At 65.9% G+C, this 105081-nt stretch carries 91 protein-coding genes and 1 pseudogene; 27 read left to right on the top strand and 65 right to left on the bottom strand.

Annotated elements, in window-relative coordinates; genetic code table 11:
* The 3 genes from ABWP84_RS02160 to ABWP84_RS02150 all read right to left on the bottom strand — a co-directional run.
* A partial coding sequence (locus ABWP84_RS02160) for a GNAT family N-acetyltransferase (RefSeq protein ID WP_353210349.1) occupies window positions 1–500 on the bottom strand: 500 nt, incomplete at its 3' end.
* Between the two features lie 200 nt (window positions 501–700).
* Window positions 701–1102, bottom strand: coding sequence for a hypothetical protein (locus ABWP84_RS02155; protein ID WP_353210348.1), 402 nt, complete (start codon window positions 1100–1102; stop codon window positions 701–703).
* Between the two features lie 29 nt (window positions 1103–1131).
* Entirely contained in the window at window positions 1132–2736 is a 1605-nt protein-coding gene (locus ABWP84_RS02150) for a histidine kinase dimerization/phosphoacceptor domain -containing protein (protein WP_353210347.1), read from the bottom strand.
* 893 nt (window positions 2737–3629) lie between these two features.
* On the opposite strand from ABWP84_RS02150, the gene ABWP84_RS02145 reads away from it, so the two are divergent.
* Together ABWP84_RS02145 and ABWP84_RS02140 are read left to right on the top strand one after the other, a co-directional pair.
* Entirely contained in the window at window positions 3630–3911 is a 282-nt protein-coding gene (locus ABWP84_RS02145; protein WP_353210346.1) for a hypothetical protein, read from the top strand.
* A 919-nt stretch (window positions 3912–4830) separates the two neighbouring features.
* Window positions 4831–5433 (top strand): helix-turn-helix transcriptional regulator, encoded by a 603-nt coding sequence (locus ABWP84_RS02140; RefSeq protein WP_353210345.1) that lies wholly within the window; start codon window positions 4831–4833, stop codon window positions 5431–5433.
* A 3-nt stretch (window positions 5434–5436) separates the two neighbouring features.
* Here the strand turns inward: ABWP84_RS02140 and ABWP84_RS02135 are convergent, their stop codons facing one another.
* The 4 genes from ABWP84_RS02135 to ABWP84_RS02120 form a co-directional block, all read right to left on the bottom strand.
* Window positions 5437–6288: an FkbM family methyltransferase gene (locus tag ABWP84_RS02135; RefSeq protein WP_353210344.1), complete on the bottom strand. Its 852-nt coding sequence runs from the start codon at window positions 6286–6288 to the stop codon at window positions 5437–5439.
* 158 nt (window positions 6289–6446) lie between these two features.
* A complete protein-coding gene (locus ABWP84_RS02130) occupies window positions 6447–7817 on the bottom strand; it encodes a sensor histidine kinase (RefSeq protein WP_353210343.1) in 1371 nt (456 codons plus the stop codon).
* Complete coding sequence (locus ABWP84_RS02125; RefSeq protein WP_353210342.1) at window positions 7814–8476, bottom strand: response regulator transcription factor; 663 nt, start codon at window positions 8474–8476, stop codon at window positions 7814–7816. Before ABWP84_RS02125 ends, ABWP84_RS02130 begins: the two co-directional genes overlap by 4 nt.
* A gap of 10 nt (window positions 8477–8486) precedes the next feature.
* Entirely contained in the window at window positions 8487–9662 is a 1176-nt protein-coding gene (locus ABWP84_RS02120; RefSeq protein WP_353210341.1) for an enolase C-terminal domain-like protein, read from the bottom strand.
* 64 nt (window positions 9663–9726) lie between these two features.
* Here ABWP84_RS02120 and ABWP84_RS02115 point away from each other — a divergent pair, with 64 nt between their 5' ends.
* On the top strand, window positions 9727–10503 hold the full coding sequence (locus tag ABWP84_RS02115) for an enoyl-CoA hydratase (protein WP_353210340.1): 777 nt from the start codon (window positions 9727–9729) through the stop codon (window positions 10501–10503).
* Between the two features lie 115 nt (window positions 10504–10618).
* Here ABWP84_RS02115 and ABWP84_RS02110 read toward each other — a convergent pair whose 3' ends face one another.
* From ABWP84_RS02110 to ABWP84_RS02070, 9 genes and pseudogenes are all read right to left on the bottom strand, one after another.
* The gene (locus ABWP84_RS02110) at window positions 10619–11827 is read right to left on the bottom strand and encodes an ABC transporter substrate-binding protein (protein ID WP_353210339.1); all 1209 of its coding nucleotides are present in this window, start codon (window positions 11825–11827) and stop codon (window positions 10619–10621) included.
* The gene (locus tag ABWP84_RS02105; protein ID WP_353210338.1) at window positions 11824–12780 is read right to left on the bottom strand and encodes a branched-chain amino acid ABC transporter permease; all 957 of its coding nucleotides are present in this window, start codon (window positions 12778–12780) and stop codon (window positions 11824–11826) included. Before ABWP84_RS02105 ends, ABWP84_RS02110 begins: the two co-directional genes overlap by 4 nt.
* A 4-nt stretch (window positions 12781–12784) precedes the next feature.
* Window positions 12785–13657: a branched-chain amino acid ABC transporter permease gene (locus ABWP84_RS02100; RefSeq protein ID WP_353210337.1), complete on the bottom strand. Its 873-nt coding sequence runs from the start codon at window positions 13655–13657 to the stop codon at window positions 12785–12787.
* A gap of 4 nt (window positions 13658–13661) precedes the next feature.
* Window positions 13662–14375: an ABC transporter ATP-binding protein gene (locus tag ABWP84_RS02095; RefSeq protein WP_353210336.1), complete on the bottom strand. Its 714-nt coding sequence runs from the start codon at window positions 14373–14375 to the stop codon at window positions 13662–13664.
* Window positions 14356–15135 (bottom strand): ABC transporter ATP-binding protein, encoded by a 780-nt coding sequence (locus tag ABWP84_RS02090; RefSeq protein ID WP_353210335.1) that lies wholly within the window; start codon window positions 15133–15135, stop codon window positions 14356–14358. The genes ABWP84_RS02095 and ABWP84_RS02090 overlap by 20 nt, the downstream gene beginning before the upstream one ends.
* Before the next feature lie 310 nt (window positions 15136–15445).
* Complete coding sequence (locus ABWP84_RS02085) at window positions 15446–19087, bottom strand: Ig-like domain-containing protein (protein WP_353210334.1); 3642 nt, start codon at window positions 19085–19087, stop codon at window positions 15446–15448.
* Window positions 19088–19405: 318 nt separating this feature from the next.
* Window positions 19406–20863, bottom strand: a pseudogene (locus ABWP84_RS02080) (methyltransferase regulatory domain-containing protein).
* Between the two features lie 186 nt (window positions 20864–21049).
* Window positions 21050–21700 carry a substrate-binding domain-containing protein gene (locus ABWP84_RS02075; protein WP_353210333.1) on the bottom strand — a complete coding sequence of 217 codons (651 nt, stop codon included), beginning with the start codon at window positions 21698–21700 and terminating at the stop codon, window positions 21050–21052.
* A gap of 21 nt (window positions 21701–21721) precedes the next feature.
* Window positions 21722–22510, bottom strand: coding sequence for an SDR family NAD(P)-dependent oxidoreductase (locus ABWP84_RS02070; RefSeq protein WP_353210332.1), 789 nt, complete (start codon window positions 22508–22510; stop codon window positions 21722–21724).
* Between the two features lie 108 nt (window positions 22511–22618).
* On the opposite strand from ABWP84_RS02070, the gene ABWP84_RS02065 reads away from it, so the two are divergent.
* Entirely contained in the window at window positions 22619–23593 is a 975-nt protein-coding gene (locus ABWP84_RS02065; protein WP_353210331.1) for a tripartite tricarboxylate transporter substrate binding protein, read from the top strand.
* Between the two features lie 64 nt (window positions 23594–23657).
* Here ABWP84_RS02065 and ABWP84_RS02060 read toward each other — a convergent pair whose 3' ends face one another.
* The 16 genes from ABWP84_RS02060 to ABWP84_RS01985 form a co-directional block, all read right to left on the bottom strand.
* Window positions 23658–25391 carry an SEL1-like repeat protein gene (locus ABWP84_RS02060; RefSeq protein WP_353210330.1) on the bottom strand — a complete coding sequence of 578 codons (1734 nt, stop codon included), beginning with the start codon at window positions 25389–25391 and terminating at the stop codon, window positions 23658–23660.
* The gene (locus ABWP84_RS02055; protein WP_353210329.1) at window positions 25388–26749 is read right to left on the bottom strand and encodes an HlyD family type I secretion periplasmic adaptor subunit; all 1362 of its coding nucleotides are present in this window, start codon (window positions 26747–26749) and stop codon (window positions 25388–25390) included. Before ABWP84_RS02055 ends, ABWP84_RS02060 begins: the two co-directional genes overlap by 4 nt.
* Window positions 26742–28913: a peptidase domain-containing ABC transporter gene (locus ABWP84_RS02050; RefSeq protein ID WP_353210328.1), complete on the bottom strand. Its 2172-nt coding sequence runs from the start codon at window positions 28911–28913 to the stop codon at window positions 26742–26744. The genes ABWP84_RS02055 and ABWP84_RS02050 overlap by 8 nt, the downstream gene beginning before the upstream one ends.
* A gap of 119 nt (window positions 28914–29032) precedes the next feature.
* The gene (locus ABWP84_RS02045) at window positions 29033–30262 is read right to left on the bottom strand and encodes a glycosyltransferase (RefSeq protein ID WP_353210327.1); all 1230 of its coding nucleotides are present in this window, start codon (window positions 30260–30262) and stop codon (window positions 29033–29035) included.
* Window positions 30263–30428: 166 nt separating this feature from the next.
* Window positions 30429–31133, bottom strand: a complete 705-nt coding sequence (locus tag ABWP84_RS02040) for an ABC transporter ATP-binding protein (RefSeq protein ID WP_353210326.1) — start codon at window positions 31131–31133, stop codon at window positions 30429–30431.
* Window positions 31130–31888, bottom strand: a complete 759-nt coding sequence (locus tag ABWP84_RS02035) for an ABC transporter ATP-binding protein (protein WP_353210325.1) — start codon at window positions 31886–31888, stop codon at window positions 31130–31132. Before ABWP84_RS02035 ends, ABWP84_RS02040 begins: the two co-directional genes overlap by 4 nt.
* Entirely contained in the window at window positions 31885–32700 is an 816-nt protein-coding gene (locus tag ABWP84_RS02030; protein WP_353210324.1) for an SDR family oxidoreductase, read from the bottom strand. Before ABWP84_RS02030 ends, ABWP84_RS02035 begins: the two co-directional genes overlap by 4 nt.
* Window positions 32667–33617, bottom strand: coding sequence for a branched-chain amino acid ABC transporter permease (locus tag ABWP84_RS02025; RefSeq protein WP_353210323.1), 951 nt, complete (start codon window positions 33615–33617; stop codon window positions 32667–32669). The genes ABWP84_RS02030 and ABWP84_RS02025 overlap by 34 nt, the downstream gene beginning before the upstream one ends.
* Window positions 33617–34519, bottom strand: a complete 903-nt coding sequence (locus ABWP84_RS02020) for a branched-chain amino acid ABC transporter permease (protein ID WP_353210322.1) — start codon at window positions 34517–34519, stop codon at window positions 33617–33619. Before ABWP84_RS02020 ends, ABWP84_RS02025 begins: the two co-directional genes overlap by 1 nt.
* A gap of 9 nt (window positions 34520–34528) precedes the next feature.
* Entirely contained in the window at window positions 34529–35770 is a 1242-nt protein-coding gene (locus tag ABWP84_RS02015; RefSeq protein ID WP_353210321.1) for an ABC transporter substrate-binding protein, read from the bottom strand.
* Between the two features lie 77 nt (window positions 35771–35847).
* A complete protein-coding gene (gene upp / locus ABWP84_RS02010) occupies window positions 35848–36477 on the bottom strand; it encodes a uracil phosphoribosyltransferase (RefSeq protein WP_353210320.1) in 630 nt (209 codons plus the stop codon).
* Window positions 36478–36536: 59 nt separating this feature from the next.
* The gene (locus ABWP84_RS02005; protein WP_353210319.1) at window positions 36537–37331 is read right to left on the bottom strand and encodes a hypothetical protein; all 795 of its coding nucleotides are present in this window, start codon (window positions 37329–37331) and stop codon (window positions 36537–36539) included.
* 31 nt (window positions 37332–37362) lie between these two features.
* Window positions 37363–38082, bottom strand: a complete 720-nt coding sequence (locus tag ABWP84_RS02000) for an FkbM family methyltransferase (RefSeq protein ID WP_353210318.1) — start codon at window positions 38080–38082, stop codon at window positions 37363–37365.
* 42 nt (window positions 38083–38124) lie between these two features.
* The gene (locus ABWP84_RS01995; RefSeq protein WP_353210317.1) at window positions 38125–39135 is read right to left on the bottom strand and encodes a DUF808 domain-containing protein; all 1011 of its coding nucleotides are present in this window, start codon (window positions 39133–39135) and stop codon (window positions 38125–38127) included.
* An 84-nt stretch (window positions 39136–39219) separates the two neighbouring features.
* Complete coding sequence (locus ABWP84_RS01990) at window positions 39220–40164, bottom strand: biotin-dependent carboxyltransferase family protein (protein WP_353210316.1); 945 nt, start codon at window positions 40162–40164, stop codon at window positions 39220–39222.
* The gene (locus ABWP84_RS01985) at window positions 40161–40877 is read right to left on the bottom strand and encodes an allophanate hydrolase subunit 1 (protein ID WP_353210315.1); all 717 of its coding nucleotides are present in this window, start codon (window positions 40875–40877) and stop codon (window positions 40161–40163) included. The genes ABWP84_RS01990 and ABWP84_RS01985 overlap by 4 nt, the downstream gene beginning before the upstream one ends.
* A gap of 84 nt (window positions 40878–40961) precedes the next feature.
* Here ABWP84_RS01985 and ABWP84_RS01980 point away from each other — a divergent pair, with 84 nt between their 5' ends.
* The 3 genes from ABWP84_RS01980 (at window position 40962) to ABWP84_RS01970 (ending at window position 44992) form a co-directional block, all read left to right on the top strand.
* Entirely contained in the window at window positions 40962–41732 is a 771-nt protein-coding gene (locus tag ABWP84_RS01980) for a 5-oxoprolinase subunit PxpA (protein ID WP_353210314.1), read from the top strand.
* A 71-nt stretch (window positions 41733–41803) separates the two neighbouring features.
* Window positions 41804–43561: an ABC transporter transmembrane domain-containing protein gene (locus tag ABWP84_RS01975; RefSeq protein ID WP_353210313.1), complete on the top strand. Its 1758-nt coding sequence runs from the start codon at window positions 41804–41806 to the stop codon at window positions 43559–43561.
* A 108-nt stretch (window positions 43562–43669) separates the two neighbouring features.
* Window positions 43670–44992, top strand: a complete 1323-nt coding sequence (locus ABWP84_RS01970; protein ID WP_353210312.1) for an NtaA/DmoA family FMN-dependent monooxygenase — start codon at window positions 43670–43672, stop codon at window positions 44990–44992.
* 1 nt (window position 44993) lies between these two features.
* On the opposite strand, the gene ligA is transcribed toward ABWP84_RS01970, so the two are convergent.
* From ligA to ABWP84_RS01930, 8 genes are all read right to left on the bottom strand, one after another.
* Window positions 44994–47081 (bottom strand): NAD-dependent DNA ligase LigA, encoded by a 2088-nt coding sequence (ligA, locus tag ABWP84_RS01965; protein ID WP_353210311.1) that lies wholly within the window; start codon window positions 47079–47081, stop codon window positions 44994–44996.
* Window positions 47078–48754 carry a DNA repair protein RecN gene (recN, locus tag ABWP84_RS01960; RefSeq protein WP_353210310.1) on the bottom strand — a complete coding sequence of 559 codons (1677 nt, stop codon included), beginning with the start codon at window positions 48752–48754 and terminating at the stop codon, window positions 47078–47080. The genes ligA and recN overlap by 4 nt, the downstream gene beginning before the upstream one ends.
* Window positions 48755–48761: 7 nt before the next feature.
* A complete protein-coding gene (locus ABWP84_RS01955) occupies window positions 48762–49604 on the bottom strand; it encodes an outer membrane protein assembly factor BamD (protein ID WP_353210309.1) in 843 nt (280 codons plus the stop codon).
* A gap of 54 nt (window positions 49605–49658) precedes the next feature.
* Window positions 49659–50792, bottom strand: a complete 1134-nt coding sequence (locus ABWP84_RS01950; protein WP_353210308.1) for an MFS transporter — start codon at window positions 50790–50792, stop codon at window positions 49659–49661.
* The gene (locus ABWP84_RS01945) at window positions 50792–51142 is read right to left on the bottom strand and encodes a RidA family protein (protein ID WP_353210307.1); all 351 of its coding nucleotides are present in this window, start codon (window positions 51140–51142) and stop codon (window positions 50792–50794) included. Before ABWP84_RS01945 ends, ABWP84_RS01950 begins: the two co-directional genes overlap by 1 nt.
* Window positions 51143–51396: 254 nt before the next feature.
* Window positions 51397–52371, bottom strand: a complete 975-nt coding sequence (locus ABWP84_RS01940) for a Gfo/Idh/MocA family oxidoreductase (protein WP_353210306.1) — start codon at window positions 52369–52371, stop codon at window positions 51397–51399.
* A gap of 94 nt (window positions 52372–52465) precedes the next feature.
* The gene (locus tag ABWP84_RS01935) at window positions 52466–53041 is read right to left on the bottom strand and encodes a hypothetical protein (RefSeq protein ID WP_353210305.1); all 576 of its coding nucleotides are present in this window, start codon (window positions 53039–53041) and stop codon (window positions 52466–52468) included.
* Window positions 53042–53520: 479 nt separating this feature from the next.
* The gene (locus ABWP84_RS01930; RefSeq protein WP_353210304.1) at window positions 53521–54243 is read right to left on the bottom strand and encodes a class I SAM-dependent methyltransferase; all 723 of its coding nucleotides are present in this window, start codon (window positions 54241–54243) and stop codon (window positions 53521–53523) included.
* A 275-nt stretch (window positions 54244–54518) separates the two neighbouring features.
* On the opposite strand from ABWP84_RS01930, the gene ABWP84_RS01925 reads away from it, so the two are divergent.
* Window positions 54519–55487, top strand: coding sequence for a tripartite tricarboxylate transporter substrate binding protein (locus ABWP84_RS01925; protein WP_353210303.1), 969 nt, complete (start codon window positions 54519–54521; stop codon window positions 55485–55487).
* A gap of 84 nt (window positions 55488–55571) precedes the next feature.
* Here the strand turns inward: ABWP84_RS01925 and ABWP84_RS01920 are convergent, their stop codons facing one another.
* From ABWP84_RS01920 to ABWP84_RS01905, 4 genes are read right to left on the bottom strand one after another with little or no spacing between them, the layout of a single operon-like run.
* Window positions 55572–58559: an NHLP bacteriocin export ABC transporter permease/ATPase subunit gene (locus ABWP84_RS01920; RefSeq protein WP_353210302.1), complete on the bottom strand. Its 2988-nt coding sequence runs from the start codon at window positions 58557–58559 to the stop codon at window positions 55572–55574.
* Window positions 58556–60787, bottom strand: coding sequence for an NHLP family bacteriocin export ABC transporter peptidase/permease/ATPase subunit (locus ABWP84_RS01915; RefSeq protein WP_353210301.1), 2232 nt, complete (start codon window positions 60785–60787; stop codon window positions 58556–58558). The genes ABWP84_RS01920 and ABWP84_RS01915 overlap by 4 nt, the downstream gene beginning before the upstream one ends.
* Window positions 60788–60833: 46 nt before the next feature.
* A complete protein-coding gene (locus ABWP84_RS01910) occupies window positions 60834–62114 on the bottom strand; it encodes an NHLP bacteriocin system secretion protein (RefSeq protein ID WP_353210300.1) in 1281 nt (426 codons plus the stop codon).
* A 31-nt stretch (window positions 62115–62145) separates the two neighbouring features.
* Window positions 62146–63504 carry a TolC family protein gene (locus tag ABWP84_RS01905; protein ID WP_353210299.1) on the bottom strand — a complete coding sequence of 453 codons (1359 nt, stop codon included), beginning with the start codon at window positions 63502–63504 and terminating at the stop codon, window positions 62146–62148.
* Here ABWP84_RS01905 and ABWP84_RS01900 point away from each other — a divergent pair.
* From ABWP84_RS01900 to ABWP84_RS01890, 3 genes are all read left to right on the top strand, one after another.
* Window positions 63503–63754 (top strand): hypothetical protein, encoded by a 252-nt coding sequence (locus ABWP84_RS01900; protein WP_353210298.1) that lies wholly within the window; start codon window positions 63503–63505, stop codon window positions 63752–63754. The genes ABWP84_RS01905 and ABWP84_RS01900 overlap by 2 nt on opposite strands.
* 115 nt (window positions 63755–63869) lie before the next feature.
* Complete coding sequence (locus tag ABWP84_RS01895) at window positions 63870–64379, top strand: ABC transporter ATP-binding protein (protein WP_353210297.1); 510 nt, start codon at window positions 63870–63872, stop codon at window positions 64377–64379.
* Between the two features lie 24 nt (window positions 64380–64403).
* The gene (locus ABWP84_RS01890; RefSeq protein WP_353210296.1) at window positions 64404–65531 is read left to right on the top strand and encodes an acyltransferase; all 1128 of its coding nucleotides are present in this window, start codon (window positions 64404–64406) and stop codon (window positions 65529–65531) included.
* A gap of 381 nt (window positions 65532–65912) precedes the next feature.
* Here the strand turns inward: ABWP84_RS01890 and ABWP84_RS01885 are convergent, their stop codons facing one another.
* From ABWP84_RS01885 to ABWP84_RS01870, 4 genes are all read right to left on the bottom strand, one after another.
* Window positions 65913–66866: a DUF2950 domain-containing protein gene (locus ABWP84_RS01885; RefSeq protein ID WP_353210295.1), complete on the bottom strand. Its 954-nt coding sequence runs from the start codon at window positions 66864–66866 to the stop codon at window positions 65913–65915.
* The gene (locus ABWP84_RS01880) at window positions 66866–68215 is read right to left on the bottom strand and encodes a DUF3300 domain-containing protein (RefSeq protein WP_353210294.1); all 1350 of its coding nucleotides are present in this window, start codon (window positions 68213–68215) and stop codon (window positions 66866–66868) included. The genes ABWP84_RS01885 and ABWP84_RS01880 overlap by 1 nt, the downstream gene beginning before the upstream one ends.
* A gap of 117 nt (window positions 68216–68332) precedes the next feature.
* Window positions 68333–69391: an alcohol dehydrogenase gene (locus ABWP84_RS01875; protein ID WP_353210293.1), complete on the bottom strand. Its 1059-nt coding sequence runs from the start codon at window positions 69389–69391 to the stop codon at window positions 68333–68335.
* Between the two features lie 311 nt (window positions 69392–69702).
* Window positions 69703–71043 carry an LLM class flavin-dependent oxidoreductase gene (locus ABWP84_RS01870; protein WP_353210292.1) on the bottom strand — a complete coding sequence of 447 codons (1341 nt, stop codon included), beginning with the start codon at window positions 71041–71043 and terminating at the stop codon, window positions 69703–69705.
* A 135-nt stretch (window positions 71044–71178) separates the two neighbouring features.
* Here ABWP84_RS01870 and ABWP84_RS01865 point away from each other — a divergent pair, with 135 nt between their 5' ends.
* From ABWP84_RS01865 to ABWP84_RS01830, 8 genes are all read left to right on the top strand, one after another.
* Window positions 71179–72417, top strand: coding sequence for an amidase (locus tag ABWP84_RS01865; RefSeq protein WP_353210291.1), 1239 nt, complete (start codon window positions 71179–71181; stop codon window positions 72415–72417).
* A complete protein-coding gene (locus ABWP84_RS01860; RefSeq protein ID WP_353210290.1) occupies window positions 72417–73424 on the top strand; it encodes an aldo/keto reductase in 1008 nt (335 codons plus the stop codon). Before ABWP84_RS01865 ends, ABWP84_RS01860 begins: the two co-directional genes overlap by 1 nt.
* Before the next feature lie 112 nt (window positions 73425–73536).
* The gene (locus ABWP84_RS01855) at window positions 73537–74235 is read left to right on the top strand and encodes a DUF1028 domain-containing protein (RefSeq protein WP_353210289.1); all 699 of its coding nucleotides are present in this window, start codon (window positions 73537–73539) and stop codon (window positions 74233–74235) included.
* Entirely contained in the window at window positions 74232–75191 is a 960-nt protein-coding gene (locus ABWP84_RS01850) for an ABC transporter ATP-binding protein (RefSeq protein ID WP_408904229.1), read from the top strand. Before ABWP84_RS01855 ends, ABWP84_RS01850 begins: the two co-directional genes overlap by 4 nt.
* A complete protein-coding gene (locus ABWP84_RS01845; RefSeq protein WP_353210288.1) occupies window positions 75188–76222 on the top strand; it encodes an oligopeptide/dipeptide ABC transporter ATP-binding protein in 1035 nt (344 codons plus the stop codon). The genes ABWP84_RS01850 and ABWP84_RS01845 overlap by 4 nt, the downstream gene beginning before the upstream one ends.
* Before the next feature lie 2 nt (window positions 76223–76224).
* On the top strand, window positions 76225–77724 hold the full coding sequence (locus ABWP84_RS01840) for an ABC transporter substrate-binding protein (protein ID WP_353210287.1): 1500 nt from the start codon (window positions 76225–76227) through the stop codon (window positions 77722–77724).
* 43 nt (window positions 77725–77767) lie between these two features.
* Entirely contained in the window at window positions 77768–78715 is a 948-nt protein-coding gene (locus ABWP84_RS01835; RefSeq protein ID WP_353210286.1) for an ABC transporter permease, read from the top strand.
* A complete protein-coding gene (locus ABWP84_RS01830) occupies window positions 78712–79563 on the top strand; it encodes an ABC transporter permease (protein ID WP_353210285.1) in 852 nt (283 codons plus the stop codon). The genes ABWP84_RS01835 and ABWP84_RS01830 overlap by 4 nt, the downstream gene beginning before the upstream one ends.
* Window positions 79564–79569: 6 nt before the next feature.
* Here ABWP84_RS01830 and ABWP84_RS01825 read toward each other — a convergent pair whose 3' ends face one another.
* From ABWP84_RS01825 to ABWP84_RS01815, 3 genes are all read right to left on the bottom strand, one after another.
* Window positions 79570–80568 carry a GNAT family N-acetyltransferase gene (locus ABWP84_RS01825; RefSeq protein ID WP_353210284.1) on the bottom strand — a complete coding sequence of 333 codons (999 nt, stop codon included), beginning with the start codon at window positions 80566–80568 and terminating at the stop codon, window positions 79570–79572.
* Entirely contained in the window at window positions 80550–81752 is a 1203-nt protein-coding gene (locus ABWP84_RS01820; protein ID WP_353210283.1) for a pyridoxal phosphate-dependent aminotransferase, read from the bottom strand. The genes ABWP84_RS01825 and ABWP84_RS01820 overlap by 19 nt, the downstream gene beginning before the upstream one ends.
* A gap of 79 nt (window positions 81753–81831) precedes the next feature.
* Window positions 81832–82029 (bottom strand): heavy-metal-associated domain-containing protein, encoded by a 198-nt coding sequence (locus ABWP84_RS01815; RefSeq protein ID WP_353210282.1) that lies wholly within the window; start codon window positions 82027–82029, stop codon window positions 81832–81834.
* 83 nt (window positions 82030–82112) lie between these two features.
* On the opposite strand from ABWP84_RS01815, the gene ABWP84_RS01810 reads away from it, so the two are divergent.
* Entirely contained in the window at window positions 82113–84278 is a 2166-nt protein-coding gene (locus ABWP84_RS01810; RefSeq protein ID WP_353210281.1) for a heavy metal translocating P-type ATPase, read from the top strand.
* Window positions 84275–84673: a Cu(I)-responsive transcriptional regulator gene (gene cueR, locus ABWP84_RS01805; protein ID WP_353210280.1), complete on the top strand. Its 399-nt coding sequence runs from the start codon at window positions 84275–84277 to the stop codon at window positions 84671–84673. Before ABWP84_RS01810 ends, cueR begins: the two co-directional genes overlap by 4 nt.
* On the opposite strand, the gene ABWP84_RS01800 is transcribed toward cueR, so the two are convergent.
* The 3 genes from ABWP84_RS01800 to queG are packed head-to-tail and all read right to left on the bottom strand — an operon-like array spanning window position 84674 to window position 86962.
* Window positions 84674–85231, bottom strand: coding sequence for a VUT family protein (locus ABWP84_RS01800; protein WP_353210279.1), 558 nt, complete (start codon window positions 85229–85231; stop codon window positions 84674–84676). It lies immediately after the preceding gene.
* On the bottom strand, window positions 85221–85901 hold the full coding sequence (gene queC, locus ABWP84_RS01795) for a 7-cyano-7-deazaguanine synthase QueC (RefSeq protein ID WP_353210278.1): 681 nt from the start codon (window positions 85899–85901) through the stop codon (window positions 85221–85223). The genes ABWP84_RS01800 and queC overlap by 11 nt, the downstream gene beginning before the upstream one ends.
* Window positions 85898–86962 carry a tRNA epoxyqueuosine(34) reductase QueG gene (gene queG / locus ABWP84_RS01790; RefSeq protein WP_408904228.1) on the bottom strand — a complete coding sequence of 355 codons (1065 nt, stop codon included), beginning with the start codon at window positions 86960–86962 and terminating at the stop codon, window positions 85898–85900. Before queG ends, queC begins: the two co-directional genes overlap by 4 nt.
* Before the next feature lie 122 nt (window positions 86963–87084).
* Here queG and ABWP84_RS01785 point away from each other — a divergent pair, with 122 nt between their 5' ends.
* Complete coding sequence (locus ABWP84_RS01785) at window positions 87085–87921, top strand: NADPH-dependent oxidoreductase (protein WP_353210277.1); 837 nt, start codon at window positions 87085–87087, stop codon at window positions 87919–87921.
* A gap of 21 nt (window positions 87922–87942) precedes the next feature.
* On the opposite strand, the gene ABWP84_RS01780 is transcribed toward ABWP84_RS01785, so the two are convergent.
* Window positions 87943–89766 carry a TIM barrel protein gene (locus tag ABWP84_RS01780; RefSeq protein ID WP_353210276.1) on the bottom strand — a complete coding sequence of 608 codons (1824 nt, stop codon included), beginning with the start codon at window positions 89764–89766 and terminating at the stop codon, window positions 87943–87945.
* A gap of 22 nt (window positions 89767–89788) precedes the next feature.
* Entirely contained in the window at window positions 89789–90763 is a 975-nt protein-coding gene (locus ABWP84_RS01775) for a tripartite tricarboxylate transporter substrate binding protein (protein WP_353210275.1), read from the bottom strand.
* A 120-nt stretch (window positions 90764–90883) separates the two neighbouring features.
* On the opposite strand from ABWP84_RS01775, the gene ABWP84_RS01770 reads away from it, so the two are divergent.
* Complete coding sequence (locus ABWP84_RS01770) at window positions 90884–91786, top strand: shikimate dehydrogenase (RefSeq protein WP_353210274.1); 903 nt, start codon at window positions 90884–90886, stop codon at window positions 91784–91786.
* Here ABWP84_RS01770 and ABWP84_RS01765 read toward each other — a convergent pair.
* The 4 genes from ABWP84_RS01765 to ABWP84_RS01750 form a co-directional block, all read right to left on the bottom strand.
* A complete protein-coding gene (locus tag ABWP84_RS01765; protein ID WP_353210273.1) occupies window positions 91768–92394 on the bottom strand; it encodes a TetR family transcriptional regulator in 627 nt (208 codons plus the stop codon). The genes ABWP84_RS01770 and ABWP84_RS01765 overlap by 19 nt on opposite strands.
* A gap of 44 nt (window positions 92395–92438) precedes the next feature.
* Window positions 92439–96503, bottom strand: a complete 4065-nt coding sequence (locus ABWP84_RS01760) for an AAA family ATPase (protein ID WP_353210272.1) — start codon at window positions 96501–96503, stop codon at window positions 92439–92441.
* A 100-nt stretch (window positions 96504–96603) separates the two neighbouring features.
* Entirely contained in the window at window positions 96604–96873 is a 270-nt protein-coding gene (locus ABWP84_RS01755) for a hypothetical protein (RefSeq protein WP_353210271.1), read from the bottom strand.
* The gene (locus ABWP84_RS01750; protein WP_353210270.1) at window positions 96873–97310 is read right to left on the bottom strand and encodes a PH domain-containing protein; all 438 of its coding nucleotides are present in this window, start codon (window positions 97308–97310) and stop codon (window positions 96873–96875) included. Before ABWP84_RS01750 ends, ABWP84_RS01755 begins: the two co-directional genes overlap by 1 nt.
* Here ABWP84_RS01750 and ABWP84_RS01745 point away from each other — a divergent pair.
* The gene (locus ABWP84_RS01745) at window positions 97309–97620 is read left to right on the top strand and encodes a hypothetical protein (protein WP_353210269.1); all 312 of its coding nucleotides are present in this window, start codon (window positions 97309–97311) and stop codon (window positions 97618–97620) included. The genes ABWP84_RS01750 and ABWP84_RS01745 overlap by 2 nt on opposite strands.
* A gap of 62 nt (window positions 97621–97682) precedes the next feature.
* Complete coding sequence (locus tag ABWP84_RS01740) at window positions 97683–98468, top strand: SDR family NAD(P)-dependent oxidoreductase (RefSeq protein WP_353210268.1); 786 nt, start codon at window positions 97683–97685, stop codon at window positions 98466–98468.
* A gap of 248 nt (window positions 98469–98716) precedes the next feature.
* Here ABWP84_RS01740 and ABWP84_RS01735 read toward each other — a convergent pair whose 3' ends face one another.
* Window positions 98717–99604, bottom strand: coding sequence for an NAD(P)-binding domain-containing protein (locus ABWP84_RS01735; protein WP_353210267.1), 888 nt, complete (start codon window positions 99602–99604; stop codon window positions 98717–98719).
* Between the two features lie 92 nt (window positions 99605–99696).
* Here ABWP84_RS01735 and ABWP84_RS01730 point away from each other — a divergent pair, with 92 nt between their 5' ends.
* Window positions 99697–100776 (top strand): TRAP transporter substrate-binding protein DctP, encoded by a 1080-nt coding sequence (locus tag ABWP84_RS01730; protein WP_353210266.1) that lies wholly within the window; start codon window positions 99697–99699, stop codon window positions 100774–100776.
* A 96-nt stretch (window positions 100777–100872) separates the two neighbouring features.
* Window positions 100873–101955, top strand: a complete 1083-nt coding sequence (locus ABWP84_RS01725) for an ABC transporter substrate-binding protein (protein ID WP_353210265.1) — start codon at window positions 100873–100875, stop codon at window positions 101953–101955.
* 51 nt (window positions 101956–102006) lie between these two features.
* On the opposite strand, the gene ABWP84_RS01720 is transcribed toward ABWP84_RS01725, so the two are convergent.
* From ABWP84_RS01720 to ABWP84_RS01705, 4 genes are all read right to left on the bottom strand, one after another.
* A complete protein-coding gene (locus ABWP84_RS01720) occupies window positions 102007–103581 on the bottom strand; it encodes an ABC transporter substrate-binding protein (RefSeq protein WP_353210264.1) in 1575 nt (524 codons plus the stop codon).
* A 133-nt stretch (window positions 103582–103714) separates the two neighbouring features.
* Window positions 103715–104224 carry a F0F1 ATP synthase subunit B gene (locus ABWP84_RS01715; protein WP_353210263.1) on the bottom strand — a complete coding sequence of 170 codons (510 nt, stop codon included), beginning with the start codon at window positions 104222–104224 and terminating at the stop codon, window positions 103715–103717.
* Complete coding sequence (locus tag ABWP84_RS01710; RefSeq protein WP_353210262.1) at window positions 104224–104724, bottom strand: F0F1 ATP synthase subunit B'; 501 nt, start codon at window positions 104722–104724, stop codon at window positions 104224–104226. The genes ABWP84_RS01715 and ABWP84_RS01710 overlap by 1 nt, the downstream gene beginning before the upstream one ends.
* A 61-nt stretch (window positions 104725–104785) precedes the next feature.
* A complete protein-coding gene (locus ABWP84_RS01705; RefSeq protein ID WP_131546781.1) occupies window positions 104786–105010 on the bottom strand; it encodes an ATP synthase subunit C family protein in 225 nt (74 codons plus the stop codon).
* Window positions 105011–105081 lie beyond the last annotated feature (71 nt).

The raw sequence follows: 105081 nt of genomic DNA, 5'->3' as shown, positions 1-105081 counted from the left end.
TCATCGCCGCGGCCGAAATCCAGCTCGCGAATGCCGTCAGTCTCGATCAATCCGCGGATCATCAGCGCGGTCAGTGCGGTGCCGGGCGAGGCGGCGGCGGCGGCGGCATCATGCACCAGCTTGAGCAGATAGGCCCGCCCGCCATCCACCAGCCAATATTGTGCCGCCACCGCCCGGCCATCCTTGTCGCGCAGCAGGCCGAGCCTGAGCGCCCCGATCGTGGCCATCGCGCGCAAGAGCGCGGCATCGAAGGCGGGGAAAGGCTCCTGGGGTTTCCAACTGCGGCCGCGCACATCGACGAAATCGCGGATCCCGCGCTCCAGCCCGGCCCCGGGTGCTGCCTCCTGGCTGAAGGCGTAGTCCCGCTCGGCGCGGGCCAGCTTGCGCTGAATGGTGTTGCGAAGCGCGGGTGGCCGCGCCTGCCAATAGGTCAACCAACTGGTATCGGGCGGCAGCACCTCCCGCCAATTGCCGAAATGCTGGAAGGGGCCCAGCGCCATTTGGATAAAATTTCTACTGGTCGAATCAACGCCAAATATGAACGATTTTGCGGTATATATAGCGGCCACTCTCGGCGTGTCAGTGCTATTATTTTACTGTATTGAGCGCCCTGCGCAGCAAAAAATGCGGCTGGCGGTCACGAATATGCTGGCCCCGCTGCCGCGCACCGCGCTCAGCCCCTGACATGCAGTGCTGGGCTTCACCGCCTGGCAATGAAGCCCCGCATCGTCGTCACCACCCGCTGCATCGGGCAAGGCTTCAGCAAATGCGCCTCGTGCGGGCCCTTGACCCGCCCCAGCAGAAAATCTGGACGGCCAGTCAGCACCACAATCGCCATCCGTGGCCAGGCTTTTTTGACATCGGTCAAAAATGCGCGGCCCTCGCCCACGGCAATTTCGATGATGATCCCGACAATCGCGCCATTATCGCCCAACACCGCGCGGGCCTGCTCCGCCGACCCCGTTGCGTGCACGACCAGCCCATAACGCCGCAACGCCAAGGCCATGGCCGCCCGCAGCATGGCGTCATCCTCCAGCAGCACAATCTCCAGGCCAGCCGGGTCGTCACCAACCCCATCCTCACCTGCAGCCTCGTGGCCCATATCTGGGGCGTCAGCTTTGTTATGCTGGCTCAGAGCGGCGCGCTCGGCCACGGAAACTCGGCCACGGCCTGCTCGGCCTGGCCAGTGTGATGAACCGTGAGCGCCCCGCCATGCTCGCGCAGCAAGGCCGCGGCAATCCGCAGGCCGGTGCCACGGGCTTGCACCGCAGGCATGGCAGAGGGCGGCAAGACATCATGATTGTTGACCTCAAGCCTAGCGCTGGCCGCAATGTCGAAAAACCGCACCTGCACCGCGCCACGGCCGTATTGCAGGGCGTTTGTCAGCAATTCCGTCATCACGATGCCGAGCAATTCCGCCCGCTTGGCGGGCCAGACGCAGCCGCTGCCGGCATCAAGCGCAACGGAGCGGCCCTCAGCCAGCTCCGCCAAGCCATCCTGCACGGCAGCCACCAAGCCCTTGAGGTACCCGCAAAGCTCCACCGCCTCCTGCTCCACGCTCTGGTGGATTTGCTCGGTCACCATCCCGATGGTGATGATCCGTTGTGCGCTGGCCTCCAATAATCTGCGCGCCGCCTCGTCCTCCGCATCATCGGCTTGCAGGGTAAGAACGGTATGGACGAGTTGCAGGCTGTTGCGCGTCCGATGCTGCAAATCGGCCATGGCCGCCGCCCGGCCCAGCAGCAGATGATCGCGCTCGGCGCTGTCTCGGGCCAATTCCAGCGCCAGGCCCAGGCTATTCGCCAGGGCCGCCAGAAAGCTGATATCGGCACCGTCATAATGCCCAGGCGTGGTGTCATCCACCTCCAGCACGCCATACGGCGCGCCTTTGCCGCCTATCACCACATTCACCTGCCGGATGATTCCATGCGCCTTGAGCAAAGGCGGCAGGCTGAACCGTTGATCGGCCGTGATATTATCGCTGAAAATCGCCCGGCCGGTGGTGAAGGCGAGGCCGGCGGGCGAGCCGGCGCCGAGCGCAAAGCTGGTATGGCCAATCGCCTCCGCGGGCCAGCCGATACCCGCGCGCAGCAGCAGCGATGATGATGGCCCGTCATATTGCAGCACCTTGGAATAGGCCGCACCAAGTCCGCGCGCGGCCACGCGTGCGGTTTCCTGCAGCAGCGCCGCTTCGCTGGGGCGGCTCATCACAAACTGGCTGAAGGCCGCGGTGATGCTCTGCTGCTCTTTGCGGCGCTGCAACTCCGCGATGGCCGAGGCGATGGCGCCATCCACAATCGGGCTGGCTGGCCGCGATGCTGGGGCAGGGGCTGCGGCCCGTCCCGCTCCGCCGCGCCCAGCCTCAGTCGCATGCGCCTTGAAGCGCCGCCAGCCCTCCTGCAGCGCTGCCAGTTGCTGCTCCTGCGAGGCCTCCTCCCCCCGCAGGCGCAGCAGCGTGTTGCGCAAGGCCAGAATGGGATGGCCGCGCGGCAGGTCAGCGCCGGTTTCCAGCCCGCTGAGGAAGGTGGCCGCCAAAGCCGGGTCTTCGCGCTCCACCACAAAGGCGAAATAGCCAATGACCGAGGCGCGGGCGAGGCCAACCATGCGCCGCGCCAGGCCGCGCAATTCGCGCAGCCGCGGGTAATCAGCCAAAATCTGCTGGATTTCAGCCGCCGTCGCGGTGCGGGATTGGGTGTTCGCGCGCCGACGTTCCTCCCGCCAGAGCAAATTGGCCATGGCGGCCAAAAGCGCTTCATCGCCAAATGCCCGCCCGAGCGTGCTGAGCTGGGGGGGCGCTTCTTTTGCAGGTCATAGGTGGCGTAGGCGTCTTCCGCCACGCCACGCACGACGGAGCCTGCGATTGGCATATGCGCCGAGATCACCGCCATCAAGCGATGCCGCCCATTGAGCAGCCGGCCACTGGCGGAAAAGCAGATGGGCTGCGGATTGGCCATCCAGCGCCGCGATAGGATATCGCGTGTCAGAGCGTCGAGATGGGTCTTGTTGAGTTCGCCCATGGCCGGGCTGTGCTGGAGATAGGCCGCCGCCTCGGCTGGCCCAATGGTTTCGAATGACAGGATTGGCATGGCCCCCGGCTCAGCCAATGCCGGTGCGGGGGCATGCCTACCGGCCAATAGCATCCATTTGGCTCGAAGGTCGGGCAAGGGGTCGCGTGGCCGGCCAGGCTCGCTGCCGTCATTCCAGGTGACATTGCGCAGCTTCCTGCCCTCGAGCGTGGCTTGCAGGGCCAGCAGGGCGATGGCGAAGAGCCGTTCCCGCCCGGCCATTGTCCGATGCCCGGCCAGCAACTCCCGATCGATTTCCAACCGCAAGGCGGCGCCGGGTTCACCCGCATCAAAGCGATGCGGCCGCCAAACCGCCTGGAGCATGCGCAGTGTTTGGGCCCGGCTATGCTGCAGGCCAATGCATAAAATAACCGTGCGAATGGGTTCGGGCAGGGGGGAGCCGGCCATGGCGAGGCTCTCCGCCACCAGCTCCTCCAATTCCGGGCAGGCGAGCAGCACATCCTCAACCTGCGGCCAGGTTGGAGCGGCGTTGTTTGCGGGCAGGCCCTGAAGGGCTTCCTGATACCGGATCAGCCGGGTGATAAGCCCAGCCAAGGCCCGCGGATGGGCAGCCCCCCGGGCGGTCAGAATATCCTTTGCACTGCGCCGGATATGTTGATCTATCATCGCCAGCAAAGCGTCATCCACCCCGCGCGCCACGACGCTTTGCAAAGGCTGGCCCTCGGCGATGCAAGCATGCAACCGCTGCAGGCCATCGAGCAGAACGCCTTGGCGGGAGATGATGATGGGCATGCCATTGAGGCTCCACCGGCCAGAGCGCATCACCCCGCGATATTGGGCTATCACCGCCTCGTCTGGCTGTCCGCCGCTGCGGGGGCGTTGTAGAAGCTCGGCCGCGGCGGCGGGCGAGAGCGTCTCAACCGCCAAGCTGTATGGGGCTGCGGCGAGATTTTCGATCTCGGTGGGATGCTCAGAGATGGGTATCACCTTCGTGTCCATACAAAATCAAATTCTAACGCCACAGCGGAAATTATAAAGTATATTTCTGCAATATAATATCCTATTCCATGTGACCCAGAAACTCAAATATATTTCATTGAGAATTAAGTTTATTTTGTAAAATTCAATTGATATGTGGCCGGATTGGTCGCCACTGGTTTTGGTAAACGCAACCATGCCAGAGCGCCCGGGCGTGATGGAAGCGCCAAGCGCGACCCGAGGTGCTTGGCGCCCATGCCTGGGCGGCGATGAAGCCCAGCGCGTTTGGGCAGCGCGTCACCACCTCCGGGCACCGGGTCCGGTTCGGCCCGAGCATCCCCCCGGGCTTGATTGCGCCGTGGTGGCGGAAATCTTGCGACAAGCGGCCCAAAACCCTCTGAATTCGACTTGCACAATAACATAGCGGCCGCTGGAGCCGTTTCGCATCGCCATGGTCAATCTTTTGTCAGCGATACACACGATAAATTGCGTTTTAACGCTAAATAGTTCTCATAAAATCCCATGATAATTGAAAGTAAATTCTGCGTGAGGCATAGATAAAACTACTATATTTCTGAACAAAAACAAGGAATTTTGATCATTTAAAATCACTTCACCGCATTCCATGCAATGAAATGCGCATCTGTCGCAGTGGCTAAAATCATCCAAGCCAGATTCCAGGCCATCTGCCCAGTTCCCGTATTCGCAAGCGCTAATTTCTTAACGCTTTACGGCGGCACCCGGGGAGCCGAATGATCCTTCACGCATCCAGCCCTGCTGTGTTGCTCCACAGTTTTCACTCTGACTGAATGGAAGAGGATTTACAATGCAAACACCCAATCCGGTATCTCTCAATGGTGCCAACCTCAACGCCCTGCACGCCAATGGCGGGGCCGGCCCCGCCTTATCTGCCGCAAGCGCGTTTCACGCGGCCGAGGCCACCCCCCGGCCCGCGCCTGTCATCTCCGATGCCTCTCGCCTCACAGCTTTGGCCTCGATGCGCGGCCAAACCTCCCACATCAACCGCATGCGCACCCCGCTGCGCTCCGATTGTGCGGTGGGGCGGGAAATCCGCGAACTGCGCCGGGCCAAGATGATGACGCAAAAGGATCTGGCCCAGATGGTCGGCGTCACCGGTGCTCAGTTGCATCGTTATGAAACCGGTGCCACCCGCATTGCCGCCAGCCGGCTGATCGCCATCGCAGACGCGCTTGAGGTTGGGCCCGACCGGCTGATCTCCGCCGCCACCTTCAGCCCCAACAGCCATCCCGCCCCTGCCCATCACGGCGGCGATGATCTGCTCGATCTCATCCAGACCTTCAGCGGCATCGCGGACCCGAAATGCCGCAGCGTCATCATGACCGTGGTGCGCATGCTGGCCACGCAACAGGCCTCTAATCTGCCCGAGCCAGGGGGGGCTGCCGCCTGAATATCAGGCCGGCAGCGCCACCAGGTTCTGCGTCACATAAATCTCGCACCGCTTGACCTCGTATGGGAAGAGCGGGAGCAGGGCGCCATTGAGGCATAGCCGGTAAATCCGGTACCCCGGCAATGCCTCAAAGATGTCACGCATCGTCGTATGCGTGGCGATGTTGGCGGGCACGAATTCAAACTGTATCCGCGCAATTCGTCGCTCGCGAATGGCCTGCTGCGCCCCTTGCAGCACCTTGAGGTCCAGGCCCTCAGTGTCGATCTTCAGCAGGGCCAGGTGTTCGATGCCCATCGCGGTCATATAGGCATCAATGGTGGTGGTGCGCACGGGATGGGCCACGATGTTCCCATCGAAGATCGCCACGGCCGCGCGGGAGAGGCTGGCCTGGGTAGAGCCATCCGCCGCCGCAAAATCATAGAGTTCCAGCATGGCCTCGTGATCACTCAAGGCCTGATGGCACAGCGTGACCTCCTCGCCCGCCAGGCGCTTGGCCAATCGGCGGAAGGTGTTGGGATGCGGCTCGAAGGCGTGGATTTCCACCCCGGGGACGAGGCGGAGCAGGGCCTGGCTATAGGTACCCACATTGGCCCCCACATCAAACACCACACCGCCCGTGATCTCGGCTGCGATCCTGCCGAGGAAGCGCTCCTCCGCCACGGTCAGACCATATTGGCCCGGATAATTGATCGCGATGCCATTGCAGCGCAGAGCGAGGTCATAGATCGCGCCGGCCAACCATGCGGCACAGGGCCGGTTCACCGCCCATACCAGCGGATAGGCCGCCATGGCCAACCAGCGCTTTGGCTTGGATGGCGACCAGAGGGCCGTTGTTGTATTGATGTTGTGATCCATTGGTCAAATATATAAAAACATAAACTAAACATCAATGTAATTTTAACTAAATAAAAGACGCAATAATTATTCGTAAATCGAAATTTATATAATCGTGACGGTGTTTTTGTGGTGATTTAATCGCAGGGCGGGATGAAATTGAGAAAATCGCGAAATCTTTAAACCCGCCCGGGCAACTCCAAAACCGCCAGCATGCCACCCAGCCGCCGGCCGCGATTGAGCGACAGCGTCCCGCCATAAAGCCCCGCCAGATCGGCCGCGATGGCCAGCCCCAACCCGCTGCCCGGCGCTGCCTCATCCAGCCGCACACCGCGCGCCAGCGCCGCCGCATCCTGCCCCTCGGCCAGGCCCGGCCCATCATCCTCCACCTCAATGCGGATCATGCCGCCAGCCGCCGGCACCACCCGGCATTCCACCTTGCTCTTCGCCCATTTGCAGGCGTTTTCCATCAAATTGCCCAGCATTTCCGTCAAATCCTGCGGGTCAGCCCGGGTGCGGGCGGCGTCACGGCCGGCCACGTTGATGCTGATGCCACGGCCGGAAAACAGCCGCCGCAAGGCCGTGGCCAGGGATTGCGCGGCCGCCATGGGCATCGCCTCCTCACCCGCCGCGCCGGCCAGCGCGCCGGCCCGGGCGCGGCGCAGATGGTGTTGCACCAAGCGCTCCAGCGTCGCCGCCTGGGCCCGGGCAGCTGGGATTTCCTCCCGCTCGAGCGCATTGCGCAGCACCGCGATGGGCGTCTTTAGGGCGTGCGCCAGATTACCCACATGGGTGCGCGCGCGCTCCACCGTCGCCCGGTTCTGGCCGATCAGCGCCTCAATTTCCTGCACCAGCGGCGCCACCTCGCTCGGCACCGTCAGGTCCACATGTTGGCGGGTGCCGGCGCGCACCTCCACCAACTCCTCCTGCACCCGCCGCAGCGGTGACAGTGACCACACAACCAGCAGCGCCACCACCGCCACCAACCCAGCACCCAGGCCCAGAAAGGCCAGCACCAGGCCCTTTTGCAGCCGGCCAATCTCTGCATCGGTGTCGCGCCGGGTCACCGCCACCTGAATCGTCACCGTCTGAAAGGGCGGCGCGCCAAAGCGGGCCTCGAGCTGGACATGGCGCTCCAATAGCCGCAACGGCTCGTCGCGCGGCCCTATAATGTCCTCATTGCGCGGCTCTGCATCGGGGCGTGGTGCCGGCAGGCGCTGGTCCCATAGCGAGCGCGAGGTGGCGACCAGCCCGCCCGCCGCCGACATCTGCCAGTAATGCCCCGAAAGCGGCCGGTCGAATTCCGGTTCGCTCACGGCGCGCGCCAGGATAGGCCCGCGAGTCGGGTCGAGTGCCGCTGCCGCCACCACGGCATCGAGCAGCGATGTCATCCGCCCATCGGCGGCGGTCTCGATCTGCTCCTCGGCCAGGCGGACGACAAACCAGCCGGTCACGCCCAGCCCCAGCGCCACCCACAGCGCCGCGAGCAATGCCAGCCTGCGGGTGAGGCTGCCGCGCACCCGGATGGTGGGCGCGGGGGTCTCATTCATCGTGGCGGGCTCATACGGTAGCCCTGGCCGCGCACCGTCTCGATCAGCCCATCGCCCAGCTTGCGCCGCAGCCTTCCGGCAATCACCTCCAGCGTATTGGAATCCCGATCAAAATCCTGGGCGTACAAATGCTCCGTCAACTCGGTCTTGGAGACGGGCCGGCCGGCATTGAGCGCCAGATAGGCCAACATGCCATATTCCAGCGCCGTCAGCCGCACCGATGCGCCCTGGCGCGTGACGGCGCGGGCCGCAGTGTCCAGCCTAACCTCGCCGAATTCCAACTCGGATTTGGCAATCCCATTGGCGCGGCGGATCAGCGCATTCAACCGGGCGATCAACTCGGCCATGATGAAGGGCTTGGCCAGATAATCATCCGCCCCGGCATTCAACCCCTCCACCTTTTCCGACCATGAATCCCGCGCCGTGAGCAGAATGACCGGCATAGCGCGGTCCGCCGCCCGCCAGCGCCGCAGCACCGAGAGCCCATCCAGCCGCGGCAGGCCCAGATCCAGCACCACCGCGTCATAAGGCTCGGTGCTGCCCAGATGCAGCCCCTCCTCGCCATCGGCGGCGACATCGACGGCAAAGCCCGATTCGCTCAGCGCATTGCGCAGCTGTTGCGAGAGTTCAGCATTATCTTCAACGACAAGGAGGCGCATGCCGCGCAGCCTACAGCAATGTGCGCATCACCGCATAAAGATCATTCTTCCGCTCGAAACCAATCCCCAGCGCATCCGGCATGCGAATCCGGCTATCAACCACCGGCGTGTCATCGGCAAAGCCACCAAAGGGCGCAAAGACCTCAGGATAGCTCTCATTGCCACCCAGACCCAGGCCGGTGGCGATGTTCAGCGCGAATTGATGCCCGCCATGCGGCACGCAGCGCCGGGGTGACCAGCCATGCTCGCGCAGCATTTCCAATGTCCGCAAATATTCTACCAAGCCATAGCTCAAGGCCGGGTCGAATTGCAGCGTGTCGCGATCGGGCCTGAGGCCGCCATGGCGGATCAGGTTGCGGCAATCGAGCATGGAGAACAAATTCTCGCCCGTGGCCAGCGGCGGGGCATATTGCTCGGCCAGCACGGCATGGGTCGAGAAATCCAGCGGGTCCAGCGGCTCCTCGTACCAGCGCAGATTATAGGGTGCCAGGGCCGCGCCGTAGACCAGGGCAGCATGCAGCCCGAAGCGGCCATTCACATCCACGCACAGCCGTGAACCATCGCCACTCAGCAGCTTCAGCACCGCCTCGATCCGCTCGACATCCTCCTTCAGCGCGGCCTTGAGCGGGGTTCCCGGGGCACCGCCGATCTTCATCTTCACCACGGAATAGCCTAGCCCCAGATAGCGCTTCATCTCCTCCAGCAGCTCGGCCACGCCCTTGCCCGGGTAGTAATAGCCGCCCGCAGCATAGATCCAGGCCTGCTCATCCGCCTGCCCGGCATTGTAACGATCAGCCAGCAGCCGCCATAGCGGCTTGCCCGCCAGCTTGGCGGTGGCATCCCACAGCGCCATGTCCAGCACGCCCACGGCCACCGAACGGTCGCCATGGCCGCCGGGCTTTTCGTTCTTCATCATCGCCATCCAGGCGCTGGCCGGCTCCAGCCCGCCATCTTCATGGGTGGTGAGGCTCGCCTCCAGCAGCCGCGGGATGAAACGCTCGGCCAGCAATCCCGGCTGGGCGTAGCGGCCATTGCTGTTAAAGCCAAAGCCGGTGGCGCGGCCGCCCTGGCCATCCTCGATGGTCACGGCCACGATGCTCGCCGTCATCTTGGAAAAATCGATATAGGCATTGGCAATGGCGCTGCTGATCGGCGCCACGGCCTGTTTCACATCGATGATACGCATGATCTACCCCGGTTTTTGCGGGGAGCATCTTCCACCTCGCGCCGGTTGCGGCAAGACTGTGGGGATGGAAGACCTTCTGATCGACACGCGCGAGGGCCTGGCCTTCGTCACCTTCAACCGGCCGCAGGCGCGCAATGCGCTGACATTCCCCATGTATGAGGGGCTGGCCAATCTGTGCATCGCCGCCAATGACGACCCGGGCATCCGGGCCATCATCATCACCGGCGCCGGCGAAAAGGCCTTCGCGGCCGGCACCGATATCAGCCAGTTCACCGAATTCCGCACCGCCGAACAGGCGATTGCCTATGAGCACAAGATCGATCGCATCCTGACCGCGATCGAAAATTGCAACAAACCCACCATTGCTGCCATCGCCGGCGCCTGCACCGGTGGTGGCGCTGCCATTGCTGCGGTGTGTGACCTGCGTATTGGTGCCGCCAATGCCCGCTTCGGCTTCCCCATCGCCCGCACCCTGGGCAATACCCTGTCGATGGTGAACCACGCCCGGCTGGCCGCCCTTATCGGCCCGGCACGGGTGACGGATTTGATCTTCTCCGCCCGCCTCATGGAGGCCGAGGAAATGCGCATGGCCGGCCTGCTCAGCGAAATCCTGCCCGACCATGCGGCCCTGCAAGCCCGCGCGGCCACGCTGGCGGCCACAGTGGCCGGCCATGCACCGCTGACCATGCGGGCCACCAAGCAGGCGCTGCGCCGCCTGAGCGCTGCGGCGCGCGCCATTGATGGCGATGATCTGGTAGCGATGTGCTTCACCTCGGCCGATTTCGCCGAGGGGGTGGAGAGCTTTCTCGCGCGCCGCCCTGCCATCTGGCAGGGGCGCTGAGCGGATTGATGCTGGCGGCGGAGGAGCGCCTCCCCGCCCTATAACCCCCGCCCTATAACCAAGGCGGGGCCTGCCGACCTACGCGGTCACGCCCTCGCAATCCGCCGAGTGGCCATCACACATTCGCGCCCTCGATCACATTGCCAAAGCGCACCCAGCCCGAGCCATCCCAGCGCTGCAACTGCATCTGCCGGATCACATTGAAATTATTGGGCTGGGTCTGCACCTTTATCCCCGGCAGCAGCGTCGCCACATCCATTGGTGCGATATTGGCCGCCTGGCGCATCACATTCTCGCGCGAGAAATCATTGCCGCATTGCCGCAGCACCTGAATCATGGTGGTGCCCACGCCATAGCCATAGGTGAAGTTGTTGTCAGTGAGATCGCCGCCGGGAACGAAGCGCTGCATGAAGCCGCGCCATTCATTCATGCCGGGATCATTGGCCCAGGCCGGGTCGCTCTGGTCCTTGCGGTAGTCGGAGGTGATGAGGCCCACGCCGCGCTCCTTGCCCGCCGGTTCCATCACGGCGCCGACGGAGACGGAGACATTGGTCATGAACATCATCGGCCGCCAGCCGATCTCATGCACGCGACGGATCGCCTGCGCCGCGAAGCGGGGGATGACGCCGCAGACCAGCACATCGGCGCCGCTCGCCTGGAGCTGGACGATCTGGCTGTCCACCGTCGGGTCTGTCGCCTCGTTGGTGGCGGTGCGCACCATGGAGTCGAAGCGCGGGCCCAGCACATCGCGCACGCCGTTCAGGTAGTCGCGGCCGAAATCATCATTCTGGTAGAGCAGCGCGATTCGCGCATTTGGGCGCGTTTCCAGGATATGCTTGGCGTAGATCTGCGCCTCGACGCGGTAGCTGGGCTGCCAGCCGATGGTCCAGGGGAATTCGCGCGGATTGGCCCATTTGTCGGCCCCGGTCGCGAGGAAAAGATGCGGCACGCGGCGTTGGTTCACATAGCGGTGCACGGCATTGTTGGTGGGCGTGCCGAGCTGGTTGAACAGGAAGGCAACGCGGTCCTGCTCGACCAGCCGGCGCGTCTGCTCCAACGTGCGTGGTGGCGAATAGGCATCATCATAGACGGTGAAGTTGACGCGGCGCCCGGCCACGCCACCCTCGTCATTCAGGCGGCGGAACATGGCGGTGAGACAGGTGGAGATGACCGAATAGGCGGAAGCCGGCCCCGAGAGCGAATTGGTGCTGCCGATGCGGATCTCGGTCGCCGTCACGCCTGGCGCTTCCTGCGCGGGGGCGATGTTGGGCGTGGCCAGCGTGGCGCCAGAGGCGATGAGGATGGTGCGGCGTGTCGTGCTCATGATGTTTCCCTCCCTGGGATGATGCGTTTTTTGGTGGTGAAGCGGCGGACCAATCCGGCCACGCCATCGGGCAGGATGAAGAGGAAGAGGATCAGGATCGCGCCATAGATCACGCCTGGCGCCGAGCGGCTGATCGCCTCCGCCAAATTCGGCACAAACAGCACGAAAAGCCCGCCAAAGACCGAGCCCAGGATCGAGCCCACACCGCCCACCACCATGCCGACGAAGAGGCTGATGGAGAGGATGAAGGTGAAGCTGTCGGGTGCTACGAACTCCACCACGGCAGCCGAGAGCGACCCCGCCATGCCGGTGATGATCGCACTCACTGCGAAGGTGCGGGTCTTGAGACTGGCAAGGTCCATGCCCATCGCCTCGGCGGCCGTTGGGTTGTCGCGCACCGCCATCATGGCACGCCCGATCCGCCCGCGCAGAAGATTGGCGGTCAGCAGGTAGCACAGCCCCGCCACCAGCAGCGCCACCAGATACATGTATTGGTCGGGGCTGAGCGCGAGCCAGGCGGGCGCCTCGGGCTTGAGCAGGAAGAGGCCCTGCACCCCGCCCGTCCAGGCCTCCACCGCTTTGTGCTTGAGGATTTGCGGCACGGCGACGGCCAGCGCGAAGGTGGTCAGCGCGAGGTAAAGCCCGCCCAGCCGAAGTGCCGGGAAACCCACACCCCAACCCACCACACCGCAGACGATGGCTGAGACCGGCAGCGTCGCCCAGAAGGACCAGTCGAGCAGCGACATGGGGATCGCCGTCGCATAGGCGCCGACCGCGAAGAAGGCACCATGGCCGAGCGAGATCTGACCATTATAGCCGGTGACGATGTTGAGGCCGAGCACGGCCAGCGCCATGATGACGGCCAGTGTGAGCTGGAAGAGGTGAAAACTCTCCAGCGCCCAGATGGGTAAGAGCGCGAGAGCGAGGCCGCCAGCGATAAGCAAGGGCTTCATGCGCTCAGACCCGGCTGAACACGACGCGGCCGAACAGGCCCGAGGGCCGCACGACCAGCACGCCGATGATGATGACCAGCGCCACCGTCAGCTTCAATTCCGTCCCCACCACATAGGCGCCGGCCAAATTCTCCAGCACGCCCACGGCAAAGCCGCCTCCGACCGCGCCCGCGGGGTTATCAATGCCCCCCAGCAAGGCGCCAGCAAAGGCGTAGAGCAGAATGCCCAGCATCATATTGGGGTCAAGAAAAACAGCCGGTGCGACCATCATCCCCGCTACCGAGCCGATGGCCGCAGCCAAGCCCCAGCCCAGCGCCAGCATCCAGCCAACCCGGATGCCCACCAGGCGTGCCGAGCGCGGGTTATAGGCAGCCGCGCGCATGGCGAGGCCCAGCGAGGTATGCGCGAAGAAGAGATAGACCAGGATCAGCACCGCCAGCGTCACCGCCGTGCTGCCCAGCTCATGCGCCGAGACCAACCCGCCGAAGAGCAGGCCATCGCTCTGGAAAGGCGTCGGGAAGGCCTTGGTGGTGTGGCCGAAGACCCAGCCCGTGGCATTGCTGATGATGAGCAGCATGCCGATGAAGACGCCCACATGCGTCAGCACCGGCGCATTCTGCACCGGCCGCATCAGGATGCGCTCGACCAGCGCGCCGATGATGAAGGAGACGACAAGCGTGGCGAAGAAGGCGACCCAATAGGGCAGCCCAGCCTGGATCATCGTCAGCGCGATGAAGGTGGAGAGTGTTGCCATCTCCCCTTGGGCGAAATTCACATGATGCGTGGCCTGGTAGATCATCACCAGGGCAAGGGCGACCGAGGCATAGATGCCGCCCGTGGCGATGCCGGCAATCAACTGATGCGCAAAACCATCCATGTCGTCAGTATCCCAGATAGGCGCGGCGGATGGCTTCATCCTGCCGGATTTCGGCGGCAGGGCCGGAGGTGACGATGCTGCCTGTCTCCAGCAGATAGGCGCGGTCGGCCAGTTCAAGCGCGAGGTTGGCATTCTGCTCGACCAGCAGGATGCCCACGCCGCTTTCCTCACGGATGCGCCGCATGATCCCGAAAATCTCCTGCACGATAAGGGGCGCGAGGCCAAAGGAGGGCTCGTCAAGCAACAGGAGCTTGGGCCGCATCAGCAGGGCGCGGGCGATGGCCAGCATCTGCTGCTCGCCGCCCGAGAGCGTGCCTGCCTGCTGCTTCCAGCGCTGCTTGAGGCGGGGGAACCACTCCCACATCCGGGCGAAATCGGCCTGCACCTCGCCATCGCGGCGGGTATAGGCGCCGAGCCGGAAATTCTCCTCCACGGTCAGTTCCATGAAGGTGCCGCGCCCATCGGGCACATGGGCGACGCCCAGCCGCGCAATCTCTTCCGTCGCCATGCCGGTGATGCGCTGGCCTTGGAAGAGGATCTCGCCCTCGGTGCGGATCATGCCGCAGAGCGCGCGCAGCGTGGTGGTCTTGCCCGCGCCATTGGCGCCGAGCAGCGCCGTCACGCTGCCCTGCTCCACCAGGAAATCGATGCCATGCAGCACCTGGATGGGCCCATAGCCGCCACGCAGGCCCTTCACCTCAAGCAGCATGCGCGTCATGCCCATCACCCAGATAGGCCCGGATCACCTCCGGGCTGGTTCGCACCTCATGGGGCGTGCCATCGGCGATCTTCTTGCCGAAATCGAGCGCCACCACCTTGTCGGAGACGCGCATGACAAGGCTCATGTGATGCTCGACCAGCAGGATGCTGAGGTCAAAGCTTGCCCGCACCTCTTCGAGCAGCCGCGCCAATTCATCCACCTCGCCGTGATTGAGGCCGCCGGCCGGTTCGTCCAGCAGCAGCAGCTTGGGCTGGGAGATCAGCGCGCGGGCCATCTCCACGCGCTTTTGCGTGCCAAAGGGCAGGTCGGAGACAGCGATATCGGCCACATCCCGCAGTGCGAGCAGGGCCAGAAGTTCATCAGCGCGGCGTGCCGCGACTGCCTCTTCGCGCCTGGCCGCCGGCAGGCGCAGCGCATTGGCGAAAAAACCCGCATGCCCCGCGGAATGCGCACCGGCCAGCACATTCTCCCGCACCGACATGCTGCGGAACAGCGCCAGGTTCTGGAAGGTGCGGCCCAGGCCCAGCGGTGCCATGGCGTGGCGTGGCAGGGCAGTTGTGTTGGTGCCAGCGAAGGTCACGCTTCCCTCGCTTGGCCGGTAGATGCCGCTGATAATGTTGAACAGTGTTGTCTTGCCGGCGCCATTGGGGCCGATCAGCCCACAGATCTGGCGCTCCTCCACCGAGAAGGACACACCGCCCACGGCCGTGACGCCGCCGAAGCGCATCACGACATCGCGCACCTCAAGCAGCGCCAAGTGCTGCTCCTGCAACGCAGGACCATGTCTGTGGCCTGGAGCCCATATTTCCCTCCGCCATCCGCCGCTTTGCGGTCAGATCTTTCTGGGAGATCAATGCAGCCTGATATTGCGGAGGAGAGCAAGAAAAATTTACCACGAGAGCCGTCAACCTCCAGCCAAGGTTCGAGCAAGGCGCGCCGGAGGTCGGGCAGGTCGATGGATTGCAATGCGGGTGTGCCACAGCAGCGAGGCAGAAGCCTGCCGTCTGCCTAGAGCGCCAACCGGACCGTGATGAGCGGTTGGGCGGCGCCTTCGAACCGCACCATACTTACGCGAACAGAATGTAGTCCTTTCCATCGACGGTTCCATAGCTAGGCACGGGCAACTGCGCCTGGCTCAGGCCGGTGAAGGTGACCGAAGTATCAATCCGCCCATTGCCATCCAGGTCGCAATGCAAGGTGGCGCCCTTGTAGCCAGTCGCGCCATCGCTGGCGAACCAAAGAAACTGGCTGACCCCAGGCTGATACCCCCAGACCGTCAACCTATCCCCTGGCTGGAAATCGGTGATTGTAGACCAGGTGATGGAAGAGGCCGCCGCCCGGCCATCGAGGAAGAAACTATCCGCCCCTGGGCCGCCGGTGATGAAATTCGAGCCCAGCCCGCCATCAATCACATCATTGCCAGCGCTACCATCCACCGCATCATCGCCCGCGCTGGCATTGATGAAGTCGGCTTTGGTGGTACCAATAATAATGTCGTTGGTTGTGTTGCCGATTAACTGGTAAACAATTTCAGCAACCGTTCCGGTATAGGCGGCCGCGGTGGTGCCCTCCACCAGGCTGCCTCCCAAATTGGCATAGAATTCAATAGCATCTGTAACGGTGATGGTGACCGCCTGTGGGTCGCCGCTCAGGCTGCCATCGGAGGCGGTGACGGTGATGTCGTATTGGTTGTTCGCGCCACTATCGCTTGGCGCCTCGAAATTCGGTGAATTCTTGAAGCTGACGGCACCTGAGGCGGCGTTGATATGGAACAGACCAGCATCGAGGCCACCCAGCGAGAAGCTGAGCGCAGTGCGGGCATCAGGGTCATTGCCTGTGGCGGCATAGACGGTGCCACGGTCATTTTCGGCGAAGCTTGCGGTGCTGCCCGAGGTGATGGTGGGTGTTTCGTTCACATCGGTCACGGTGATGCTCACGGCCCGGGCCGCGCTGCTCAGGCTGTCATCAGAGGTGGTGAGGGTGATGTCGTAGATATTATTAGCGCCGGCATCGGCGGGGGCCTCGAAATTGGGTAAGGTCTTGAAACTCACCCTGCCGGTGATGGCGTTGATATTGAACAGCGCGCCATCCACCCCGCCCAGCACAAAGGTCAGGGCATCGCCCTCCGGGTCACTGCCGGTGGCGGTATAGACGGTGCCGGTGGCGTTTTCGGCAAAGCTTGCGGTGCCGCCCGAGGTGATGGAGGGTGCCTCGTTGACCGGGGGGACGATATTCACCCCATAGGCCGCCGAAACCGCGTTGCCCGTCCCGACATTATCGGCCAGATCCGTGACCCCGGACCTGTCGAGCGTGACAACTTGACCACTGGCCGGCGGGCCAGCATTGGGCGTCAGGGTCGCCGTCCAGGTGGTGCCGCCATCACCGGAGGCGAGGTTGGAGAGCACCGCCTGCCCGGCGGTGAGATCAGCGGTGGTGAAGTTGACCACCGCCTCGGCGAAGGTGATGGTGACGGTTGTGGTCTCCCCCACCCCCAGCGAGGCCTTGCCCAGGGTGATGGCCGAGGCCAGGTCGGGGCGGGTGGTATCCACCGCGTATTTGCCCGAGTTCGAAGTGCTCACGCCGGCATTTCCGGTCAGGTCAGTATAGGCGGTGTTGTCGAGGGTGATAACATTGCTGGAAGCTGTGGCGCTGGCATTGGGTGTCAGCGTCGCCGTCCAGGTGAAGCCGCCATCGCTGGAGGCGAGGTTGGACAAGACGCCATCTGGCGCGGTCAGGTCAGCGGTTTCAAAAGCGGTTACCGCCTCGGTGAAGACGAAGGTCACTGTGGCGGTATCGCCGATTTTCAGCGCCGTGTCGGAGATGGTGATGGCGGATGCCAGTGCAGGGCGAACGGTGTCTACCGCGTAATTGCCGCTGGGGCTGCTGCCTGTCCCTGCATTGTCAGCATTATCGGCAATACCCGTATAGTCGAGGGTAATAACATTGCTGGAGGCCGTGGTGCTGGCTGAGGGTGTCAGCGTCGCCGTCCAGGTGATGCCATTGTCGGCACTCTTGAGATTGGCCAAGGCGCCATTGTCTGCCTTCAGGTCTGCGGTGGTAAAACCCGTCACCGCCTCGGTGAAGGTGAAGGTCACTGTGGGGGTATCGCCGATTTTCAGCGCCGTGTCGGAGATGGTGATGGCAGATGCCAGCGCGGGGCGGGCCGTGTCCACCGCGTAATTGACGCTGGTGTCGCTGCCTGATCCAGAATTGCCGTTGAGGTCCGTATAGCCTGTATTGTCGAGGGTGATGACATTGCTGGCGGATGTGGTGTTGGCAGAGGGTGTCAGCGTCGCCGTCCAGGTGATGCCACCATCGCCGGTCACCAGATTGGACAAGGCGCCATTGGGCACCGTCAGGTCAGCGGTATCAAAACCCGTCACCGACTCGGTGAATACAATGGTCACCGTGGTCGTATCGCCAATTTTCAGCGCCGTGTCGGAGATGGTGATATCCGTCATCAGCGCGGGCCGTTCAGTGTCCACCGCATAGCTGCTCGAATTCGAGCTGCCCACCCCGGCATTGCCGGCCAGGTCGGTGTAGAGGGCATTGTTCAGCACCAGCTTGTTGCCAGAGATGGTCACGCCAGAACTCGGCGTCAGCGTCGCCGTCCAGGTCGTGCCGCTATCGCTGGTGGCTAAATTGCTCAACTTGCCGTTGCCCACCGTGACATCGGCAGTGGTGAAACTGGTCACCTGCTCGGTGAAGGTGAACTTCACCGTTGCAGTATCGCCTATCTTGAGGGCGGTGTCGGAGATGGTGATCGTTGACTTCAGGGCGGGTGCGGTGTTGTCGACGGTCAGCGCGAATGCCGTGGAGGCGGCGGAGATATTACCGGCAACATCCGTCACCTTCGTGGTGATGTTGTGCGCCCCCCCGGTCAAGCTGCTGGTGGTGATGCTCCAGCCGCCCACGCCATCGGCCGTGGTGGTGCCGAGGTTAATTTTTCCCCCAGTGTCGTAGAGATCAACGATGGCATTGGCTTCGGTGGTGCCCGTGAAGGTCGGTGTGGTGGCCGTGGTGATGCCATCGCTGTTCGAGATGCCGCTATCATCGGCCGTGGCAAGGGTCGGGACGGCCGTTTGTGTGGGCGCCGTGGTGTCGATGCTCACCTTCAAGCCGGAACTGGCCGTGCTGACATTGCCCGCCACATCGACTGCCTTGGCGGTGAGGGTGTGACTGCCCTCGCTCAGCGTGGAGCTGGTGATCGACCAGGCGCCGCCGCCACTCGCCGTGGCGCTGCCCAGCACGGTCGTGCCATCAGTGTCATAGAGCGTGACGGTGCTATTGGCTTCGCTCGTGCCGATGAAGGTCGGCGTCGTGGTGTTGGTGATGTTATCGCTGGTTGAGGTGCCGCTATCGGAGCCGGCTGTCAGGTCCGGGGCGCTGGGCGCTGTCGGCGCCGTGGTGTCGATGGTGACGGTGAGCGTAGGACTGAGCTGGCTTTTCCCCAAGCCGTCATAGGCTGTCGCGCTGACCTCATGCACGCCCTCGGAGAGAACGAAGCTTTTGATCGTCCAATTGCCACCGGCATCCGCAGCGGCCGTGCCCAACACGGTGGTGCCGTTCGTATCGTAGAGTGTGATGCCATCGAAAGGGTCGGCGGTGCCGGTGAAGACCGGGATGTTATTTTTCGTGATGTTGTCGGTGTTTAAACTCCCCGTGTCGCTGCCCGGGATGAGGTCTGGAACGCTGGGGATATTTGACATGGGATGGGACCGAGGTTGATGGTTTGCCTATTCCGTAAATCTTTCACATATTGGGTCAATCTCGCTCAGCTATCCTGATGGAATAAATAATCAGAAATCCTCGGAAATCTCCAATCAAAACAATTATGCCATGAAATTGAGAGGCGATTATGACGCGCAGTTTATCCCGCTCTCCGCTGCTCAATCTCGGTGCTCCACTGGTAAATTTGGCTGTCGCGACGCGCGGATCACCGCTTCTGGCGTAGTTTTCGCGCCTTCATGGGTTGAAATCATTGATTTTGACCATGTGGCCCGCAAGGGAGCCGCTGCGCCGGCCAGTCAGGCCACGCCTAACCGGCGCAGTGCGGGCAGGCGCTGATGGGCGAATTCACCATGAATCGTCGTAAGCGCCGCGCGGTTTTCCGCCTCGCCCTGCAGCGAATTGCCGCCCTGGGCCACCCGCTGGCCCTGCGCTTGCAACGCCTGCCAGGCAACATCGACGGGCGGGCGCCCTTGCGCCGCGGCCAGCAGGAAAAGCTGGTCAAACCGATTGGCCGCCACGCCGCCGCCCAGCACGGGGGAGGCCAGGGTGCGAAGCCCATCGGCATGCCGCGCCAGGGCCATCACGGCGGCGTTGAAACGCTCGGTCGAGGCCCGGCGCTGCGCCTCGCCCTCCTCCGGCAGGGCGGCCATCACCGCATGCATGACGCAGAGCATCCGCACCGCCTCCAACACAATAGGCTGGCCCAGGGCGGCAATCGCGGGCTCGGCCAGAAGCTCGGCCACCCGCATCGGCCTGCGGGCCAGAGCCTGGAGGATCGGGCGATAGACCCCAGGCTTGAGATTGACCTCGCCGCCGGGCAGTTTCATGACCAGGGTGAGTGTGTCGGGGTCGGGCGCCACCAGCGCCAGGCGCTGGCGCAAGAGCGCCTCGGTTTGCGCGCCCGGAGTGAGGCGCCTTGGCCCGCGGATGAAAATATCCCGGCGGAATTGCCGGTTGGTGAGAAAGTCGCGCATGCCCTCGCGCGCCACGGGGTGGGCGAATTCCGCCAGCAGCGCCTGCGCCTCGGCATTGAAATGCAACCCATCTTCATTGTCGCGCAAATGCGATCAGGCGGCATAGCCCAGCTTGGCAAACCCCATGCTGGCGGCGACCTCACGAAAATAACTGGGCGCGAAAACGGCGTTGAAATACTCATGCGCCAGATAGGCCACCGGCTTGCCGGCCAGGCTTTTCAGCTTGGCGCCCATGGCCGGGTTTTCGGCAAAGGCGGCCCCGCCCAGCGCCTCCAGCCGCGCTGCGATCTGCTGGCCCGCTGCCACGCGCTGCTGGCTGGTCTCGCCCCGGCCATAATGCTGCATCACCTCGCGCAGCGGCATGGCGGCGGCCCAGCCGGGCAGCGCATTGTAGCTGACATACACCACGCCCCCCACCCGCAGCCGCTGGGTGATAAACGCCAGCACCGCCTGCCGCGCCGCCTCATTCACCCAAGACCAAATGCCATGCAGCGCGATGAAATCGAATTGCGGCAGGTCTGCCTTCGCCATGGCGGCAAAATCATGGTCGAGGAAGGTGACATTGCCGCTGCCCGCCGCCATGGCCAGGGCTTGGGCATTGTTGATATGGGCCGGGTTGAAATCATTGGCCCAGAAAGCCCCGGTGGGGTTGGCCGCGGCCAGCACATTGGTGGTCAGCCCCTGGCCGCATCCCAACTCGCAATAGGCGAAGGGGCGGGTGTGGTCGGGGGCGGCATAGCCGCTGAGCAGCAGCGCCAGACCAATATGCGCCGGCGACATGTCGAAGAAATAGTCATGCGTATAGCCAATATCGGCGATATAGCCGCCATCCCAATCCTGGGTCATTCGCTGCCCCTTTGCTCCGATCCTGCCGGCGGCAAGGCGCTATACTGGCCCATCCTCAGCCAAAGGCGGCAGCATATCGCGCAGCGGCCGTGGCGCGTTACCGGGCCTTCGCCGGCCGCATCAGGGGCGCTCCAGCCCGCCCGCCGCCAGGGTTGGCGCATCCATCGCCGCCGCCAGCCAATCCAGCGCCCCAGCAGCAGCCTGATCAGCCCCGGCAAATAGCCCGGCCGAGAAGATCGCCCCGGTATTGGCCTCCGGCGGCAGCTTGCCCAGGATCTCCACCCCCTCCACCGCCATCAATTCGCTGATCTGCTGAATGGCCAGCGCCACCTCGCCCCGCGCTGCCAGCGCCGCTGTGAAGCCCTGCGGAATGATGGTGGCCTTGGCGTTCACCGCCTCGGCAATCCCCATCCGCTCCAGCAGCCCAGCAAAGAACAGCCCACTCGCCCCCGCGCCGGAATAGGCGATGGAGGGGGCCGCCAGCAGTGTGGCCTGCAGCGCCGCGAGGGTGGAAATATCCGGCCGGGGAGCGCCCGCCTTCACCGCCATGCCGATATGGCTCAGCGCCAAATCCCGCCGGCTGCCAGGCACCAGCACGCCTTGGGCCATCAGCCCCTCCACCCCCGCATCTGTGAGGATGGCGATATCCGCCCGCTCGCCGCCCTCGATCCGCTTGAGCAGCCGCATCGTGGGGTCAAACTCCACCGCCATTGCCAACGGTGCGCGCGGCGTGAGGCCGCGCAACACCACCGCCACCGCCAAGGTGCTCATCACCCGCATTGTTCAGCCCTTTCAGATGCAGCGCGTGCCGCCGCCATCCACATCGATATTGGTGCCGGTGATGAAGCCCGCCCGGTCAGAACACAAGAAGGCCACGAGACCCGAGCATTCTTCGGCCGTGCCCACCCGGCCCAACCCGACGGTTGCAATGGCGGCGGCATTCTCCGCCTCGGCCGAGCGGCCCATGCCAGCGGCACCCTGCGCCACCACCGTATCCCAGCGCGGGGTGGCGATGGGCCCGGGGTTCACCCCGGTGACCAGCACATTATCCGGCGCGCATTCCGCCGCCAGCGCCAGGGTAAAGGAGAGCAGCGAGGCATTGACCGCGCTGCCGGTGATGTAATTGGGCCGTGGCTGATGGCCCGAGCGGCCGATGATGTTGATCACCCGCCCCCATTTGCGCGCCCGCATCGGCGGCGTCAGGATGCGCGCGCAGCGCATATAGCCCATCAGCTTGAGATTGATGGATTTCATCCAGGTCGCGTCATCCATATCGCCAATGCGGCCCATGGGTGTGGCGCCGGCATTGTTGATCAGGATATCAATATGGCCCAGGGCGGATTGCGCGGCGCCGATCGCCGCCTCCAGCGCCGCGGCGTCGGTCAGGTCGGCTGGGATGGCGATGCAGGGCGTATTGGTCTCCCGGGTGATCTCCGCTGCCGCCGCCTCCAGCCGGGCCGGATCGCGGGCAATGATGGCCACCGCCACGCCCTCGGCCGCCAATTCCCGTGCAATGGCCCGGCCAATGCCAAGCGAGCCGCCAGTGACCACGGCCTTGCGGCCGCGCAAACCCAATTCCATGCGCTTCTTCCCTGTGTGGATAGTGAGTTCGACCCCTCGCGCCCCGCCTGTCAATTGGCCTAACCTCGCTCCAGCACCGCCCATCCAGAGGCGGCCAGGAGAAACGCCATGCCCATTCCCCGCCGCGCCCTGCCGGCGCTTGCCGCCGCTGCCTTGCCCGCGATTGCCACGCCCGCTGCCGCCCAGGCCTGGCCGACACGGCCGGTGCGGCTGATCGTCACCTTCCCGCCCGGTGGGCCGGCTGATGTCATCGGCCGTATCCTGGCCGAGCGCCTGAGCGAGTCCTGGGGCCAGCCTGTCATCGTCGAAAATCGTGGCGGCGCGGGCGGCAATATCGGCGCCGAGGCGGCGGCGCGCGCTGCACCCGATGGGCATACGCTGGTGGTCGTCGCCTCCTCCCATGTGCAGGGTGCGGCCTTGTACCGGCGGCTGCCCTTTGACCCGATTGCCGATTTCACCCCTATCACCCAGGTGGCCTATTATGGCCTTGTGGTGGTGCTGCACCCCTCGGTGCCGGCGCAGAACCTCGCCGAGTTCGAGGCGCTGCTGCGGGCGCGGCCGGGCGAGATCACCATCACCTCCGCTGGTGTGGGCACGCCCACGCATCTGACGCCAGAATTGTTCCGCATTCGCGCCGGCGTCGAATTCACCCACGTGCCCTTCCAGGGCGCCGCACCGGCGCATACTGCGCTGCTGGCGGGCCAGGTGCAGGCCATGTTCCACAATCCGGTGCTGGCTGTGCCCGCGGTGCAGGCGGGGCGGTTGCGGGCGATTGCCACCACCGGCGCCGCCCGCGCCCAAGCCCTGCCCAATGTGCCCACCCTGGCGGAATCCGGCTATCCCGGCTTTGACGCCGGCACCTGGTATGCGGTGCTGGGGCCGGCCGGCATACCAGCCCCCATCGTGCAGAAAATCGACGCCGATCTGCGCCGGGCCGTGCAGAACACCGCGCTGCGGGAGCGCTTCGCTGCCCAGGCGCTGGAGACGCGCGAGGCCGGGCCCGAGGCGCTGGCCATCATCATGCGCGAGGATCTTGCACGCTGGACCGAGGTAATCCAGCGCCTGGGCGTCCGGCAGGATTAGGCGCAGTTGGCGGCTGGAGATGGCTTTGGGGCTGCAGCGCTCACCCCAGGGCCATCGATACGTTCTAACCCGCAGCTTTCAGCATCGCCCGCGCCTCCTCCACGCCCTGTAATGCTGCCTTCTCCAGCCATTGCGCGGCCTGTGCCGCATCCCGCGTGCCGCCCAGGCCGCGCAGCAGGTAGCGCCCCAGCATCATCTGCGCCCTGGGATGGCCCTGCTGGGCCGCCTGGCGGAAGAAGCGCTCGGCCCGCGGCCTGTCCTCGGGCACCGGATGGCCGCCGCCGAGCAGCGCGCCACAGGCGAAGGCCGCACCGACATGGCCGGAATGGGCCGCCTGGATGAAAAGCTCCAGGGCCGCCATGGCATCGGCCGGCAAACCCAGGCCATTGAGCGTCATATCAGCCAGCAGCGCGACCGCGTCGGGCATGCCCTCGGCGGCGGCGCGGCGCAGCCAGGGCAGGGCGGCTTCCGGCGCGGGCGGCCCCATTGCGCCATCAACCAGCAATCGGCCCAGCCAATAGGCCGCATTGACCACATGCGGCGCGGATTTTTCGAGCCATCGCCGCGCCTCACCCGGATCGGCGGCGACGCCGCTGCCATTGTGCAGGCAGACGGCAAGGTTATAGGCGGCCACGGGGTCGCCTTCCTCGGCCAGGCCGCGCAGCCTGGGCAGCAGGCTGGCCATCACCCGCGCACCGCCCTCGCTCTCAGTCGCTGCCATGCCAAGGTCGAAGACGGCGACACGGTCGCCCGCCTCGGCCGCCTTTTCCAGCCAGCGCATCGCCGTCTCGGCATCGGCGGACACGCCGCGCCCGGCCAGATACATCAGCCCCAGCTTGCGCGCGGCCAGGCGATGGCCCTGCTCGGCCGCCATTTGATACCAGCCGGCCGCTTCGAGCAGGTTGGGCACGCCGTGGCTGCTATCGCATTGCAGGTCGCCCACGATGGCCGCGGCCTCGGCATCGCCCTCCAACGCGGCGCGGCGCAGCCAGGTCTCGGCGGCAGGCATGTTGCGCGCAACGCCCCAGCCATGCATCAAAGCAAGGCCGAGCCGTGCCTTGGCGGGCCTGACCCCGGCCTCGGCCGCGCGCCTGTAGAAGCTGGCAGCGGCGGCCTCATCGGGGGCGATGGGCGGCACCCCCGCCTCATGCAGCGTGCCGAGCACATAAATGGCGGTGGCAACATCAGCCTCAGCCGCGCGAGTGAGAAGGGCCGCGGCCCGCGCCGTATCCGTCACCCCATCGAGGCCCAGCAGACGGATGAGCCCAAGGCCGAGTGCCGCCTGCATACTGCCGCCAGCCACCGCCTGCTCGTAAAAACACGCGGCCCGCTCGTAATCGCGCGGGCCACCCTCGCCGGTGCTCCAGAGATAGCCCAGCAGCGCCTGGCCATCACTTTCCCCCGCCTCGGCCGCCTGCTGGGCGAGCGCCCGGGCACGGGCGGGATCGGCACTGACGCCGGCCTGGCCAAAAGCGCCCGAGCGTGGCGGCGCCGTGAGGCCGCGAAACAGCATGGTGGCCAGGCTTGCCTGTGCCTCACCATCGCCGGCCTGGGCGGCGGCTTCCAGCCAGCGCACGCCTTCGGCCGGGTTTGGCGGCACACCCTCGCCGCGCAGATAGGCGGCGGCGACGCGTTTTTGCGCCTGAGGCTTGCCGGCGCGGGCATCGGCCATGGCGCGGCGCAAATCGCCCTGCGCCGGGCCAAGCGCGGGCGCATCCTCTGCCCGGGCCGCTTGTGGGCTGGTGCCAAAGGCCCGCCGCAATGCGCCGCTCCAGCCATCTTTGCGCCGGTCGCTCATGGCTCGCGCATGCCTTCCTGCAGCGGCGGCAGAATGCGTTGGAACAGGTAACCCAGAATGGTGCGCTGGCCGATGATGATATCCGCCGTGACCGGCATGCCGGGCACGAGGCGGAACTCATTGGGCAGGTTGCGCATGGCAAGTTCATCGATCGAGATGCGACTGCGGAAGAAGGGCATTTGCAGCGGCTGCCTTGTGTCGGGGTCCTGGCGGAAGGCATCCTCACTGATGGTCTGCACCCGGCCATGGCCGAAGCCGTGGCGGATATAGGGGAAGCTGTCGAACTTGATCGTCACCCGGTCACCGATCGCGACGAAGCCCAGATCCTGCGCCGCCACCTGGCCTTCCACCACCAACTCGGCATTGAGCGGCACGAGAGAAACCAGCAATTCGCCCGGCGCCAGCACCGCACCGACCGAGCTTTTGCCGATTTCAAGCACCACGCTGTCAGTCGGCGCCCGCATTTCAACCAGGCTGCTTCGCAACCGTGCCTTGGTGAGATTTTCCCGTGCTTCGGAGAACGCGCGCCGACGCTCTGCCAGATCCTGCGAGATCTGGGTTTGCAGGCTGGTGATATAGGCCTCCCGCTCGGCGGCGATGGCCTGGGCATCGCGCTGGGCACCGCGCGCCATACCTTCGGCGCTGGCCATCTGGCCCTGGATTTCCAACCGGCTATCGGCGGCGAGGAGGGATTGCAGGCGGCTGCCAACCTGGACGCGTTCAAGTTCGCGGCGCATGGCCTCGATCTGGGTGCTGATCACCTGACGGTCACGCAATTGCCGCAACTCGGCCTCGGCGCGCTGCTTGATCTCGTCCAGGCTATTGATACGCTGGCGGAAATTTTCCAGGCGGAAGGCGCGCTCGGCCGCGCGCTGGGCGAAAATGGCGGCTTGCAAGGCGGCCTGGGTGGTGGCCCCCCCGAGATAGTTCTGGCCGCCGGCCTCGGCCTCCAGCCGGTCAACCTCGGCCTGCAGGCTGGCATTTTGGTTCTCCAACGCAGCGAGATCGGCGCCGGTGAAGGTGGGGTCGAGCCGGGCGATCAACTCGCCCGCCCGCACCACCTGATTGGCGCGGACCTCAAAGCTGCGCACGATGGAGGCTTCCAGCGGCTGCAGCAGGATGGTGGGGGTGGTGGCGATGAGGCGGCCGCGGGCCACCACCACGCGCTCGATCGGCAGCAGCCCCATCAAGGCCACAATGCTGGCGAAGAGCGAGGCCAGGATCCAGATCACATTGCGGGCGAAGCGCGGCGGTGGCTTGGCGATGACGGCCGCGCTGGGTGATACGAATTCCAGCGCGACGAGGTTCAGGGGCTCCTTCGTCACGGCGGGGGGGCTGCGTTGCAGGGTCTCAACCATCGATGATCACCTTCTGGGCGGGAGCGCGGTTCTGCTGCAGCCAGAGCTTGCGGTAGATCTCGCAGCGGGCGAGCAAATCGGCATGCGGGGCAAGATCGACGACCTTGCCGCGGTCCAGCACCAGGATCAGGTCGGCGTCGATCAGCGCGGATAGGCGGTGGGAGACCACCAGCATGGTCCGCCCACGGGCGAGGCGCAGCATATTGGCATTGACCAGCGCCTCGCTTTCCGGGTCGAGCGCGCTGGTCGCCTCATCAAGCACCAGGATCGCCGGGTCGATCACCAAGGCGCGGGCAATGGCCAAGCGCTGGCGCTGGCCGCCCGAGATATTGGGCGAGCCTTCCTCGATGAAGGTGTCATAGCCGCGGGGCAGGCGTTCGATGAATTCTTCGGCCCCGGCCATGCGGCAGGCATGGATGATTTTCTCCAGCGTGATGCCCTGGCGCCCGGCGGCGATATTCTCGCGGATCGTGCCGCGAAAGAGGAAATTATCCTGCAACACCACGCCCAGATTGCGCCGAAGATGGCGCAAATCGATCTCGCGCAGCTCCGCACCATCCACCTTCAGCAGGCCGGAATAGCCGGTGGAGATGCCCTGGATCAGCCGGGTGATGGTGCTCTTGCCCGAACCGCTGCGGCCGACCACGCCGACAAAGGTGCCGGCAGGGATGTCAAAGCTGACCTTTTCGAGTGCGGGTGAAAGCGTGCCGGGATATTGGAAGGTGACCTCCTCGAAGCGGATATGGCCCTGAAATTGCGGCCTGATGCCAATCTGGCCCGCGGCACGTTCGGGCCGCTGGCTCATGATGCGGCCGGCCTCGTGGATGGATGTCTTCGCCTCCTGCCAGCGTTCGGTGAGGCTGGCCAGCGCCACCATCGGCCCGGCCACGCGGCCCGACATCATAAAGAAAGCGAGCAGCGAACCGGCGGTCGCGGCATCGCCCTGCAGCACCATCAGGCAGCCCACGGCGAGCAGGCCCAGCGTCATGAATTGCTGGATGGGGGCAGTGAGCGTTTGCGGCCAGTTGGAGACCCGCGCCATATCGAGCCTGGCCCGCGCCACCTCGGCTGTGTTCTGATTGAACGCCTCCGCCTGCTTGGGTTCCAGCGCCAGGACCTTGACGGTGCGCATGCCGGCGATGGTTTCGTAAAGGGTGGAACCCTTTTCGATGCTGGCCTTGATCAGCCGCCCATGGGCGCGGGCGACGGCGGGCAGAAAGACCATGATGATCACCCCGATCAGGGCAGCGCAGCCAATGACGAACCAGGTCAATGTGGCATTGATCCAGAACAGCACCGGCAGCAGGACCAGAAGGGTGATCAGGTCCAGGATCGCCTTGAACACCGGTCCGGTGAGAAATTCCTGCACCTTATTGACCGAGAAGGCGCTGCTCGTGATTTCCCCCACCCGCATCTTCTCAAAGAAATCCTGCGGCAGGCGCAGGATGCGCTGCATCACGAAGAGGCTCATGCGGGTATCAATGCGCGCCGCCGCCACTGCCAGCAGGCTGCGCTGGGCATAACCCAACAGCGTGTCATGCAAGGCGATGATGGCGATGGCGATGAAGAGCAAGGTCAGCGTGCCCCAGCTTTGATAGACCAGCACCCTGTCCACCACCGCCATCATCAGCAGCGGCGGGGCCACGCTCAGGAAGGCCATCACCAGGGAGGCGATGCCGATGTCACGGAACAGGGCGCCTTCCGTCATCACCTCCTGGATCAGCGTGCCGACGGTCAGCGGGCCATCTTCCACCCGCTGGCCCGCGCCGGGGCGCAGGATGATCGCAACACCGGTCCAAATCGACTGTAGGCGAAATTCGTCAAACGCCTCCCGCGCGCTTTCGGCATCGGGCAGCAATGGGTTGCTGAGCAGCAGGGCGGCATTGTCGGGTGTGGCGCCATCGAGCAGGGCTGCACCCTCATCATGCAGCAGCAGCAAGGTGGGGGTGCCGGAACGGGCCAGGCTGAGCATGTCCTTCCAGCGCAGCCGCAGCGCCTTGGCGCGGATGCCGGCATCGACGGCGCAGCGCACCAAGGCGGCCGGCTCTACCACCTCCGCCTGCTCGAGTAGGGCCACCATCTGCCGGTCAAGCTCTACCCCCAGCCGGGCCGCAGCGGCGGCGAGGCCGATGATTTTGGCGTTGCGGAACAGGGCATGATCCAAGGGCGGTTGCTCCTTCAGCAGCATCATTCAGCCGCTGTTGGCTGTTGTTTGTTCAGCTTATTCATCATAAAAAACTATATTCTATTACCGGGGAATGCTCTGGACTTCCTGGGCTCATCTCAGGGCTGCATCCCGGTGACACGCGCGACCAACCCATCCATCGCCGCCAGGTGCTGCGCCAGGTCGAGATGGGCGGCCGCGAAGTCCCGCGCCGCGGCCCGCAACCTCTCCGCCAAGGCGGCATCGGCCAGCATGCGCGTCACCGCCTCAGCCAAGGCCGCTGCGTCGTGAAAGGGCACTAGCAGCCCGTTCTGTTCATGGGTGATGAATTCGCGCACCGGTTCGGTGTCACTGCCGATGATGGCGCAACCGGTGGCCAAGGCCTCCCGCAGCGACCATGACGCGACGAATGGGTAGGTCAGATAGACATGTGCGGCCGAGACCTGCAGCAGCCGCCGATACTCCCCATATTCAAGATGCCCGGCGAAGAAGACCCGCCGCAGATCGAGCCTGGGGCCGACTTCGGCGAGGAAATGCGCCTTCCAACTGCCCGACGGGCAGGCGGCGCCATAGGAGACACCATCGCTGCCCACCAGCACCACATCCAGATCGGGCGTGGCGGCGAGGATCGCCGGCAGCGCGCGCAGCATGACATGAAAGCCGCGATAGGGTTCCAGATTGCGCGCAACGAAGGTGAGCAGGCGGCGCCCCGAACTGGCCCGCCAGCGCCGCCGCGCGGCGGGCAGGGCGAAACTCGCAGCGCGATCGGGGCGGAACATCTCCAAAGCCGCGCCCTCGGGGATCATCTCGATCTTGTCCTGCGCCCAGGCCGGATAGGTGGCGCGCTGGAAATAGGTGGGGGTTTGGCCGATGGTCGTGGCCTCCAGCCCCAGCAGATTGATCGCGTTCTTCACCCGCACCTGGGCGCGCTTTTCCGGCGCCATGGGGAATTCCGGGTCGAAATCCACATCCAGCCCATGGCTCTGATAGAAGAATTCAAAATAGGCGATGGAGGGCGTCTGCGGCCATATATCGCGCATATGCAGCATTTCGCCCCAGCCATTATGGCCGATGATGACATCGGGCCGCATGCCCATGCCGGCCAGTTGCAGGGCCCGGTCATGGGCGCTGCGAGCGCGGATCATCCCCGACTCAAAATCCACCGCATCGGGATGAATCCCAGGGGTGGAGGCGGCCTGCGGCAGATAATTTACCTTGCGCAGGCCCGGTATCTCATTGCCATTGGGTGCCGTCAGAAAAAACACCTCATGCCCGCCGCGGGCCAGCAGGTGGCGCAGGTAATGCACATATTGGCCCGGGCAGTTTTGATGGACGAAGAGGAAGCGCATTCTGCTCCGGCACGTGTTGCGCCCGCGCCAGCGCAGGCTTGGGCAGCGCCACCGCCTATTGCGGCAGACGCTGGCGCATCGTCATGATGGCACCATGCAGTCTTATTCACTTAAATCTTTATAATTTACAACCCAGGAATGCAAATTTCGCTAAGATTAACGAAATTCAGACCTGCAAATAGGTCGCCTGCACCGCCGGATCGGCACGGAATTCCTCCACGCTGCCGCGCCAGGCGATCGCACCACGGTCAATCACCGCGACGGAGGTGGCCACACCCAGGCAGAATCGGCTGTTCTGCTCGGCCAGGATGATGGTGGTGCCCAATTGCCGAAGGCGCAGAATAAGATGGCCAATCTCGCGCACAATCAGCGGTGCCAGCCCCTCCGAGGGTTCATCGAGCAGCAGCACCGAGGGGTTGCCCATCAGGGAGCGGGCAATGGTGAGCATCTGCTGCTCACCCCCCGAGAGGCGCCCGGCCATGCGGTTGCGCAGCGGTGCGAGCATGGGGAATATCTCAAAGGCGCGGGCGCGATTCCATTCCCGCCCGCCCAGGCCGGCGCGCTCGCCAATCTCGAGGTTCTCCTCCACCGTGTGCTCGGGGAAGACCTGCCGATCCTCCGGCACGAAGGCGATGCCGGCACGGGCGATGCGATAGGGTTTCTGGCCCGCCACATCCACCCCGCGCACCATAACCCGCCCGGCACGCGGCGGCAGAATGCCGGCAATGGCCTTGAAGGTGGTGCTCTTGCCCGCGCCATTGCGGCCCATCAGCGCCAGCGTCTCGCCCCGCTCGACTGAAAGGCTGACGCCAAACAACACCTGGCTCGCGCCATAGGCTGCGTCGAGGCCCTCCACCAAAAGTTCGCTCACAGCGCGTGCTCCTCGCCCAGATAGGCCTCGATCACGGCGGGGTTGCGGCGAATCTCATCCGGCGTGCCCTCGGCCAGCACGGCGCCATAGCGCAGCACCCGCACGCTCTGGCTGATCTTGAAGACGATATCCATGTCATGCTCGATGAAGACCAGGGTGAGCCCGCGCGCCAGCCACAGCCCATGCACCCGCTCGATCATCCGCCAGCGCTCATCGGGGCCCATGCCGGCGGTGGGTTCGTCCAGAAGCAGCACCTTGGGGTCGAGCGCCAGGGCGAGGGCGATGTCGAGCAATTTCTGGTCGCCATGCGAAAGATGGCGGGATTCGGTGCCGGCCAGATGGGCGAGGCCGCAAAGCTCCATCACCTCATCGGCGCGCTCGGCCACATCGCGCGGCGGAAAGCTTCGGGCCAGCGAGGCGGTGCGGCCGGCATGGGCCATCAATGCCGCAGCCAGCGCATCGCGCACCACAAAGCTTGGAAACAGATTGGCCACCTGAAAGGCGCGGCCAATACCGCGGCGTACAATCTCAGTGCGATCCAGCCCGGTGATGGCGCTGCCATCGAGCAACACCTCGCCACCGCTCACCGGCAGCTTGCCGGTGATGAGGTGAAACAGCGTGGTCTTGCCCGCGCCATTGGGGCCGATAATCGCCGAGAGCGTGCCAGGTTCGAAGCGCAGGCTGACATCATTGGTGGCGACCACGCCGCCGAAATTCTTGCGCAGCTGGCGCAGTTCGAGCAGGCCGCCGCTCATGGGACGCCTCGGCTATTGCCGCGCGCCGGCGGCAGGCCGCCATAGCTGGCGAAGGAGCCGGCGGTGAGCCAGCCCGCATCCACCGGCAGGTTCACCCCGGTGATGCTGCGCGCCGCATCTGACGCCAGGAAGCACACCGCCTCGGCGATATCCTCAGGCGTGACCATGCGGCCCAAGGCGCTGGTGGCCTCAAGCAGCGAGGGGTCACGCTCGCCGGCATCAATCGCCGCACCCAGTGCCGGGGTGAGGGTAAAGCCGGGCGAGACGGCATTCACCCGCACGCCCGAGCGGCCCCATTCGGCGGCCAGGCTTTGCGTCATGGCAATCACCGCCGCCTTGGCCGGCGCATAGGCATGCAGCGGCATGGCCCGCATGCCAGCAATGGAGGCGATGGTGACAATGCTGCCCGCCCCGCGCCGGGCCATGCGGGTGCCAAAGGCCACGGCGGAGTTCCAGGTGCCGATCTGGTCGATATCGATGACGCGGCGGACCTCTTCCTCCGGCAGGTCCTCGGCGCGCAGCGGCCGCTGGATCACGCCGGCGGAGGTGACCAGGATCTCCACCGGGCCGAGCGTGGTTTCAATCTCGGCCGCCGCAGCCTCATTCGCCGCCTGGGTGGCAACATCGAGGGTGATGGCAATGCCGCCGATCTCCCGCGCCAGCGCCGCCGCACGCGGTCCATCGCGATCGGCCACCACAACCCGATGGCCGCGCGCAGCAAGCATGCGGGCGCAGGCGGCGCCAATGCCGCTCGCGCCGCCGGTGACCACGGCGATCATCATGGCGCGGCCCTGCGGCGTGCCGCGCGCCATTCCATCACAAAATCCAGCAGCCCCTTTCGCAGCCCCAGCGTGATGATCAGCAGGATGGTGCCCATGAAGAGGCCGTGATGCTCGGTCAGCGCCGTGATCCAGTCATTGAGGAGGAGGAAAATCGCGGTGCCGACCAGCGGCCCCAGAAAGACCTGGATGCCGCCCAGCATGATCATGAAAATCGCCTCGCCCGAGGTGGTCCAAAAGGCGAAGGTGGGGAAGGCACCGGAGACATAAAGGCTCATCAACACACCCGAGAGGCCGGCAAAGGCGCCGGCGATGACAAAGGCGGCCAGCCGATAACGATAAACCGAAAGCCCCAGAAACCCGGCACGATCCGGGTTGTCGCGCAGCATGCGCAATGCCGCACCAAAGGGCGAGCGGATGATCTGCCGCAGCAGCACCACCGAGAGCAGCAGGCAGAACATGCCAAACCCGGCCAGATGCGCCGGCTTGGCCAGTTCAATGCCCCAAAAGGCTGGCTTCGGGATGCCGCCCATCAGCCCCTGGTCGCCGCCGGTCAGCCCGATCCAGGAAAGGATCAGCGAATGCAGCAGCATCTGAAAGGCCAGGGTGAGGAAGGCGAAATAAATCTCCGAAAGCCGCACGCAAAGCGCCCCCACCACCAGCGCCAGCAGCGCGGTTGCCAAAATGGCGACGGCGATGGCGGCGGGGATGGACCAGCCGCCGCTTTGCATCAGCAACCCAAAGGAATAGGCCCCCATACCGAAATAGGCGGCATGGCCGAAGGAGACGAGGCCGGTCGTGCCGATCAGCAAATTCAGCGACATGGCCAGCAGGCCAAAAATCGCAAAACGGATGGCGAAATCAAGCAGGCCCGATGAGCCCAGCCCGGTGAATTCCAGCCCCAGAAAGCCGGCCAATATCACGCCCGCCAGCAGAATATCCCGCGCCATCACGACCCCCGCCTCCCGCCCAGCCCACTGGGCCGAAGGATGAGCACCAGCGCCATGATGATGAACATCGCCCCCTCGACAAAGAGCGGAAAGCCAATCGAACCAAAGGAACGGGTGAAGCCCAAAATCAGCGAGGCCGCCAAAGCGCCACCAATACTGCCCATGCCGCCAATCACCGTCACGATGAAGCTCTCGATGAGGATGGAAACCCCAGCCCCGGCCACCACCGAGCGGATCGGCGCCGACAGCGCCCCCGCCGCCCCCGCCAGCCCCGCACCAATGGCGAAGACCGAGGCATAAACCAAGGTGGTATTGATCCCCAGCGCGCCGACCATGCCAGGGTTAATGGCCGCCGCGCGCACGATGCGGCCAAAGCGGGTGCGCCCCATGCCAAAGGCCAGCACGGCCGCGATCACCGCGGTGATGGCGAAGAGAATGGCATAGAAATACGGCACCACCCCGCCGGCAATGATAAAGGGCGGGTGACGCAGCGAATCCGGCACACCCATCGAGCGGAAATCCGCCCCCCAGATGATTTTGACCGCATCATCAAGGATGAGAATGATGCCGTAGCAAACCAGCAACTGCATCAGCACATCCTGGCCGTAAATCCGGCTGAGCAGGAAGCGCTCAAACACCAGCCCGAGCAGCGCCGCGCCCACAATGCCCGCCAGCACGGCCACGGCGAAGCTCTCAGTCACGCCATAGGCGGCAAGGGCGAAATACGCGCCCATCATGTAGAAACTGCCATGGGCGAAATTCACCAAGCCCAGCACGCCGAAGATCAGCGTGAGGCCGGAGGCCACCAGAAACAGCAGCATGCCAATGGTCAGCCCCGCCGCACTTTGCGTCACCAGGCAGGAGAGCGAGGTGACGCATTCGGCCAGTTCAGTCAGTTCCATGTGTTGGCGTCAGTTCCAGCCCTTGTTGCGTTTCCATTCCGCCTCCAGGCGGAAAATATCGGCCCAGTTGGAGGGCTGCATGTTTTCCACAAAGGGGTCCGCCGGGATGGTCACGCCCCAGCCGATGGCATAGCCCACCAGCGTCTGGTCCTCGGCGCGCATGGTCACATGGCCATCGGCGCCGAAGGGGCTTGCGATGCGCATGCCGGCCAGCTTGGCCGCCACCGCGCGGGGCGTGGTGCCGCCCGCATCGCGCATGGCCTTGCCCAGCAGCCGCACGGCGGTGGCCGACTGCCAGGACCAATTGGTCGGGAAGGTATTGAAGCGCCGGTTATACTCGGTGGCGAAATCGAGATTGCCGGGCACGTTCGGGAAATTCTTCAGGTAGCGATTGCCCGAATGCACCCCGCGCGGCAGGTTCCGGATCTGCTGCAAGGTCGTGTAATCAGCCATATTCACCGCGAAGAAGGCGGAATTGGCGAAGAGGCCAAACAGCGAGGCCTGTTCCACAAAGGTCACCAGATCGCCCGCCCAGAGGCAGGAATAAATCGCCTGCGGGCGACCTTGGCTGAGGCGGGTGATGTTCTCGGTATAGTCGGGCTGGAACAGGCGCGGCCAGGTATCGCCCACCACCTGCACCTCGGAATGGAAATACTTGAGGTATTCAACGAATTCCGCGGTCGTGTCGCGGCCATAGGCATAATCGGGCGCAACGGTCATCCAGCGGCGCAGGTTTCTCGCGCGCGCGACCTTGGAGGCATAGTCGCCGCCGGCGATGGAATCGTGAATGCCCTGGCGTGCCACGCGAAACGCGTTCCAGAAACGCTGGCGCGGGTCGGCGGTCAGCGATGAGGTTTCGGAATTGACGTGCAGTGTCAGCGTGCCGGTCTCGCGCACCACCTCATGCACCGCAAAGCCACCCGAGGAGGCCTCGGCATCGAGAAGGAATTCGCAGCCCTCGCTGCTGATCATCTCGCGCGCCAGGCGGGCCGCCTCGGCCGGGGTGCCGCGGCTGTCGCGCACCACGAGTTCAATCGGCCGGCCATCGAGCCCACCTTCGGCATTGAACCGGTCCACCTCGATCTGCATCGCATTGCGCGATGAGATGCCAAGCTGCGCCACGCGGCCCGACAGAATGGTCGGCACGCCCACCTTGATGGGCTGGCGGGGCTGGGTGAAGCCCAGCCGGGGGAAACCGGTGATGGCAGCGGCACCCGCAAGCGCGGCGCGGCGTGGCAATGTGAAGGACATGGTCGTCTCCCTGGCATTCTTCGTTTATAGACTTGACTAGACCCTAGTTTGGCGGCGGAAGCGCTGTCAAATCCCACTCACCTTGTGCCGAAAATCCGGTCCCCCGCATCGCCCAGACCGGGTACGATATAGCCATGCGCGTCGAGATGGCTGTCGGTCGCGGCGGTCCAGATAGGCACTTCGGGGTGACGCGTATGGAAATGCGCAATGCCCTCTGGCGCTGCGAGCAGGCAGACCATGCGAATGGCCCGGCAGCCGCGCGCCTTCAGCAGATCCACCGCGGCCACCGCCGAATTGGCCGTGGCCAGCATGGGGTCGAGCACAATGACCAGCCGCTCAGCCACATCGGGCGGCGCCTTGAAGTAATATTCCACGGCCTGCAGCGTGGCGGGGTCTCGATACAGCCCAATATGGGCGACGCGCGCGGCCGGCACCAACTCCAGCATACCATCCAAAAACCCCACCCCGGCGCGCAGTATGGGGGCGAAGACCAGCTTCTTGCCGGCCAGGATGGGCGAAGCCATGCGTGTCAGCGGTGTCTCGATCTCGGTCATCTCCAAGGCCAGGTCCCGCGTCACCTCATAGGCCAGCAGCATGGAGATCTCGTTCACCAGGCGACGAAAGCCCTGGGTGGAACGCTCCACCTGGCGCAGCAGGGTCAGCTTGTGCTGCACCAGAGGGTGGCTGATGACATGGACATTCGGCATCTGGGTGATCCCTGAGGTGGTCGATCGTGAGAGCGGGCGGCTGACGATAACACCGCCGTTCAATTGGGCTTCAACCGCCCCGCCACATCCGCCCGGATACTCTCCAGCAGGCTTATGGTCTCGCGCGCCTTCACCACCAGCCCCAGCCCATGCGGGTCCGCCCCCATGCCACCGCGCAGCGTGCCCAGCAGGCCAAAGCGGCTGCGTTGGGCGAAGGCCTCGGGCGTCCGGCTGCCCCGTGCGCCCACCTGTTGCAGCAGCACCGGCGCGCCGGACATGCCCGGCAGCATGCGCGCACTCACCACGAATTCCGGTTGGCCATTATAGTCCAGCAGCGGATGGCTGGCGGTGCTGCCGGCCAGCAGCAGCGGCAGGTTGTTGCACTCATCCCAGAGTTTGTCCGGCGCGCCGATCACCGCAACACTCTCCTGCATATCCAACTCCTCCCAACGATCCTCAGGGAAGAAGGCGCCCTCATCCAGCCATTGGCTGAAGAGTTGCCGCCCCGGATTGGCCTCCTGCCAGGTCGTGATCGCCCGCGCATGCAGCAAGGCTGCCAGATCCACCCCAGGCTTGGGGTGCAGGACGATGTTCAGCGTCTCCCCCTCCATCCGCAGGATGGCGCTTTCCCGCAGCGGCCCCTCGGGCCCGGCAAGGTGGAAGCGCGAAGTCACCGCGCTCGCCTGTGCCAGCGCATTGCGGGTGGTGATGATGGCGGGCAGGCTGCGCTCCGCATTCACCGGCACCTGGCAGCAATAGCCGGTGGCCAGGCGAATGCCGGCTTGTGTGGTCACCTCCAGGCGCTTCACCGCGTGCAGCAGGCGCTCGGTGATGGTGATGGGGGGAAAGGGCATGGTCGGAAGATGGGTCGCTTTGCCGCCACTGTCAGCCCGGTGGGGGAGGCATTCGCGCAAGCATGGCCACCGCATGCTCGCGCGGCAGAAAATAGAACACGAAGATGTAATCCTCGATATGCTCAAACACCGACGGGTTCGGGCTGGCCTTGGGCAGGCGCTGCCGGTCGAGGCTGGCCATGGGCCGCCATTCACCGCCCTGCTGCCAGAAACCCTCATAGCCCAGCCCATCGAGGAAGGCTGGCACCGCATGGGTCGAACCCGCCCTATGGCGCTCTTCGATCTCAACCGAGAGCACCGGCCGGCAGTGGGTGAGGGTTTCCCGCGCCCCGCGCAGCACCTCGTATTCGGCGCCTTCTGCATCGAGCTTCACATGGGTGAGGTCGCTCAGCCCCAGGCTGTCCAGGGTGAGGACGGTCACGCTGTGGCGCTGCTCCTCCACCCCCTCATGCTGGGCGTAACCCTTGGCGATGCTGGCCCATTGCTCCTGCGCCACGCCCTTCACCACCGGCACGCTCAGGGTGATCTCGCCCGGAGCATCGCCCAGCGCCGCGCGGCGCAGCGTTACATGCGGCGGGCAGGGGGCGAGGGCTGCCTCCAGCCGGGCATAGGCGCTGGGCAATGGCTCGAAAGCCAGCACCCGGCTGCCCGGCAGGGCCGCAAAGGGAAGGGTGAAGGCGCCATCATGCGCACCCACATCCAATAACAGCCCCGGGCGGTAGAGCGCGCGGTGAAAGCCCAATTCATCCATGGCCGATACTCCTGCCTGTCCAGATACGGCAGCGGGAGGGCTTCAGGAAGGGCGTTTGACCATCGGCATGATCACCCGATTGACCAAGGGAATGACCGCCAAGCCTAGCAGCAGGCCCAGCATCCCAGCCAGCACCGCCCCCACCAGCCACTCCACCAGGGCCTGGCCCGCCGGCAGCAGCCCCGCCGCGCCATGAGCCACATCATGCACGGCCCGGTAGAGCCAGCCCAGGCCGAATTCATCCAGCCCATGGATCACAATGCCGCCACCAACCCAAAGCATGGCCAGGGTGCCGATGATGGAGAGCAACTTCAGCAGCACCGGCATGCCCAGCACCATCAACCGACCCAGCGCCTGGCTGAGCGGGGCAACCAGCCTATCGCCCAGCGACGGCCCATTGCTGCTGCGCAAGATGCGGCTCAGCGGGCGCGCCTGCTGCGCCAGCGCCAGCCCCGCATCATCGGCCTTCACGATCAAGGCCACCGCGCCATAGACGGCACCGGTGATGCCCAGCCCCACGGCGAAAAGCACCGCAAATTGCATCCAGAACCCGCTATCGGGCACGGCGGCGAGGCTGATGGCCATGATCTCGGCCGAGAGGATGAAATCGGTCTTGATCGCGCCGGCGATTTTTTCCGCTTCCATGGCCTGAGGCTCCTGCTCACCCGCCGCCTCCGCCTCCTCGGCATGATGGTGCATGCCCAGCATTTCCAACGCCTTCTCCGCCCCCTCAAAGCAGAGAAAGGCGCCGCCCAGCACGAGCAGGGGCGTGATCAGCCATGGGGCAAGCGCGCTGAGCGCGAGGGCGCCCGGCAGCAGGATCAGCAGCTTGTTCTTCAGCGACCCCCAGGCGATGGCGGCCACGATGGGCAATTCCCGATGGGCGGCGAAGCCCACCACATAACGCGGCGTCACCGCTGCATCATCGATCACCACGCCTGCGGCCTTGGCGCCGGCCTTGGCCGCCTGCGCCGCGACATCATCGAGGGATGCAGCAGCCACCTTGGCGATGGCGGCGACATCGTCGAGGAGGGCGAGAAGACCGCTGCTCATAATCAGGCTTTCAAGCGATTACAAGGCGGCTTTAAGCATAGCATCGCGGGGCTGTGAAGCACGCTCGGCCCGCCCATGGCGGCGTCAGGCAAGATCCTGGATGGAACCGATGGAGGCCGCGATGGTGCGCTCCAATTGCCACGCCACCATTTCGGCCTGTTCGGGGGCCACCGCCTCGAAGCGAAGCTGGCTCCCCGGCAGCACCTGGCCCAGGCGGTGCAGATCCGCGGTGATGACGGTGGCGATTTTCGGATAACCGCCAGCAGTCTGCCGGTCGGGCATCAGCAGGATGGGCTGGCCATCACCTGGCACCTGCATGCAGCCGGTGTTATTGCCATCCGAGACGATTTCCTTGGCACCGGCATGCTCCAGCGGCGTGCCCTGCAGCCGAATGCCCAGCCGGTCGGCATTATGGGTGACCTGATAGGCCTCGCTCAGCAGCGTGCGGATCGCGGCTTCGGTGAACATCTCGGCATGCGGGCCTAGCAGCACCCGCAGCGGGCGGCTGCGCTCGGCCGGCACCGGGTGGGGCAGCAGCCGCTCCGGGCCAGCCGGCGCCTCGGCCAGAGCGAGCGGCAAAAGGTCACCTCCATCCAGGCGTCTGCCCTCGAAACCACCCAGCCCGGCGCGGGTATAGGTCGAGAGACTGCCCAGCACCGGCGCCAGGGCAAAGCCGCCCTGCACGCACAGATAAGCCGCGCCGCCACGAATGCGGCCAATATGCAATTCTTGCCCAGCGCGAGCGGTGTGGCTGCGCCAGGGCGCGAGCGGCTTCCCATCCAGCGTGGCCGTGCCATCCGCGCCGGTGATGCAAAACCGCAGCCGGGCACATTCCACCACCAGCCGCACCCCAACCCGGCACATCTCCAGCCCCGCCATGCCCTGCGCCTGGCCCAACAGCGCATTGCCCATCCGCAGCGAGAGCGTATCCAGCGCGCCCGAGGGCGGCACGCCAATGCGCTGATACCCCACCCGGCCGAGGTCCTGGATGGTGCTGAACAGCCCGGGATCGATGACGCGAAGGCTCATGCGCGGCAGGTCTCATGCGGCAGCAGCGTGCCATCGCCAAAGCCGGCCAGCAGCGCATCATATTCGGCGCGCGCCATGGCGCGATGGCGCACAATATCGCCGGGTGAGAGCAGGGAGGGCGCCTCCCAGCCCGGGTTGAACAGCGGCACCGGGCTGCGGCCCAGAATATTCCAGCCCCCCGGCGTGGCCTGGGGATAGATATTCGACATTTCGAGCGCGATGGCCACCGTGCCGGCCGGCACCAGGATGCGCGGCGGCACCCTCCGCGGCAGCACCAGCGCCGGGTCCAACCCGCCCAGATAGGGCAGGCCGGGAAAGCTGCCCACGGCGATGGCGGTATAGGTGGCGCCGATATGCCGGCGCACCACCTCCTCCATGCTCATGCCCTTGCTGGCTGCTACCTCGGCCAGGTCGAGGGCGAATTCCTCCTCGTAGCAGACCGGGATGAGCCATTGCCGGCCGATGATGGTGGTATCGGCCAGGTTTTCCGCCAGGCTCTCCAGCAAGGCGCGTAGCCGCCGGGCGGAAAGCCGCAGCGGGTCATGCAGCACCAGCAGCGAGCGTAGGCTGGGCATGGTCTCGATCAGCCCATCGGGGGCGGCAGCGTTCAGCGCCACATCCAGCGCGCGCACATCGGCCACCGCCCGCGGGTCGAGACGGTCAGAGAATTCCGCCAGCATGGCGCCGTCACCGGCCTGTCGAAGACGCATCATGCCATCAGGGTCGCCGCCCCGCGCGGGCTTGGCAAGCGCGGTGCGGCTTGCCAGGGTGGCCTCGGTTTTGAAGGAGACCCCGCCATGCCCATCGTGAACATCAATGCCGATATCGGTGAGAGCTTTGGCGCCTGGAAGATGGGCAATGATGCCGGTGTGATGCCGCTGATCAACAGCGCCAATATCGCCTGCGGCTTCCATGCCGGGGACCCCCTGGTGATGCGCAAAACCGTGGAACTGGCCATGGCGCATGGCGTGACGCTGGGCGCGCATCCGGGCTACCCCGATATTCAGGGCTTTGGCCGCCGGCCGATGCGGATGAACGCGGCTGAGATCGAGAACATGGTGGCCTATCAGATCGGTGCGCTGATGGGGGTGGCGGCAATGGTCGGTGGCAAGATCACCCATGTGAAGCCGCATGGCGCGCTGAACAATGTGGCCGCCAATGACGAAACCGTGGCCATGGCCATGGCGCGCGGCGTGAAGGGCGTCGATGCCAGCCTGATCTATGTCTGCCTCGCCCATAGCCAGATCGAGAAGACCGCCCGGGCGCTGGGCATGCGCCTCGCCGTCGAAGGTTTCATCGACCGCATGTATGACGAGGATGCGAACCTCACCGACCGCCGCAACCACGACGCCCTGCATCACGACCCCGCAGTGGCCGCGGCGCAGGCGGTGGCCATGGCGGTGGAGGGCGTGATTGTGACGCGTGAGGGCAAGCGCATCCCCACCGAAATCCACTCCATGTGCCTGCATGGCGATGAACCGACGGCCCAGGCCGTGGGCGGTGCTGCGCGTCAGGCGCTGATCGCGGCCGGGGTGGTGCTCAAGGGCTTGCCGGATATGGCGCTGTAAAACCGCCCGGCTGCGGTGGTGTCGGCCGCGCCCCGAAAGCGCTAGGAAGGGCCCGACCCAAGGAGTTTGGCATGACCCGCCCGCCGCTCACCTCGCTGCGCGTGCTGCTGCCGCATCTGCGGCCTTATCTGGGCCGGGCCATCGCCGCCTCCCTGGCACTGCTGGTGGCGGCGGGGTTACTGCTGGGCCTCGGCCAGGGCCTGCGCCAACTCATCGATCAGGGTTTCGGCAGTGCCAGCCCGGCCAGCCTGAACGGCGCGGCTTTGGCCATGTTCCTCATCGTTGCAGCGCTGGGCGCCTCCACCGCGCTGCGCTTCTACCTCGTCTCCTGGCTCGGCGAGCGGGTGGCAGGCGATCTGCGCCGCGCCGTGTTCAACCATGTCCTCAGCCTCTCACCGGCCTATTTCGAGACGGCGCGCACCGGCGATATCCTCTCCCGCCTCACCGCCGATATCGCCGTGCTGCAGGCGCTGGTGGGCACCGCCATTTCACAATCGCTGCGCAATATCCTGCTGGCCATTGGCGCGGCCTCGATGCTGGTCATCACCTCTGCCAAGCTGGCTGCCATCACCCTGGTGGTGGTGCCGGTGGTGGTGCTGCCGCTCATCCTCTTTGGCCGCCGGGAGCGCAAACTCTCCCGCTCGGCGCAGGAGCGGGTGGCCGATCTGGCCGCCACCGCCGAGGAGACGATCAATGGCCTGGCCACCGTGCAGGCCTTCACCCATGAGGCGGCGGATCGCGCGCGGTTCTCCGCCGAGGTGGAGCGCAGCGTGGGGGCGGCGCTGCGCCGCATCCTCTCGCGCGCCATTCTCATTCTGATCGTGATCCTGCTGGGCTTCGGTGCCATCACCTTCAGCCTCTGGGTGGGCGGGCGCGATGTGATCGCCGGGCGAATGACCGGCGGTGAACTCTCCGCCTTCGTGTTCTACGCCGTCCTTCTGGCCAGTTCGCTGGCGACGATTTCCGAGATCTGGGGCGAGATACAGCGCGCCGCCGCGGCGGCTGACCGCCTGCTCGAAATCCTGGCCACAAAACCCGAAATCGCTGCCCCCGCCAGCCCCGCCATCCTGCCGCCACCCCAGGGCCGCGTGGCGTTTGAGGGGGTAACCTTCCACTACCCCTCCCGCCCCGATACCCCAGCGCTGAGCGATATCACCCTGGCGCTGGAACCGGGTGAGACGGTGGCCCTGGTCGGCCCCTCCGGCGCGGGCAAGACCACGGTGCTGCAATTGCTGCTGCGCTTCCGCGACCCACAGGCCGGCCGCGTGCTGGTCGATGGCACCGACATCCGCCTGGTGGAGCCCCAGGCGCTGCGCGGCCGCCTGGGCCTGGTGGCGCAGGAGCCGATGATCTTCTCCGCCTCGGTGGCCGATAATATCCGCTATGGCCGGCCCGAGGCCGATGATGCCGCCGTGCTGGCGGCAGCCCGGGCTGCCGCGGCAGCCGATTTCATCGCAGCCCTACCAGAAGGAATGGCCACCCATCTCGGCGCCCGCGGCGTCACCCTCTCCGGCGGCCAACGCCAGCGCATCGCCATCGCCCGCGCCATCCTGCGCGACCCGCCCATCCTGCTGCTCGACGAGGCGACCAGCGCGCTCGATGCCGAGAGCGAGCAGGCGGTGCAACAGGCCCTGGCGGCCGCCGCGCGCGGCCGCACCACGCTGGTGGTGGCGCATCGCCTGGCCACGGTGCGCCGGGCCGACCGTATCCTGGTGATGGAGGCCGGCCGGATTGTCGCCACCGGCACGCATGATGCCCTGGTGCGGCAGGGCGGACTCTATGCCCGCCTCGCCGCGCTGCAATTCACCGAGCAATCCCTCGGCGCCTGACCAAAGCCTGGGCAACCCAGGGCCAGCCGGCTGCATGCGGCGCTGCTTGGTCGTCTGGCGCCCCGCCCGGATTCAGGCTGCAATCGCCCATCGCATAGGAGCTTGGGCATGTCTCAGCGACAAAAATTCCATCTCGGCTGGTTTCTTCAAGGCTCATCGGTGCAGGCCTGGGGCGAGCCCTTCACCGGCGCCATCGGCCGTGACTGGCGCTCAGCAGAATTCTTTGTCGATATCGCCCGCGCCCTGGAACGGGCACGCTTCGACTATCTGCTGATCGAGGACAGCTCCTATGTCGGCGAAAGCTACGGCAATAGCCGGGAGATCTACCTCACCGGCGGCCTCTCCACCCCGCGCCAGGACCCATCGGTGATGGCAACACTGATGGCAGCGCAGACATCGCGCCTGGGCATCGTGCCCACCCTCTCCACCTTCGCCTATCCGCCCTATCTGCTGGCCCGCCTGGTGGCCTCGCTGGATCAGATTTCCGCGGGGCGCATCGGCTGGAACATGGTGACCGGCAGCAGCGATTTCGCCGCGATGAATTACGGCATGCCCGGCATGCCCGACCACGACCTGCGCTATGACATGGCCGATGAATACATGGCCTGCGTGAATGCGCTGTGGGACAGTTGGGACCCGGATTCCATCATCGCCAATACCGAAACCGGCGTGCTGGTTGACCACACCAAGGTGCGCCAGGTGGATTTCGAGGGGCGCTGGTATAAATCGCGCGGGCCGCTGAATTCCGGGCCGCTGCCGCAGGGCCGGCCGGTCATCGCCCAGGCCGGCGGCTCCCCGCGCGGCAAGCGCTTCGCCGCGCTCCATGCCGATACCGTGGTGGCCTCGGTGAAGGGCACCGCCGGCATGAAGGCCTATCGTGACGAATTGCGCGCCCATGCCCTGGCCCAGGGGCGCAACCCCGATGACATCAAGGTGCTCTTCCTCGTCTCACCCACCATCGGCGAGACCGAGGAGGAGGCACGCCTGCGCCACGCCCAGAAAATGGCGCGCGCGGCCAAGCAGGTGCCGCAATTGCTGGCCTTCTTCGGCAAGATCACCAACATCAATTTCGCCGCCTATGACCTCGATACCCCGGTCAATGAACTCACCCTCACCACCAATGGCCACCAGCAGAGCCTCGATGATTTCAAGAAGGTGACCGGCAAGAAAACCCTGCGCGAGGCCATGCTCAGCTATCGCGGCAATAATGGCTCGGTCGAGTTGGTGGGCACGCCCGACAGCGTGGCGGCACGCATGGAGGAGGTGATGGCCGAGGTGGGCGGCGATGGCTTCCTCATCACCACCAATGACACCAGCCGGCGCATTATTGCCGAAATCACCGACGGCCTGATCCCGGCCCTGCAAGCCCGTGGCCTGACCCGCAAGGAATACGGCCATGCCCAGTTCCGCGACAATCTGCTGGAATTCTAAACTACATCCCGGCGAGTTCGCGGAACTCCGCCTCGCTCAACACCCGCACGCCCAACTCCGTGGCCTTCGCCGCCTTCGAGCCGGCATCCTCGCCCACCACCACGAAATCGGTTTTCTTCGACACCGATTTCGAGGTCTTGGCGCCGAGCTGCTCCGCCCGGGCCTGCGCCTCGTCACGCGTCATGGTGGAGAGGCTGCCGGTGAAGACCAGCGTTTTGCCGGCAAAGGGCCCGCCCTCGATCACCTGGGCATTCTCCGGCGTCACCTCGGCGAGAAGATCATCCAGCGCGGCCAGGTTCTTCGGCTCGGCAAAGAAATCCACCAACTCCTCGGCAATGGTCGGGCCAATACCCTGGATGCTGCCAAGCTCCTCACGCGCCTCGCTGCCAATGATGCGCGCCGCCCGCATGCGCTCGCGCCATTGCGCCACATCACCGTAATGCCGCGCCAGCAGCTTGGCATTGGCCTCACCAATGCGGCGGATGCCCAGCGCAAAGATAAAACGCTCAAGCGCAGGCCGGCGGCGCGCCTCCACCGCGGCGAGCAGCTTGGTGACCGAGGTCTCCCCCCAGCCCTCCAGCGCCGAGAGTTCGGCCCGCCGCGCGCCCAGGCGAAACAAATCAGCCGGCGAGACCACCCACCCACGCTCATGCATCAAAGCAAGGCGTTCATCGCCCATGCCCTCAATATCCAGCGCGCGGCGGCTGCAAAAATGCTTCAGCCGCTCCACCGTCTGCGCCGGGCAGATCAGCCCCCCGGTACAACGGCGCACCACATCATCGCCCACGCGCACCGCATGGCTGCCACAGGCCGGGCAGAGGTTCGGAAAGACGAAAGCGGCGCCCCGCCCCGGCCGATCGGCATCCACCACCGAAACAATTTGTGGAATAACATCGCCCGCCCGCTGCAGCACCACCCGGTCCCCCGGGCGCACATCCTTTCGCGCAATCTCATCCTCATTGTGCAAGGTGGCGTGGGCCACCGAAACGCCGCCCACCATCACCGGCTCCATCACCGCGCGCGGCGTCAGCGCCCCGGTGCGTCCCACCTGGATGTCGATGCGCAGCAAGGTGGTGGTGGCCTGTTCGGCCGGAAATTTCCAGGCAATGGCCCAGCGCGGCGCCCGGCCGACAAAACCCAGCCGCGCCTGCCAATCCAGCCGGTCGAGCTTATAGACCACACCATCGATCTCATAGGCGAGGGCGGGTCTTTCACTGGCCATGCGGGCCTGAAATTCCGCAGCCTCAGCGGCATTGAACACGCTGCTCAGCGGGTTCACCGAAAAACCCCAGCCGCGCAGCGTCTCCAGCCAGCCATGATGCGTCTCGGCCGGCGGTTCGGACGCCTCGCCCATCGCATAGGCAAAGAGTTTCAGCGGCCGCTGCGCGGTGATGGCCGCATCAAGCTGCCGCAGCGACCCAGCCGCCGCATTGCGCGGATTGACCGGCACGCTCACAGCGGGCCCAAGCTTCTCGCCAGCATCACGCCGCCGCTCGCGCTCGGCCAAGGCCGCTTCCTGTGCCGCGCGATAGGCCAGAAAATCCGCCCGGGTCATAAAAACCTCGCCGCGAATTTCGATTCGGGCAGGGAAGGGCGCCTTCAACCGCAGCGGCAGGTCCGACAGGGTGCGAAGGTTGGCAGTAATATCCTCACCCACCGCGCCATCGCCACGCGTGCCGCCCCGGGTAAACCGCCCATTCTCATAAAGCAGATTGACTGAGAGACCATCGATCTTCGGCTCCCCCACAATCGCCATTGGCTCGTCCTCCGGTAGGGCGAGGAAGCGGCGGATACGGGCGCAGAACTCGACAAAATCCTCAGGCGAGAACGCATTATCCAGGCTGAGCATGGGCACGCCATGGCTGAAGGCCGAAAAACCCTCTACCGCTCCGGCCCCCACCCGTTGGGAGGGGCTGTCCTCGCGGATCAACGCCGGGAAGAGCGCCTCCAATTCGCGGTTGCGGCGCACCAGCGCGTCATACTCGGCATCGGAAATTTCGGGCGCGTCACGCTGGTGATAGGCCGCGTCATGGCGTGCGATCTCGGCCGCGAGGCGCGCCAACTCGGCGGCGGCTTCGGCCTCGGTCATGGCCTGCCGGCCAATAGGCTGGCGGCGGCCGCACGGGCAGCCTCGGTCACGGTTTCGCCGGCCAGCATCCGGGCGATCTCCTCTTGTCTTTCATCGCCGCGCAGCTTCTCCACCCGGGTTTCCGCCCGCCCGGCGGCAAAGCCCTTGGCCACCCGCCAGTGATGCGCCCCACGCGCCGCCACCTGGGGCGAATGCGTCACCACCAGCACCTGCAGCCCCTCGGCCACTCGGGCCAGCCGCTCGCCCACCGCCGCCGCCGTCGCGCCGCCAATGCCGGCATCCACCTCATCAAAGACGAGCGTGGGCACCGGCGAGCCGGCGGCGAGAATCACCTTCAGCGCCAGCATCAACCGCGACAATTCGCCACCACTCGCCACCCGCTCCAGCGCCCCCGGCGCCTGGCCGGGATTGGTGGAGACCAGCAGGGCAACGCGGTCCATCCCCTCAGCATTCCAGCCCGCCTCGTCGCGCGCCGTCACCTCCACCACCACCCGGGCACGGTCGAGCTTGAGCGGCGGCAATTCCTGCGCCAGGGCTTTTTCCAGCCGCGTGGCGGCGGCGCGCCGCGCGGTGCTCAGCGCCTCCCCGGCGCTGCGATAGGCGCTGCGCGCAGCGGCGCAATCACGCTCGAGCGCCGCCACCCGGCCGGTATCGGCATCGAGTGCGGCCAGCCGGCCGCGCAGCAGGGCGAGATGGGCCGCCAATTCGGCCACCGCCACACCGTGTTTGCGCGCGGCGGCGCGCAGGCCAAATAGCCGGTCCTCCAGCGATTCCAGCCGGCGCGGGTCCGGCGCGGCATCGGCCATCACCCGCTCCAACATCTGCTCTGCCTCGGCCAGCGCGTCCTGTGCCACGCCGAGCGCGGCCAGGATGGGCTGCGCCGTATCGCCCAGCGATGGCACCCGCTCCAGCGCCCGCGCGGCGGCGCGCAAGGCGCTGCCGGGGCTGCCCGAGCGGCGGTCCCGCGGCTGCAATTCGGCCAGTGACGCCGCAATCGCCTCGGCGCGGCGCTCGCCCTGCTGCAAATGCTGCCGCTCTTGGCTAAGCCGCTCCTCCTCGCCCTCTTTCGGCGAGAGGCTGGTCAATTCCTCCACGGCATGGCGGAGAAAATCCTCATCGCGCATCGCCGCCGCCACCGCCTCACGCGCCGCTGCCAGGCTCGATTCGGCGCCGCGCCATTGCCGGAAGGCCGCCGCCACCGCCGCCCGCAGCCCGCCCAAGCCACCAAATGCGTCCAACAGCGCGGGATGCCCGGCTGGGTCGGAGAGGCCCACCTGGTCATTCTGCCCCTGCACCTCAACCAGCGTGGCCGCCAGCCGCCGCAGCAGCGCCACCCCCACCGGCTGGTCATTGACGAAGGCACGGGATTTGCCATCGGCCTGCACCACCCGGCGCAGCACCAGCTCATCCTCAATCTCGAGTCCCTGTTCCGCCAGCAGGTCAAAAATCGGGTGGCGCTCAGGCGGCTGGAACACCGCGGTCACACTGGCCTGCTTCTGCCCCGCCCGCACCAGCCCCTGCTCGGCCCGCATGCCCAGCGCGAGGCCCAGACTATCAAGCAGAATGGATTTGCCCGCACCGGTCTCGCCGGTGAGCACCGACAGCCCAGGGCCGAAGGGCAGGTCCAGCCGCTCGATCAGCACCACATCGCGGATGGCGAGCGATGCCAGCACGCGCGGCTCAGAACACCCGGGCGATGGTACGGCGGAAGAAGCCGGGTGCCGCCGGCGAACCGGGCGCGCCCTCCACCAACAGGGCGTAGCTATCCTGGTACCAGGCATTGCCGGGGAAATTATGGCCGAGCACCGAGGCGGTGCGGCGGGCCTCATCCGTCAGACCGAGCGAGAGATAAATCTCGGTGAGGCGATGCAGCGCCTCGGGCACGTGGTTGGTGGTCTGATAATCCTCAATCACCCGGCGGAAGCGGCCAATGGCGGCATTGAGCAGGCGCTGGCGCTGATAGAAGCGGCCAATCACCATCTCGCGCCCGGCCAGGTGGTCACGGCCCAGGTCGATCTTCAGCCGCGCATCACGGGCATAGGCGGTGTCGGGGAAGCGGTTGGCCACATCCTGCAGCGCGGCCATGGCGGTCTCGGTCGCGCGCTGGTCGCGCTGGGCGTCGTTGATCTGCTCGTAAAAGCTCAGCGCCCGCAGGTAATAGGCATAGGCGATGTCGCGATGCGCCGGATGAAGTTGGATGAAGCGGTCAAGCGCTGCAATCGCCTCGACATAGCGGTTGCGCTGATAATCGCCATAAGCCGCCATGATTTTGGCGTTGGTGGCCCAGGTCGAATAGGGATGGTCGCGCTCCAACTGGTCAAAAAGCTCCACCGCCTGGGGGTAGCGGCGCTGTTGCAGCGCCTCAACGCCAGCGGCGTAAAGCCCTTCGGGCGTGCGGTCGACCGTGGCACTGGGCCGGGCCCGGCTGGTGGACAGGCCGGCAAAAGAGCCATCCCATTGCGTCAGGCCGCTACAGCCGGAGAGCAGGGCAAGGGCGGCCAGGAGGGGGAGGATGCGCGTCATGGCCCCCCTATACCACAGCCGGCGCGGGGTGCCACAAGGGTACCAGCACGCCGATCACGCGGTCGGGCGGGGCAGGCGGCGCAACAGCAGCAGGCTTGCCAGCAGCACACAAATCCACATGCCGCTCAGCGCCGCCGCGCTGCCTATCACATCCGCCGCCAGCCCAACCGCGAGCGGCACCAGCGCGAATCCGGTATGGGCGACGACGAAAAACCCGGCCGTGGCGCGCGGCCGCTCCTGCGCCGCCGCCGCCGTGGCCGCGGCCAACCCCCCCAGATAGACCAGCCCATAAGCCGCCATGCCGGCCAGCGGCGCGCCCAGCAGCAGCAGCCACATCGAGCCCAGTATGGCCCCGGCAAAGACCAGCCCCGCCCCTAGGGTGAGCAGCGGCAGGCCCAGCCGCATCGCCCGCCATGGCGGCATGGCGCGAAACGCCTGCTGGGCCAGGGTTCCGGCAAGAATCATCCCCGCCACCGCCCAGGCCCCGGCGCGGGCATGGCCCAGCGTGGCGAGCGTGGCTGGCACCGTGGTCAGCACCACACCCGTCACCCCCCAGCCCGGCAACATCGCCATGGTCGAGGCCAGGGTGCCGGGCGGAAAAAACGGCAGCCGCAGCGCTGCGCCGCGCGGCCCGGCATAGGTCTCCGGCAGCCGCGCCACGGCTGGCAGCAGCACCAGGAGCAGCGCCAAATGCGCCCAAAACACCACAGGCGGGCGCATCTCGGGCCAGAGCAGAAGATTGAGCAGGGTGAAAACCGGCCCGGCGCCAAAACTGCCCGCCGTGCCCATGGCGACCACCCGCGCACCCTGGCGGCTGGCGGCCTCAGTCGCAGCGCCCTGGCGTTCGGCCAATTCGGCGGCCCAGGCCCCGGCAGCATTGGAAATACACCCCATGGCGATGCCCTGCATGCAGCGCGCCAAGGCCAAGGGCCCCAGCCCCGGCCACAAGGCCAGCAAGAGCGTCGAGCCCCCGGCGAGAAGCAGCCCGATCAACACACAGGCCCGCCGGCCAATACGGTCCGGCAGCGGGCCCAGCAAAGGTGCGGTGAGAATGAGAATACCGGCATAGCAGGCAAAGGCCGCTGCCAGCATGCCCGTGCCACCCCCGCCGGCATATTCGACGTAGAGCGGCAGCGGCAGCGTGGTGGAGAGCCCCGCCGCAAAAACGGCGAGGCCCACCAGCCACATTACTTGCAGGCCGTGACCATGATCTCGACCAGGTGGCGCGGGCTGGCCATATTAGCCTCCACACAGGCGCGGGCGGGCTGGGCGCCGGCCGGCAGCCACTTCACCCACAGAACGTTCATCGCATCGCGGTCGCGAATATCCTTCAGCCAGATCTGGGCGGAGAGAATGCGGGTATTGTCCGTGCCATGCTCTTCGAGGGCGGCATCGATCTTGGCGATGACCTCGGCGGTTTGCCCGGCAATGTCTTTGTTCAGGTCATCGGCGGTGATGCCGGCGAGGAAGACAAAGCCGTGATATTCTACGGCGGTGGACAGAATGGCATTGGTGCCGCTGCGTTTGATATGGCTCATTTTTGGTGTCCTTTAGGGTTAGCGGGCAGTGCGGGCGGCCCTTGGAAGGGCTTTGCCCTCCCAAACCCACCCACCAAAGGCCGAAAGGCCTTTGGAAACCATGAGATGGAGTTGGGGAGGGAGGGGGCCGGGCAGCGCGCGCTCTGCCCGGCCCCCTCCCTCCCCAACTCAATTCCTCCACGGTCCAGGGCCGGGTCGGCCCTGGTGGGAGGGGTCTGGGGAGGGCAAAGCCCTTCCCAGGGTCACAAGCGCAATCAAGCCACCGCGTAAGCACTGCCCGAAGCCGCCGCCTGGATCATCGTCTCATAGACGCTAACGCCATGCACCGCCTCATCCAGCGGCAGCGGATAGGCCGGGCCGCCAGCCACCGCGGCGGCGAAAGCCTCCAACTCGGCATGCTCGATATCGGTCACGGGAAATGTCTGCGTCTCGGGCGCACCGTTGAGCGCGCAATAGGTCAGGTTTTCGTGGCCATGCAGCGCAACCCAGCCGGCCGTGCCGAAGAGGGCAACGCGCCAGAGCCTCGGTGCCAGCGCCAGCGTGGCAAAGGTGCAAGTGGCACCCGATTCCAGCATGGCGAGCATCGCCGTCGTATCATCGATGGTGGTCGAGACCTTGGCGTGGCTGAGCACCCGTACATCCCGGAAGGGACCGGCGAGATGGATGATCATATCCACCATATGGATGCCCATGCCGCCCATGCCGCCCAGCGGGCTCTCGGCCCGGTCGGCCCGCCACATGCCGGGCTTGTAGTTGAGCGCGCCAGGGCCGCTGAACTGGGCTTCAACATGCAGCAGCGTGCCGATCCGCCCATCGGCCAGCATCGCTTTCATCTCAGCAACCGCTGGCAGGAAGCGGCGATTATGCCCCAGCGCCATCACCACGCCAGCCTTCACGCAGGCGGCAACGGCCGCCTCGGCACTGGCCTTGGTCAGGGTGAAGGGTTTCTCAACAAAGACGTGCTTGCCGGCGGCGGCAGCCTGGATCACCTGCTCGGAATGGATGCCATGCGGGCTGGCCAGGGCCACGGCCTGCACCTGCGGGTCGGCCAGCACATCGGCATAGCTGGCGTGCAGGCGAATGCCCTTCTCCGCCGCATAGTCGCGCGCCTTGTCGAGCGTGCCGGTCGTGCCGGCGACGAAGCGAATACCGGCGCCATTGCGGCCCTGCACCGAATTCACCAGGGTGCGGCCCCAATTGCCCATGCCGATGATGGCGGTGTTCAGCATTCTTGGGGCCTCCTGTCGTGTTGCTTGACGGCTTTACCGTCAGACTTCATCAGGTGTCCATCCGGGCGCAGGGCTTTGCGCCCGGGTGGCGCAATCAGCGCGCGGCGGGTTCAGCGCGGACGAAGTTGATCGTCATTTCCGGGAAGATGGCCACCAGGGCAAAAGCGATCTCACCGACGCGAAAGCCATTCGGGCGAATGGCTTCAACCCTCTCATCCACATCGAGCAGCAGCAGAATAACCGCGCGCTCCAGCGCGCCCATCGCGCCGCTCAACTGCGCGAGCTCCTGGCGCAGCGCGGCCTCCGCGGCAGGGGTGATTTCCTCCGCCGGCTCGAAGGCCAATTCCACCTCAGGGATGATGCCCGGCTTGACGGAGACATTGGACAGGGTGAAGCCGGCCCGCCCGGCCAGGGTTTCAAAGCGGTTGAGGTCCTGACGCAGTGTGGAGACGAAGCGGTTCATCTCCGCCGCCAATGCGCGCTCCTCGCTGCGCAGAAAATTCATTGTCCATTCTGCCGCAGCCTGGAACGGGCTGAGGATGATGCCCGTGGCCGTCCCCACGACCGAGACGGTGCGATCCCAGCTATCCTGCAGCATCCCCGCATGGCCTGGCCTGGCGAAAACCAGGGCGGAGATGACAAGGGCGATCGGAAGAAAACGTTTGCGCATGGCCAATCTCAAATCTTTCTAAAGGGTTAACCGAAAATTCCAAATTTCAGGTTATCAATGGAAGAAGGCGGTGGGTCATACCTATGACCGCGAAGTGAGGCATCCAAACCCCGGCAGCGACAGCCGCCAAGCTTCCAGTGTAACATAAAAAAAAATAAATATAAAGTTCAATAGATTAACCGATTATGTTTCTTGGCTACAGCCCCTTCCGCCGGTCCCTCTGGGGGAGTATGGCATACCGCGAAACCAACAACCTTCTTGCCTCACTATCATCGCCGCGCTCGATCTTGCAAGCGAGGATTAAGGCTGATTGCTGCCCAAGATTATTGATTTAAAATGAAATTATGCCAATTTCGGCCTTGGAGGTTTATCGGCCCCTGCGCGGGGCCGTTGGGCGCGCTGGCATGGCGAGCAATCTGAAAAAAACGTCAGAGCGCCCGCCAAATTTGCTCAATCCCGGCTATAGGCTCCAATCCACTCTATTTTTCAGAATCTTCTAAAAATTGCGGATACCATTGCTTTATCTTTTTGTCATAGTGAAGAATCAGATTCCGGCCTTTGGGTGCATATGCGGCAAAAATATCGGGATGTATAATATGTCTAGCCATTTCGCGGCGGTAATTTTTTAATTGAGAAGGTGCATGAGTGGGATCAGCGAAAACCAATACGCCCATCCGATACCATGGCTCAATTTCTTCATCTGCCCAGATTTCATCACGGAAATCAAAGCATTGATAGCCATGCATCTTGAATAAATCGAACCAAAATTCAGGAGGCTGCTCGTTGATATGATGAACGCCACCTTGCCCAGGCGCCGCCGCCGAGAATAGCACTACAGGCGCCGCATTCACCAGCGATTGGACCAGTGTGGCGGCTACATTTTCCGGTAAATGTTCGCCCACTTCCAAGCACATCGCAATATCCCAACGGTCTGGCAGCTGCACAGGCTCCGTTAAATTCACATATTCAATGGGTATATCGCTTTGAAATTTCTCCAAGGCAAATGTATCTAGACCTAAAATTCGTGATGCCGCTAATTCTTTTGCGACTCTTAACCAATCTCCACGGCCGCAACCAAAATCAACAATCGATTTTTTTTCAATATCAACCCAAGGTAATATTTTGAGGGCAGAGCTACGCACCCATTCGGAATAATCATTCATAACTTGCTGGAGGGCTGAATAATCTTCTTGAATGCTCATTACCTAATCCTATCACAAAGAAAATTATTCCAATAAAGTCAAAACGCCGCAGATGAAGCGAGCGAACGATGATTAGGCTAACCCAGATCAATCGCCAAGGTTAGCAGAGGTCTCACCATATTTTTATAGCTGGAAAACCAAGCAATTTCGAACGCCACGCCAGGCACTTATTTGCGCTGCCATAATGCCTGCCGCACAACCCATGCCGCCGCTCAATCCGCCATATGCTCAGCGCCGCCCCTCTGTTAACCTCCCGAAAAATGGGAGATGAAACGATGATGAAGCGCCGCAATCTTCTCGCAGCCAGCACGCTTTTGGCAATGCCGGCTCTAGGGCAGGGGGCCTGGCCCAACCGCCCGGTGCGGGTCATCGTCGGCTTCCCCCCCGGCGGCTCTCTCGATGTGATGACACGCCTCGCCTGCGAGGTCATGACACAGCGCCTGGGCCAGAGCTTCGTGGTAGAAACGCGCAGCGGTGCCTCGGGCAATATCGGCGCCGAGGCCCTGGCCCGCGCCACCCCCGATGGTTACACCATCGGCACGGTCAGCATGCATAATGTGGTGATCAACCCCATGCTGTTCACCCGCCTGCCCTTTGATCCGGCGCAGGATTTCCAATGGATCAGCGCCATGTGGGACCTACCCAATGTGGCGGTGGTGCCCGCACAGCATGTCCCCGCGCGCAATTTGGCGGAATTCCTGGCCTGGGCGCGGGCCCGCCCGCAGGGCATCAGCTATGGCTCCTCTGGCGTGGGCACGACGATCCATCTCTCGGGCGCCTATCTGCTGAACCGCGGCGGCATCCAGGGCACCCATGTGGCCTTCCGTGGCGCGGCGCAAACCATCCCAGCCATGCTCTCGGGTGATCTTCAACTCGCAGTGGACAATCTCGCCAGCTATACGCCCGTCATCGCCGAGGGCCGCATCCGCGCCCTGGCCGTGACCATGCCCGAGCGCTGGCCAACCCTGCCCGAAGTGCCGACCATGGCCGAGGCGGGGCTCGATAATTTCAATGTGAGCCCCTGGCACATTTGGGCCGCGCCCGCCGGCACGCCGCGCGCGGTGGTGGACAGGCTGAGCCAGGAGATCCGCACCGCCTTCGCCGACCCTGCCTTGCAGCAGCGTGCCATTGGCATCGGCACGCGGCTGACCGGCTCCACACCCGAAGCTGTCGCCGAGCGCCTCGCGCGCGAGACGCCGCGCTGGGCCGAGATGGTGCGGATTTCAGGCGCGACGCCAGAGTAGCAGAACGCCCTGAGGGCGAGGGAGCAAGAGCCGATAATCCCCCAGCCCCGCCTCAGCCCTGGGCAGCCATTCTTCCCCTGGCCCTCACACCATTTGCCGCCGCGCCAGCGCGGCAAATGTGCCATCGGTTTTGAGCAATTCCTTGGGGTTGCCGGATTCAACAAGACGCCCGGCATCAAAGACGAACACCTTGTGCACATCGGATATCGTGCTCAAGCGATGCGCCACCACGATCCGCGTGACGCTGAGCCGGTCCAGCGTCTCCTTCACCTCGGCCTGGGTGCGATTGTCCAGCGCGCTCGTCGCCTCGTCGAAGATCAGCAATCTGGGCTTGCGCACCAGCGCGCGGGCGATGAGCAGGCGCTGCCGCTGCCCGCCTGACAAAGCCTGCGCGCCCTCGGAGAGCACCGTTTGCATGCCCATTGGCATGGCCTCACTATCCGCCGCCAGGCCCGCCAGCCGCGCCGCCTCCCAGGCATCATTCATGCGCAGCGGGGCGGTGCCCACGATGTTTTCAAAAATGCTGCCCGGTTGCAGCTTGCCATTCTGCAAAACGGTGCCGATCTGGCGGCGCACCGCGCGCATATCCAGCGTCGCGAGGTCATTGCCATCAAGGTAGATCGCGCCCGATTCCGGGTCTTCAAAACCCAATAGCAGACGCAGCAGGGTGGATTTCCCCGAGCCCGATGCACCCACGAAAGCCACATACTCGCCCGAGGCAATCCGCATCAACAGATTATCAATCGTCGGCGGCCCATCGGCATTATAGCGGAAGGTGAGGTTGGAAACGCGAACCTCCCCGCTCACCACGCCAGGCGATGACAGCACGCCATCAGCCTCGGTTCTAGCATCCAGAATGGGTCTCACCCGCTCCCAGATCGGCACCACCTTCAGCAGCGTGTTCAGGGCATTCACCAGCGCCAATACGCCGACGAGAAACTGGCCAAAGGCGCCATTGAAGGCCACGAAGCTGCCAATCGAAAAGCCCGAATTGGGCTGCGCCGCATCAAGCAACCAGACGATGACAGCAAACAGGATGGCCGAGGCGATGGCCGGATACACGCTGGTAAACAGCTTCTGCCAGATCGCGATCCGGGCCACGGCGTAGAAATGGCCGCGCTCCTGTGCGTAAATCTCTGACCAGCGGGCAAAGGCCCGCCCCTCGGTGGCCCCCACCCGCAGCTTGGTGATGCCGGTCAATAATTGAAAGACGAGGGCATGGATCTGGCCGTTCATCTGCTGTGCGGCGCGGATATGCGGCAGCGACATGCGAAACAGCAGCACGGTGATGGCAGCCAGCACCAGCACCAGCCCAACCCCGACCAGCCCCAGTTGCCAGCTTTGCGCGAACATCACCACCACGCTGACCAAGGAGAATAACCCACCCAGCACCGATTGGATCACCGCCCCCGATACCGCCTCGCGGATGACGTTGATCCCATTTGCACGATCAGCGAGGTCACCTGAGGTGTATCGGCGGAAAAACTGCGCGCGCAACGAGAGCAAACGCCACCAGATGCTGGTCTGCACCACGCTGTCCATCCGGCCCTGAAGCCGCACCACCGCGACAGCTTGCGTCACATCAAAGGTGGTATCGGCAATCGCCGCCGCGGTAAGGGCTGCGATGATGGCGATGTGCAGCGCATAATCGGAGCGCGGCAGCACCGTCTCCATCAGCGAGCCGCTGGCAATGGGCACAAGCAGCGCCATGATCCCTGAGAGCAATCCCATTACCAGGATAACTGTCATGTCGGGCCGCAAGCCTCGCACGCCAAAACGCAGCATGTCCCACATGCTCCGCGCCTCGGCCGGCAGCGGCCGGTAGAGCATATAGCCCTTGGAATACAGCCCCGCCGCAACCGAAGCGGTGACGGGCACATCTGCGCCACCTGCCGGATCAACCATGCGGTAGCGGTTCGGCCCATCGGGCAACAGCGCCACAGGCGCCAGATCCGCGTCGTCCCGAAAGCCCAGGATCGGGCCGCTATCATTGCGCCACCAGCCCTCGCGCAGCTCCACCTGCCGCATGCCAAAGCCCGAGGCCCGGGCGATCTCGTCGAGTGGCGAATAAACCCCGGCCGGTTCACCGGCGGGTTCGATGACCTCCAGGCCCAAAGGCTCGGCCACCAGGCGGAGTGCCGCGGCCAGGCGGTCTGTCGGCGCGCTGGGCGCGCCGGCCTGGAACTTCAGCCGGGGGTCGAGCAGGCCGCCGATGGATGCCACGCCACGGCGGAAGGCGCTCTCGCGCTCAGCCACCCGGCGTGACCATGCCTCGCTGCGGCGGGCCTCCTCATCGAGCAGGCGCCGGGTCAGCACCGCCACGCATCGCGCATTGAAGGCGGGCAGCGCCTCCCAAAGCCTTCGGTTGCGCAATTGCCCGGGCGAGAAGGTGGCATTGAGCGTGGCCGGCGCGGGCAATGTCAGCCACACCCGCCCCGCAACCGGCACGGGCAGATCCCCCGGCCGGAGCGGGCTATCAGGCTGGCCGAGGAAAAACGCCTCGCCCTCGCTCAGGCTCACCCAGACCACATCGCCGTGAAAGGCGTAGAGCGCAGAGCCGGCAGGGTGGTCCTGCCCAGGATCAGCCTCGATGATGGCGGTCGCCGTCGGCCGCGCCCCGGTCTCCAGGCGGTCGGAAATCCCGCTGACCCAGCGGTCCACCCAATCCACGGTAACAATGTCGAAATCCTCGCCAGACACCCGTGCCAGATCGCCGCGATAGACCAGCGAGCCCATGGTGGCGACGGCGCGCAGGGCAAATGTGGTTTCCGGCGCCAGCCAGGCTTGCGGCAATGACGGGGCCTGAGGCATCGCGCCCTCGGCCGCACCAAAGATCAGGTCGCCTGGCCGGAAGGAGCCCACATGCATGCCTGGGCCGCAGACCTGCCCGCCCAGCAAGGGGGTGAGGTAGATCTCCACCCGCCCTTGCAGCACCAGATAGACTAGGCCCGGATCATTGAGCAGAAACGGGTTGTGGTAGCCCACTGAGAGCCGTTCGCCGCCGATGCGCTCCAGCAGGTCATTGTCAAAATGGTCAGCCTCGGCTGAAGCATCAGGCGCCATATTGCTCATCTCTCCGCCCGGGCGCTTTCGGCCTCCAGCAGCCTCCGATAGGTCCCCTCCTGGGTGATCAGCACCTCATGGGTGCCACGCTGCACGATGCGGCCGCGCTCGAGCACGATGATCTCATCGGCATCGCGCACCGTGCTGAGGCGGTGGGCGACGATGACGCAGGTGCAGCCGCGCCGGCGCAAATGCTCGTCGATGCGCTTTTCAACCAAGGGGTCGAGCGCGCTCGTCGCCTCATCCAGCACCAGCACCGATGGGTCGCTGACCAGCGCGCGGGCGATCTCCAGCCTTTGCCGCTGGCCACCGCTGAAATTCGTCCCCCCCTCCGCCACCTCGCAATCGTAACGCCGCGGCCGCTGTTCGATGACCTGTAGCAATTCGGCATCGGCCAGCGCCCGGGTGAGGGCCGCATCGGGCACGCGCGCATCGCACATCGAGAGATTGCTGCGCACCGTGCCCTCGAAGAGAAAAATCTCCTGGTCCACGCAGGCCACGGAGGCGGCGAATTCCTGATGCGGCAATTCATCTGCCGTGCGGCCATCGAAGGTGACGCTGCCCGACCAGGGGCGATAAATCCCGGTAATCAGCTTGGCGAGGGTGGATTTGCCGCTGCCCGAGCCGCCTACAAACGCCACCCGCTGGCCGGGCGCGATGCTGAGCGTGATATCCGTCAGCAGCGGTGCCTCGCGCTGGCTATAGCCGAAGGTCACGTTCTGAATTTCAATCCGCCCGCTCAGCCGGCCAGTATGGACGCGCGCGCTGCCCAGCGCCTCATCCGATAGGCGCGGCTCGATGGGGTAGCGCCGCACATCATCCAGCCGGTCCATATGGCCTTTGACAGTATTCATCGCACCGCCCAGGCCCATCAGTGTCTTAATGGGTTCATTGAAACTGGTGACCAGGCTCTGAAAGGCCACCAGCGCACCCACCGACAAGGCCCCCTCCATCACCTTCAGCCCGCCCAGCCAGAGAATGGCCACATTGGTCAGGCCCGCGAGCACGCCGGGCACCACATTCAGCACCGTTGAGACGAAAGAGATATTCTGCTGTGCATTGAGGTAATTGGCGTGCACGCCAGTCCATTTGGCGAAGAAGTCGGGCTCGCTGCCCTGGGCCTTGATCTGCTCGATCGACGCCACACCCGAGACCGAGACGGAGGCGAGATTGGCGGATTCGCGCAGCACAACCCGGCTGATATCCTCCTGGATGCGCCAGGTCAGCCGCAGCGCCAGGATATTGGTCAGCGACAGGATAATGGCGACCAAGGCCAGCAGCGGATCATAAAGCGCCATGATGGCGCCGAAGAAAATCACGCTGAAAATGCCCACCATGGCCTCGGTGAGTTGCCCCGCGAGCAACTCGGCAATCTGATCATTCGAGGCCACGCGGCTGCCGATATCGCCTGGGTAGCGCAGCGCGAAGAAGCCGATGGGCAGGCGCATGATGTGCCAGAACAGCGCCGCGCCATGGGCGATGGCCAGCTTCACCTGCAGCTTGGCGAGATGCGCTTCCTTCAGCCAGGTCAGGATCCCGCGCAGCAGAGCGGTGAGCACCAGCCCAAGAATAAGCGAAGGCATCCAGCGATCACGCGATTCGACCAGCACCTCATCCACAAAGACCTGGCTCAATACCGGCAGCGCCAAACCTGGCAGCACGATGCAGATACCCACCAGCACCAGAAAGGCCATGGCAGTTTCCGAGCCGCGCAACCGGGCTCGGAAGCCACGATAGAGGCTGGGTGGGGAACCCTTGGCCTCGAAGCTGCTGGTCTTCTCAAAGATTAGGCAGACGCCGGTGAAACTTTGCTGGAACTCCGTGGGCGCGACCTTGCGCGGGCCGGTGGCGGGATCATTGATCCACGCGGTGCCAGTCCGGAAATCCATCCCTTCCAGAACAACAAAATGATTGAAATTCCAATATATAATCATCGGGAAAGGCAGGCCCTGAAGCGCTTCAGGCTCCTTGCGGTATCCCTTGGCCGCCAGCCCATGCTGCTTGGCGGCGCGAATGATGTTCGACGCCTTGGAGCCATCGCGCGAGACCCCGCAGGCCACCCGCATCTCCTCCAGCGGAATCCACCGCCGCTCCCGCGCCAGGATCATGGCAAGGCAGGCGGCGCCGCATTCGGTGGCCTCCATCTGCAGGATGGTGGGGGTGCGAAAGCGCCCCTTTTTGCCGGCAGGAATATTCGGGGCGAAGGCCGGCGCCTCGGCTGCACTGGCTTCGCTCAACGCCGCTTCTCCCCCGCCACGGTCCGCTCCTGGTGGATCATGCGGCCTACAGCTTCAACAGATCGCGCAGGGCAGGGATCACCATCGCGATGGGACGGCGAAAAGCAACCGTCACATCGGCCCGCAACGTGCTGCCGCTGCCCAAGGTCACACCTGCCCCCCGGCTGGATGTCCAGCGATAACCGCTCGCGGTCTGCGCATCGCGTTCCAGGCGGATGATCACCTGATAGGGCGGGCCTTCACTCATGAAACTGCGCGCCAATTCGTCATTGTTGATGATCGCCCGGATGGCCTCAAACGAGACCGGGAAATCGCTGATCGATGCCACTTCGCCGATCAGGGTGCCGAATTCTTCGCGGCGGGCATTGGCGGGCGCCACACGCGCGCTCATCCCCGGCGTGATGGCTGTGCCGCTGCGCGATGAACGGATGAAGACCAGCGCCTCCAGCCCAGTGCCGCGGCTTTCTATCGTCAGCACCGGCTGGCCTTCGCGCATCATGGCACCCTGAACCGTGCGCAACTCTTTCACCTCGCCAGAGACCGGGGCGATCACCCGCGAGGTGTCGTTCAGGCCCCCGGTCAGCCTTTCGAGACGGCGAGTGACCTCGTTGAGCGCCAACTCGGCCTCGCGCACGCGTTGCTCCGCCAACCGGCCCAACTCTACCTGTTCGGCGGCGACCCGGGCGCGCTCGCTTATGGCCGTCGATACATCCTGCAATATCAGCGACAATTCCTGTTGCAGCGCCAGAACCTCGTTCTGGGTCACAATCCGGTCGCGGAACAGGGTCTCGGTCAGGCGCAGACGCTGGCGCAGCACATCCTCACGCTGGCGGCCAAGGGTGATACGCAATTCAATGGCCGCGCGCTGGCGGGTGACACTCTCCATCCGTGCCGCCGCCTCCTGCGCACCAACGGTGCGGGCGCGCTCGAGGTCGCGCTCGCGCTCCTCAATCTGCTCACGGGCAAGGCGCACATCACGCTCAACATCGGTTTGCGTCAACTGGCCGATCACCTGGCCCGCCTCCACCATATCGCCCACCCGCACCGAGAGTTCGCGAAGCATGCCCGCACCCACCGTGTTCACCCCAAAGATCCGTCCCCCCTCGACGAGCATCAGACCATTGCCGGTGACATGTGTGGGCAGGCGGCCGATCCAGGCCCAGGTCACGGCCCCTGCCAGGATCAAAGCCACGACCGAGAGTGCGAGCCAGGTGGTGGGCTTGGTGATGGAAATCATCTCATTCAGCCGCTCGGGCGAACCCAGATGCTCCAACGCCGCCTTGCGGTAAATTTCCGACCTGTTTGTCTTTGGAGTGTCTTGGGTCATGGGTCGAGCGACGCCTTCATTTCCGAACGCGTCACCGCCGGCCTGGCGCCCGCGACAGCCCGATGACGCGCCAGCGCGTGGCGCGAAGATCCTGCTCGGGGTCAAAGAGTGGTACGGGCAAATCCAGCGACTTGGCCGATAATGCGCCCAGGGCATTGAGCAGGCTGAAGGCCGCCGATGCCTCCTCCGCCCGCGCTGCCACCTGTTCCACACGCGCATCGAGAAGGAACTGCTCGGCGTAAAGTTGGTCCTGCAATTGCCGCCGCCTGGCCTCGATCTCGCGCATGATCACCTGCACGGAGAGGTTCTGCGCCTGCACGGCGCGCCCCGCCACATCGATCAATTGGCGCGCCGTGATCAACCGCGTCATCGCAACCGAGGCGTCTTCGGCGGCGCGGTTGCCGGCATTGCCTTGCTCGGCGATGCGCGCGAGCACCTGCTCGCGGTCCTGGCGCAGCCGGGCGAAATCCCCCGGGCCAGGATAGAGCGGCACCGTTACCTGCAACATTACAGCCCCGCGCTCACCGTAGGAGGAGGGTGATGGCAGGCCCGCGCGATAGTAATCCACGCCTCGGCCGCTTTGGCCGGAGACGACGAGATCCACCCGCGGTTGCAGCAGCCCCGCTGATTGCGCGGCCCTTTCGCGCGCGAGCGTCTCATCAACCCGCAGCAGCAACACCCGAGAGTTGTCGGACCTAGCGGTGGCCACCGCAATATCGATTGTCGTTGGCAGTTGATAGCGCAGCACGGGTGGCGCGAGTTCGCCGGCAGGGATGGTCACGACACGCAAATAGGCAGCCTCGGCGAGCGCGATGTCGCGGCGGGCCTGCAATTGGGCGGAGAGGGCGCGCGCCTCCTGGGCTCGCACCTGAGCGAGGTCACCCACCGTGCGGTCGCCGGATTCGACAAGGCGCTCCGTCACCGCGGCCAGATTGCGCAACAGCACCAGATAGGCGTCGCGCAGGCGCAAAATTTCCCGGTCGCGCAGGATGTTGATGTGGGATATGGCGGCATCCTGCAGCACCGCCTCCTCCGCCTGGAGCAATTGCGCGCGGGCGCGCAGCACCAGGGCATTGGCGGCCCGGTAGCCCGGAATGGCCTGGCCATCATAAATCGGCTGCGAGAGTGTGAGGCCCATCGTGCGGATGCGCTGGCGCAGATCCTGCGGCGCGACATCCCGGTAACGCTGCGCACTGAGATAGCTGCTGCCGGCCTCCGCGGTTGCGTTCAGCCGTGGCATGAAGCGCTGCAGCGCGATGGGAATTTCCTCATGCGTCGCATAGATATTGCGCTGGGCCGTCAGAATTTCTGGATTGCTGGTATTGGCGGTCGAGAGTGTTGCAACGATATCGCGCGGCGCCGCCAGGGCGAAATTTGTGCTGCCGAGCATGACCACGAGCGTGGTAGCGGCCAGGCGCAGCAGGGGGCGGGCGCATGCTGCGCTGCTGGCCAAGCCGCGCCGCCTGCCGGACAGCAACGTATTTGAAACCGGAAATTGCAAATACCGCACCTTCAGAATGCAAACCTTTGTAATATTATTCACCCATAAATGTTGTCGTGCAACCGGCCTTTCCGGCCAGGATTGGCATGATGATGATCATGCTCTTGAAAGCATTCCCCAATTTAATGCCTTGGTGTGAATTGGCGCGCCGGCACACCATCCCTGTTGTCAGGCCAGCCAATGCGCTGGAGCGCTAGCCGCATGAATTCTCCGGCGGCCAGCGCCAGCGCATCGGCATTGCCCGCGCGCTGAGCGTGGAGCTGGAATTGATCGTGGCCGATGAGCCGGTCTCGGCACTTGATGTCTTGGTGCAGCCGCGGGTGCTGCTGCTGCTGCGCGAATTGCGTGAGCGGAGGGGCCTCGCCTTTCTCTTCGTCAGCCATGACCTCTCGGTGGTGCGCTGGTTCTGCGACAGCGTGGCGGTGATGTATCTCGGCCGCATCGTTGATCATGGCCCGGTGGCCGAGGTGCTGCGCGCGCCGCTGCACCCTTATGCCAATATGCTGCGCGAGGCGTCGCCCGAGCCTGACCCGGCGCGGCATCCTGCCCAGGATTATCGGCGAAATCCCCTCCGCCGCCACACCGCCACCAGACTGCACCTTCCACCCGCGCTGCGGCGCGGGGCTGGTGGAATATGCGCGGGCCATGCCGCCGCTGGTGCCGCTCTCTGGCGGGCGCGCTGTCGCCTGCCATCTCCGCAGCCCCATATCCGGCGGGGCCTCACGCAAATGCATGGATGCTTAGCCTTGATGGGTTTCGCCTAGGGGCCACTGCGTCTAGACGAGGCTATGCAGCCGGCACAACTACCCTCCAAAATTGTTTTCGCTCATTCCTTGCGCGGGATTGCTGCGCTCATGGTGGTCATTGGCCATATCGCGCAGGTATTTTGGACGTTGCCGTCAATCAATACGATGATAGGCTCTCCGCCATTTGAGCCGAAACCCTATTGGTTTACGATTGCGGTTGATTCAATGTTGCCTGCCGGATTTTTGCAGCATTTCCCTGTTGCATTGTTTTTTATCATAAGCGGATTTATCATACCCTTCAGTCTGATTGATCGTTCCAGATTGCAATTTGCGATATCGCGATTTTTACGGCTCTGGCCGACCTATGCCATTGGCCTAAGTATTTCTTGCATATTTATAATAATATGTGCGAATTGGTTTGGTGCGGCGCAGCCCTTCTCCTGGCATACCTATATGTTGCAGCTGCTTTTTGTTCGTGATCTCGCCTGGGTCCCATCAATTGACGGCGTGGTGTGGACGCTGGAAATCGAAGCAAAATTTTACGTTCTGATGTTGCTACTCGCTGGGCCCTTACGCGCTGGCCGGATCTGGCCACTCATCTTGACCGCTTTTGCCCTGCTATGCCTGACGGTGGGTGCCGTTTCGCTGCCCGGTTGGCTGAAATCCGGCGAGCCAATTTACCAGTTCCTGTATGGTATGACGCTCAGCGCCCAAATGATGTGCTTTATGTTCATCGGGACTGCTTTTAATTTTTATTATCGTGGCCTGATTTCACTGCGACTTACTATCATATCAGCCATATTATTTTTCCTGGCGCTTGCCGCGCAATGGCCAATCGGCACCATACAGTTGCTGTATGTGAGCGGCTTGACCAGCTATGCCATCGCAGCCATCGTTTTTGCCCTCGCCTTCATATGGCGCGGCAAGGCCCAGCAGCCATGGCCGGGCCTCAATTGGCTGGCCAATATCAGCTACCCGCTCTACGTGATCCATGCCGTCGCCGGCTGGGCGTTGATGCGCATGGCCCTCGATGCCGGATGGGGCCTGGGGCCAGTCCTGACCCTTGGCTTCTCCTTCGGCTTCCTCGCCGCCGTCGCATTGCATTATTGGGTCGAACGACCAACCCAGGCGCTGGGGAAGCGTTTGGCCGCACGCCTCGGTGCAAGTTAAGCGCGCCCCATTGCTATGAATAGGTGAGCCGTCAGGGCTGAAAATACCCGAATCGGTTGCTGAAAAGCGAATAGCTGGCAAAAAAAATCGAAGGACTTTGCCCCTCGAGCAGCCCAGCAGGGTCGACATTTATGCCGACGAGTTTCCTGCACCTTCGTTAGATTACTGATTTAAACATTATCCAAACGTCCAGGAAAATCATTTTCTGGGTGAGAGAGCGCTGGAGGGCAAAGCCCTTTCGCTCCTGTCCTCCGCCATCACCGTTTTTCAGCACCCTGCTAGAGCATCATCCGTTCAAACGGACTCGTTTGAGCGGATAAAGATGCTCGACAAACAAAAGCTTAGAGCCTGTGCAGTGAGCCGAGGCGAACGGAACAGGCTCTAAGGCCCCGCCACGCTCCAATCCTCATCGGGATCAAAGGCCATGATGCGCGCCGCCCGCTCCTCCGTCCGCCCCCCCAGATCGGCCTGATACACCACCCCGCCATGCGAGACGATGAAGCTCTGAATCCCCGAAACGCCATAGCCCGCCGGCCAGGCCAGAACCGCAAAGCCACCAATCATGCGGCCATCAACCAGGTAATCCCGCGCGCCGCCGGGCGCCGATGCGCCCTGCGCCTCTAGCATGCGGAAGAAATAGCCATGGAAAGCCCGCTTCGTTCCATCCCGCGTGCCGCTCCTCGCGCCGCCTTGCGCCGCCTGGGCGGCCAGCGGCCCCAAGGGGCTCTCCGCCTCACCCTCGGCACTGGCCCAATATAGCCCATCGCGCTGGCCCGGGGTGGAGAAGAAGCGCCTGGCATAGGCCCGCCAAGGCCCCTGCCGGCCGGCGCTCGCAGCATATTCGAATTGTGCCGCCACAATGGCGCGCAGGCTGGCAATGACATTGAGTTCATTGCGGCCAACCTCGCGGTCAATCATTTCCTGCGCTGCACCGCGGGCATCAAAGCGCCATCCACCCTCGCGCTCGACCATCGCGATGGGCAAAGGCCAGCCATCAGCACCCAGCAACAGCATGGCCCGGTTGGGCGGGATGCGCTCAATGCTCTGCCGCGACTGATAGGCGGCGGTGAAGCCATCGCGCGCCCCCCGGTCAACCACGCGATCGCCCGTCAGCACCAATTCACGCCCGGCCGGGCCCAGGATCCGCAGCAGACGCGCCTCATCATGCGCCGCGATAGCCGTGGCGAGCGCCGCAAAACCATCCTCGGGCGAGGCGAAGGCCTGCCCCGCGGCCGGGCGCGGCGTGGCGGCCGCGCGCGGCGGCGCCTCCTGTGCCAGTGCCACCGGCGCGGCCAGTGCAAGGGCCGCGATGATCACCCACGGCCGCAAGGCCATCAGCCAGGCCTCCCTGCGGCTCTGCCGGCGCCGCTTGGCCGTGGCGGGGTCGCGCGCGGCACCGCCTGAACCCGAACCACGGCGGCGCGCTGCTGCCGCGCCTGGGCCGCTGCCGGCTGGCCCAACCGGCTTGCTGCACCGCGTTGTGCGGCGCTGCGCATATCATCGCCCTGGCCCATGCCACGGAAGGCTGTGGCCGCCGGCCGGGCCATCGGCGGGCGGCTTGCCACCTCCGGCCGCCCGCTGGGCGCATGGGGCAGGCCGGTGCTGGCCGCATTGGGCTGCTTGCCACCGACCGCTGCCACGCGCCCGACTGGCTTGCCGGCCGCCGCCGATGCCAGCCCGCCGCCGCGTTCCACCTGCTGCATCCGGCCGCGGAATTCATCACGGCTGCCAGCCCGCCCACCGCTCACCTCGCCGCGGAAGCGGCTATTCACTTCGGCATTGCGATAGGCGAGGCCGCCGCGATGGGTCACATCATGGCGCCAGACATTTGAATGAATCTGCACCCGGTTCGCATTGATCGCATTGAAACGGTTGACATTCACATCCACGCTGCCCCGCCTCCAGCCCGGCCGCGCCCATCCCCAGAGCGAACCCACAATGGCCGCACCCCCGGCAAAGGCGATGCCGGTGAGCATGGTATCGCTCAGGCCCCAGGCCGGCGGCGGGGCAACATAAACCGGCGGATAGGCCGGGTAGGGCCAGCGCCCATACACCACGCCGGGATTATACACCGGCACAAACACCAGATCGGGCTCCGCCGGCGCAATGGTGATGATCTGCGGCGGCGGCGGCACCATCACGGTGGTGGACGGCACCTTGCCCTCGTCGAGCGGCGCCACGGTGATGACCTGCCGCTCATTGGTTTGCAGATGCTCCATGGCATGGGCCCTGCCGCGCAGCACCTGCACCATGTTCAACACATCCTGCTGCTGCGCCAGCACCGCATCACCCAGGCCCTGGGTCCATTCAAGCCGCTCATTGAGCATCCGCAACAGGTCAGGGAAGGGCAGAAGCGACTTCACCGAGGGGTCCCATTGCTGCGCCTGCAGCGCCTCGGCCAGCGCCTCGGCGCGCAATTGGCCATTCTGCCCCTGGGCCAGCCAGCGGGCGGCCTGCACAATCTCCAGCGGATAGGTCGCCGCCATCAGCACCTGCATCAGCAATTCATCGGGGAAGAGTGCAATGGGCGCCAGCAGCGCCGCCAATTGCGCCTGGGTGAGGCGCTCGGCATCGCCCGGCGCTGTCGCCGCAGCTTGCGCCAGGGAAGGCCCCACCGGCCCCATCAGGATGCTGGCAAGGCCGAACCAGCCGGCCAGCAGGGTGATCGCCAGGCGACGTCCCAACCCTCTCGCTGCATCCTGCATCGCGTGTCCTTCCAATCGAATTCCGGACACTCTCCATAGTTCCAGGCGGTTGTCACCACCGCCTGGCCGCCGCCCAACGCAGAAGCCGCGTCCTGCCTATAATGCGGTGAGAATCACCCGCCCGGTGACATGGCCCGAGCGCAGGCGGTTCAGCGCTGCATCGGCCTGATCCATCGGCTCGAAGGTCAGCGGAATGCCTGGTAACCCCCCCTTCTGGGCAATAGCGACCAGCGCGCGCAATTCCTTCACATTGCCCACATAGCTGCCCTGGACCGTCAGCGCCCGGATCGGCATCAGCGGCAGAGGAATGACCATTTCGCCGCCAAAAAGCCCAACCTGGACGAGCTTGCCGCCCTTGCGCAGCGCATCAAAGGCGAAGCGCGCGGTTTGCGTCCCATTCACCAGGTCAATCACCGCAGCCACGGGCCCGCCACAGGCCTCGATGATGCGCTTGGTGGTGCCCTCGTCACTGGCCAGCACGGTGTCGGTCGCACCCTGGGCGCGGGCGGCGGCCAATTTATCCTCCGCGACATCCACCACGCAAATCCGGCCATGCCCCAGCGCCTTGAGAATGGCGATGGCGTTCAACCCCAGCCCGCCGGCGCCCACCAGCACAATGGGTTCCTCAGCCGGCAGCGGCAGCACCTTGTTGATCGCCGAATAGACCGTGATGCCCGAGCAGGCATAGGTCGCGGCCAGGCCAGGATCGATGCCATCAAACGCCACCAGATGCTTCCAATGGGTGGCCAGCACATGCGTCGCATAGCCGCCATTCTGGTAGACGCCCAGCGAGCGGCCATTGCCGCACATATTCTCCTCATCATCGAGGCAGGCCGCGCATGTGCCGCAACCCACCCAGGGAAAGACCACCCGATGATCGCCCGGCTTCACATGGCCCACCGCCCCAGGCCCGCATTTCAGCACCCGGCCGACAATCTCATGGCCCATGGCCAGGGGCAGCTTCATGCCGCGATCGGCCATCCGCAATTCGCCGCGGCTGCCCATATCATAGACGCCCTCCCAGATATGCAGGTCGGAATGGCATACCCCTGCATGGGTGACTTCAAGCAGCACCTCATTGCCCTGCGGCTCGGGGGTGGGGAGTTCGATTTCCTGCAGGGGTTTTCCATGCTCGGTAACGGCCCAGGCGCGCATGCTGCTATCCTCCAATTTTCTAGGCGGCAGCGTGGCGCGAAACCCAGGTGATGCGCAACCGCATAGAACGGCGCCCCAACACCTCGCAGGCTGCTGAAAAACCCTGTTGGTGGAGGGAAAAAAGAGCCAAACGGCTTTGCCCTATCGCGCTCTCCCGCCAGGAAAATCATTTTCCTGGCCCTTTGAATAATTCTGTATATCAATAAACTAACGAAGGTGCAGGAAACTGAGTTTCCTGCTGGGGTGCTCGAGGGGCAAAGCCCCTCGATCTTTTCCCCCCCTCGCTATTTGTCCATCAGCAGCCGCTATTCTCACCCCACCCCCGCCGCCCGAAAAAACTGGTTCTCCGGCCGGGGCAGGCCCAGATGCTCGCGCAGCGTGGTGCCTTCATACTCCCGCCGGAACAGCCCGCGCGCCTGCAATTCTGGCACCACCTGTTCGACAAAATCATCCAGGCCCCCCGGCACATAGGGGAACATCACGTTGAAGCCGTCACAGGCGCGCCCCTCCAGCCAGGCCTGCATGTCATCGGCGATGGTCCGGGGCGTGCCCACCAGCGCCGCCCCGCCATAGCCGCCCAGGCGCTGGGCCAATTGCCGCACCGTCAGCTTCTCCCTCTCGCCCAGCTTAATCGCCCGCTCGCGGCCGCTTTTGGAGGATTCTGTCTCGGGGATTTCCGGCAGGGGCGCATCGGGGTCAAAGCCGCTGGCATTCACCCCCAGCATGGAACTCAGCGAGCCGATGGCGCTCTCATAATGCACCAGGCTGTCCAAATGGGCGCGCTTGGCTTGTGCCTCCGCCACCGTGGCGCCCACCACCACCAGGCAACCGGGCAGGATCTTGATACGGTCGGGGTTGCGGCCAATCGCCTCCGCCCGGCCTTTCACATCGGCGTAGAAGGCCTGGGCCTCGCCGATCACGCCGCCGGCGGCAAAAACCATCTCGGCGGTTTCAGCCGCAATCTGCCGCCCGGCATCCGAGGCCCCGGCCTGCACGATCACCGGCCAGCCCTGCACCGGCCGCGCCACATTCAGCGGCCCGCGCACCGACAATTCCGCCCCCTTATGGTTCAGCACATGCATCCGCGCGGGGTCCCAGAAAATCCCGCTCTGTACATCGCGGATGAAGGCATCATCGGCAAAACTATCCCATAGCCCGGTCACCACATCATAAAATTCCCGGGCGCGCTTATAGCGCTCGCCATGCGCCATGTGTTCGTCATGGCCAAAATTCTGCGCCGCATCCGGGTTCGCGGTGGTCACCAAATTCCACCCCGCCCGGCCATTGGAAATATGATCCAGCGAGGCGAATTTCCGCGCCACATGATAGGCGTCATTATAGGTCGTGCTGGCGGTCGCGATCAGGCCGATCCGCTCGGTCACCGCGGCCAAAGCCGGCAGCAGGGTCATCGGGTCAAAGCTGGTCACGGTGTGGGAGCGGCGCAGCGCCTCGATGGGCATATTCAGCAGCGCCAGATGGTCGGCCATGAAGAAGGCATCGAACTTTCCCGCCTCCAGCTTCTGCGCCAGCCGCGCCAGCCGCGGGAAATTGAAATTCGCATCCGGCCAGGCGCCGGGGTAGCGCCAGGCCCCGGTATGGATGGAAACGGGGCGCATGAAGGCCCCCAGATGCAATTGCCGCCGGGCAGCCATGCTTCCCTCCTTTTCACGGACCGCAGCGATATGGGGCGGCGGGCCGCCCAAAAAACCCGCACCCGGCACAAAACCCAAGGCCGTGACATCTCGCGCAGCGCTGGACCTAAACGGCTGAGCCATTAAGCTCTCCCCATGACCCAGATCGCTGACCTCACCGCCACCCAAACCCTGGCCCGCATCGCCGCCGGCACGCTCAGCTTTGCCGACATGCGCGAGGCACTGGCCCAGCGCATTGCCGAGCGTGAGCCGGTGGTGCGCGCCTTTGTCGACATCCACCCCGCCCCCAGCGCCGGCCCCGGGCCCTTGGCCGGCACCTTTTTCGGCGTGAAGGATGTGCTCGACACCGCCGACCAGCCCAGCCAATACGGCAACCCGATCTGGGATGGCTGGCAGCCGCGCGCCGATGCCGCCTGCGTGGCGCTGGCCAAAACCACCGGCGGCGCGGTGATGGGCAAGACCGTGACCACCGAATTCGCCACCCGCCATCCCGGCCCCACCACCAACCCGCATAATCCGGCGCATACGCCCGGCGGCTCCTCCTCCGGCTCGGCGGCCGGCGTCGCGGCGGGCTTTTTCCATTTCGGCATTGGCACGCAAACCGGCGGCTCCATCCTCCGCCCGGCGGCCTATTGCGGCGTGGTCGGCTTCAAGCCCAGCTTCGGTGCGCTGCATCGCGGCGGCATGAAGGTGATGAGCGAGAGCCTGGACACTATCGGCGTCATGGCCCGCTCGGTGGCTGATTGCGCCCTGGCGATGTCGGCCATGACCGGCGGCGATTACGGCCAGCCCGACACTGCCGCCCCCCGCCCGCCGCGCCTGGCTTTGGTGGATGCCAATACCCCCCAGACCCGGGCGGTGCTGGAGAGCGTAGCAGAGGCCTGCCGCGCCAAGGGGGCGGAGGTGGTGGTCCTCACCCTGCCTTCCGTCTTTGCCGCCGCCATGGCAGCCCACCCCTGGGTCATGAACATGGAAAGCGCCCAGGCGCTGGCCTTCGAATTGGCCACCGCGCCGGAAAAACTCTCCCCCGGTCTGCTGGAGCGCATGCTGGAGGCCCGCGCCGCGCCAACGCAGCGCCTCATCGATGGCCGCGCCGCCTTCCACGCCGCGCAGGATGCCTTCGCCGGCGCAATCGAGGGCTTTGACGCCGTCCTCACCCCCGCTGCCCCCGATGAGGCGCCGCTGGGCCTCGAAAACACCGGTGACCCGGTGTTCAACTCGCTATGGACCCTGCTGCACACCCCCGCCGTCAGCGTGCCCATTGGCCATGGCGCGCAGGGCCTGCCGCTGGGCGCGCAAATCGTGACCCCGCTGGGCCAGGACGCCGCCTGCCTGATGTGGGGCGAATGGGTGCGCCAGGCGGTGATGGGCTGATGCAATACCGCAATCTCGGCCATTCGGGGCTGCGCGTCTCGTCCCTGTGCCTGGGCACGATGATGTTCGGCGGCGCCACCGATGAGGCCGAAAGCCAGCGCATCACCGATGCCGCCCGCGCCGCCGGGGTGAATTTCATCGACACCGCCGATGTCTATAATGGAGGCGCCTCGGAGGAGGTGGTGGGCCGCGCCATCGCCGCCGAGCGCCCCTGGTGGGTGCTGGCCACCAAACTCGGCAATGCCACCGGCCATGGCCCCAATGATGGCGGCCTCTCCCGCGCCTATGCGTTTCACGCCGTGGAGGCCAGCCTGCGCCGCCTCAACACCGAGACCATCGACATCCTCTATTGGCACAAGGAAGACCACGCGACGCCGCTGGCCGAAAGCGTGCGCGCCATGGCCGACCTCATCCGCGCCGGCAAAATCCGCCATTTCGGCCTGAGCAACCATCGCGCCTGGCGGGTGGCGGAAATCTGCCGGCTTTGCGACCTCGCCGGCATCGACCGCCCGGTGGTCAGTCAGCCGCTCTACAATGCGCTGAACCGGCAGATCGAGGTGGAGCATCTGCCCGCCTGCGGCGCGCTGGGCCTGGGCATTTACCCCTATTCACCCCTGGCGCGCGGTGTGCTCACCGGCAAATACCGCCCCAATGTGCTGCCGCCCGAGGGCTCGCGCGCGGCGCGGCGCGACAGGCGCATGATGGAAACCGAATGGCGGCCGGAGAGCCTCGAAATCGCAGAAAAACTCGCAGCCCGGGCGGATGCGCTGGGCTGCTCGGCCGGGCAATATGCGCTCGCCTGGGTGTTGCATAACCCCCTGGTGACCGGCGCCGTGGTCGGCCCGCGCATCATGGCGCAATGGGAGGACTATCTCGGCGCCCTGGCGGTGACGCTGACCCCGGAGGATGAGGCGCTGGTCGATGGGCTGGTCACCCCCGGCCACCCCTCCACCCCGGGCTATAATGACCCGCAATACCCGCTGGAAGGGCGGCCCCTGCGCGGATGAGGCCCGTGGCAGAACCGCCTGTGCCGCAAAATCAGGCATATCTCTCGCCATGCCGCCGCGCCGCCGCGCCGCCCCACTTGCCTGCTACCCGCCCGCGTGGTGAAGCGCTGGCATGACATGGTCCATCCTTGCGCGAGACCCCGCCACCGGTGAATTGGGCGTGGCCGTCGCCACCCGCTTCTTCGCCGTCGGCGCGCTATGCCCCAAGGTGGAAGGCCAGGTGGCGGCACTGGCCACCCAGGCGCTGGTCAACCCCATGCTGGGCATTGCCGGCATGGAGCGGCTGCGCGCCGGCGAAACGCCCGCCGCCGTGCTGGCGGCGCTGCTGGCCGCCGATGCCGGGCGGCAGGCAAGGCAATTCCACATTCTGGGCATGAGCGGCGAAATCGCCCAGCACACCGGCCGCGATTGTGTGCCCTGGTGCGGCGCGGTCTGGTCGGAGAATGTCTCAGTGGCCGGCAATATGCTGGCCGGCCCGCGCGTGGTGGAAGCAACCCGCGATGCCTATCTCGACAGCCAGGGCCTGCCGATGGCGGACCGCCTGATCGCAGCCCTGGAGGCCGGCGAGGCCGAGGGCGGCGATGCCCGCGGCAAGCAGGCCGCCGCCCTGATGGTGGCGAGCCGCGACCCCTATACCGATCTCGACCTGCGGGTGGATGACCATGCCGACCCGCTGGCCGAACTCCGCCGCCTGCTCTCCGTGGCACGGGAGCGCTATGTGCATTTCCGCCGTTTCCTCGCCGGGCGCGACCATCCGGGCGTGTTTGACCGCGAGGTGATCAACGCCTCCATCGCGGCAGCGGGCCGATGATGCTCACCGTCGAGAACCTCTCCGTCACCTTCGCCACCCAGCGCGGGGCGCTGCGCGCGGTGGATCATGTCGGCTTCTCCCTCGCCCCCGGCCGCACCCTCGCGGTGGTGGGCGAAAGCGGTTGCGGCAAATCCGTCACCTCCCTCGCCATCATGGGCCTGCTGGCCGATAATGCCCGCACCGAGGGCCGGGTGATCTTCGAAGGGCGCGACCTGCTCACCCTGCCAAAGGCAGAGCGGCGCAAGCTGCGCGGCGGCGCCATGGCGATGATCTTCCAGGAGCCGATGACCAGCCTCAACCCCGCCTTCACTGCCGGCGAGCAGGTGGCCGAGGCGCTGCGGGTGCATGAGGGCCTGGCGGCGGACCTTGCCCTCAAGCGCGCGATAGAAATGCTCGACCGCGTGCGCATCCCCGAACCGGCCCGCCGTGCCGCAGCCTATCCGCATCAGCTCTCCGGCGGCATGCGCCAGCGGGTGATGATTGCCATGGCGCTGGCCTGCAAGCCGCGCCTGCTGATTGCCGATGAACCCACCACAGCCCTCGATGTCACCGTCCAAGCGCAAATCCTGGCCCTGCTCGAGACGCTCAAGCGCGAGACCGGCACCGCTATCCTCCTCGTCACCCATGATCTGGGCGTGGTGGCGGATTACGCCGATGATGTGGTGGTGATGTATGCCGGCAGGGTGGCTGAGGCAGCGCCGGCCCAGGCGCTCTTCGCCCGGCCCGAGCACCCTTACACCATCGGCCTGCTGGGCGCCGCGCCGCGTTTCTCAGCCCCCGGCGGCAGGCTCGCCAATATCGCCGGCACAGTGCCGGATTTGGCCGCCCCGCCGCCGGGCTGCCGCTTCGCGCCGCGCTGCCCCTTCGTCACATCGCGCTGCGACACCACGCCCCCCCTGGCCGAAGGCCCGCACCAGGTGGCCTGCTGGAACGCGCCACTGGACGCCGCCGCATGACGCCGCTGCTCGAACTCACCCAGGTGACCAAACACTTCCCGGTGCGCGACGCGCTGGGCCGCCCGCGCGGCGCGGTGCGCGCGGTGGATGGCGTGAGCCTGCATGTGATGCCCGGCGAGGTGCTGGCCATTGTGGGCGAGAGCGGCTGCGGCAAATCCACCCTGGGCCGGTTGGCGCTGCGGCTGATCGAACCCGATAGCGGCGAGATTCGCTTCGAGGGCGAGGATTTCTCCGCCCTCTCCGGCAAGGCGCTGCGGGCAAGGCGCAAACACGCCCAGATCATCTTCCAGGATCCCTTTGGCAGCCTCGACCCGCGGATGAGCGTCGCCGCCGCCATCGAGGAACCGCTGATCCTGCACACTGGCCTCACCCGCACCGGCCGCGCCATGCGGGTGGCGGATTTGCTCACCCGGGTGGGGCTGCGGCCTGAGATGGCCCATCGCTGGCCGCATGAATTCTCCGGCGGCCAGCGCCAGCGCATCGCTATCGCCCGCGCCCTGGCCAGCGGGCCGAGGCTGATCATCGGCGATGAACCGGTCTCCGCGCTCGATGTCTCGGTGCAGGCGCAGGTGCTGAACCTGCTGCAGGACCTCATCGCCGAATTCAATCTGGGCTTCATCATGATCAGCCATGATCTGGGCGTGGTGCGCCACATCGCCGATCGGGTGGCGGTGATGTATCTGGGCCGCATTGTCGAGGAAGGGCCCACCGCCCAGGTCTTTGCCGCGCCGCGCCACCCCTATACCCGCGCGCTGCTCGCCGCCGTGCCGGGGCAGGGCAATAAGGCCGCACCTTTGCAAGGCGATGTGCCAAGCCCCATCGCGCCGCCGCCCGGCTGCCGCTTCCACACCCGCTGCGCCCATGCCGCCCCCGCCTGCAGCGCCACCATGCCGGAACTGGCGGGCGAGGGCCATCGCGCCGCCTGCTTCCTGGCTGATAGCCTGCCACCCGCCGCCCCCTTCCACGAAAACACCATCGGCGGCGAGCGCCTCACCCGCCTCGCCGCGCGCTTCCAACGGGAGAATGGATAGACATGTTCCGCCGCATCGCCGCCCTCGCCCTCCTCCTCACCGCCTCGGCCGCCAGCGCGCAAAACCTGCGCATCGGCCTGCGTGAGGACCCCGATATCATGGACCCGACGCTGGCCCGCACCTTTGTCGGCCGCATCGTCTTCGCCGCCCTCTGCGACAAGCTGTTCGACATCAATGCACGGCTCGAAATCATCCCCCAACTCGCCACCAGCCATCACTGGGATGACCCGAAGACGCTGCGCATCACCCTTCGCCCCGGGGTGAAATTCCATGATGGCGAGGCGATGGATGCCGAGGCGGTGCGCTATTCGCTCAACCGCCACCTCACCATGCAGGGCAGTTTCCGCCGCGGCGAGATCAACACCATGGAGAGCGTGGAGGTGGTTGACCCGCTGACCGTGCTGATCCGCCTGCGCGAGCCCTCGGCCGCCTTCCTGGCACAATTGACCGACCGTGCCGGCATGATCGTCAGCCCACGCGCGGCCGAGGCGGCAGGGCGCAATTTCGGCCTGCGCCCGATCTGCGCCGGCCCCTATCGCTTCACCGAGCGGGTGGCGCAGGACCGCATCGTGGTGGACCGCTTCGCGGAATATTGGAATGCCGCCAGCACCACCATCCCGCGCATCACCTACCAGGTCATCAGCGACAGCACCGTGCGCCTGGCGAACCTGCAATCTGGCGCCCTGGAGATGGTGCAGAGCATCGACCCCGATGATGTGGGCGCGGTGCGCCGCAACAGCCGCCTGCGGATCAATATCACCGACGAGCTGGGATACCAGTCGATCACCCTCAACGTCGCCAATGGCGCGCGGGCGCAAACGCCGATGGGCCAGGACCCCCGTGTGCGCGCCGCCTTCGAATTGGCGCTGGACCGCCAGGTGATCAACCAGGTGGTCTATGAGGGCATGTACACCCCCACCGCCCAGCCGGTGCCGCCCACCAACCCTCTGCATGTGCCGAGCTTCCAGCCCGAGCCGCGCAATCTTGAGCGCGCCCGCGCCCTGCTGCGCGAGGCGGGTGTTCGCACGCCCCTCGCCGTCGAGATGACCGTGCCCAATAGCCCCGATCTGCGCCAGGCGGCCGAGGTGATGCAGGCCATGCTGCGCGAGGCGGGCTTTGACCTGCGGATCAATACCATGGAATTCGCCAGCTCCCTCCAGGCGGCGACGCGCGGCGAGTTCGAGACCTATCTCCTCGGCTGGTCCGGCCGGGTGGACCCCGATGGCAATACCTGGACCTTCATGCACAGCCGCGGCCCCAGCAATGATGGCCGCTACGCCAACCCCGAGGTGGACCGCCTGCTCGATGCCGCACGCCTGGAATTCGACCCCGCCCGGCGGCGCGAGCTCTATGCCCAGATCTATGCCATCGCGCTCCGGCAGGATCGCGGCAGGATCTATTTATGGCACCGCAAGAACATCGTGGCGCATAGCACGCGCGTCACCGGCTTCACCGCGGTGGCCGATGGGCTGATCCGGGTGCAGGGGCTGCGCCTGCAATGACGCCTCGCATGGAGGGCCATGCCGCGCATCGGCCCATAGCCCCATGATCTCCTGGTTCCTCCGCCGTCTTGGGCAGATTCTGCCCACGCTGCTCATCCTCAGCTTTGGCATTTTCGCCCTGCAACAGCTCATGCCCGGTGATCCGGCGCTGATCCTGGCCGGCGAAGAGCGTGGCGACCCGGCGGTGCTGGCGCAAATCCGCGCCGAACTCATGCTCGACCGTCCCTTGCTCGAGCAATATGGCCATTGGCTGTGGCGGCTGCTGCATGGCGATTTCGGCTTCTCCTGGCGCATCCGCGTGCCGGTGGGGGAATTGCTGCTGGACAAGCTGCCGGTCACCGCACAACTCGCCTCGATGAGCTTTGTCATCGGCGTGGCGATTGGCGTGCCCGCTGGCGTCATCTCGGCGGTGGCGAAGGATAAGCCATTGGATTGGCTTATGAATGCTGTAGCACTCTTTGGCATTTCCATGCCGAATTTCTGGCTCGGCATCATGATGATCCTGCTCTTCTCGGTGCAACTCGGCTGGCTGCCGCCCTCGGGCTATGTGCCGCTTTGGGAGGATCCCTGGCAGTCGCTGGCCACCACCATCATGCCGGCCTTCGTGCTCGGCACTGGGGTTGCGAGCGTGCTCATGCGCCACACCCGTGCCGCCATGCTGGGCGCGTTGGAGCAGGATTACATCCGCACCGCCCGCGCCAAGGGCGTGGTCGAGCGCAGCGTCATCGCCCGCCACGCGCTGCGCAATGCGCTGATCCCCGTCGTCACGCTGGGCACCATAGAGTTCGGCCGCCTGCTGGCCGGCGCTGTGCTGACGGAGCAGATTTTCTCCATCCCCGGCTTTGGCAAGCTGGTGGTGGATGCGGTGTTCAACCGGGATTATCCGGTGGTGCAAGGCGTGGTGCTGGCCACGGCCCTGATCTTTGTCGCGCTCTCGCTGGTGGCGGATATTCTCTACATGCTGATCAACCCCAGGCTGCGCGCGGCATGAGCCCCTCCTCCCCTGCCCGCCGCGCCCTGGCCGCGCTGCTGCGCCATCGCCTGGCGATGTTCGGCCTGGTCGTGGTGGTGCTCTTCGTGGCGGCGGCCCTGCTCGCGCCCTGGATTTCACCGGCCGACCCGCTGGCCACCTCCTGGTCCGCCATTCGCCGCGCACCTTCGGCCGCGCATTGGTTTGGCACCGATGAGAATGGCCGCGATGTGCTCTCGCGCGTGCTGTGGGGTGCGCGGGCCTCGCTGATGGCCGGGGTCATCGCGGTGGGCGGCGCGCTGCTGATCGGCGTGCCGATAGGCCTGCTGGCCGGGCTGGCGGGTGGCTGGGTGGATGCGCTGATCTCCCGCGTGGCCGATGCCATGCTGGCGGTACCGTTCCTCATCCTGGCCATTGCCCTGGCGGCCTTCCTCGGCCCAGCCTTGGAAAACGCCATGCTGGCCATCGCTATCTCGGCCAGCCCGGTCTTCGCCCGTCTCGCCCGCGGCATGGCGCTGGAGGCCAATACCACCGATTATGCCGAGGCTGCGCGGGCCATGGGCAATCCGCCCTGGCGCACGGCGCTCGTGCATATCCTGCCCAATATCGCCCCGCCCTTGCTCGTGCAGGCCACGCTCTCCATCGCCGAGGCCATCATCGCCGAGGCCTCGCTCTCCTTCCTCGGCCTCGGCCAGCAGCCGCCCGCACCCTCCTGGGGCTCAATGCTCAACAGCGCCCAGCGCTTCATCGAGAATGCGCCCTGGCTTGCCATCTTCCCCGGCATGGCGATTTTCCTGCTGGTGCTGGCGCTGAACCTGCTGGGCGATGGGCTGCGCGATGCGCTGGACCCGCGAAGTGCGCGGCGGTAGCGCGGCTCACGCCCTGATGTAGCGCACCGCCTCGATCCCCGCGCCCGCCGCATCCAGCGCCAGCCCCGGGATGCGCCCGGCCTCGCGCCAGCCCGCCGCCAACAGCAGCCGCTCGCCACTGCCCCCGGCAGGGGTCTCCAGGCTGAGCAGCCGCCGGCCCAGCCGCGCCGCCGCCGCCTCAGCGCCGGCCAGCAATGCAAGGCCCATTCCCTGGCGGCGCATCGCAGGCTCCACCCGCCAATCCTGCAGCACGGCGCGATGCGCCTGGCTTTCCGCCATGGCGAGGTCGATCTGGATGCTGCCGGCCAGCCGCGTCCCGGCCCAGGCCGCCAGCAGCAGCCTCTGCTGCGCCGCCACCTCGGCCGCCACGCGCCGCATTTGGGCGCGGGCAGTGTCGGGGGCCAGCCTCTGGCGCCAATGCAGCGAGCCGCCCTGCGCCACGCAGCCAATCATGATGTCGGACAGGCGCCGCTCCGCGCTGCTGGCCGCAGCCCCGTCCAGCATCTCCACCACCAGGCCGGTGAGTGGCTTGGCGTAGCGGAATTCCAGGGATTTCGAGAGGTCATCCAAAATCCGCACCGCGCCCTGGCGGATATAGGATTGCTTCTCATAGAAGCGATGCGCCGCCTCAAAGCGCGTATCGGTCCAGAGCACCATGCGTTGCGCGCCCTGCGCGCGGGCATGCGCCTCGGCGGTCTCTATCAGGCGCTGCGCCAGCCCCGAGCCGCGCGCGGCTCGGTCAACATACATCTTGCAGATCTCGAAGGCGGCATCGGCGCCAAGCGGGCGGGTGCCAACCATGCCCAGCGCCCGGCCATCCTCTTCCGCCAGCCAGACCCTGCCGCCCGCCTCGGCAAACCAACTCGCCAGGCGGTAGAGTTCCGGCAACTCCGCATCCACATCGAAGATCACCCCAGGGTATTCGCCCCAGGCCTCGCCGATCAGCCTGATATAGGCGGCCGTGTCGCTATCGGTGCCAGCGCGGATCAAGACAACTCGCGGCAAAATTCCTGAATCCGCCCGCAGGCCTCACGCAGGCTCTCGGTGTCGGTGGCGTAGGAGACGCGGATATAGGGGCTCATGCCATAGGCCGCGCCCATCACCGTGCCGACATGCTTCTCCTCCAGCAGCGCCAGGGCGAAATCGCTATCGGTCTCGATCAGCTTGCCGCCCTTGGTGGTCTTGCCGATGCAGCCGGCGATATTGGGGAAGACATAAAACGCCCCCTCAGGCTTGTGGCAACTCATCCCCGGCGCGGCGTTGAGCATTTCCACCACCATGTCGCGCCGCGCCTGGAAAATCTCGGCGCGTTCGGCGACAAACTCCTGCGGCCCGTCCAGCGCCGCCGCCGCGGCCGCCTGACCCACGGTGGAAACCCCGCTCGTCGCCTGGCCCTGCATATTGATCATGCCCTTGATCAGCGCCCGCGGCCCGCCGCAAAAGCCGATGCGCCAGCCGGTCATCGCATAGGCCTTCGAGGCACCATTGACCGTCAGCGTGCGCTCCTTCAGCCGCGGCTCCACCTCGGCGATGGTGCAGAATTCAAAGCCGTCATAGATCACATGCTCATACATATCATCGGTCAGAATCCAGATATCCGGATGACGCAGCATAACATCGGCAATGGCCTGCATTTCGGCGCGTGAGCAGGCCGCCCCCGTGGGGTTGGAGGGAAAATTCAGCAGCAGCCATTTGGTGCGCGGCGTGATGGCGGCTTCCAGATCCTCCGGCCGCAGCTTGAAGCCATTGTTTTGCGGGCAATTCACCAGCACCGGCTTGCCGCCCGCCACCTTCGCCATATCGGCATAGCTGATCCAATAGGGGGCAGGGATCACCACCTCATCGCCCTCATTCAGCGTGGCCATGAAGGCGTTGAAGATGATCTGCTTGCCGCCATTGCCGACCATGATCTCGTCCAGCGCATAGTCGAGATGATTGTCGCGCTTGAATTTGCGCTGCACCGCAGCCTTCAGCGCCGGGATACCATCCTGCGGCGGGTATTTCGTATTGCCCGCCAGCGCCGCCTGATGCGCCGCCTCGATGGCATGGACAGGGGTGGCGAAATCCGGCTCGCCCACGGTCAGCGCGATGACCTTCACCCCCTTCGCCGCCAATTCGCGCGATTTCACGCTCATCATCGTGGAGGCAGACATCTTGATGATGTTCAGGCGGTCAGCCAGGGCGGGCATGGTGTTTCCTCAGGATTGCGGATGTAAAACTAATCCCGCCGCCCGCCAGCGCCAAGCCGCCGCCCGCGCGTCTTGCCGATCAGCCCGGCTGATACCCCGCCTTCGCCAGCGCCGCCCGCAGCACCGCCTCATCCAGCGCGCCGATAAAACTGGCCTGCCGCGCCGGCAGATCGGCGCTCACCCGCACCTGCGGGTCCAGCTTTTGCGCCAGGCGGGTGATCGCGCGCAGGCAACCATCGCAATGCATATCGGGGATGGTGAGGTTGATCTGGGTCATAACCACAGCATCGCGCCTTCCCCTATGGCAAGGTCAAGCACCCTCTTGACCTTGCCATATTGGGAAAGCCCATTGACCAACCCATGAACACCCAACTCACCATCGAGGGCATGACCTGCGCCGCCTGCGCCAGCCGGGTGGGCCGCGCCTTGCAAGCAGTGCCCGGCGTCACCCATGCCCATGTGAACCTGGCCACCGAGCGGGCCGAGATCACCGGCGATGTCACCCTCGCCACCCTGCTCGCGGCGGTGGAGGAGAGCGGCTACGGCGCCCATGCCTTCACCCCGGCCGAAGACCGTGCCGCCGCCCGCGCGGCCGAACAGCAAAGGCTGGGCCACGCCGCCGCCCTGGCCCTGGCGCTCGCCCTGCCGCTGCTGCTGCTGGAGATGAGCGGCCATCTGCTCCCCGCCATCCATCACTGGATCGCACACACCATCGGCCTGCCCGCCAGCCACATGATCCAGGGCGGCCTCGCCACCGCCATCCTCTTCGGCCCCGGGCTTCGCTTTTTCCGCCTCGGCCTGCCGGCGCTGTGGCGCCGCGCGCCGGATATGAACGCGCTGGTGGCCATCGGCGCCGGCGCCGCCTGGGTCTATTCCGCCGCCATCCTGGCCACCACGCCTGAGGAGGCGGTGTATTTCGAATCCGCCGGGGTGATCGTGGCCCTGGTGCTGCTCGGCCGCTGGCTGGAGGGCCGCGCCCGCGGCCGCACCTCGGGCGCCATCCGCGCCCTCTCCCGCCTGGCGCCGCGCACCGCCCGCCGGGCCGATGGCAGCGAGGTGGCGCTCGATACCTTGGTGCTGGGCGACGCCCTGCTCATCCGCCCGGGCGAGGCCATCCCCACCGATGGCACCGTGCTGACGGGGACAAGTTTTCTTGACCAATCCATGTTCACCGGCGAGCCCATGCCAGTGGCGCGCGGCCCCGGCGATGCGGTGCTGGGCGGCAGCGTGAACCAATCGGGAGCACTCACCATCCGGGTGGATAAGCTGGGTGGCGATACCCTCCTCGCCGGCGTCATCCGCATGGTAGAGGAGGCGCAGAACGCCCAGATGCCCATCCAGGCGCTGGTGGACCGCATCACGCTGTGGTTCGTCCCCGCGGTGATGGCGGTGGCCGCGCTCACCTTCGCCCTGTGGCTGGCCTTCGGCCCCTCGCTGGCGGTGGCGCTGACCCATGCGGTGGCGGTGCTGATCATTGCCTGCCCCTGCGCCATGGGCCTTGCCACCCCCACCTCCATCATGGTGGGCATGGGCCGCGCCGCCGCATTGGGCGTGCTGTTCCGCCATGGCGACGCCCTGCAGCGCCTGGCCGATGTGCAAGGTGTGGCCTTCGACAAGACCGGCACGCTGACCGAGGGCCACCCCGCCCTGATCGACACAAGGCCGGCGGAAGGCTTCACACCCGAAGCGCTGCTGCGCCTGGCCGCCGCCGTCGAGGCCCATAGCGAGCACCCCATCGCCCGCGCCATCCTCGCAGCCCACCCCAACCCGCTGCCGGCGCAGGGCTTCCTCGCCACCTCCGGCGAGGGTGCGGCGGCCGAGGTTGAGGGCCAGACCATCCGCCTAGGCTCGGCCGCCTATCTCCGCCGGGCCGGCATCAGCCCCGATGCGCTGGAGCCCATGGCGGCCGAGGCGGCGTCCCAAGGGCAAACCCCGGTCTTCATCGCCCTGGGCGAACAGGCAGCAGGGCTGCTGCTGGTGGCCGACCGGCTGCGCCCCAATACCGCCGAGGCCATCGCCCTGCTGCGCTCCCTGGGGTTGCGCCTGATGATCCTCAGTGGCGACCACCCCGCAACCGTTGCCGCCATGGCCCGCAGCCTGGGCATCGAGGAAGCGAAGGGCGGGCTGCTGCCGGCCGATAAGGTCGCCGCCCTGGCCGCCGCCCCCGGCTTCGCCTTCACCGGCGATGGCATCAATGACGCCCCGGCCCTGGCCGCAGCCTCGGTGGGCATCGCCATCGGCACCGGGACGGATATCGCCATCGACAGCGCCGATGTCGTGCTGATGGGCGATGATCTGAAAACCGTGGCCCAGGCCATCACGATATCGCGCGCCACCCTGGCCAATATCAAACAGAATTTGGCCTGGGCCTTCGCCTATAATGCCGCGCTGATCCCGGTTGCTGCCGGTGCATTGCAACTCCTTGGCGGGCCGGGACTTTCACCCATGTTAGCGGCGGGGGCGATGGGCTTCTCCAGCCTCTTCGTCCTGGGCAATGCATTACGTTTACGCGGGGTGAAACTATGAATATCGGACAGGCCGCACGCGCCACCGGGGTCTCGGCCAAGATGATCCGCTGGTATGAGCAGCAGGGCCTGGTCCCTGCCGCCACGCGCTCCGAGAGCAATTACCGGCATTATTCCGAAGGTGACCTGCATCGGCTGCGCTTCATCCGCCGCGCCCGCGACCTGGGCTTCTCCATCAAGCAAATCGCCGAGTTGCTGGCGTTGTGGAATGATCGCGGCCGGGCGAGCGCCGATGTGAAGGCGCTCGCACTGGGCCATGCTGCCGCCCTGCGCCAACGCATCCTGGAGTTGGAGGAGATGGTGCAAAGCCTGGGCCATCTGGCCGAGCATTGCCAGGGCGATGATCGGCCGGAATGCCCCATCCTGGAGCGGCTGGCCGCCCCTGTCGTGGCCTGATCAGCCCGCCATGGCGCTCCGGTCATCGCGCCGCTTCAGGGCGGCGATAACCGGCAGCGCCAGCAGCACCATCCAGGCCTTGCCAATCACCTGCCCGGCCAGGAAGTCCAGGTTGCCAAAGGCCAGCCAGAGAAACACCACACTATCCACCACGAGGCCGGCCACGCCGCTCAAAGCCACCGCCAGCACCAGGCCCCGCCGCGCCAGGGGGGTATAGACGGCCATATCCACCACCTCGCTCAACAGGAACGCCACGGCCGAGGCCACCACCAAAGCCGGCGGCGCGAGAAAGGCCGAAAGCCCCGCCCCGGCCACAATCGCCCCCATCGCCCAGCCCATCCCCAGCCGGCGCTGCACCACATCGCGCAACACCAGCGCCAGCCCCACCATCAGCACCCCCGAAGGTGCGGCAACCCCCGGCGCCACCGGCACCAGGCAAGGCCCATTGGGCACGCAATAGGTGCCAACATGGCCGATCAGCCAATTGGCGGCCGGAATGCAAAGCGCGAAACCGGCAAGGGCCCAAAAACCCTCGCGGCGGGCGATATCAATGTTCATGCCGCGCGGTATAAGCCTGCCAGCCCCGGGCGCGCAAGTCGCAAGCCGGGCAATGGCCACAACCATGCCCCCAAGGGTGACTGTCGCGCGCGCCCAGATAGCAGGAATGGCTCTCGGCGCGGATTAATTCCACCAGCGCCGCACCGCCCAGCCTCTCCGCCAGCCGCCAGGTGGCCGCCTTGTCCAGCCACATCAGCGGCGTGTGCAGCACAAGGCGCGTCGCCATGCCCAGATTGAGCGTGGCCTGCAATGATTTGAGCGTGTCGTCGCGGCAATCGGGATAGCCGGAGTAATCCGTCTCGCACATGCCACCCACCAGATGGCGAATGCCGCGCCGCGCGGCGAGTGCGGCGGCAAAGGTCAGGAAAATCAGGTTGCGCCCGGGCACGAAACTATTGGGCAGCCCATCCTCACGCAGCGCAATCTCGCGCGCCTCGGTGAGCGACGAGCCACCAATTTCTGCCAGGGTGGGGATATGCAGCGTATGGTCAGCCCCCAGCCGGGGCGAGGCCATGCCCCTGCGCAGCACCTCACGGCAGGAGAGTTCCACCACATGCCGCTGGCCATAATCAAAGCCCAGCGTCTCGACATGCTCAAACCGCTCCAGCGCCCAGGCGAGGCAGGTGGCGCTATCCTGGCCGCCGGAGAAGAGAACGAGGGCGGCGTTCATACCGGCAGCCGCGCCACAGCCCAGCGCGCCGCCTCGGCCAGCACCGGGTCAGCGCTCTCAGCATGGCGCTGCGCCGCCGGCCGCAGCCGCGCCTGGCCGGAATTGCCAATGCCGATCATCACATTGCGCAAAAACCGTCCAACCCCGATGCGCTTGATCGGCGAGCCGGAAAACCTCTCGCGGAAACTGGTATCATCCAGCATGGCCAATTCCTCCAGCGGTGGGTTTTTCGCCGCCTCGCGCGGCTGCAACGCCGCCTCCCGCGCCACGCGGGCGAATTTATTCCAGGGGCAGACCGCCAGGCAGTCATCGCAACCATAAATCCTATTGCCCATGGCGGCGCGAAATTCCTCCGGGATCGGCCCGGCATGCTCGATGGTGAGATAGGCGATGCAACGCCGCGCATCCAGCCGGTACGGGGCAGGGAAGGCCGCGGTCGGGCAGGCATCAAGGCAGGCGCGGCATTGGCCGCAATGATCGGCCTCGGGCGCATCGGCGGGCAGGGGCAGGGTGGTGAAAATCTCGCCCAGAAACAGCCAACTGCCATGCCCGCGCGCCACCAGATTGGTGTGCTTGCCCTGCCAGCCCAGCCCCGCCTGCTGCGCCAGCGGCTTTTCCGCCACCGGTGCTGTATCCACAAACACCTTCAACTGATGCTCGCGATATTCCCGAGCCATGAATTGCCCCAGCGCCTTGAGCTTTTTCTTCACCACATCATGGTAATCCCGCCCCTGGGCATAGACGCTGATGGCGCCATGCCCACCCCGCGCCAGTGCCGCCAAGGGGTCGCCTTCCGGCCCATAATTCAACCCGAGCGAGACCACGCTCACCACCTCGGGCCATAGGGCGCGCGGCTGGGCGCGCTGCTCGGCGCGGCGCTCCATCCATGCCATGGAGCCATGTTCGCCCGCCGCGAGATGATTGTTCAGCCGCAGCCGCACCGCATCAGGCAGCACCGCCTCGCAAAACCCCACCGCATCAAAGCCCTGGGCCCGTGCGGCGGCGGTGATGACGGATTTTGCCACCATGGCGGCATGGGCCGAATTGCGGTGTGGAGCCATGCGGGGCTTCTATCAGCTTGCCGCCGCCGCTGCCCAGCATGCGCCCCTAGCCCCCACCTTGCCCCGCGCGCCCGCTGCTGCAACATGTCGCCCCAGAACACCCACCACGGATACCAAAGCCCATGGATATCGCCACCCCCGCCACCACCAGCCGCACCGAAGCCCTTGCCCTGCGCTATGGCGCCGCCATCCCGGCCGCCGGCCCCTGGAACGAGCATATCGCGCTGCTGCTCAGCCACCGCTCCATCCGCGGCTATAAGCCCGACGCCCTGCCCAAAGGCACGCTGGAGACGCTGATCGCCGCCGCGCAATCCGCCGCCACCTCCTCCAACCTGCAAACCTGGTCGGCCATCGCCGTCACGGACCCCGCGAAAAAGGCCGAATTCGCCCGGCTGTCGAACAACCAAAAGCACATCATGCAGTGCCCGCTCTTTTTGGTGTTCCTCGCCGATGTCTCGCGCAACCAGCGCATGGCCGATGCCATGGGCGTCGAGATGGAGACCATGCCCTTCCTCGAGACCTTCCTGGTCGCCGCGATCGATGCCGCCCTCGCCGGGCAGAACGCCGTCATCGCCGCCGAATCGCTGGGCATGTCCACCGTCTATATCGGCGCGATGCGCAACAACCCCGCCGAGGTCGGCGCGCTGCTGAACCTGCCCCAGGGAACCATGGGCGTCTTCGGCCTTTGCGTGGGTTACGCGGCCGATGGCGTGGCCAATGCGGTCAAGCCCCGCCTGCCGCAAGAGGCCATCCTGTTCCACGACAGCTATGGCAATGCCGAAGAACCGGCGCTGGTAAAAGCCTATGACGAGGAAATGGCCGGCTTCTCCCGCCGCAGCGGCATGGGCGATGAAAACTGGTCCGGCCGGGTGCTGCTGCGCATGGGCAAACTCGCCGCGCTGAGCGGGCGCGACAAGATGGTCGCCGTGCTGCGCGGCATGGGCTTCCCGCTGAAGTAAAAAATACCGGGGCGCTGGGCTTTACCGCCTGGCGCCCCGCCGCTGCGCCGCCATCCGCGCCCCCGCATTCGCCGCGCCAAACCCGGCATAGCCGGCATCGCGCTCGACGAGTTCAAAGAAGAACCGCTCCTCGAAGGGCAGGGTATAGGCATGGCGGAAGCCTGCCCCTGAGCCATCCTGATCATAGAGCAGATGATGCGCCCGGAGTGCTTCCAGCCCAGCCTCATCCAAGTCCAGCCGCGCCCCGAGATCCTCGTAGTAATTTTCGGCAATTTCCAGCAGCGGCGCCCCTGCCATGCCCGCCACCGCTGCTGCGGCGTCGCGCACCGCGAAGGCGATATGATGCACCCCCGCCCCGGCATAGGCTGAGACGAAACGCCCCGTCCCTGTCCGGCTGCTTTCGCTGACATTGAGCGGCAGGCGCACCGCGCCATCCGCGCTCACCCAGGCGCGCGAGCGGACAATGCCAAAGGGGTCGGGCAATTCCCAGGGCGCATCCGGGGCGAGGCCCAGCACCGCACGATAAAACAGCGCGAAACCCTCGATCAATTCGGGCGAGAGCGCCTGTGCGACGTGATCCACCCCCATTGCGGCGCCGGGCGGCGTGGGCAGCAGATGGAAATCATCCTGCCAGATCGGCGCCGCCCCCGCCTGCACCAGATGCAGCAGCATGCCATCAGGCGCGCGGATGGCGGGGATATCGCGCTCCCCCGCGCCGCGTTTTTCGTGCCAGACGCTGCACAGCAGGGCGCGGGCGCGGGCCGCCAGCCGGACCGGGTCATCCACCAGCAGCGCCATGGCGCAGACCGTGGGGCCGGTCATCTGGAAGCGTTCCTGTGCTGCGCTATCGGGCTCGGCATTGAGCACCAGATTGGCCGCACCGGCCCGCCACAGCTCCACCTGCTTGGATTTATGCGTCCCCGCGTGATGAAAGCCCAGCGTGGCCAGATAGCCACCCAGCGCCTCGCGCGCCGCCTCATCCACCGCGAATTCAATGAATTCAATACCCGAAAGCCGCGGCAGCGCCGGCAGCGGCGCCAACCCCACCTGATCGGCCAACCAGATCAGGCTGCGCAGCCCATCGCGGGCAATGCGCCGTGCGGGGGCCGCGCGGAACTCATCATTGAACACTTCCAGCGAGAGCGGCCCGCCATAGCCCGCCTGCAACACCGCCCGGGTAAAACCCGCCACCGCCAGATCCCCCTGGCCGGGAAAATTGCGGAAATGCCGCGACCAACTGAGCACATCCATATCCAGCCGGGGCGCATCGGCGAGTTGGACGAAGAAGATCTTCTCCCCCGGCACATCAAGCCCTGCCAGATCATCGCCCAGTGCGAGGGTGTGGAAACTATCCAGCACCAGCCCCAGCGCAGGGTGGTCGCCCCTTTGCACAATGTCCCAGGCCTGGCGCCAGCGCTTCGTGTGGCGGCCCCAGGCCAGCGCCTCAAAACCCACGCGAAAGCCGCGCCTGGCCGCCCGCTCGGCCATCTCATGCAGATCAGCGGCGGCGCGGGCGGGGTCGTCGATGCAGGTGGCTTGGGTATTGCTGCAGACCAGAATCAGCCCGGCACCCAGCGCCGCCATGGTGTCGAATTTGCGCTCCGCCCGGTCCATATTCCGCGCTCGCAGCGGCGAAGGCATGGCCTCAAAATCGCGGAAGGGCTGAAAGAGCGAAATCTCCAGCCCCAGATCACGCGCCATCGCCCCCGCTTCGGAGGGCGAGCCCTCAAAGGTGAGGAGATCACTCTCGAAAATCTCCACCCCCTCAAAGCCGGCAGCGGCGGCGGCCTCCAACTTATCCGGCAGCGAGCCCGAGAGGCAGACAGTGGCGATGGCGCGTTTCATGGCTGCTCCCGGGTGAATACGCCTATTCCAGTGTGATGCCACGCGCGCGGATCAGCTCACCCCATTTGGCGCTCTCGGCGGTCAGATAGGCCGGGAAGGCCTCCGGCGTGCCGGGGGTGGGGATGATGGAACTCGCCCGCATCCGCCCCACCACATCGGCATCGGCCAGTGCCGCAGTCAGGCCACGGGAGAGCGTACGGATGATCGCATCCGGCGTGCCGGCCGGCGCCATCAGGGCGAAATCCGAGGTCGCCTCAAAGCCGGGGAAACCGCTCTCGGCGATGGTCGGCACGGCGGGCGCGAGCGGGTTGCGCGCCAGCGTCGAGACGCCGAGTGCGACAATCTGCCCCGCCTGCATCAGTGGCAGCGCCGTCACCGCATCAACCATGGCAAGCTGCACTTCATTGGTGATCAGCGCCTGCACCGCCGGCGCGCCGCCGCGATAGGTCACGTTCTGCACAGTGATGCCAGCGCCACGGAGGAACAATTCAGTCGCCAGATGCGCCGAGGAACCCGCCCCAGAGGAGGCATAGCTCATCTGCCCCGGCTGTGCCTTCGCCCGCGCCACGAAAGCGGCAATATCGCGCACCCCGCTCTGCGCATTGGTGCAGAGCATGATCGGCGAGATCGCCACCCGGCCGATGCCGACAAAGCCGCGATCATCATCATAGCCGCGCTGCGGGAAGAGATGGCGGCTCATGGCGAAGGTGGAGTTCACCCCCATCAGCAGGGTATGGCCATCCGGCCGCGCCCGGGCCACCGAGGCATGGCCCACCGTGCCCGAGGCACCGGGGCGATTATCCACCACAAAGCTGCCACCGAGTTGCGCCGTCAGCGCCTGGGCCACCAGGCGGCCCACGAAATCGGTCGAACCACCCGGCGCCCAAGCGACGACGATGGTAACGGGTCGGCTGCCCAGAAAGGCCTCCTGCGCGCTGGCGGGCAGGGCGAAAAGCCCCAGGCCCGCGGCAAGCTGACGGCGTGAAATGGCTGACATGGATTGCGCTCCGTTCCCTGGATGGATGTTCCTTGGCCCGACGATGTTACGTCGTTGACGTGTACGTACCGGTTGGTACATTAACCGTCAAGCACCAATACAATGCTGAGGAAGCCCATCATGCCCCCTTTGGCCGAGCGCGATGTCTTCGCCCCCGCCGCCCCCGGCACCATGCTGCTCGGGCTGATCGGCAGCGGCATTGCCGGCTCCCGCACGCCCGCCATGCATGTGGCCGAGGCGGCGGCGCAGGGTTTTGCCTCGGAATATCGCCGCATTGACCTCGATGTGCTGGGCTTGGGCGTCGAGGCCCTGCCGCAATTGCTCGATCACGCGCAGGCCGCGGGCTATCGCGGCCTGAACATCACCTATCCCGCCAAGCAGGCGGTCATCCCGCTGCTCGATGCGCTCTCCGACGTGGCGCGGGCGCTGGGTGCGGTGAACACCGTGGTCTTCGAGGCCGGGCGCCGTATGGGCCACAACACCGATGCCTCGGGCTTTGCCGCCGGCTTTCGCCTGCAATTGCCCGGTGCGGCGATGGGCCAGGTGGTGCAGATCGGCGCCGGCGGCGCAGGCGCTGCGGTGGCCCATGCCGTGCTCTCCATGGGGGCCGCGCAACTCACGATTTTCGACATGGATGATACCCGCGCGGCGGGCCTGGCCGCCAATCTCAACGCCCATTTCGGCCCCGGCCGCGCCGTGGCAGGCGCCGCGCTCGGCCCCGCCATCGCGGCAGCCCACGGCCTGGTGCATGCCACCCCCATGGGCATGGCCAAGCATCCCGGCCTACCCTTGCCGGCGGCGCTGCTGCGGGCCGATCTCTGGGTGGCCGAGGTGGTCTATGTGCCCATCGACACGGCGCTGCTCCAGGCCGCGCGCGCCCAGGGTGCCAGGGTGGCCGATGGCGGCGGCATGGCGGTCTATCAGGCGGCCGATGCCTTCCGCCACTTCACCGGGCGCGAACCCGATGCGGCGCGCATGCGCCAGGGTTTTCTCGCCGCGATCAGTCACCCGGGGCTGACATAGCGCGCCACAACCTCCACCAGCATCCCACGCTGCCGCGCTGCCACCGCGCCCAGGGTCAAATCCTCGCCAAATAGCGCCGCGAGGGTGTGGCGGTTGGAAACGCGGTGAAAGCTATGGCCGCTGATCAGCATATGCAGGTCCAGCGCCGCGATCCCCGGGCGAAACACCCCCTCGGCCACGCCACGGTCGAGCAGGCTTTGCAGCCCCTCCAGCACCGAAGCATTGCGGGCGATGATATTGGGCAGCAAAGCGAGATGCCGGGCGGAATGAATATTCTCCACCGCCACCAGCCGAACGAATTCGGGATGCGCGGCATGATAGTCAAAAGTCGTCTCCACCAGCCGCTTGAGCGCCGCCATGGGGGCGAGGCGGTCCAGATCCAGCGCCCGCTCGGCATCGCGAATGCCGCCATACAGCTCCTCCAGCACCGTGGCGTAGAGCTGCTCCTTGCCGCCGAAATAATAATAGATCATCCGCTTGGTGGTGGCGGTGCGCGCGGCGATCTCATCCACCCGGGCGCCGCTCAGCCCCTTATCGGCGAATTCCACGATGGCGGCATCAATAATGGCGCGGCGGGTCTGCTCCGGCGCGCGGCTGCGTTTTTCCATGGCGCAAGTTTGAACGAACCAGTGGGTTCATACCACCCCTGTGTTCAAGTCAGCGGCTGCTCCACCATCGCCACCGCCTGGCCCAAATCAACACTCAGCAGCCGCGAAACCCCCCGCTCCTGCATCGTCACGCCATAGAGCCGATGCATCCGCGCCATGGTCAGCGCGTGGTGGGTAATAATGAGAAAGCGGGTCGCGCCATCCTGCACCATGGCATCAAGCAGGTCGCAAAGCCGCTCGACATTCGCGTCATCCAGCGGCGCATCCACCTCATCGAGCACGCAAACCGGCGCCGGTTGGCAGCGAAACACCGCAAAGATGAGCGACAGCGCCGTCAGCGCCTGCTCGCCGCCTGAGAGCAGCGAGAGGGCAGAGAGCTTCTTGCCCGGCGGTTCGGCGAAAATCTCGAGGCCAGCCTCCAGCGGGTCCTCATTGCCGACGAGCGCAATATGCGCCCGGCCACCGCCGAAGAGTTTCTGGAACAGCGCCTGGAATTCCCGGTCCACCCGGTCGAACACCTCGCGCAGCCGCGCCCGCGCATCGCGGTTCAAATGCCCGATCGTGCCGCGCAGCTTGGCGATGGCGGCGGTGATCTCCTCCCGCTCGCGGGCGATATCGACCAGCCGCTGCTCCACCTCGGCCAATTCAATCTCAGCACGAAGATTGACCGGCCCCATCTCCTCCCGCTCACGGCTCAGCCGGTCGAGCTTGCGCCGGGCGCGCTCCTCGGCGGCCTCACCTGGGTCTTCGCCAGGGTCTGGCAGGCTGGCATCCTCACCCAGCCGTTCGATCACTCGGGCGGCTAGTGCCTGCCCGGCGGTCTGTGCCGCCTCCAGCGCCGCCTCGGCGCGCAGTTGGTTTTCGCGCGCAATGCTGAAGCCGGCATCGGCGTCACGCCTGGTATCAAGGGCAGCGCGTAGCCGGGCCTCGGCCGCATTCAACGCGGCCTGTGCCTCGGCATGCGCGGCCTCGGCGGCGGCGAGGTGGCGGGCGGCGGCATCGCGCTGGGCTGTGGCCTCTGAGGGCAAATCCGCCAGCCGCGCCACCTCGGCCACGGCGGCCTCGGCCCGCGCCTGCAGCCCCGTCACGCGGCCGGCCGCATCCTCCCGCCGAGCCGCCCAGCCGGCGCGCTCCTCAGCCAGGCTGGCGCGGCGGAGGGCCAGCCGCTCGCCCTCCGCTAGCAAGCTGGCGCGCTCGGCCCGGGCGGTGTTTTCGGCGCCGCGCACCTCGCTCAGCCTGCGCCTGGCCTGCTCCACCGCCTCGCGCGCGGTGGCGAGGTCCGGCAGCGCGGCCCGGGCAGCGCGCGAGGCCGCCAGCGAGGCCTCCGCCTCACGCCATTCCGCGCCCAGCCGCTCGCGCTGCGGCGCGAGAGCCGCAATACGCGCCGCCGCCGAGGCCGCGCGCGCCGCCAGCGCCGAGGCCGTGCCGCGCGCCTGTTCCAGCGCCGTCTCGGCCATGCGCCGGGCCTCGCGCGCCGCATGCTCCTCGGCCTGGGCCTGACGCAGGCCAAGGGCGGTGGCCGCCTGCGCCTGGGCCAGCGCGGCCATCTCCGGCAGCGCCGCCAGCGCCGCCCGGGCCGCGCGCAGCCCGGCCTCGGCCTCCTCGCTTTCCGCTGCCATTCGGGCGATTTGCGGCGCCAGCGCGGCCAGCCGGCCCTCCGCGGCGGCGTGGCGGGCGGCGATATCGGCCGCCATGCGCCGGGTTTCCCGCGCCGTGGCCTCGGCCTGATCGCGCGCGCTGCGGGCGGCGGCCTCGGCCTGAGCGGTTCTGTTTTCCTCGCGCTGGGCCGCGCTGCGGGCCTCCGCCGCCGCCGCCTCCGCCGCGCGCAGGGCGGAAAACTTCGCCTCGGCCTGCCGCAGCCGGGCCAATTGCTGCAGCCGCGCCGCCCCCGGATTGGGCCCACCGGCCGCCACCGTATGGCCATCCCAGCGCCAGAGCTTGCCCGCCCGGTCCACAAGGGATTGCCCAGCGGCCAGCGCCGCCTGCAATCCCGCGCCATCGCCCTCGATCAGCCCAATCTGCGACAAGGCCCGCGCCAATTCCGGCGGCGCCTGCACCAGATCAGCCAGCGCCGTCGCCCCCGCCGGCAGGGCGGCTGCCACGGCCAGCGGCGGCAAGGCGCGCCAATGCCGCGCCGCATGCGGGTCGCGCGCTGAATCCAAAGCCTCACCCAGCGCCGCCCCCAGCGCCGCTTCCAGCCCCTCGGGCACGGTGATGGCATCAATAATCGGCGCCGCATTGGCCGGGCGGGCCCCGGCTAGGGTGGCGCTCAGCCCCTCCACCTCAGCCGCGAGGCGGGTGACGGCGGCCTCAGCGGCGCTGGCCCCCTGGCGGGCGAGGCCCAGCGCCTCGGCCGCTTCCTGCCGGGCGGTGGCGGCCTCGCTCAGCGCCTGGGCGGTGGCGCGCGCTCCGGCCTCGGCCGCCTCCTGCGCTGCCTCGGCCTTGGCCAGGGCCTCGGCGGCCACGCGCTGCGCCAGCGCCTGCTCATGCTGGCGGGTGATGGCCTGGGCCTGATCGGCGGCGCGGCGGGCCCGCGCCTCGGCCGATTCCAACTCCCGCCGGGTCCGGGCGCGATTGGCCTCGGCATCCCCCATGGCCCGATTGGCCTCGGCCGCCTGGTTCGCCGCCTCGGCCCGGGCCGCCTCCGCCGCCTCCAGCCGGGCGCGGGCCTCGCGCTGCGCCACCCCGCGTGCCTCGCCCTCGGCCTCGGCTGTCGCCAGGGCTTCGGGTGGCACGGCGGTGGCCTCGGCGGCGGCGTGGTCGGCCTCCAGCCGGGCTTGCTGTTCGGCGAGCCGACGCGCCCGCTGCTCGGCAAAGGCGAGTTCGGCCGCCATCTGATTGGCCTGGGCGGCGGCCTGGGCGGCGGCGTCGGTGGCGATATTGGCCGCCTGCTCGCCCGCGCGCACCGCCTCCTCGGCCATGCTCAGCCGCGAAGTGGTATCCTCAACCCGGGCGGGCAGGGCAGCCAGGGCCTGGGCGGCGGCGGCATCCTCGCGCCCGGCGCGGGCCTCGGCCTGGGCGGCATCGGCGGCCATCGCCTCGGCATGGGCGAGGTCGGCGGCGATTTGCGTCGCCAAGGCCCGGGCGGCCTCGAGCGCGGCCTGGGCGCGGGCCAGGGCCGCTTCCACCCCTTCGGCCTCCAGCCTGCGGCGTTCGAGGGCAGTGCGCGCCTCGGCCTCGGCGGCGCGGGGGGCGGGCAGGGCCTGTTCGGCCTCATGCGCGGCGATGGTCGCGGCCTCGGCCTGGGCCTCCGCCCGGCGGGTCGCGGCCAAAGCGGCGCTGCGATTCTCCCCCGCGGCCTCCACCGCCATGCCGGCGCGCGCCACCATAAGGGCGAACATCGCCGCCTCGGCATCGCGCACCAGCCCCGAAAGGTTGCGGTAGCGGCTCGCCTGCTTTGCCTGCCGGCCAAGCGATTCGCGCATCGCCTCCAATTGCCCGGTCAGGTCATCGGCGCGCAGCAGGTTGTTCTCCGCCTGGCGCAGTTTCAGCTCCGCCTCGTGCCGCCGGGCCCGCAAGCCCGCAATGCCCGCCGCCTCCTCCAGCACCGCGCGCCGCTCCTCCGGCTTGGCCGCGATCAGCGTCGCCACCCGGCCCTGGCTGACCATGCCTGAGGCGCGCGGCCCGGAGGCCAGATCCGCAAACAGCGTTTGCACATCGCGCTGCCGGCTCTCACGCCCATTGATGCGATAGCCCGAGCCTTCGCCCCGGGTGATGCGCCGGGCTATCTCCAATTCATGCTCGCCATCGAGCGGTGCGGGGGCCACGCCCAGCGCATCCTCCAGGCTCAGCGTCACCTCGGCCAGGTTGCGCGCCGGGCGGGTGGCGGTGCCAGCGAAGATCACGTCATCCATCTCGCCGCCCCGTAGCGAGCGCGCGCTGCTCTCGCCCATCGCCCAGCGCAGCGCCTCCACCACATTGGATTTGCCGCAGCCATTGGGGCCGACAATGCCGGTCAGGCCCGGGCGAATCTCCACCGTGGTGGGCTCGGCGAAGCTCTTGAACCCGGCAATGCGCAGCCGCGCCAGCGTGGCCGAGACCGGTTTGCGTGCCGGCTCATCCGAAGGTTCCGGCGAAGGCTCGGGGAAGATATCGGTCGCGTGGGCCATCAGCCGGCGCGGGTCCGGCGCGAATCCTGAGGAGAGGGGCGTTCGGCCATGCCTGTATCTGCCCTGAGCCGGCCCCGAATGTCTATCGGAACCGCCGCCCTCAGCCCTCGATCACCCGCTTCGAGGTGATGCGCCGCGCCATGGCCTCACGCGCCAGGGTCTGGAATTCATCCACCGGCAGCAGCACGAATGCATCCCGCCCATGCCGGGTGAGCACCACGGCGCCGCGCAGGGCGGCGTCGATCAGCTTGGGCTGCGAGGTTTCCAACACGGCGATATCGGCGCGCGGCAGGGCTTCCAGCGCCTCCATCGGGTCGACATCCCGGGTGGGGCGCACCGCCTCATCGGGGTTGGCCGGGCGGCGGGACATCAGTCGAGCGCGGTGGCGGGGCCGGTGGGGCGGGCAGCTTGGTTCCAGGCCTGGCGGATCGCCTCGCTCACCGCCAACGGATCCGGCATGCCCCGCAGGACATGGATTTCCTCGCTCCGCCCCTCGGTCGCCTTCACCACCACATCGCCAATGCCGAACATCCGGTTCCAGATATTCTGCTTCACCACCACATCGCGGATGCGAAAGATTTCGACATCATCGCGCACCTTGTTCCAAAACCCCGATTCGATGACGATCCGCTCATTGGTCACCCGCACCCGCTGGCGCCCCAGAAAGGGAAGGCCCAAACACAGGATGGCCACGAAAATTCCCCATGCGCCGTAGGAACGCCTGCTCTCACGTGTTTCGACAATGACCTGCTCACTCATCCGCCGATACTCCACCATGGCGAGGCCAAGTAGGCATGGCTGGGCCATGCTCGCAACCATGATCCTGCTGGCCGGGACGGCCGAGGCGCAGCGCGCGCCCCCGCCGCGGCCCACATCAGCGGCGATGGAGGCGGCAAGGCGCTACCTCTGCCCGCATGGCGGCACGCCGCAGCGCGCGGTGAATGGCCGGCGCGGTGGGCGCTGCGTCCCCGCCACCGGCGGTTTTGGCGATGACAGTGAGGCGCGCGGCTGGGACACCGGCCTGCCCGCGCCCCATCGCGGCCAAATGCCCTGCCCGCCGGGCACCCAGCCAACCCCCTCCGCCCAGCCCGGGGCGGTGCGCTGCCTGCCGGATTAGTCCCCGCCTGATGGCCCTTCCGCCCAGGTCGTGGTTACATTGCGGCTTCGGAGGGACAACACATGCATATCACATTGGACGGCCGCACGGCCATGATCACCGGCGGCTCCAAGGGGTTGGGGCTGGCCATGGCGAAGATGTTCGCCGAATCGGGCGGCCATGTCGCCCTCGTCGCCCGCGGTGCCGAGGCGCTGGAGGCCGCGGCAGCCGAAATCCGCGCCGCAGCCCCGGGGGCCAAAGTGGTGACGGTGCCGGCCGATATCCGCACCGAGCAGGGCTGCGCCGATGCCGCGGCCGCCGCGATCGCCGGCCTCGGCCAGGTGGATATCCTGGTCAATAATGCCGGCACCTCGCAGCGCGGCCCCTTCCTCGAAATTTCCGAGGCGCTGTGGAAGGATGACCTGGACCTCAAGCTGATGGCCGCCATCCGCCTCTGCCGCGCCGTGCTGCCGGGCATGGCCGAGCGCAAATGGGGCCGGATCATCAATGTGCTCAATATCGGCGCCAAGGCGCCGGCGGCGACCTCCACGCCCACCTCGGTCAGCCGTGCGGCCGGCATGGCGCTGACCAAGGCGCTGGCCAATGAATACGCGCCGCATAATGTGCTGGTGAACGCCATGCTGGTCGGCATCATCGAGAGCGACCAATGGGTGCGCCGCCATGCCAGCGAGCAGCGCAACATCACCTGGGAGGAATGGAAGGCCGAGCAGGGCAAAACCGTCCCCCTCGGCCGCATGGGCTATGCGCATGAATTCGCCGCCCAAGCGCTGCTGCTGGCCAGCGAGATGGGCGGCTACATCACCGGCACCGCCATCAATGTCGATGGCGGGCGCAGCCCGGTGGTGTGAGTTGGCAGCCTGCTGAGAGACCAAGAGCGAGGGGCAACAAGATCGAGGGGCTTTGCCCCTCGAGCACCCCAGCAGGAGACTGAGTTTTCTGCACCTTCGTTAGATTGTTTATTTTGATAATTTTCAAAAGTTTGGGAAAATCGTCGACGTATATGTCGTCCCTGGTGGGAGGGCGCGGGAGGCCAAAGCCCTTTCGCTCTTTTCCCCCAACACAAGCGCTTCGCATCAGCCTCTTGGGCCAGAAGCCTTCAGGCCAGGCGTGGCGGCTTAACCCCCGCCACCCGGCACTGCACATCCAGCATTGCGGAAAAATCCAGGGCCCCATTGCCCTGGGCACGGGCGGCAGAAAACGCCTCGCGGGCCGCGGCAGCCACCGGCAGCGGCACCCGGGCGGCATTGGCCGCCTGCATGATCAGCGACAAATCCTTATGCGCCAGATCAATGGCAAAGCCGGGTGCTATGTCGCCCTTGAGCACCTTATTCGGCCAATTCACCTTCAACTGGCCATTGGTGGCGGTGGTGCCATGCAGCACCTCCAGCGTGGTTTCCAGGTTCAGGCCAAAGCCCTGGGAGAGTGACAGCGCCTCCGCATTCAATTGGCACAGGATGATGGCGGGGTAATTATTCACCAGCTTCGTGCGGGTGCCGCTGCCAGGGCCGCCGCAATGATGGATCGTGGTGCCCATCGCCTCCAGCAGCGGTTTCGCCCGGGCGAAATCAGCATCCGAGGCGCCGACCATAAACAGGCTCTCGCCCCGATCCGCATGCGCGGCCAGGCGGCCCACCGGGGCATCGACAAAGCCCACCCCCTTCGCCGCCGCTGTCGCCGCCAGGGCGTCCGTCGTCTCGGGGTCAACAGTGGACATGTCGATCAGCAGGCTGCCCGGCGCCATATGCTCCAACAGCGTGGCGGCGGTGGCCGAAACCTCCTTGGGCCCCGGCAGCATGGTGATGGCAATGCTGCTCGCCCGCCCCAGCGCCGCCACATCGGCGGCCGCCTCGGCGCCCAACTCCATCAGCGCCGCCACCGGCTTGGGATTCAGGTCATAGACCATCATGGCGAATTGCTTGCGGCGAATATTGCTCGCCATGCCACGGCCCATATTGCCCAGGCCGATAAAGCCGATCTTTTCCATGACGTTCCCTCTGCTTTGCAGCAACAATCAGTTGCATGGGGCATCGGGGCGTGCAACCTCGCCAATCAAGCCCTCCGGTAAGGAATTAAGCCTTGATCCGTCGTCATATTCTCGCAGCCAGCGCGGTGGCACCCATGCTGGCGATCCCGGCCCTCACCCATGCCCAGACGCGCATCCGCTGGCGCATGCCCGGCAGCTACCCAAAAAACCTCGACACGATCTATGGCGGGATGGAGCGCATCGCCCGCCGCGTGCGGGAGATGACCGATGGCGCCTTCGAGATCACCCCCTTCGGCCCGGGCGAATTGGTGCCGGCGCTGCAGGTGATGGATGCGGTGGCCAGCGGCAGCGTGGAATGCGGCTATACCCCGGCCAGCTACTATATCGGCAAGGATCCGGCGCTATGCATCGGCACCGGCCTGCCCTTTGGCATGAACTCGCGGCAAACCTGGTCCTGGCTGCAGGATGGCGGCGGGCGCGAGGCGCTGCGCGAGGTCTATCGTGACCAGGGGGTAATCGCCATTCCCGCCGGCAATACCGGCGCACAGATGGGCGGCTGGTTCCGGGAGGAAATCAAAGATGTCGATGACCTCAATGGCCTGAAATTCCGCATCGCCGGCTTTGGTGGCCAAATTCTCGCCCGCCTGGGCGTGGTGCCGCAATTGATCAGCGGCGGCGATGTCTACCCCGCCCTTGAGCGCGGGGTGATCGACGCCGCGGAATGGGCCGGCCCCTACGATGACGAAAAACTCGGTTTCCAGCGCGTGGCGCGATATTATTACGCGCCGGGTTGGTGGGAATACGCCCCCTCGCTCGACCTCATGATCAACCCCGCCGCCTACGAGGCGCTGCCCAGCCATTACAAGGCCATCCTCGAGGAGGCCTGCGCCGGCACCTGGCATGCGATGATGGCGCGCTATGACAGCCAAAACCCCACAGCGCTGCGCCGCCTGATCGCTTCAGGCACGCAACTGCGCTTCTTCCCCCGCGATGTGCTGATGGCCTGCTACCGCGCCACCCAGGAATTCTACGCCGAAATGGGGGCCGCCAATCCGCGATTCGGCCGCATCCGCCAGGGCTGGGAGGCCTATCGCCGCGACCAGGCGCAATGGTTCCGCCTGTCTGAGGACAGTATCGCGAATTTTCTCGCGCTCGCCAGCCAACAGCGCTGAGCCAAGCGCTCACCCGGAGGCTACAATAATCCCAGTTGCGCATCAATGCACTCCCGCGCAAGCTTGGAACATAGGAAACCAACGAGGAATTGCCCCATGGATCGTCGCAATATTCTGGCCGCCGGTGCGGTGGCCCCCATTCTGGCCATGCCGGCCATCACCCATGCCCAGACGCGCATCCGCTGGCGCATGCCCGGCAGCTTCCCCAAGAGCCTGGACACGCTCTATGGCGCGCATGAGCGCATCTGCCGCCGCGTGCGCGAAATGACCGATGGCGCCTTCGAGATCACCCCCTTCGGCCCGGGCGAGGTGGTGCCCGCGCTGCAGGTGATGGATGCCGTGGGCAATGGCAGCGTCGAATGCGGCTATACCTCGGCCTATTACTATCTCGGCAAGGACCCCTCGCTGTGCATCGCGACCTGCCTGCCCTTTGGCATGTCGTCGCGCCAGCTCTGGTCCTGGCTGCAGGAGGGCGGTGGCAAGCAGGCCCTGGCCGAGGTCTATCGTGACCAGGGCGTGGTCGGCATTCCCGCCGGCAATACCGGCGCTCAGATGGGCGGCTGGTACCGGCGCGAGATCAACTCGGTGGCCGACCTGCAAGGGCTGAAATTCCGCATTGCCGGCTTCGGCGGCAATATCCTGCAAAAGCTCGGTGTGGTGCCGCAGCTCATCGGCGGCGGCGATATCTACCCCTCCCTGGAACGCGGCGTGATCGATGGCGCCGAATGGGTCGGCCCGTATGATGACGAAAAGCTGGGCTTCCAGCGCGTTGCACGCTTCTATTACGCCCCGGGCTGGTGGGAATACGCCCCCTCCATCGACATGATGGTGAACCCCGCTGCCTATGAGGCGCTGCCGAGCCATTACAAGGCGATCCTCGAGGCCGCCTGCTCCGAAACCTGGCACTGGATGATGGCGCGTTATGACAGCCTCAACCCCACCGCGCTGCGCCGGCTGATCGCGGCGGGCACCCAGCTTCGCCTTTTCCCGCGTGAGGTGCTCAATGCCAGCTACCGCGCCACGCAGGAATTCTACGCTGAGGTGGGTGCTGCCAATCCGCGCTTCCGCCGCATCCATCAGACCTGGGATGCCTATCGCCTCGATCAGACGCAATGGTTCCGCATTGCCGAGGACACCCAGGCGAACTTCCTGGCCGCCGCCAGCGCCGCGGCACGCTGAGGCCGCACCCCCGCCAGGGCCACCCAGGCCCTGGCGGGAAGCAGCCGATACTTAGTTACCCACCCGCACCAGCCGCAGCGGGAAGCCATTATCAGCCTGCTGCTGCAGCGTGATATTGCTGCGCGAAGCCCAAACCACCTGCTGCTGGTGCAGCGGGATATAGGCCACATCCTCCTGCAACAGTCGGCTCGCCTCAGTAATCAACGCCTGCCGCCGCGCTGGGGTGGTCTCCACCTCGATCTGGCTCACCAGCGCATCGAAGCGCGGGTTGGAATAGCCGCCATTGTTGAACACCCCGCGCGTGCCATCGCGCGTGCCCGCCAGGTTGAACAGCGCGTTCTGCGCGTCATAAGTATTGGGCGTCCAGCCCAGCAGATAGAAGCTGGTATTGTAGCGCGGGCCATTCACCTCGGCGAAGAAGCGCACCCGGGTCTGCGCATTGAGCGTCACGCGCACGCCAATCCGCGCCAGCATGGAGACGACGGCGGTGCAGATCGCCTCGTCATTCACATAGCGGTCATTCGGGCAATCGAGGGTGACGCCAAAGCCATTGGGATAGCCCGCCTCGGCCAGCAGGCGGCGGGCACCTTCAAGATCCACCGCCGGGCGGGTGTCATTGGCCTCGACGAAGCCATTCACCCCGGGGCCAAAAATCTGCCCGGTCGGCCGCGCCTGGCCGCGCATCACCCGGGTGCGGATCGCCTCGATATCGATCGCCTGATACATCGCCCGGCGCACCCGCACATCCTGGAAGGGGTTGCGGCCGCGCACATCGCTCTTCAGCAATTCGGGGCGCATCTGGTCCATGCCCAGATAGATGGTGCGCAATTCCGGCCCCTGGATGATGCGCAGATTCGGCGTGCGGCCAATGCGCTCCATATCCTGCGGCGGCACGGTGTAGATCATATCCACCTCACCGCTCAGCAGCGCCGCCACGCGGGTCGCGTCATTGGCAATGACGTTGAACTCCACCCGGGTCAGATTGTGCTCGGGCCGGTCCCACCAGAGCGGGTTCGGGGCGAGAACGGTGCGCCGATCCGGCTCGCGGCTCACCAGCACGAAGGGGCCGGTGCCCATGGCGTTGCGCGTCGCAAAATTTTCCTCGCGTGAGGTCAGGTCAGCCACGCGCGCCGCATTGTTCCGCTCCAGCCAGGCCTTGGACATGATGCCAAAGCTGGTCAATTCCTCGGGCAGGATGGGGCTGGGGTTGCGGGTGACGAGGTCCACGGTGAAGTCATCGACCTTGCGCACCTCAGCCACGGCAGCGAAATACGCTGCGACATTGGAGCCTGGGCCCCGGGCGCGGGCGATGGAGAACACCACATCCTCGGCCGTCAGCGGCGAGCCATCCGAGAAGCGCACATTGCGGCGGATATGGAAGCGCCAGGTCAGCGGGTTCACCTGCTCCCAACGCTCGGCCAGCGCGGCCTGAAGGCGCAGCTCCCGGTCGCTCCGCAGCAGCGGCTCATAGATATTGGCGTTGAAGGTCAGCAGAAAGGTTTCGGACCGGGTATAGGGGTCCATCGAATTGACGTCACCGTCATTTGCCCAACGGAAGACATTGGCATTGGCGATGCCAGCCAGCATTGTGCCCGCCAGGAGGGCGGCGGCAAAGATTTTACGCATGGATGTTTGACCTGTCGCTGTTTCGGTGGGACCCAGGCTAGAGCATATTGCCCCAGCCTGGAAATACCGCCGCCGCGAATCACTAACGGCCAAAATGCCCGCCCCGGCCTGGGCCGGGCTATGGCTTTTCCCCTCAGGCTGCGCGCAGCGCTTTGGGCAATTCAGTCACCGCCTGGTCGATCATCGCCGCGTCATCCTCAGCCGAGAAGGTCTCGGCGATGAGGCTGCGTGCGGCGATCGTGGCCACTTCGGCCGCGGCAGAGCGCACCTCGGCCACGGCAGAGGCCTCGGCCGCGGCAATGCGGTCCATGGCCATTTTCTCGCGCCGGGCGGCCTGCGCCAGGGCATCGGCCGCGGCATTGGCGGCCACACGCTCGGCCTCGGACTTGGCACGTTCAATCATGGCGGCAGCTTCCGCCATCGCCGCCTGACGCTCAGCCTCGGCCTTGCGCAGCATCTCCTCAGCCTCATGGCGAAGGCGTGCCGCCTCGGCCAATTCGGCTGCAATGCGCTGCCCGCGGCCATCGAGCATTGCGGTCAATTCCCCCCAGGCAAATTTAATCGCCAGGGCGGCAAAGATCGTGAAGCTGGCCGCAACCCAAAATTTAGGGTCAAGCCAGAAATGTTCGTAATGGTGATGCATCAGAGGCTCCCACGCGCGCTGAGCGCACGGCCCACGGCGCCATCCACTGCCGCCGCATCGGCACGGCCGACAAGGCGGGTGACAAGGGCGGTCGCGGTATCGGTGGCAACGCTGCGCAGCGAGGCCATGGCGGCATCGCGCGAGGCGCTGATCCGGCCCTCGGCCGCGGTGATCTGCTCAGCCAGGCGGGCATTGAGAACCTCAGCCTGGGCCTGAGCCTGGGCATTGGCCTGTTGCACGGCGGCGGCAATAGCGGATTGTGCCTTGGCCCGGGCCTTGGCGGTCGCCGCCTGCAACTCTGCCATAGCGGCATCGGCCGAGAGCTTGGACGCACGCGCGGCGTCAAGGTCGGCCGCGATCCGTTGGGCGCGGTCTTCCAGCACCGTGGCCACCTGCGGCAGCACATAGCTGTTCAGGATAAAGTAAAGGCCGCCGAAGATGACCAGCAGCCATACGGCCTGCGCCAGCACCATCGGGTTGGCGAAATCGAGCTGCGGCATCGCGCCCTCCCTGTTCGAATGATGGGGCGGGGGCCCGCCGGCGGCGGCCCCCCAAGCCGGATCAGGCGAAGAGGATGAGGAAGGCGATCAGCAGAGCGAAGAGCGCCACCGCTTCCGTCAGCGCAAAGCCCAGAATGCCGATCGGGAAGACGGCGTCACGGGCGGCGGGGTTACGCGCCACGCTGGTGATCAGCGAGGAGAAGATGTTGCCGATGCCCAGGCCAACACCGAACAGGGCGATCACGGCGATACCGGCGCCAAGCGCCTTCGCGGCTGCAACTTCCATGGTCTCAATCCTTCTTGTCAGATTATCTGTGGTTAAAATGGCTGCCCGAGTGAGTGGCCTGCGTTAGTGCA

Source organism: Rhodovarius sp. (assembly GCF_040399605.1).
Lineage (GTDB): Bacteria > Pseudomonadota > Alphaproteobacteria > Acetobacterales > Acetobacteraceae > Rhodovarius > Rhodovarius crocodyli_A.
Note: the sequence above shows the minus strand (reverse complement) of the source record. Positions and strands in the feature narration are given on the sequence as shown.

Bases quoted from the DNA above. Each gene is read 5' to 3' on its own strand.
- ABWP84_RS02155 (WP_353210348.1), bottom strand. From the start codon at position 1,102: ATGGGCCACGAGGCTGCAGGTGAGGATGGGGTTGGTGACGACCCGGCT.
- ABWP84_RS02150 (WP_353210347.1), bottom strand. From the start codon at position 2,736: ATGGCCAATTTGCTCTGGCGGGAGGAACGTCGGCGCGCGAACACCCAA.
- ABWP84_RS02145 (WP_353210346.1), top strand. From the start codon at position 3,630: ATGGGCAGCCCCCCGGGCGGTCAGAATATCCTTTGCACTGCGCCGGAT.
- ABWP84_RS02140 (WP_353210345.1), top strand. From the start codon at position 4,831: ATGCAAACACCCAATCCGGTATCTCTCAATGGTGCCAACCTCAACGCC.
- ABWP84_RS02135 (WP_353210344.1), bottom strand. From the start codon at position 6,288: ATGGATCACAACATCAATACAACAACGGCCCTCTGGTCGCCATCCAAG.
- ABWP84_RS02130 (WP_353210343.1), bottom strand. From the start codon at position 7,817: ATGAATGAGACCCCCGCGCCCACCATCCGGGTGCGCGGCAGCCTCACC.
- ABWP84_RS02125 (WP_353210342.1), bottom strand. From the start codon at position 8,476: ATGCGCCTCCTTGTCGTTGAAGATAATGCTGAACTCTCGCAACAGCTG.
- ABWP84_RS02120 (WP_353210341.1), bottom strand. From the start codon at position 9,662: ATGCGTATCATCGATGTGAAACAGGCCGTGGCGCCGATCAGCAGCGCC.
- ABWP84_RS02115 (WP_353210340.1), top strand. From the start codon at position 9,727: ATGGAAGACCTTCTGATCGACACGCGCGAGGGCCTGGCCTTCGTCACC.
- ABWP84_RS02110 (WP_353210339.1), bottom strand. From the start codon at position 11,827: ATGAGCACGACACGCCGCACCATCCTCATCGCCTCTGGCGCCACGCTG.
- ABWP84_RS02105 (WP_353210338.1), bottom strand. From the start codon at position 12,780: ATGAAGCCCTTGCTTATCGCTGGCGGCCTCGCTCTCGCGCTCTTACCC.
- ABWP84_RS02100 (WP_353210337.1), bottom strand. From the start codon at position 13,657: ATGGATGGTTTTGCGCATCAGTTGATTGCCGGCATCGCCACGGGCGGC.
- ABWP84_RS02095 (WP_353210336.1), bottom strand. From the start codon at position 14,375: ATGACGCGCATGCTGCTTGAGGTGAAGGGCCTGCGTGGCGGCTATGGG.
- ABWP84_RS02085 (WP_353210334.1), bottom strand. From the start codon at position 19,087: ATGTCAAATATCCCCAGCGTTCCAGACCTCATCCCGGGCAGCGACACG.
- ABWP84_RS02075 (WP_353210333.1), bottom strand. From the start codon at position 21,700: ATGAGCACCTTGGCGGTGGCGGTGGTGTTGCGCGGCCTCACGCCGCGC.
- ABWP84_RS02070 (WP_353210332.1), bottom strand. From the start codon at position 22,510: ATGGAATTGGGTTTGCGCGGCCGCAAGGCCGTGGTCACTGGCGGCTCG.
- ABWP84_RS02065 (WP_353210331.1), top strand. From the start codon at position 22,619: ATGCCCATTCCCCGCCGCGCCCTGCCGGCGCTTGCCGCCGCTGCCTTG.
- ABWP84_RS02060 (WP_353210330.1), bottom strand. From the start codon at position 25,391: ATGAGCGACCGGCGCAAAGATGGCTGGAGCGGCGCATTGCGGCGGGCC.
- ABWP84_RS02055 (WP_353210329.1), bottom strand. From the start codon at position 26,749: ATGGTTGAGACCCTGCAACGCAGCCCCCCCGCCGTGACGAAGGAGCCC.
- ABWP84_RS02045 (WP_353210327.1), bottom strand. From the start codon at position 30,262: ATGCGCTTCCTCTTCGTCCATCAAAACTGCCCGGGCCAATATGTGCAT.
- ABWP84_RS02035 (WP_353210325.1), bottom strand. From the start codon at position 31,888: ATGAGCGGCGGCCTGCTCGAACTGCGCCAGCTGCGCAAGAATTTCGGC.
- ABWP84_RS02030 (WP_353210324.1), bottom strand. From the start codon at position 32,700: ATGGCGCGCGGCACGCCGCAGGGCCGCGCCATGATGATCGCCGTGGTC.
- ABWP84_RS02025 (WP_353210323.1), bottom strand. From the start codon at position 33,617: ATGGCGCGGGATATTCTGCTGGCGGGCGTGATATTGGCCGGCTTTCTG.
- ABWP84_RS02020 (WP_353210322.1), bottom strand. From the start codon at position 34,519: ATGGAACTGACTGAACTGGCCGAATGCGTCACCTCGCTCTCCTGCCTG.
- ABWP84_RS02015 (WP_353210321.1), bottom strand. From the start codon at position 35,770: ATGTCCTTCACATTGCCACGCCGCGCCGCGCTTGCGGGTGCCGCTGCC.
- upp (WP_353210320.1), bottom strand. From the start codon at position 36,477: ATGCCGAATGTCCATGTCATCAGCCACCCTCTGGTGCAGCACAAGCTG.
- ABWP84_RS02005 (WP_353210319.1), bottom strand. From the start codon at position 37,331: ATGCCCTTTCCCCCCATCACCATCACCGAGCGCCTGCTGCACGCGGTG.
- ABWP84_RS02000 (WP_353210318.1), bottom strand. From the start codon at position 38,082: ATGGATGAATTGGGCTTTCACCGCGCGCTCTACCGCCCGGGGCTGTTA.
- ABWP84_RS01995 (WP_353210317.1), bottom strand. From the start codon at position 39,135: ATGAGCAGCGGTCTTCTCGCCCTCCTCGACGATGTCGCCGCCATCGCC.
- ABWP84_RS01990 (WP_353210316.1), bottom strand. From the start codon at position 40,164: ATGAGCCTTCGCGTCATCGATCCCGGGCTGTTCAGCACCATCCAGGAC.
- ABWP84_RS01985 (WP_353210315.1), bottom strand. From the start codon at position 40,877: ATGATGCGTCTTCGACAGGCCGGTGACGGCGCCATGCTGGCGGAATTC.
- ABWP84_RS01980 (WP_353210314.1), top strand. From the start codon at position 40,962: ATGCCCATCGTGAACATCAATGCCGATATCGGTGAGAGCTTTGGCGCC.
- ABWP84_RS01975 (WP_353210313.1), top strand. From the start codon at position 41,804: ATGACCCGCCCGCCGCTCACCTCGCTGCGCGTGCTGCTGCCGCATCTG.
- ABWP84_RS01970 (WP_353210312.1), top strand. From the start codon at position 43,670: ATGTCTCAGCGACAAAAATTCCATCTCGGCTGGTTTCTTCAAGGCTCA.
- ligA (WP_353210311.1), bottom strand. From the start codon at position 47,081: ATGACCGAGGCCGAAGCCGCCGCCGAGTTGGCGCGCCTCGCGGCCGAG.
- ABWP84_RS01955 (WP_353210309.1), bottom strand. From the start codon at position 49,604: ATGACGCGCATCCTCCCCCTCCTGGCCGCCCTTGCCCTGCTCTCCGGC.
- ABWP84_RS01950 (WP_353210308.1), bottom strand. From the start codon at position 50,792: ATGTGGCTGGTGGGCCTCGCCGTTTTTGCGGCGGGGCTCTCCACCACG.
- ABWP84_RS01945 (WP_353210307.1), bottom strand. From the start codon at position 51,142: ATGAGCCATATCAAACGCAGCGGCACCAATGCCATTCTGTCCACCGCC.
- ABWP84_RS01940 (WP_353210306.1), bottom strand. From the start codon at position 52,371: ATGCTGAACACCGCCATCATCGGCATGGGCAATTGGGGCCGCACCCTG.
- ABWP84_RS01935 (WP_353210305.1), bottom strand. From the start codon at position 53,041: ATGCGCAAACGTTTTCTTCCGATCGCCCTTGTCATCTCCGCCCTGGTT.
- ABWP84_RS01930 (WP_353210304.1), bottom strand. From the start codon at position 54,243: ATGAGCATTCAAGAAGATTATTCAGCCCTCCAGCAAGTTATGAATGAT.
- ABWP84_RS01925 (WP_353210303.1), top strand. From the start codon at position 54,519: ATGATGAAGCGCCGCAATCTTCTCGCAGCCAGCACGCTTTTGGCAATG.
- ABWP84_RS01920 (WP_353210302.1), bottom strand. From the start codon at position 58,559: ATGAGCAATATGGCGCCTGATGCTTCAGCCGAGGCTGACCATTTTGAC.
- ABWP84_RS01910 (WP_353210300.1), bottom strand. From the start codon at position 62,114: ATGACCCAAGACACTCCAAAGACAAACAGGTCGGAAATTTACCGCAAG.
- ABWP84_RS01900 (WP_353210298.1), top strand. From the start codon at position 63,503: ATGACCACGAGCGTGGTAGCGGCCAGGCGCAGCAGGGGGCGGGCGCAT.
- ABWP84_RS01905 (WP_353210299.1), bottom strand. From the start codon at position 63,504: ATGCTCGGCAGCACAAATTTCGCCCTGGCGGCGCCGCGCGATATCGTT.
- ABWP84_RS01890 (WP_353210296.1), top strand. From the start codon at position 64,404: ATGCAGCCGGCACAACTACCCTCCAAAATTGTTTTCGCTCATTCCTTG.
- ABWP84_RS01885 (WP_353210295.1), bottom strand. From the start codon at position 66,866: ATGGCCTTGCGGCCGTGGGTGATCATCGCGGCCCTTGCACTGGCCGCG.
- ABWP84_RS01875 (WP_353210293.1), bottom strand. From the start codon at position 69,391: ATGCGCGCCTGGGCCGTTACCGAGCATGGAAAACCCCTGCAGGAAATC.
- ABWP84_RS01870 (WP_353210292.1), bottom strand. From the start codon at position 71,043: ATGGCTGCCCGGCGGCAATTGCATCTGGGGGCCTTCATGCGCCCCGTT.
- ABWP84_RS01865 (WP_353210291.1), top strand. From the start codon at position 71,179: ATGACCCAGATCGCTGACCTCACCGCCACCCAAACCCTGGCCCGCATC.
- ABWP84_RS01860 (WP_353210290.1), top strand. From the start codon at position 72,417: ATGCAATACCGCAATCTCGGCCATTCGGGGCTGCGCGTCTCGTCCCTG.
- ABWP84_RS01855 (WP_353210289.1), top strand. From the start codon at position 73,537: ATGACATGGTCCATCCTTGCGCGAGACCCCGCCACCGGTGAATTGGGC.
- ABWP84_RS01850 (WP_408904229.1), top strand. From the start codon at position 74,232: ATGATGCTCACCGTCGAGAACCTCTCCGTCACCTTCGCCACCCAGCGC.
- ABWP84_RS01845 (WP_353210288.1), top strand. From the start codon at position 75,188: ATGACGCCGCTGCTCGAACTCACCCAGGTGACCAAACACTTCCCGGTG.
- ABWP84_RS01840 (WP_353210287.1), top strand. From the start codon at position 76,225: ATGTTCCGCCGCATCGCCGCCCTCGCCCTCCTCCTCACCGCCTCGGCC.
- ABWP84_RS01835 (WP_353210286.1), top strand. From the start codon at position 77,768: ATGATCTCCTGGTTCCTCCGCCGTCTTGGGCAGATTCTGCCCACGCTG.
- ABWP84_RS01830 (WP_353210285.1), top strand. From the start codon at position 78,712: ATGAGCCCCTCCTCCCCTGCCCGCCGCGCCCTGGCCGCGCTGCTGCGC.
- ABWP84_RS01820 (WP_353210283.1), bottom strand. From the start codon at position 81,752: ATGCCCGCCCTGGCTGACCGCCTGAACATCATCAAGATGTCTGCCTCC.
- ABWP84_RS01815 (WP_353210282.1), bottom strand. From the start codon at position 82,029: ATGACCCAGATCAACCTCACCATCCCCGATATGCATTGCGATGGTTGC.
- ABWP84_RS01810 (WP_353210281.1), top strand. From the start codon at position 82,113: ATGAACACCCAACTCACCATCGAGGGCATGACCTGCGCCGCCTGCGCC.
- cueR (WP_353210280.1), top strand. From the start codon at position 84,275: ATGAATATCGGACAGGCCGCACGCGCCACCGGGGTCTCGGCCAAGATG.
- ABWP84_RS01800 (WP_353210279.1), bottom strand. From the start codon at position 85,231: ATGAACATTGATATCGCCCGCCGCGAGGGTTTTTGGGCCCTTGCCGGT.
- queC (WP_353210278.1), bottom strand. From the start codon at position 85,901: ATGAACGCCGCCCTCGTTCTCTTCTCCGGCGGCCAGGATAGCGCCACC.
- queG (WP_408904228.1), bottom strand. From the start codon at position 86,962: ATGGCTCCACACCGCAATTCGGCCCATGCCGCCATGGTGGCAAAATCC.
- ABWP84_RS01785 (WP_353210277.1), top strand. From the start codon at position 87,085: ATGGATATCGCCACCCCCGCCACCACCAGCCGCACCGAAGCCCTTGCC.
- ABWP84_RS01780 (WP_353210276.1), bottom strand. From the start codon at position 89,766: ATGAAACGCGCCATCGCCACTGTCTGCCTCTCGGGCTCGCTGCCGGAT.
- ABWP84_RS01775 (WP_353210275.1), bottom strand. From the start codon at position 90,763: ATGTCAGCCATTTCACGCCGTCAGCTTGCCGCGGGCCTGGGGCTTTTC.
- ABWP84_RS01770 (WP_353210274.1), top strand. From the start codon at position 90,884: ATGCCCCCTTTGGCCGAGCGCGATGTCTTCGCCCCCGCCGCCCCCGGC.
- ABWP84_RS01765 (WP_353210273.1), bottom strand. From the start codon at position 92,394: ATGGAAAAACGCAGCCGCGCGCCGGAGCAGACCCGCCGCGCCATTATT.
- ABWP84_RS01760 (WP_353210272.1), bottom strand. From the start codon at position 96,503: ATGGCCCACGCGACCGATATCTTCCCCGAGCCTTCGCCGGAACCTTCG.
- ABWP84_RS01755 (WP_353210271.1), bottom strand. From the start codon at position 96,873: ATGTCCCGCCGCCCGGCCAACCCCGATGAGGCGGTGCGCCCCACCCGG.
- ABWP84_RS01745 (WP_353210269.1), top strand. From the start codon at position 97,309: ATGCTCGCAACCATGATCCTGCTGGCCGGGACGGCCGAGGCGCAGCGC.
- ABWP84_RS01750 (WP_353210270.1), bottom strand. From the start codon at position 97,310: ATGGCCCAGCCATGCCTACTTGGCCTCGCCATGGTGGAGTATCGGCGG.
- ABWP84_RS01740 (WP_353210268.1), top strand. From the start codon at position 97,683: ATGCATATCACATTGGACGGCCGCACGGCCATGATCACCGGCGGCTCC.
- ABWP84_RS01735 (WP_353210267.1), bottom strand. From the start codon at position 99,604: ATGGAAAAGATCGGCTTTATCGGCCTGGGCAATATGGGCCGTGGCATG.
- ABWP84_RS01725 (WP_353210265.1), top strand. From the start codon at position 100,873: ATGGATCGTCGCAATATTCTGGCCGCCGGTGCGGTGGCCCCCATTCTG.
- ABWP84_RS01720 (WP_353210264.1), bottom strand. From the start codon at position 103,581: ATGCGTAAAATCTTTGCCGCCGCCCTCCTGGCGGGCACAATGCTGGCT.
- ABWP84_RS01715 (WP_353210263.1), bottom strand. From the start codon at position 104,224: ATGCATCACCATTACGAACATTTCTGGCTTGACCCTAAATTTTGGGTT.
- ABWP84_RS01710 (WP_353210262.1), bottom strand. From the start codon at position 104,724: ATGCCGCAGCTCGATTTCGCCAACCCGATGGTGCTGGCGCAGGCCGTA.
- ABWP84_RS01705 (WP_131546781.1), bottom strand. From the start codon at position 105,010: ATGGAAGTTGCAGCCGCGAAGGCGCTTGGCGCCGGTATCGCCGTGATC.